General features: G+C 54.7%; 84 protein-coding genes (2 of these 84 running past the window's edge). 45 read left to right on the top strand and 39 right to left on the bottom strand.

Going from position 1 to position 115,343, the window contains the following annotated elements; all coding sequences use genetic code 11:
* From D9N13_RS04220 to D9N13_RS04195, 6 genes are all read left to right on the top strand, one after another.
* A protein-coding gene (locus tag D9N13_RS04220; RefSeq protein ID WP_290586285.1) for an alpha-ketoglutarate-dependent dioxygenase AlkB family protein crosses the window boundary here: on the top strand, window positions 1–127 show its end. 527 nt of this gene lie to the left of the window's left edge; the window shows 127 of its 654 coding nt (coding positions 528–654); its start codon lies off the left edge, out of view; it ends in the stop codon at window positions 125–127.
* A gap of 124 nt (window positions 128–251) precedes the next feature.
* Window positions 252–845 (top strand): ATP-dependent zinc protease, encoded by a 594-nt coding sequence (locus D9N13_RS04215; protein WP_290586281.1) that lies wholly within the window; start codon window positions 252–254, stop codon window positions 843–845.
* Window positions 842–2,380: an inactive transglutaminase family protein gene (locus tag D9N13_RS04210; protein ID WP_290586278.1), complete on the top strand. Its 1,539-nt coding sequence runs from the start codon at window positions 842–844 to the stop codon at window positions 2,378–2,380. The genes D9N13_RS04215 and D9N13_RS04210 overlap by 4 nt, the downstream gene beginning before the upstream one ends.
* Window positions 2,377–3,339 (top strand): alpha-L-glutamate ligase-like protein, encoded by a 963-nt coding sequence (locus D9N13_RS04205; protein ID WP_290586275.1) that lies wholly within the window; start codon window positions 2,377–2,379, stop codon window positions 3,337–3,339. Before D9N13_RS04210 ends, D9N13_RS04205 begins: the two co-directional genes overlap by 4 nt.
* The gene (locus D9N13_RS04200; RefSeq protein WP_290586272.1) at window positions 3,336–3,914 is read left to right on the top strand and encodes a TetR/AcrR family transcriptional regulator; all 579 of its coding nucleotides are present in this window, start codon (window positions 3,336–3,338) and stop codon (window positions 3,912–3,914) included. Before D9N13_RS04205 ends, D9N13_RS04200 begins: the two co-directional genes overlap by 4 nt.
* Before the next feature lie 214 nt (window positions 3,915–4,128).
* Window positions 4,129–4,305, top strand: coding sequence for a hypothetical protein (locus D9N13_RS04195; protein WP_290586269.1), 177 nt, complete (start codon window positions 4,129–4,131; stop codon window positions 4,303–4,305).
* A 42-nt stretch (window positions 4,306–4,347) separates the two neighbouring features.
* Here the strand turns inward: D9N13_RS04195 and D9N13_RS04190 are convergent, their stop codons facing one another.
* Window positions 4,348–6,174 carry a diguanylate cyclase gene (locus D9N13_RS04190; RefSeq protein ID WP_290586266.1) on the bottom strand — a complete coding sequence of 609 codons (1,827 nt, stop codon included), beginning with the start codon at window positions 6,172–6,174 and terminating at the stop codon, window positions 4,348–4,350.
* 224 nt (window positions 6,175–6,398) lie between these two features.
* Here D9N13_RS04190 and D9N13_RS04185 point away from each other — a divergent pair, with 224 nt between their 5' ends.
* Window positions 6,399–6,722 carry a PilZ domain-containing protein gene (locus D9N13_RS04185; protein ID WP_290586264.1) on the top strand — a complete coding sequence of 108 codons (324 nt, stop codon included), beginning with the start codon at window positions 6,399–6,401 and terminating at the stop codon, window positions 6,720–6,722.
* A 404-nt stretch (window positions 6,723–7,126) separates the two neighbouring features.
* On the top strand, window positions 7,127–7,825 hold the full coding sequence (locus D9N13_RS04180) for a hypothetical protein (protein WP_290586261.1): 699 nt from the start codon (window positions 7,127–7,129) through the stop codon (window positions 7,823–7,825).
* Between the two features lie 2 nt (window positions 7,826–7,827).
* Here D9N13_RS04180 and dinG read toward each other — a convergent pair whose 3' ends face one another.
* Entirely contained in the window at window positions 7,828–9,963 is a 2,136-nt protein-coding gene (dinG, locus tag D9N13_RS04175; RefSeq protein WP_290586259.1) for an ATP-dependent DNA helicase DinG, read from the bottom strand.
* Window positions 9,964–10,054: 91 nt separating this feature from the next.
* Between dinG and D9N13_RS04170 the strand changes: the two genes are divergently transcribed.
* From D9N13_RS04170 to D9N13_RS04150, 5 genes are all read left to right on the top strand, one after another.
* Window positions 10,055–10,273 (top strand): hypothetical protein, encoded by a 219-nt coding sequence (locus tag D9N13_RS04170; protein ID WP_290586256.1) that lies wholly within the window; start codon window positions 10,055–10,057, stop codon window positions 10,271–10,273.
* 343 nt (window positions 10,274–10,616) lie between these two features.
* The gene (locus D9N13_RS04165; protein WP_290586254.1) at window positions 10,617–11,552 is read left to right on the top strand and encodes a hypothetical protein; all 936 of its coding nucleotides are present in this window, start codon (window positions 10,617–10,619) and stop codon (window positions 11,550–11,552) included.
* A gap of 81 nt (window positions 11,553–11,633) precedes the next feature.
* Window positions 11,634–12,653, top strand: a complete 1,020-nt coding sequence (locus tag D9N13_RS04160) for a putative solute-binding protein (protein WP_290586251.1) — start codon at window positions 11,634–11,636, stop codon at window positions 12,651–12,653.
* Between the two features lie 335 nt (window positions 12,654–12,988).
* Window positions 12,989–15,082 carry a TRAP transporter large permease subunit gene (locus D9N13_RS04155; protein WP_290586247.1) on the top strand — a complete coding sequence of 698 codons (2,094 nt, stop codon included), beginning with the start codon at window positions 12,989–12,991 and terminating at the stop codon, window positions 15,080–15,082.
* A gap of 114 nt (window positions 15,083–15,196) precedes the next feature.
* A complete protein-coding gene (locus D9N13_RS04150; protein ID WP_290586245.1) occupies window positions 15,197–16,060 on the top strand; it encodes an acyl-CoA thioesterase in 864 nt (287 codons plus the stop codon).
* 23 nt (window positions 16,061–16,083) lie between these two features.
* Here D9N13_RS04150 and D9N13_RS04145 read toward each other — a convergent pair whose 3' ends face one another.
* The 3 genes from D9N13_RS04145 to xthA all read right to left on the bottom strand — a co-directional run bounded on the left by D9N13_RS04145 (window position 16,084) and on the right by xthA (window position 20,019).
* Window positions 16,084–16,569, bottom strand: a complete 486-nt coding sequence (locus D9N13_RS04145) for a chemotaxis protein CheX (RefSeq protein WP_290586242.1) — start codon at window positions 16,567–16,569, stop codon at window positions 16,084–16,086.
* 141 nt (window positions 16,570–16,710) lie between these two features.
* Complete coding sequence (locus D9N13_RS04140; RefSeq protein WP_290586239.1) at window positions 16,711–19,203, bottom strand: DNA polymerase II; 2,493 nt, start codon at window positions 19,201–19,203, stop codon at window positions 16,711–16,713.
* A gap of 6 nt (window positions 19,204–19,209) precedes the next feature.
* Window positions 19,210–20,019, bottom strand: a complete 810-nt coding sequence (gene xthA / locus D9N13_RS04135; protein WP_290586236.1) for an exodeoxyribonuclease III — start codon at window positions 20,017–20,019, stop codon at window positions 19,210–19,212.
* Window positions 20,020–20,212: 193 nt separating this feature from the next.
* On the opposite strand from xthA, the gene D9N13_RS04130 reads away from it, so the two are divergent.
* Window positions 20,213–20,863: a Crp/Fnr family transcriptional regulator gene (locus D9N13_RS04130; RefSeq protein ID WP_290586233.1), complete on the top strand. Its 651-nt coding sequence runs from the start codon at window positions 20,213–20,215 to the stop codon at window positions 20,861–20,863.
* 250 nt (window positions 20,864–21,113) lie between these two features.
* Complete coding sequence (locus D9N13_RS04125; protein ID WP_290586230.1) at window positions 21,114–21,833, top strand: hypothetical protein; 720 nt, start codon at window positions 21,114–21,116, stop codon at window positions 21,831–21,833.
* Here D9N13_RS04125 and D9N13_RS04120 read toward each other — a convergent pair.
* Together D9N13_RS04120 and D9N13_RS04115 are read right to left on the bottom strand one after the other, a co-directional pair.
* On the bottom strand, window positions 21,750–22,400 hold the full coding sequence (locus D9N13_RS04120) for a hypothetical protein (protein ID WP_290586227.1): 651 nt from the start codon (window positions 22,398–22,400) through the stop codon (window positions 21,750–21,752). The two genes, D9N13_RS04125 and D9N13_RS04120, sit on opposite strands and share 84 nt — an antisense overlap.
* Window position 22,401: 1 nt before the next feature.
* The gene (locus D9N13_RS04115; protein ID WP_290586224.1) at window positions 22,402–23,277 is read right to left on the bottom strand and encodes a metallophosphoesterase; all 876 of its coding nucleotides are present in this window, start codon (window positions 23,275–23,277) and stop codon (window positions 22,402–22,404) included.
* A gap of 201 nt (window positions 23,278–23,478) precedes the next feature.
* Here D9N13_RS04115 and D9N13_RS04110 point away from each other — a divergent pair, with 201 nt between their 5' ends.
* Window positions 23,479–26,427, top strand: coding sequence for an insulinase family protein (locus D9N13_RS04110; RefSeq protein ID WP_290586221.1), 2,949 nt, complete (start codon window positions 23,479–23,481; stop codon window positions 26,425–26,427).
* An 83-nt stretch (window positions 26,428–26,510) separates the two neighbouring features.
* Here D9N13_RS04110 and D9N13_RS04105 read toward each other — a convergent pair whose 3' ends face one another.
* From D9N13_RS04105 to D9N13_RS04090, 4 genes are all read right to left on the bottom strand, one after another.
* Window positions 26,511–27,044, bottom strand: coding sequence for a hypothetical protein (locus D9N13_RS04105; protein WP_290586218.1), 534 nt, complete (start codon window positions 27,042–27,044; stop codon window positions 26,511–26,513).
* A gap of 426 nt (window positions 27,045–27,470) precedes the next feature.
* On the bottom strand, window positions 27,471–28,355 hold the full coding sequence (locus tag D9N13_RS04100) for an ATP-binding protein (protein ID WP_411268130.1): 885 nt from the start codon (window positions 28,353–28,355) through the stop codon (window positions 27,471–27,473).
* A 13-nt stretch (window positions 28,356–28,368) separates the two neighbouring features.
* A complete protein-coding gene (locus D9N13_RS04095) occupies window positions 28,369–30,036 on the bottom strand; it encodes a TIGR03545 family protein (protein ID WP_290586214.1) in 1,668 nt (555 codons plus the stop codon).
* Between the two features lie 116 nt (window positions 30,037–30,152).
* Window positions 30,153–30,668, bottom strand: coding sequence for a hypothetical protein (locus tag D9N13_RS04090; RefSeq protein WP_290586211.1), 516 nt, complete (start codon window positions 30,666–30,668; stop codon window positions 30,153–30,155).
* 360 nt (window positions 30,669–31,028) lie between these two features.
* On the opposite strand from D9N13_RS04090, the gene D9N13_RS04085 reads away from it, so the two are divergent.
* A complete protein-coding gene (locus D9N13_RS04085; protein ID WP_290586208.1) occupies window positions 31,029–31,754 on the top strand; it encodes a DUF1461 domain-containing protein in 726 nt (241 codons plus the stop codon).
* 1 nt (window position 31,755) lies between these two features.
* Here the strand turns inward: D9N13_RS04085 and D9N13_RS04080 are convergent, their stop codons facing one another.
* Both D9N13_RS04080 and D9N13_RS04075 read right to left on the bottom strand, forming a co-directional pair.
* Window positions 31,756–32,568, bottom strand: coding sequence for a ParA family protein (locus D9N13_RS04080; RefSeq protein ID WP_290586205.1), 813 nt, complete (start codon window positions 32,566–32,568; stop codon window positions 31,756–31,758).
* Between the two features lie 57 nt (window positions 32,569–32,625).
* Window positions 32,626–33,027, bottom strand: a complete 402-nt coding sequence (locus D9N13_RS04075) for a YkvA family protein (protein ID WP_290586203.1) — start codon at window positions 33,025–33,027, stop codon at window positions 32,626–32,628.
* Between the two features lie 244 nt (window positions 33,028–33,271).
* Between D9N13_RS04075 and D9N13_RS04070 the strand changes: the two genes are divergently transcribed.
* Both D9N13_RS04070 and D9N13_RS04065 read left to right on the top strand, forming a co-directional pair.
* Window positions 33,272–33,640: a phasin family protein gene (locus D9N13_RS04070; RefSeq protein ID WP_290586200.1), complete on the top strand. Its 369-nt coding sequence runs from the start codon at window positions 33,272–33,274 to the stop codon at window positions 33,638–33,640.
* A gap of 4 nt (window positions 33,641–33,644) precedes the next feature.
* On the top strand, window positions 33,645–33,986 hold the full coding sequence (locus D9N13_RS04065) for a hypothetical protein (protein ID WP_290586197.1): 342 nt from the start codon (window positions 33,645–33,647) through the stop codon (window positions 33,984–33,986).
* Here the strand turns inward: D9N13_RS04065 and D9N13_RS04060 are convergent.
* Window positions 33,983–34,756 (bottom strand): DUF1418 family protein, encoded by a 774-nt coding sequence (locus D9N13_RS04060; protein ID WP_290586194.1) that lies wholly within the window; start codon window positions 34,754–34,756, stop codon window positions 33,983–33,985. The genes D9N13_RS04065 and D9N13_RS04060 overlap by 4 nt on opposite strands.
* A 283-nt stretch (window positions 34,757–35,039) precedes the next feature.
* Between D9N13_RS04060 and D9N13_RS04055 the strand changes: the two genes are divergently transcribed.
* From D9N13_RS04055 to D9N13_RS04040, 4 genes are all read left to right on the top strand, one after another.
* A complete protein-coding gene (locus tag D9N13_RS04055; protein WP_290586191.1) occupies window positions 35,040–36,275 on the top strand; it encodes a DUF445 domain-containing protein in 1,236 nt (411 codons plus the stop codon).
* 284 nt (window positions 36,276–36,559) lie between these two features.
* Window positions 36,560–37,780, top strand: a complete 1,221-nt coding sequence (locus D9N13_RS04050) for a hypothetical protein (protein WP_290586189.1) — start codon at window positions 36,560–36,562, stop codon at window positions 37,778–37,780.
* 51 nt (window positions 37,781–37,831) lie between these two features.
* Window positions 37,832–38,398 (top strand): elongation factor P-like protein YeiP, encoded by a 567-nt coding sequence (gene yeiP, locus D9N13_RS04045; protein ID WP_290586185.1) that lies wholly within the window; start codon window positions 37,832–37,834, stop codon window positions 38,396–38,398.
* On the top strand, window positions 38,391–38,657 hold the full coding sequence (locus tag D9N13_RS04040) for a CDGSH iron-sulfur domain-containing protein (protein ID WP_290586182.1): 267 nt from the start codon (window positions 38,391–38,393) through the stop codon (window positions 38,655–38,657). Before yeiP ends, D9N13_RS04040 begins: the two co-directional genes overlap by 8 nt.
* Here the strand turns inward: D9N13_RS04040 and D9N13_RS04035 are convergent.
* Window positions 38,654–39,811 (bottom strand): serine hydrolase domain-containing protein, encoded by a 1,158-nt coding sequence (locus tag D9N13_RS04035; protein ID WP_290586181.1) that lies wholly within the window; start codon window positions 39,809–39,811, stop codon window positions 38,654–38,656. The genes D9N13_RS04040 and D9N13_RS04035 overlap by 4 nt on opposite strands.
* Window positions 39,812–39,884: 73 nt before the next feature.
* Between D9N13_RS04035 and D9N13_RS04030 the strand changes: the two genes are divergently transcribed.
* The 3 genes from D9N13_RS04030 (at window position 39,885) to D9N13_RS04020 (ending at window position 42,082) form a co-directional block, all read left to right on the top strand.
* A complete protein-coding gene (locus D9N13_RS04030) occupies window positions 39,885–40,256 on the top strand; it encodes a DUF4112 domain-containing protein (protein ID WP_290586178.1) in 372 nt (123 codons plus the stop codon).
* Window positions 40,257–40,364: 108 nt separating this feature from the next.
* Complete coding sequence (locus D9N13_RS04025; protein WP_290586175.1) at window positions 40,365–40,871, top strand: hypothetical protein; 507 nt, start codon at window positions 40,365–40,367, stop codon at window positions 40,869–40,871.
* Between the two features lie 194 nt (window positions 40,872–41,065).
* Entirely contained in the window at window positions 41,066–42,082 is a 1,017-nt protein-coding gene (locus D9N13_RS04020; protein WP_290586172.1) for a response regulator, read from the top strand.
* 167 nt (window positions 42,083–42,249) lie between these two features.
* Here the strand turns inward: D9N13_RS04020 and lexA are convergent, their stop codons facing one another.
* Window positions 42,250–42,885, bottom strand: a complete 636-nt coding sequence (gene lexA, locus D9N13_RS24215) for a transcriptional repressor LexA (RefSeq protein ID WP_317622447.1) — start codon at window positions 42,883–42,885, stop codon at window positions 42,250–42,252.
* 124 nt (window positions 42,886–43,009) lie between these two features.
* Here lexA and dinB point away from each other — a divergent pair, with 124 nt between their 5' ends.
* Complete coding sequence (gene dinB / locus D9N13_RS04010; protein WP_290586169.1) at window positions 43,010–44,068, top strand: DNA polymerase IV; 1,059 nt, start codon at window positions 43,010–43,012, stop codon at window positions 44,066–44,068.
* Here the strand turns inward: dinB and D9N13_RS04005 are convergent.
* A complete protein-coding gene (locus D9N13_RS04005) occupies window positions 44,065–45,246 on the bottom strand; it encodes an alpha/beta fold hydrolase (RefSeq protein WP_290586167.1) in 1,182 nt (393 codons plus the stop codon). The genes dinB and D9N13_RS04005 overlap by 4 nt on opposite strands.
* 190 nt (window positions 45,247–45,436) lie before the next feature.
* Window positions 45,437–46,855, bottom strand: a complete 1,419-nt coding sequence (locus D9N13_RS04000; protein WP_290586163.1) for a WS/DGAT/MGAT family O-acyltransferase — start codon at window positions 46,853–46,855, stop codon at window positions 45,437–45,439.
* A 488-nt stretch (window positions 46,856–47,343) separates the two neighbouring features.
* On the opposite strand from D9N13_RS04000, the gene D9N13_RS03995 reads away from it, so the two are divergent.
* Window positions 47,344–48,426, top strand: coding sequence for an AraC family transcriptional regulator (locus D9N13_RS03995; protein ID WP_290586160.1), 1,083 nt, complete (start codon window positions 47,344–47,346; stop codon window positions 48,424–48,426).
* A gap of 27 nt (window positions 48,427–48,453) precedes the next feature.
* Here the strand turns inward: D9N13_RS03995 and D9N13_RS03990 are convergent, their stop codons facing one another.
* From D9N13_RS03990 to D9N13_RS03950, 9 genes are all read right to left on the bottom strand, one after another.
* Window positions 48,454–49,227: an outer membrane lipoprotein-sorting protein gene (locus tag D9N13_RS03990; RefSeq protein ID WP_290586157.1), complete on the bottom strand. Its 774-nt coding sequence runs from the start codon at window positions 49,225–49,227 to the stop codon at window positions 48,454–48,456.
* Window positions 49,228–49,238: 11 nt separating this feature from the next.
* Window positions 49,239–50,699, bottom strand: coding sequence for a hypothetical protein (locus D9N13_RS03985; protein WP_290586154.1), 1,461 nt, complete (start codon window positions 50,697–50,699; stop codon window positions 49,239–49,241).
* On the bottom strand, window positions 50,671–51,123 hold the full coding sequence (locus D9N13_RS03980) for a hypothetical protein (RefSeq protein ID WP_290586152.1): 453 nt from the start codon (window positions 51,121–51,123) through the stop codon (window positions 50,671–50,673). The genes D9N13_RS03985 and D9N13_RS03980 overlap by 29 nt, the downstream gene beginning before the upstream one ends.
* On the bottom strand, window positions 51,120–53,534 hold the full coding sequence (locus D9N13_RS03975; RefSeq protein ID WP_290586149.1) for a hypothetical protein: 2,415 nt from the start codon (window positions 53,532–53,534) through the stop codon (window positions 51,120–51,122). The genes D9N13_RS03980 and D9N13_RS03975 overlap by 4 nt, the downstream gene beginning before the upstream one ends.
* 12 nt (window positions 53,535–53,546) lie before the next feature.
* Window positions 53,547–59,849 (bottom strand): condensation domain-containing protein, encoded by a 6,303-nt coding sequence (locus D9N13_RS03970; RefSeq protein WP_290586146.1) that lies wholly within the window; start codon window positions 59,847–59,849, stop codon window positions 53,547–53,549.
* Window positions 59,846–64,483, bottom strand: a complete 4,638-nt coding sequence (locus tag D9N13_RS03965) for a type I polyketide synthase (RefSeq protein ID WP_290586144.1) — start codon at window positions 64,481–64,483, stop codon at window positions 59,846–59,848. Before D9N13_RS03965 ends, D9N13_RS03970 begins: the two co-directional genes overlap by 4 nt.
* A gap of 196 nt (window positions 64,484–64,679) precedes the next feature.
* Window positions 64,680–75,737: a type I polyketide synthase gene (locus tag D9N13_RS03960; RefSeq protein ID WP_290586141.1), complete on the bottom strand. Its 11,058-nt coding sequence runs from the start codon at window positions 75,735–75,737 to the stop codon at window positions 64,680–64,682.
* Window positions 75,738–75,833: 96 nt separating this feature from the next.
* Entirely contained in the window at window positions 75,834–77,945 is a 2,112-nt protein-coding gene (locus D9N13_RS03955) for an AMP-binding protein (protein WP_290586138.1), read from the bottom strand.
* A 361-nt stretch (window positions 77,946–78,306) separates the two neighbouring features.
* Window positions 78,307–79,119 (bottom strand): thioesterase II family protein, encoded by an 813-nt coding sequence (locus D9N13_RS03950; protein WP_290586135.1) that lies wholly within the window; start codon window positions 79,117–79,119, stop codon window positions 78,307–78,309.
* A 52-nt stretch (window positions 79,120–79,171) separates the two neighbouring features.
* Between D9N13_RS03950 and D9N13_RS03945 the strand changes: the two genes are divergently transcribed.
* Window positions 79,172–81,463: an efflux RND transporter permease subunit gene (locus D9N13_RS03945; protein ID WP_290586132.1), complete on the top strand. Its 2,292-nt coding sequence runs from the start codon at window positions 79,172–79,174 to the stop codon at window positions 81,461–81,463.
* 7 nt (window positions 81,464–81,470) lie between these two features.
* On the opposite strand, the gene D9N13_RS03940 is transcribed toward D9N13_RS03945, so the two are convergent.
* Complete coding sequence (locus tag D9N13_RS03940; protein ID WP_290586128.1) at window positions 81,471–83,249, bottom strand: S8 family serine peptidase; 1,779 nt, start codon at window positions 83,247–83,249, stop codon at window positions 81,471–81,473.
* 324 nt (window positions 83,250–83,573) lie between these two features.
* Between D9N13_RS03940 and D9N13_RS03935 the strand changes: the two genes are divergently transcribed.
* On the top strand, window positions 83,574–84,935 hold the full coding sequence (locus D9N13_RS03935; RefSeq protein ID WP_290586126.1) for a cytochrome P450: 1,362 nt from the start codon (window positions 83,574–83,576) through the stop codon (window positions 84,933–84,935).
* An 18-nt stretch (window positions 84,936–84,953) separates the two neighbouring features.
* Here D9N13_RS03935 and D9N13_RS03930 read toward each other — a convergent pair whose 3' ends face one another.
* Window positions 84,954–86,000 carry an AraC family transcriptional regulator gene (locus D9N13_RS03930; protein WP_290586123.1) on the bottom strand — a complete coding sequence of 349 codons (1,047 nt, stop codon included), beginning with the start codon at window positions 85,998–86,000 and terminating at the stop codon, window positions 84,954–84,956.
* 70 nt (window positions 86,001–86,070) lie between these two features.
* Here D9N13_RS03930 and D9N13_RS03925 point away from each other — a divergent pair, with 70 nt between their 5' ends.
* Complete coding sequence (locus D9N13_RS03925; RefSeq protein WP_290586121.1) at window positions 86,071–86,445, top strand: hypothetical protein; 375 nt, start codon at window positions 86,071–86,073, stop codon at window positions 86,443–86,445.
* A 117-nt stretch (window positions 86,446–86,562) separates the two neighbouring features.
* Here D9N13_RS03925 and D9N13_RS03920 read toward each other — a convergent pair whose 3' ends face one another.
* On the bottom strand, window positions 86,563–87,051 hold the full coding sequence (locus D9N13_RS03920; RefSeq protein WP_290586118.1) for a CYTH domain-containing protein: 489 nt from the start codon (window positions 87,049–87,051) through the stop codon (window positions 86,563–86,565).
* A gap of 34 nt (window positions 87,052–87,085) precedes the next feature.
* Complete coding sequence (locus D9N13_RS03915; RefSeq protein WP_290586115.1) at window positions 87,086–87,745, bottom strand: esterase/lipase family protein; 660 nt, start codon at window positions 87,743–87,745, stop codon at window positions 87,086–87,088.
* A 94-nt stretch (window positions 87,746–87,839) separates the two neighbouring features.
* Here D9N13_RS03915 and D9N13_RS03910 point away from each other — a divergent pair, with 94 nt between their 5' ends.
* From D9N13_RS03910 to pta, 7 genes are all read left to right on the top strand, one after another.
* Window positions 87,840–88,454, top strand: coding sequence for a TetR/AcrR family transcriptional regulator (locus tag D9N13_RS03910; protein WP_290586112.1), 615 nt, complete (start codon window positions 87,840–87,842; stop codon window positions 88,452–88,454).
* On the top strand, window positions 88,451–90,343 hold the full coding sequence (locus tag D9N13_RS03905; RefSeq protein ID WP_290586109.1) for an MFS transporter: 1,893 nt from the start codon (window positions 88,451–88,453) through the stop codon (window positions 90,341–90,343). The genes D9N13_RS03910 and D9N13_RS03905 overlap by 4 nt, the downstream gene beginning before the upstream one ends.
* Before the next feature lie 367 nt (window positions 90,344–90,710).
* Window positions 90,711–91,985 carry a PilT/PilU family type 4a pilus ATPase gene (locus D9N13_RS03900; RefSeq protein ID WP_290586106.1) on the top strand — a complete coding sequence of 425 codons (1,275 nt, stop codon included), beginning with the start codon at window positions 90,711–90,713 and terminating at the stop codon, window positions 91,983–91,985.
* 149 nt (window positions 91,986–92,134) lie between these two features.
* Entirely contained in the window at window positions 92,135–94,291 is a 2,157-nt protein-coding gene (locus D9N13_RS03895; RefSeq protein WP_290586104.1) for a S8 family serine peptidase, read from the top strand.
* 68 nt (window positions 94,292–94,359) lie between these two features.
* Complete coding sequence (ccoM, locus tag D9N13_RS24210; RefSeq protein WP_411268121.1) at window positions 94,360–94,512, top strand: cytochrome c oxidase subunit CcoM; 153 nt, start codon at window positions 94,360–94,362, stop codon at window positions 94,510–94,512.
* A 101-nt stretch (window positions 94,513–94,613) separates the two neighbouring features.
* Window positions 94,614–95,813, top strand: coding sequence for an acetate/propionate family kinase (locus tag D9N13_RS03890; protein ID WP_290586101.1), 1,200 nt, complete (start codon window positions 94,614–94,616; stop codon window positions 95,811–95,813).
* A 19-nt stretch (window positions 95,814–95,832) separates the two neighbouring features.
* Window positions 95,833–97,980, top strand: coding sequence for a phosphate acetyltransferase (gene pta, locus D9N13_RS03885; RefSeq protein ID WP_290586098.1), 2,148 nt, complete (start codon window positions 95,833–95,835; stop codon window positions 97,978–97,980).
* On the opposite strand, the gene D9N13_RS03880 is transcribed toward pta, so the two are convergent.
* Window positions 97,977–98,807 (bottom strand): DUF2797 domain-containing protein, encoded by an 831-nt coding sequence (locus D9N13_RS03880; RefSeq protein WP_290586632.1) that lies wholly within the window; start codon window positions 98,805–98,807, stop codon window positions 97,977–97,979. The genes pta and D9N13_RS03880 overlap by 4 nt on opposite strands.
* Before the next feature lie 166 nt (window positions 98,808–98,973).
* Between D9N13_RS03880 and D9N13_RS03875 the strand changes: the two genes are divergently transcribed.
* The gene (locus D9N13_RS03875; protein ID WP_290586095.1) at window positions 98,974–99,753 is read left to right on the top strand and encodes a YdiY family protein; all 780 of its coding nucleotides are present in this window, start codon (window positions 98,974–98,976) and stop codon (window positions 99,751–99,753) included.
* 48 nt (window positions 99,754–99,801) lie between these two features.
* Here the strand turns inward: D9N13_RS03875 and D9N13_RS03870 are convergent, their stop codons facing one another.
* The gene (locus tag D9N13_RS03870; RefSeq protein WP_290586092.1) at window positions 99,802–101,043 is read right to left on the bottom strand and encodes an NADH:flavin oxidoreductase/NADH oxidase family protein; all 1,242 of its coding nucleotides are present in this window, start codon (window positions 101,041–101,043) and stop codon (window positions 99,802–99,804) included.
* 140 nt (window positions 101,044–101,183) lie between these two features.
* Between D9N13_RS03870 and D9N13_RS03865 the strand changes: the two genes are divergently transcribed.
* From D9N13_RS03865 to D9N13_RS03850, 4 genes are all read left to right on the top strand, one after another.
* Window positions 101,184–101,465 carry a pyrimidine/purine nucleoside phosphorylase gene (locus tag D9N13_RS03865; RefSeq protein ID WP_290586089.1) on the top strand — a complete coding sequence of 94 codons (282 nt, stop codon included), beginning with the start codon at window positions 101,184–101,186 and terminating at the stop codon, window positions 101,463–101,465.
* Between the two features lie 375 nt (window positions 101,466–101,840).
* A complete protein-coding gene (locus tag D9N13_RS03860) occupies window positions 101,841–104,153 on the top strand; it encodes an efflux RND transporter permease subunit (RefSeq protein WP_290586086.1) in 2,313 nt (770 codons plus the stop codon).
* A gap of 91 nt (window positions 104,154–104,244) precedes the next feature.
* The gene (locus D9N13_RS03855; protein WP_290586083.1) at window positions 104,245–104,919 is read left to right on the top strand and encodes a methylamine utilization protein; all 675 of its coding nucleotides are present in this window, start codon (window positions 104,245–104,247) and stop codon (window positions 104,917–104,919) included.
* Window positions 104,909–107,251 (top strand): putative bifunctional diguanylate cyclase/phosphodiesterase, encoded by a 2,343-nt coding sequence (locus tag D9N13_RS03850; RefSeq protein WP_290586080.1) that lies wholly within the window; start codon window positions 104,909–104,911, stop codon window positions 107,249–107,251. The genes D9N13_RS03855 and D9N13_RS03850 overlap by 11 nt, the downstream gene beginning before the upstream one ends.
* Here the strand turns inward: D9N13_RS03850 and D9N13_RS03845 are convergent.
* From D9N13_RS03845 to D9N13_RS03830, 4 genes are read right to left on the bottom strand one after another with little or no spacing between them, the layout of a single operon-like run.
* On the bottom strand, window positions 107,245–107,967 hold the full coding sequence (locus D9N13_RS03845) for a DUF2894 domain-containing protein (protein WP_290586078.1): 723 nt from the start codon (window positions 107,965–107,967) through the stop codon (window positions 107,245–107,247). The genes D9N13_RS03850 and D9N13_RS03845 overlap by 7 nt on opposite strands.
* Window positions 107,960–108,598: an OmpA family protein gene (locus D9N13_RS03840; RefSeq protein ID WP_290586076.1), complete on the bottom strand. Its 639-nt coding sequence runs from the start codon at window positions 108,596–108,598 to the stop codon at window positions 107,960–107,962. Before D9N13_RS03840 ends, D9N13_RS03845 begins: the two co-directional genes overlap by 8 nt.
* A complete protein-coding gene (locus tag D9N13_RS03835) occupies window positions 108,598–110,580 on the bottom strand; it encodes a DUF802 domain-containing protein (RefSeq protein WP_290586073.1) in 1,983 nt (660 codons plus the stop codon). Before D9N13_RS03835 ends, D9N13_RS03840 begins: the two co-directional genes overlap by 1 nt.
* Window positions 110,577–111,275 carry a DUF3348 family protein gene (locus D9N13_RS03830; RefSeq protein ID WP_290586070.1) on the bottom strand — a complete coding sequence of 233 codons (699 nt, stop codon included), beginning with the start codon at window positions 111,273–111,275 and terminating at the stop codon, window positions 110,577–110,579. The genes D9N13_RS03835 and D9N13_RS03830 overlap by 4 nt, the downstream gene beginning before the upstream one ends.
* Window positions 111,276–111,611: 336 nt before the next feature.
* Between D9N13_RS03830 and D9N13_RS03825 the strand changes: the two genes are divergently transcribed.
* Both D9N13_RS03825 and D9N13_RS03820 read left to right on the top strand, forming a co-directional pair.
* Entirely contained in the window at window positions 111,612–112,466 is an 855-nt protein-coding gene (locus tag D9N13_RS03825; protein ID WP_290586067.1) for a DUF3034 family protein, read from the top strand.
* Between the two features lie 5 nt (window positions 112,467–112,471).
* Entirely contained in the window at window positions 112,472–112,903 is a 432-nt protein-coding gene (locus D9N13_RS03820; protein ID WP_290586064.1) for a group I truncated hemoglobin, read from the top strand.
* Between the two features lie 18 nt (window positions 112,904–112,921).
* Here D9N13_RS03820 and D9N13_RS03815 read toward each other — a convergent pair whose 3' ends face one another.
* Entirely contained in the window at window positions 112,922–114,793 is a 1,872-nt protein-coding gene (locus tag D9N13_RS03815; RefSeq protein ID WP_290586061.1) for a PilZ domain-containing protein, read from the bottom strand.
* A 142-nt stretch (window positions 114,794–114,935) separates the two neighbouring features.
* Window positions 114,936–115,343, bottom strand: the 3' portion of a protein-coding gene (gene modA / locus D9N13_RS03810) for a molybdate ABC transporter substrate-binding protein (protein ID WP_290586059.1). Its footprint extends 354 nt past the window's final position; 408 of the gene's 762 nt are visible here — the last part of the coding sequence; its start codon lies beyond the right edge, outside the window; its stop codon occupies window positions 114,936–114,938.

The following is a 115,343-nucleotide window of genomic DNA, read 5'->3' as shown; positions in this document are numbered from 1 at the left end:
CATGAAAGGGGCACTGCAACATCATTGGCAACATCAGATTCCCAAACGCCGGCAACCCTGCAAACCCCGTATCAATCTCACATTCAGGAGAATTATTGAGGCCGGCCAGCCAAATTGTGATGCATAGCGCCAGCGCACCCATTACAATCTGCAACTCTGTTTCCGGGGTACGTGTTCCTAAGGCCGAAAACACCTAAACTATGAAGTATTCAAACCGCGCTCTTTTCCACACAGTAATGAGGTATTTGCTTTTGACTTCCCTGATTGCAGCCAACTCGGCAATCGCCACGGAAAACGGAGGTGATATTTCAGAAAAGATCATTCTGGGCTGGATCGAAAACATCTATTTGCAACCTTACGGCCTCAAGGCCAAAGCCAAGCTGGATACCGGGGCCAAAACCAGTTCTATTCATGCCAAGAACATCGAGTACTTTGATCGCGATGGTGAGCGCTGGGTTCGCTTCCAGTTTTCCAGCAACACCAAACTGAAAGAAAAAAAATACAAGGAGGGCAAAAGTAAGAAAGTCGTCACGATTGAAGCCCCCCTTACCCGCAGCGCCCTGATCAAACGCCACAAGCACACCAGCATGGAACGCCCCGTGGTCACGCTGCCTTTCACGCTGGCAGGGAAAGAATATCAGGCTGAATTCACGCTCACCGACCGCAGCAAATTTTTGTATCCGGTATTAATGGGTCGCCGCTTTCTGAAGCACGTTGCTATTGTGGATCCGGGTAACACGTTCCTGCGCACCCGTACGCTGCGGCCCACAGAAGATCAGCCAGAGCAGGAAGCCCAGGAAAGCACCGAACAAAACAAAAACAACAAGGCCGATGATGCCCAATGAAAAACACTAAAATCAACGTCACTGCGTTGATCTTAATCGCTATAGCTCTTAGCGCTGTCTACTACAAACATGAAAAACTGGGTCTGCCACTGAAGCCGGCTGAACAATCTGAAGTCTGGACGGTGGAAGCCAAGCTCAGGTTCAAAGCCAACGGTGGCCCGGCCAAAGCCAAGTTCTACATCCCCCGGGAGCCGCCAGGCTTTATCAAACTAAACGAAGACTTCATCTCCAGTAACTACGGCCTCGCCACCGAACAGGATGAGTTGAACCGGGAAGCACTGTGGGCGGTACGCCGCGCCAAGGGTAAACAGGTGCTGTATTACCGAATGGAACTGACGCGGGATGACAACGGCAGCAACCGGCGCACCAAACCCCGGCCCCCTTACCCCCCGGTACCCAACTACGAAGAACCCCTGGGCTCTGCCATCATGGCGGTACTCAACGAAGTGCGTTCCCACTCTGCAGACATCACCTCCTTTACCCGGGAACTGCTGCTGCGGCTCAACACCCCCCAACCTGACCAGAACATATCCCTGATCAACAAAGCCGGCCACGGCTCTGTTGAGTGGGTTCGCCAATTGATCCAGATTCTGGCCGGGGCCCGCATACCTGCCCGTATAGTGTACGTGCTGCCACTGCAGGATCTGGTCAAGCACGGCACCCTGGTACCGTGGCTCGAGGTGCACAACGATTTTGAATGGGTCGCCTTTGACCCTGTCAGCGGACGCCAGGGCTTCCGTGATGACACTCTGGTGTGGCGCACAGGTGACGATCCCCTGGCCACCATTGACGGCGGCCAACCGGCGGAAGTGGATTTTTCCATCTCACGCCACGCGCTGTCCCAGGTCTCAATAGCGGAACAGTGGGCCCGCCAGACCGAATCCCGCCTGATGGATTTTTCCCTGTTTGCACTACCGGTACAAACCCAGAACGTGTACCGCATCATCCTGATGGTCCCCCTGGGGGCACTGGTGATCGTGGTCTTACGCAACCTGGTTGGCCTGGCTACCTTTGGCACCTTCATGCCGGTTCTGATCGCTCTGGCATTCCGGGAAACCTCACTGTTGTGGGGCATCATCATGTTCACCATGCTGGTGATCGTAGGCCTGGCCCTGCGACTGTATCTGGAAAAGTTGAAGCTGCTGCTGGTACCCCGCCTCGCCGCCGTGCTGACCATCGTGATCATGATGATTGCCCTGTTCAGCATCATCAGCGTGCAACTGGATCTGGAACGCGGTTTATCCGTCGCCCTGTTCCCGGTGGTCATACTGGCCATGACCATCGAGCGCATGTCCATCGTGATGGAAGAAAACGGTTCCCAGGAAGCCTTCAAGCTGGGCTCCGGCAGCCTGATTGCGGCCGTGGCCGGCTATCTGGTGATGACCCATGAATGGCTCGGCCATATCATTTTTGTGTTTCCGGAAACACTGCTGATCGTGCTGGCGATCACCCTCATTCTGGGGCGCTACACCGGCTATCGCCTGCTGGAGCTATGGCGCTTCAGGGGGCTGATCCGGGAGGCGGACAAACCATGAAACTGCCGTGGACCCGCCTGCGGGAACTGGGCATCGTGGGTATGAACCAGCGTAATGCCGAGTTCATCATGCCCTACAATGAACGCCGCTATTACCCCCTGGTGGACAACAAAATCATCACCAAACAAAGGGCCATTGAAAAACACATTCCGGTCCCCGAACTTTACGGCCACATCGAACTGGAGCATCAGGCAGCGCACCTACCCTCGCTGTTGGCGCCCTATTCAGAGTTTGTTATCAAGCCGGCCAACGGCAGCGGCGGCAACGGCATCATGGTGATCGCCGGTAAAACGGCCAGTGGGCATTTCCGCAGATCCAACGACAACCTTGTTAACCTTGATGAAATCAAACACCACATTTCCAACATCCTGAGCGGCATGTACAGCCTGGGCGGGGAAACCGATAGCGCAATCATTGAATACCGGGTCAAATTCGACCCCTGCTTTGAAAGCGTATCCTTTAAAGGGGTACCGGACGTTCGCCTGATCGTGTTTCGCGGTATTCCCCTGTTCGCCATGATTCGCTTACCCACCCGCCATTCCGATGGCCGTGCCAACCTGCATCAGGGGGCAGTGGGTGTGGGGATTGATATGGGCAGCGGGCGCACCAATTACGGAGTGATGCACTCCCGCCCCATCAAGGAACACCCCGACACCGGGTTCCCCTTGGCGGGCATCCAGATTCCGGAATGGGATCGCATACTGGAGATGGCAGCCACCTGCTACGAACTGGCCCCACTGGGCTATCTGGGCGTTGATCTGGTTCTGGATCGGGATCGGGGGCCAATGATGCTGGAGCTGAACGCACGGCCGGGCCTGGCCATACAAATTGCCAATGGCCAGGGCCTGGAACCCATCCTTAAATACGCGCAAACACTGGGCACCATTCCGGCATCCGCAAAACGTCGCGTGCAGATCGGAAAAGAAATTCGCCATAAGTTTTCACGGGAGCCGGCATGACAGACCAAAAACCCGAACGTCGCAGGCGCATCCTGCTGGCGGCACGGGAAGTGTTTGCCAAGGAGGGATTCCACAGTGCAGAAGTCAAAACCATTGCCACCCGTGCCAGCGTGGGTAAAGCCACCATCTACAAGCATTTCGACAGCAAGGAAGATTTACTGCTCGCGGTGGTACAGGCCGACCTGCAGGCCATCCGGGATATCGCCCTGACGCATTTGGTGGGTGCGGGCCATCCACTGGAACGTTTCGAGAGCACTTGCCTTGCTATCGCCGATTACCTGGACCAAAACCGGAACTTCTCCAAGGTGCTGATCAGCGAGGCCGGGGAGTTCATGCCGGAAATCCAGCGCCTGCATCAGGAAGTGGTCTTCGCCAACCAGGCCTTCGCCGATGCGTTTTTCGATGCCATGAAAAGTGAAGGTGTGCTGCCGGATATTCCCAACCGCATACTGCTGAATTTATTGATGAACCTCACCATTGGCACGGTTTACTCATGGACACTGAACAAAGAGCAGGATCTGCGCTCTGAAGTGGAACAGCTATTTGAGTTGTGGAAAAAAGGCACAAAACGTTAATCTAAACCATACAGACTATAGTGTTTTGTCGCATCTTGTTACGGTTCGCTAATTGCCTATCCCAGGTCTTTGCGCGATATTGAATTGTGCAATACTGGAAAGCCCGCTGCTGATTACAGCGGGCAATCTGTAGAATTAATCTGAATTAATTTGAAACAGGCAACCAATATGACGGGCCGGATAGGTAGGAGCCACCCCCGTTTGGAGACGAGCGATGAGTAACACGAAAACGGAAACCACCAGTACGCCCCCTCAGACAACGACCTCACCTGAGCAAAAGCGTCGCATCTACGGCTATGGTCTTGGCCACTTTTTCAAGTCCAAGCAACGCTACAAACCCACCGTCGCCGAAAAAGACACCAACGCCTCATTCGAGCTGGGCTACAACTAAAACCATTGCAACAACCGGTGGCATCTTAAACAGGGTGGTATCCTAAACCGGTATACGCGTGCAATTACGGCCAGCGGACTTGGCCAGGTACAGGGATTGATCTGCTACCGCGATCAGCTCCTGCTGCCCCTGATCAGGCTGTGGTATCCACGCGGAGGCACCGATGCTGACCGTGACGTGCAAGCATTGACCTTCTACTTCCAGCGCCTCCTGCTCGATGGCGAGGCGGATATTCTCAGCCACATGAACGGCGCCTTCCATATCCGTTTCCGGCAAGATCACAGCAAACTCTTCACCGCCATAGCGGGCAACTGAATCAGAGGGGCGGGTCAACGTTCGTTCGATCAATTGAGCAACCAGCTTTAAACACTCATCCCCCGCCAGATGACCATGCTTATCGTTGAATGCCTTGAAGAAATCGATATCAATCAGCAGCATCGCCAGCGACTCCTGGTTACGCAGCGCACGGTGCCATTCACGCTCCAGCTTCTCGTCAAAGTAACGCCGATTGCGAATACCGGTCAAACCATCCTGCATGCTCAATGCCTGCAGCCGCTGATTGGCATCCTCCAGCTCTTCCATTGCGCCCTGCAGTTCCTGAGTCCGTTCTGCAACGCTGGCCTCCAACCGCTCATTGGCCCGCTTCTGCAGATCCAAGGCTTTGGCCTGTGCCTTAACAAATGCCTTGCGCTGGGTATTCATTCGATCTGCCAGGGCGAAAGCAAACAGCACAGCCTCCGCCACCGCCCCCAACTGCACCGCGTATTCGCTGATGCCGCTGCGGGAAAACAAGCCAAACTTGGACAGGGCGAAAAAAGTAATGGCCAACAGGAACGCCGTCCAGGCTATGACGAAGTAGCGGGCCGGCTTATAGCCTCCCAACCAACGTAACAGCCCCACCACAATACCACCGGCGCAGATCGGTATGACCATGGTTGCATTAAGACGGATCAGTGCCCCGTAACTGGAAAATGGTGCCGCGGCCGCCAACACCAGGCACAACGAGGCCAGCATAATGATCATCTGGTTGAGACGTGGATACGATTGCTCAAGTTGGAGAAAATGGCGTGAAAACATTAACGAAAAAAACAACGTCAAGGGTATTACGATCACCAGTGCGTTTTCCCGCAACCAGGGTGTGTCGGACCATAGATATTGGGTGGTAAACCCATGCATAGTGGCAAGAAAGAACATCAGGCCTATGGAGAAGGCCGCGTAATAAACCATGCTTTCGTCACGAAACAGGGCATATATAAAGAAATTGTATACGCCCATCACCACCAGGATGCCGAACAGAGCACCGAAGAACAGCAACTTCACCTGATCACGCTCCTGAAAATCGCCGGGCGTCCACATTTCCAGTGGAAACTCCAGCGACCCAGCAGTGGTTACCCGGAAGTACAGGTAATGGGTCTCCCCTGCGGGGATCTCAAACGGCAACACCAGATTGTGATGAAAGAAAGGGCGATCAGACGCCGGATTACGGTCGCCGGTTTTGGACACGTTGACAATGTAGCCGTCTGCATCGACCTGGTAGAACAGAACCTCATCCAGAACCGGATTTTTAATTTCAAACAAGCGGTCCAGCGTCTGTTGCGTGCTGTTACTCACCACCAGACGAAACCAGAAAGTATTGGCATCGAAACCAAACCCCGGAGAATCCATGCGATTACTTATCCACGGGATATCCCCCACCGCTTGATCGGCGAGTATGTCCTCAATGGTATAGACGCGGTGGCTCTGTTCCACGTAATCCAGAGAAGCGGATACGCTAATGGGACCGCTCTGTTCGGCAACGCTCACGACACGGGCGCTGTGCTGAGCCCCCTGTGCCAACACCGGTAAAAGCAACCCTATCCATGCGAGCAAACCGATTTGGCTCACATATCTAATCAATGTTGGTGTAACCCCCGTGACCAAATTTATATAACGGTGCACTATACGTAAGGCATGCAATGTATATACTCACACCCCTACTGACAAGCCATGACTGCAAACCCTTCCATATTGACCCGGATTGAACATCAGGCTATTTTTAAACCAACCCCCACTTAGCCGTGATGATGAGCATCAGTCAGTCAGGAGAGCGCACCATGGACGACCAACGCAGCGAACAACGTACACACTTGATCTATTACCTGCGTGTTTTTGAGCCGGGAACCAACGCATTGTTCGGCCATGTGGTTGATATCTCTCCCAGCGGACTGCTGATCACCAGCGATAAACCCATGCACAAGGATAGCCAGTACGTACTGGAAATCGAAGATGCATCCAGCCTGGATGACACGTCTACAGTGGATGTCCAGGTGGAATGTCGCTGGTGCCAGGGCGACCAGGACAACGAACTTTATGATGCCGGATTTCGCCTGGTTAACCCCTCCTCACGCATGCATGATATCGTGGAATCCTACCAATAACTGGCTGTTATTTGCACAATTATTTCTGTTACAGCATTAAATCAGGGCCCTTGAGAGAGGGCTCTGGCTGCGTTTATTAACAACAGCCCTTTTATACAGAATCCCCTGTCGAATCCCGCGCCAAAATCCCGGCAAAATTAATTTCCATTCATTTAAAAAAATATAAGTAATTGATTTTAATATAAATACCTATATTTAGATCAATTATTACACAAAATGTAGACAGCCACGACATCATGCCACCTCAGTCTACTTTTAAAGAGTTTATGCACAAAGTTATCCACAGCAATTGTGGAAAACTTAAAAACTTGCATCTGCAAAATATTGTGCTACTGGAAAATCCCAGGTAACCTCCTCGCAAATTGTCAGACAGCCCACTGCACAAACTATAAAAAGGATCACCCATGACCTGCGGCGCACCCCATGTGGGCTTCCCACTCAGCCCCACATTAGAATCCCTGTCCAACCGATTTCTGGAAGCGGCCTCAGCCGGGCACCCGAAAGCCGGCGACTATTTCTATGCCGTCATTCTTCAGCTTACCGATGAAGTCATCGACTACTTGCTGATCCAGACCGTTTCCATTGCCCAGGTCAACTCCGTAGGCCAGAAAGTTATCAACCTTTGCGCCAGCACCAGTAACAAGGCTTCGGCCATGCTGTCAGCCAAAATTTACAAGAAAGCCAGCCCGGAAGAAATGAAGAACGTCGCTGATCTGTGGCAAAGCATGATTAAGAATACTGCACCCGATCAAAGCGGAGAGTGGTATCTCGTACAGGAAATTGATGCATCACTGGCACAGGGTCTGGACGATATCCTAAATGAAAAAGGGGACCAGGATTACTTTGAGCCTTCGGATCTGGAAGCGGTCATGGCCCGCTATGAACGGCTGGTTGAAGTGATTATCGATGGTTTCTTCCTGCGCCCCACGGAATCGGTAAAAATCGGTGCCATTACCCGCAAACTGTTGAGCGTGGGAATTGAAGGGGTTAAGCAAGCCTCCAATGCGGTCATTCACAAAGTGGTCAAAAACCTGGAGCCCAAACATTTGGGTAACTATGTGGATTTCACCACTCAGTTCTACATTCGGTCCACGCTCAGCTGATGTTACTGGCGCACTAATGGAAACGGCGGCAGGCTCTGCAACAGGAGCTTGCCGTAACGTTTATCAACGATTCGACGATCGAAAATAACGATGGAACCCTGATCAGATTCCGTGCGCAGCAACCGTCCCACTGCCTGCTTGAGGCGGATCGCCGCATCCGGCACTGCGATTTGCATAAAGGGGTTTCCACCCCGCTTCTGTATCCACTCCGCCAAGGTGGCATCCACCGGGTCTTCCGGCACGGAAAACGGTAACCGGGCGATGACCACACAACTGCAATAGGCTCCCGGTAAATCCACACCTTCAGCGAAACTGGCCAATCCGAACAGCACACTGTGACTGCCCGCATCCACCCTTTGCTTATGCTGTCTCACCATTTCGGCCTTGCCCAGGCGCCCCTGTGTTAACACCGCATCCTGCACCTCGGTGCCCAATAGCTCAAACACCTCATCCATCTGACGGCGGGAACTGAACAGGACCAAAGTGCCCAGCTGCTGTTGCCAGATACGCTCGATATATGACACCAGCTGATCGGTATGGCGTGTACCATTGGTGGGATCACAGGCCAGATCGGGCACAACAATGCGGCCACACTCCTGGTAATTGAACGGACTGGGTACCGCCTTGAAATGACTGGTGGGGGGCACCCCGGAGCGAAACTGGAATCGCTCAAACTTGCCCAGCGCCGTCAAGGTCGCACTGGTCACCACGGCGGCAAAGGCTCGGGACCACAGGTAGCGCGACAACACATCGCTGGCCAACACCGGGCAGGCCGACAATTCAACATCCAAGCCCTGGGGGCTCTGGGTAAAGTTGAGCCAACGTGCCACCGGCGCCCGCAATTCATCGTCGGCTGCCTCGTAGCGCATCCATACTGTCATCAGCGCTTCCGCGCGCGCCAATTGAGTGGACATCAGGGGCATCCAGGCTTCCGCATCCGGCCGCGTAATATCTGAACGCTTGCCCTCCATGCCCTCCTGCAACCAATCCACCACCAGCTGCAATTGCTTAACCAACTCACGGGAAGGCGCCAGCAATTGCGCAGACTGGTCACGGAGTGCTTCAGGGACCACACCGTGTTCAAAACGATACACCAGTTTACCCTGTTCCGACTCAACCTGATCCGTTGCGTCAGCCAGCGGCGTAAGCGTTGACAGCAGCAGGGTGAGGCCCTCCGCCATGGCTGCATTGATGTCCCGCACACTGGCAACCACACCGGCAGCCATGCCCTGCGCATCCGAACTGTCCACCAGCGAATCCAGCATTTTGATCAGATCCTGCAGCCAACTCAGCGTACTGCGTACCTGAGACGAACAGGAGAAATGATTGAGCGCCTTATCAGGCAGGTGATGCCCCTCATCAAAGACATACACCGTGTCTTCGGGGGCAGGCAGCACCACGCCGCCCCCCATGGCCAGATCCGCCAACACCAGATCGTGGTTGGCAACAATCAGGTCCGCACGATAGATATCATTGCGGGCCAGATAAAAAGGGCAGTCTTCATAGAATCCACAACTGCGCCCGGTACAGCCCCGATGATCATTGGTCACCCGCCGCCAGGTGAGGTCGTCTACCGAATCACTCCAACTATCGCGGTCACCATCCCAGGCCCGGGATTCCACTGCCTGATCCATCGCCCGGTAAAGTTCGGCTTCGTGCTTGTCCACGGCATATTGCTGAAAATCTTCCCACAGCGCCAGGTTAGTGCCCGCTTCCTGGCCCGGGGTCATCAGTCGATCCAGTTTGCTGAGGCACAGATAACGCCCCCGCCCTTTCGCCAATGCATAACTGAAACTGAATCCACTGTTACGCAGCACTTCCGGAATGTCCTTATTCACTACTTGGTCCTGCAGTGCGACGGTCGCCGTGGCCAGTACCACCTTCTTGCCCATCGCCTTGGCCACCGGCATCACCCCCAGCAAGTAAGCCAGGGTTTTACCGGTACCGGTACCGGCTTCAATGACCACCACGTGCTGATCACCGGTACGTTTACCGTCATTATCCTGAACCACACCGGCGATGCCCCGGGCAATTTCGGCGATCATTAACCGCTGCCCATAGCGGGGTGTGAGCCCCTTCTTGTCCAGAAAGGTTCGGTAGGCCAGCTGGATCTGCTGTTTGAGTTCGTCTGATAGCATATTTGCGGTCACGCCGATGGAATGAAAACGCCGGCTATTCTACACTACGTGGCTTTGATTACCGATCACTAAACCAAAAGGCATCCTTTATATGAAAGCCATTAAATATCTGATTCTAGGTATGTTCGCCGGTGGCGTTCTGGGGTTGGCGGCGGGCGTCAACATTGGTCGCGACAAGCCCATTCTGAGCAATCCCTTTGAGGACAAACGGGTCAGCAGCAAAATGAAAGATACCGGCAGTGAACTGATCAGGCAGAGCGGGGAAGCCATCGAAGACGCCGGCAAGGCGATCAAAGATCAGTTCAATTGACCACCATCCAGCCTGAGACAATATAGAAAAATTGTCTAATTCTTTATCGAAAAAGACGCAAGATTTTAATTGTTTTTTTCTGTTAATTTAAAAGTTTATTTATTGATATGAACTTGCCTATACGGTAACAGCGATGTACCGTATGGGCGTTTCAGTCTCTTATTAAAGATCGAAAAAACCAACAAAAACGTAATAACCACAATAATAAAATGTAGGGAGCCACCACATGCATTTTAGTTTTAACGGCCGCCTGGCAAAAAAGATTGCTTTTGCGGTAGCTACATTTGGGATAGTTCTGTTAAGCGGCTGTTCATCTGTCGTGTATAAAGTAACTGGGGATACCATGACCAACATCGGAGAAGATGTAATGGTGCCCTATTTGTTGACTACCGATGACGCTAAGATTGCCTGTGCTTCCGGGGAAGCCCTGACTCCCCTGCTGATGTCTTTTTCTACGGTGACCACACCGCCGGACCAACTGGAAGTCCTGCTGGGACTGGTGGGCGGGACCTGCGCGTCACAACGTGCGATTCAGCTGGAACTGGAATACTCACGCTACTCCGGCGAAAAACGTATCACTCAGGCACAGGATGCCCGCATCCAAGCCAAACGCTGGCACGCTATTGCCGCGGCCCGTTACTACGCCAGTTACAAGGCCTTGGTTCGGGCTCTGGGCGAACCGGGTGATGACTGCCCCCTGTTTGACAACGATTTCGAACAACTTATATGGATGATTGGATCCGTGGCCGGCCTGCAGGCAGCCCTTGCCGATGTGCAAGCCAACATGGCGGTCGGCGTACCCTTCAACGTCGCCCCCAAAGCGGAACGTGGAATGGCTTGCCTGGACGACCAAAAACACAACCGGAAATGGTGGGGCCTGCCCAAAGCAATCCGGTCCTCATTGTGGACCATTGTTCCCGGCGTGACGCCGGAAGGTGTCGACCCCTGGGCTGAGCTGGACAAAGCGCGTCAACTGGGTATGGACGAAGGTGTACGACTGCCTTCTGCTCTGGACGCATTGGTATCCTATAACGACAGCAATATGCAGCGCGTAAGGAATATCATTCGCGAACATGCGAACTCTGTCCAGTCAACGGCGTCTAATCGTGAGTATCGTATGCTGGACGTCATGGCCAGTGATCTGTTGTTGGAATTATCAGATCGACTGTGGACTGAAAATACCGGCCATCGCACCCCGATCGGGGAGTATGGCTCCTTCTGGGATGACAAAAAGGAAGAAGTCAAACTGGACCAGAACCTGCTGGACGAACTGCTTTAATCCAGCGTATTACGACTGCCTGAAGCCGTTAACGGCTTCAGGATTACACAACTATTACAACCATAACTTCCGGATGAGGCTATGAACACATTGCTAAAATCTATTTTAACCCCAATCGCTGCCGGCGCTGTAGCGCTGAGCACTTCTGCGTTCGCCGCTGACCTTCCCAAACGCACATTGTGTGTGTGGGATATTGTTGGTAAGTCCGGCCCCGTTGCCAGCCAGATGGAAGATTACCGTCTGAATGCCCTTAAGTGGGGTGTGGATCTGGATCTGAAAGTTTATACCGATGAAAAAATTGCGGCCGAAGATTTGAAATCCGGTGCCTGTGACGCCGCAGGTATTACCGGCTTACGCGCCCGTGAATTCAATAGCTTCACCGGCACCCTGGATTCCATCGGTGCCATACCCGATGAATCCCATATGCGCGTGGTACTGCAGTATCTGGCAGATCCCAAATTAGCCAAGCTGATGGTGTCCGGTGATTATGAAATCGCAGGCATTTTGCCCGGCGGTGCGGCTTACCTGTTCACCAACGACCGCAGCATCGACACCGTGGGCGAGTTGGCCGGCAAAAAATTTGCCGCCATGGATTTCGACAAGGCCCAGGCCATTATGATTGAGTCTGTCGGCGCGTCTCCCGTATCCGTCTCCCTGACCAACTTCGGCTCCATGTTCAACAACGGCAGCGTCGACATCATTGGTGCTCCTGCGGTTGCCTATGATGCACTGGAACTCTACAAAGGCCTCGGTGACGACGGCGCTATCGTCAATTTCTCCATCATCCAGCTTACGGCTCAAATAGTCGCACGGCATGACCGCTTCCCCGAAGGCTTCGGTCAGAGCTCGCGAAACTATGCCTGGAGCCAGTATGGCAAAGCCATGGAAGTGGTGAATGCGGCGGAAAAGAGCATTAAGCCCAGTTACTGGCTGGACCTGCCGGAAAAAGACAAGGAAGGCTACATGGAAATGTTCCGTCAATCCCGCCTGAAGTTAAGAGATCAGGGTCTATATGATGGAAAAATGCTCTCTTTCCTGAGCAAAGTGCGCTGCCAGAAAGATCCCGCCCTGGCTGAATGCACCGCCAAAGACCGCGAGTAAGCACAGCGGTAAACAAAAAAAGCAGGCTTGGCTATACAGTCAGCCTGCTTTTTTTACGCCCATAGACTCATCCACTTACAATACAAAACGATTTAGTGTAAAAGTTTCGAAAAACATTCTGTGATGTATGGCACACAGTGGCTGACACTCTTATAATTTGGTGCTTTATTTTTTGGACGTCCTTACGTAGTGCTTGTGGTGTTGCCTTTTTTACTTGAGGGATATGACTGACTTACTTTGTGCCCTGAAACATTTGCCGGGGCCAACAGTCTAGTAGGCAGCACGAACAAAAATTACAACTAGTGATTAATCACAAAAATTAGATGTGGTGGGAAATGAACATAAACTTTCTGGGACGCTCTCTGCGCGAGTGGCTGTCCTCATTACCGGTTATCATTATTCTTCTGGGGGTACTGTTTCTCAGTATCGGGGAGAATCTAAATGCTCAGCTCAATAAGCTGGGCAACCATATCTGGCCCGACTATCATATCCTTCGGCTCGATGTCCCTGTTCCCACCTGTGATCCCAATGTCGATATCGAGTCTGAAGTCCAGAAGGTTGTCAGGCAGAAGCAGAAAGAAGCCGAAAGTGACCCCTTCGGTGGTATGTTCGGTGCTGAAGATATCAACCGGGATGCTATTCGTGAATCCCTGGGCAAGCGGGTCGAGCTGTGCCGAATGAAGCACGAAGCTGCGCAAAAAACCCTGGCCCAGAAAACAGACAACCTGGACCGCTTTGTTGCCGTTGACATGACGCTGTCCGCCCTTTCCCAGTTCCGTCGTGACAACACTCAGGTATTTCTGGCCATCGTGTTCTTTGTCTGTGCTATTACCGCCGCACTGACCCATCACCATATCGGCCTGCGCCCAATGCAGACGGTTCTGGAATACCGTTTTGGTATTACCGCGCAATTATTCGCAAACCTGTCACTGACCTATTCCGCCTACAGTTACCTGACCAATGGTTGGGCATCCGGTACCCTGATTCAGAACGAGCATATCCGCTGGTTCTACCTGTTTGGTTTTGGTGCACTGTCGCTGGTGGCGCTGGTGCAATTGTTCAATATCCCCAAAACCGCCAAACCCGGCGGCAGTATCGGCAAAGCCCTGTTAGCCGTGCCTCTTTATGCCTATATGGCCATCAGCTCGGCCCGCTTCTTTATCCTGGAAACTGAAAACCCCCAAGGCATGGTTCTGTTCGTTGACAAAATCATGGATCAGTCATCCCTGTTCCTGAATATAGGCCTGTATATCTGGGTGGGTATGCTGCTGAAGCAAACCTATCTGGGTGAATATGTCTTCCGCGTGTTCAAGCCCTGGAAACTGCCGCCGGAGCTGCTGGCGTTTGTTGCCGTGGTGATTATGGCTGTCCCCACCGCCTACACCGGCGCTTCCGGGATCATCATTATTGCCATGGGGGCCGTGGTTTACGCTGAACTGCGCCGGGTGGGTGCCCGCCGCAACCTGGCACTGGCGGCCACAGCCATGAGTGGCAGCCTGGGTGTGGTATTGCGCCCCTGCCTGTTGGTACTGCTGATCGCCATGCTGAACAAGGAAGTCACCACCGACATGATGTATGGCTGGGGTGTGAAAGTGTTCCTGCTCACCTCGTTCCTGTTCTTCGCGGTATCACTGATCGCCAAACAGGGCCCCATGAAAATTGCACCGGTTTCCGAAGCACTGGCGCCCAGCTTACAAGCCTTCCGCCCCCTCATTCCTTACGTGCTGATTTTTGTGGTCACGGCTGCGGCTTACGCTTTCCTGTTGGATGCCCACCTGGATGAACACACCGCGCCGGTGGTGTTGCCCATGATCATTCTGCTGCTGTTGGTCTACGAATACACCATCAAGCACGCAGAGCGAGAACAGCATGAAACCTATGAGGGCGAAGTGCGTGCCAGCAGCCTGGAAGGCTCCATTCGCCGCGCCACCACCGACACCACGGTGCACATCGGCGCCCTGCTCTCCATTATGGCCTTGAGCCTGACCGTGGGCGGCGTGATCGAGGATTCCGGCATCTTTGAGGAAGTGGCGGCACAGAGTGATTTCTTCGGCAGCACCTGGACGGCCATGCTGGCGCTGGTGGTGGTATTGGTGATCATCGGCATGATCATGGATCCATTCGGCGCCATTGTGCTGGTATCGGGTACCGTTGCTCAGGCCGCGTACAGTCAGGGTATCGATCCGCTGCATTTCTGGATGATCACCCTGGTGGCGTTTGAACTGGGTTACCTAAGCCCGCCGGTGGCGGTTAACCACCTGCTGACCCGGCAGGTGGTCGGCGAGGAAGAAATCGCAAAAGCCAAAGAGGAAACCAAAGGCAAAAGCTTCTGGATACGCCATGAACGCTACGTCCTCCCCATTACGGTCATGGCCATCGCACTGGTGCTGGTGGCATTCGGCCCTCTGGTCTATCAGCAGTATTTCTGATATTCACACTGGGCTCAACGTGCTGTCTGCACTGCCCTATACTAAGAAGGCGACCCAAAGTCGCCTTCTTTTGTTTCACCAGCCCACTTTAGCCCACTATCCGGAGTGAAGTAGATGACAAACCTGGTAGATGAACTGGTCAACCTGTTGGACCTGGAAACCATTGAGCTGAACCTGTTCCGCGGGGAAAGCTGTGATGTGGGCGGACGCAGTGTGTTTGGCGGCCAGGTCATCAGTCAGTCGCTGGTTGCCGCGTACCGGACCCTGGAGGAACAGCGCCAATGTCATTCCCTGCATGCCTATTTCTTACGCCCAGGGGACATCAACACCCCCATTATCTATGAGGTGGACCGCATCCGGGATGGTGGCAGCTTTACCACCCGCCGTGTGGTCGCCATTCAACATGGTGAAGCGATTTTCCATATGTCTGCTTCGTTTCACATTGTAGAGCGGGGGTTCGAGCATCAGGAAGTCTCCATCCCCGATGTTCCCCCCCCTGATGACCTGGAAACCGACCATTCATTGCGCCTGAAAACCGCGGCCCGCGTTAGCGAGCGGGTGCGCCCCGTGCTGCTGCAGGAACGTCCCATCGAGATTCGCCCGGTGGATCCGGTGGACTTTCTGACGCCGGAGTCAAAGGCACCACGCAAGCAGGCCTGGTTTCGCGCATCCAGCCCATTGAATGACGATCAGAACCTGCATCAGGCGCTGTTGGCCTACGCTTCCGACTTTGGCCTATTGGGGACCGGCATGAGGCCCCATGGCCTGTCCTTTCTGGACCCGAATCTGCTGGCCGCCAGCCTGGATCACACTCTGTGGTTTCACCATCCGCTGCGCATGGATGAATGGATGCTCTATGACATGGAAAGCCCCTGCGCCATGAATGCCCGCAGCTTCAATCGCGGCCAGATTTATCAAAACGGAAAACTGGTGGCCTCAGTGTGCCAGGAAGGGCTCATGCGTCAGTTGAAACCTTGATGCATACACTGTAGTGGCGAGCACTACTGGTGCAGACTGGCCTCGAAGCAAACCTCAACGAAAAACGCTCCACACTCCAGCGAAAAGGGCACCACGATTCGCGGGCCGTTGGCCTTGTGCGTGATCTTGTGGTCAACCCCGGTCACCACCATGGGCGTCGACATACCGATTGAATACCCCTTCTGACTCAGAAGATTTTTAGCGCCGCCGGTTACCATATTGGTAAGTTCCCCAACCATATCGATGACCGTATCATCGATTTCTGTGACCGGCTCACCCAGCATACGTGCCGTGATTTCAAGAATCACTGCGCGCTCAAACGTGACCGCCAGAGAGGCTTTGTAGTTATCCCCAATCAAACCAATAATCCCGGTGATTTCTCCACAGGCAATATCTTTCTCTTTCAACATCACCTTACCGGGGCTCGGTTCCAGCATCGCCATGGTAGTCAGTACATTGGCCATGGATTCCAGAAAGGGGTTTACAATTTCGACATTGATTATCTTCATTGGGCACTCCTGTGAAGTTACAGTATAGGCAGCCCCTCCCTGATTACCTAAAGTGCATCCGCCCCCCTGCTATCAGGCGCACAAAAACAACGGTTTAAAGCAGCAAAACCGCAACAATAATAAGGTCATTGAACGTGTAAATTAGAACAGGGTCAATTGTGAGCGCAGGATGGATTCCAGTGAGCGACCTGCGCACTGCAGAATGCCATCCACCGCCGGCGCCAATTGCCGGCTGAGATAGTGTTCATAATCCAGCGCCGACGGTTGCTGCTCTATGGGTTCCGGCCCCTGTAGCGTAATCACGTAGCTCACCCACCCACCTCGAGCATACCGCGGGGACTTGCCCTGTCGGGTCAACCAGGCATCGGCCTTCTTTGCCGCCTGCACGTGCGGGGGAATATTTTTTTGATAGTCGGCAAGGCGCCGCCGAATACGTTTGCGGTACACCAGCGCGTCGTCCAGTTTGCCATCGTACATCTCCGCCACCACCTGCTGCAGATACAAATCAGGAGATTCATCGTGGAACATCATCCAGAACACATCATGCTGCACCCGTCTGGCCAATGGCGTCCAGTCCGTACGCACGTTTTCCAGCCCCTTGAACACCAGTTTTTCATGCCGCTCGCCTGATGGCGCGGCAATCGTGGCGACCATGCCACAGTAGCGCTTCTTGCTGCCGGTCTCCGAGCCGCGCATCGTGGGCATAAAAAAACGCTGATAGTGGGTTTCAAACTCCAGTTCCAGATTGGACTCGATGCCAAACACCGCTTTTAGATAATGCTCCCACCATTGGTTCAGAAACCGGGCCAGTTCACCGCCGATGCGCTCGGCTTCGGCATCCTCGCCGGCACTTTCCAACCATACGAATACGGAATCCGTATCCCCATAGATAACCTTGTGACCCTGGCCCTCAATCAGCAATCGGGTCTGGCGCATGATGTCGTGACCACGCAGGGTAATGGAGCTGGATAACCGGGCATCGAAAAAACGGCACAGCGGGGTTCCCAGTACCCCATAGAACGAGTTCATAATTATTTTGATCGCCTGGGATAAGGGGGCATTTTCAACCCGTTTTGCCTGATCGCGGGCATCCCACAATGTTTTGATGATCTCCGGCAACAGGTGGTGCTGTTTACTGAACACGGCACCATTAAAGCCGGGGATCCAGGCACTGTCCGGGGTATCCCGTGCATGGGCGGGGCGCTGGAATACTTCCGGAATCACTTCCTCCAGATCCGATTCATAACGCCCTTTCAACAGAGACAACGGATCAATACAGAAGGTGCGGATGATACTGGGATACAGGCTTTTGAAATCCAGTACCAGAACATGGCGATATAAACCCGGTACCGACTCCATCACATAACCGCCCGGCGCAGCAAACTCGTTCTCCATATCACCGATATTGGGCGCCACAAACCCAGCACGATGCAGCCGGGGCAGATACAGATTTTCAAAGGCCGCCACGGAACCGCCCACTTTATCCATGGGTAAGCCGGTGAGGCGGGACCGTTCCACAGCAAAGCTCAACAAATCTGCTTTGGCAAAAATATCCGATACCAGGCAACAGTCCTCCAGATTGTACCGTGCCAGCGCCACTTTATCGTTCAGGAACAGTTCGGTGATTTCCTTGCCCCGGTTCTCCACATCATGAATCAACTTGCCTCGCTCCAGTAATTGGCGCGATACAAATTCCAGAGAAAAAGATTCAAAATTCCAGGTGGCGGCCTTCAGCGTATCAATGCCATCCAGAACCACTCGCCCCGGAACCAGCACGAAATAATGTTGGGTCTCATCCCGGGCCTGACGCCATTCCACCCGCTCGAGCCCGCGCCCCAGACTGAACGCGATTCGCAGCTCATCACAACGCTTCTGTAAAAAGCGCAGATCAAAGTTCACCACATTCCAACCCAGAATCACATCCGCATCATCCTCCTGCATCCACTGGAGAAATGCGTCTATTAATTCCCGTTCATCTGCAAACCAGCGGATATCCAGCTCGCCGGCAGGTTGTGGTTGACCCAGCATAAAAATACGCTTGACCTGTGGTTTGTGACCGCCAACACAATGCACCGCAATGGAGTACAACTGGGTTCCGTCCAGCGCCGTTTCAATATCCAGCGACGCACAGCGCAACTGCAACGCGTTGCGCTCGCCTTTGCGGATCGCAGGATTGATCAAACACCCGGATGGATTTGACTGGCTCAATTGCACTTCGACATCGCCCGTGATAAAGCGCTCACTGAGGTAACGATCCACGGTACGCACATCCGCTTCCCACAAGGGAATACCCTTCTGTTGCAGCAGGTCACGGCACTGCGACAGTAACCGCTGACTCTTGCAATAAAGGCCAAGCACCGGCTCGTTAAAAAAAGATTTTAATGTCAGCGGCCGCAAACGCCAACCGCTGCTGGCTGACAATAGTGTTTCCACTGCAACCCGGTCGTCTGTGCGCACAAAACTTACGGTTTCCTGATCCGTTATTTCAATCCGCACGGGGCCCTGGGCAGAGTGCACCCAGTAAATCAAGCGTAACCCTGATCTGTGCTCACGCCACTGTCGTGTCAGCAGAAATCCGGATAATCTGTCTGCGGAAAGCGGCTGCGATCCTTGTTCTGCCGGCGGCAGTGTCACAGCGGGTTAGCCGAACTCGGCCCATACCGGACAATGGTCGCTGGGCTTTTCCAGGCTACGGATTTCGTAATCAATTCCGGTGGCCTGTAACTGGTTTAGCAGCGGTTTGGTGGCAAGAATCAAATCGATACGCAGGCCGCGCTTGGGCTCACGCTCAAAACCTTTGCTGCGATAGTCAAACCACGAAAACAGATCATCCACCTCCGGCTTCTGCGCGCGGAACGTATCGCCAAGCCCCCAATCCATAATCCGCTGCAACCATTCCCGTTCTTCCGGCAAAAAACAACATTTGCCGGTGCGCAGCCAGCGTTTGGCATTATCCGGGCCGATACCGATGTCCTGGTCCACCGGCGCGACGTTCATGTCGCCCATCACTACCAGCTTCTGGTCCGGCGTGAATTCGGTTTGCAACCGCTCCAGCAGGCGGGCATAAAAACGCTGTTTGTTGGGAAACTTTTCCGGGTGATCACGGCTTTCCCCCTGGGGAAAATAACCGTTGATGACGGTGATTTCCTCACCATCAATGCGGTACTGGGCCAGTATCAGTCGCTTTTGCTCACTGTGATCATCACCGATAAATCCCTTTTTCACCCAAACGGGTTTCTCCCGGGACAGCAAGGCCACGCCATAGTGACCTTTTTGGCCGAACCATTCCGCATGCAACCCCAGCGCCGCCATGTCCGCTTGGGGAAACAGCCCGTCTTCCACTTTGGTTTCCTGGATACCGATCACGTCAGGATTATGTTTTGTCACCAGCGCTTCGATTTGGTGCAGTCGGGCACGGATGCCATTGGTGTTGAACGAAACAAACTTCATTTTTTCCTCACAGGGGATTTTCAATAAGGGCAATAGTTTACCAGCAACCTGAAGCGCTTTCTTTATCCCCCCCATAACCTTTCTTTAACCAATGGAAGGCACTACAATGTCCAACGTCACATGAGCGGCAACATGCTCAACCAGTCACTGACCAAGAAAAATTGATTAAAAAATCACCGACAGGGTGCTCTGAATGACTGACCTTAGCCACATCTCGATTTTTGAAGGCCTTCCTGAAGCGGAATTGTCCGCGCTGCAAGAACTCTGCATCACTCGCACATACCCCAAGAACACTGTGATCATTAACGAAGGTGATCAAGCCAATGCCATGTTCATCTGTACCAGTGGCAAAGTAAAAGTGTACGTTAGCGACGAAAACGGCAAGGAATTTGTGCTGAACTCAATGGGGCCTGGAGAATACTTCGGTGAACTCTCCTTGCTGGACGACGAAACCCGTTCCGCCTCGGTGATCACCACGGATAAATCCACTTTCTCCATTCTCTACAAAGACGACTTCAGTAAGGTCGTGCTGAATCACCCCGATATTGCCCTGGTGTTACTGCGCAACCTGGCCTCCCGTATTCGAAAATTGACCGAGAACGTGAAAACCCTGGCATTGCAGGATGTGTATGGCCGCATTCGCAAAACTCTGCTGGATCTGTCCACTGAAAAAGATGGCGATACGGTTATTGAAGAGAAACTCACCCAGCAGGATATCGCCAACCGCATCGGCTCATCCCGCGAGATGGTGGCACGAATTCTGAAAGACCTGGCCACCGGTGGTTACATTGAGATTGAACGCAAGCAGTTCCGTATCCTGAAAAAACTACCTGAAAGCTATTAAGCCGGCTGCTTTTACCCCGCTCCTTCCGCCTCCCTTCCATTCAGGCTGCCTAAAAAAAGCCTGAATGGGACTTAAAACACCCCTGATCGGTTTTCCTGCTTAGGACAGATTGTAAATTTATGTTATTGTATCGGGGTTGTTTTGGGGAACAACAATACCTTAGGCGTTCACACCTGTGTACCGACCCTGTTGCAGGTGTTCTGAAATAACAATGAGTTGAAATGTACAGGGAAGACCGGGGATTTTGACAATGTATTTGGCGACCAACGGATTTCGCTTAACTGGTGCGACGGGGTTAGCTGTCATTCTGCTGGGTATCGTGATCAGCTTTTTCTATCCATCCCTTCCGGGCCAACTGCCCGAGGGCTTTTCGTTGTCCATCATCGCACTGGAATTCTCCTCGACCTTAGCCAACGCCAGCTCGTTGTTTGAGGGTAACCTGGCGCTGGTGCACCGCTACCAGACCGGCCACAGCATCGACATGCTCTACCTGATCACCTACGGCGCCTTTCTGGGGTGCGCCAACCTCAGCGGATGGTACACGCAACGACGGGCACTGAGCCTGATCGGCATCATCAGTGCCGGCATCGCGGCCAGCGCTGATTTTGCTGAAAACCTGCAATTGATGCAATTGACCCAGGCATTGTTAGGCAACGGCAGCGCCCCGGATTTCTGGTTGCTGCGGTTGTTCGTCAGCACCAAATTCCTGATGATCTCCGTCTCCTTATTGTGCCTGGTCCCCCTGTTGTGGAACCGCGGCTGGCTGGGAAGGATTTTCTGCACCAGCACTCTGCTGCTGGCGCCGTGTACCCTGCTCACACTGTTGGGCAACTTTGAATTCAGCAGCCCCATGACCGGCCTCATCATGCTGGCCTGGATCTGCCTGCTACTGTGGGCGCTCAAGGTACGCAACGGGCTCCCGAACACCTCTGATGGTGAGCCTGAAGCTTTGGGTACCCAAACTTCTTAAGTACGGTTGCCCGGACCCCGTTTCAACCCAGATGCCACCCCCAAACGGTATGCCCAACGCCGGAAAGCCGGTCAGTGAAGGCCAGTGCTGTTGCTCCTCGTGTACCGCAATATCATAAGGCAACCAATTCAGAAACGTCTGCCGGCCACGGTCAGGCTGCTCCGGATCCAGCCCGTTCGCCAAATGAATGGCACCGGCAGAAACCCCAATTATCAGGCTGCCCGTCAGGCGATGACAGCAGTGCAACCAATGGCGCACCCGTGGTTCACTGAGAAACGCCCAGCCCCGCGCCACACTGCCCCCCGCCAGCATTACCAGTGGGCTTGGCGATGGTGGCAGGTCCGATACCTCGGCCACAAGCCGGGTGTTGTTGTGGTGCCCGGTCAGGGCATCCAAACCGGCACAGGCCAACTGGTAGAACGCCCTATCGTTGCCGTTGGCGGCACCAATGTAAGCCGCATCGACCCCGGTAGTAAACCGCTGCCGAACCGTCTGCAGAAGCTCAGGAGCACTGCCGGTCCGAAACAGCAGCTGGCTGTCCGCCAACAACAACATGGCACTGGACATGTCAAATCGTGAACCCGGTGTCATCCCGCCACACACACAGGGGCTCAATAGCATCGGCGGGAACGTGCCCCCGCTGGCGCTCTTTGGGATACCCCATGCAATGGGACAGATAGGTAACCCCTTCGATGTGGCGCTGACGGTTACGATGCTGGTGCCCGTATACATGCAGGCGACTGCCCAGACGGCGCAACTGTTCTTCAATTCGGTAGGAACCCGCCACCCGGCTGAAATTAAACTCCGGCAAGGGATCAAACTTTCGGGCCAGGGCCATGGCATCGGCCAGCGGCTTGTGAAAAATCAGGTCCTGACGCGGCAGAAAATGACTGAAGCTGATCACCGGGTGCTGAAATTCCCGCTGCAGAAAGCCCTCGTTCTGGTCGGCAAACAGCCGCGCCAGTGGTTGCGCCAGATCCGCCGGCCAGCGGGCATGTATGAAATCACCCCACATTTCATCGGTTCGGTCCTCGGCATAATCCTTCTCCACATAAAGCGAGTGCTCCGGCTGATCCTTATCGTCGTACCAGGACAACAGCGGTACCAGCCACACTTTCTGATATTGCCCCATCAGCAGCGGTTCCATTTTGACCCCGGTTTCCCTGCACAACGCCTTGATCGCATGGAATTTCTTCAGGGAATCGTCGTGGCCCGAGCGCCGCACCCACAGCTCATGGTTGCCCGGCACAAACAATACGTGAAGAAACTGTTCGGTTAGCTCACGGAACAGCGCTTCCAGCCGATCCAGCCGGTCGGTGGCATCGCCCGCCACGATCAGGGCATCGGAATGGTGCCTTCTGGCGGCAAACTCCAGCAAACGGTCGAAGTTTTCCTGATAATCTATGTGGATATCGGAAATAACCCATACACGGGAAGGAATCATGGTACAGCAAGCCTGGTTGTGGTTTAGGAATAGGCCCTGGGTAAACTGCATGCACGTTTGCAAATAGGGCCCAGGGTGAAATACTATCATTTCTAATGAGGAATACCGAGATGGCGTGCGCCCCGCTCCGCGCCCGACACCCACTCGAGCCAACCGGCCGTCGCGAGTCATACCTTCGCGAGACACCCCATCGAGAGACACATGAGCAGTTATCAAGATATTTCACGACAGCAGCAATGCCACAGCAGTTTCCAATGGCTGCGCAGCGAAACCATCGAATCCCTGAACGTAGTGGTATCCGAATACCGCCACAAAGCCACCGGCGCAATGCACTACCATATCGCTGCGGATAACGATGAGAACGTCTTTATGGTGGCCTTGCGCACCGTACCCACGGATTCCACCGGAGTCGCCCACATTCTGGAGCACACCGCACTCTGTGGCAGCGAAAAATACCCGGTGCGTGATCCGTTTTTCATGATGATCCGTCGCTCCCTCAATACTTTTATGAACGCCTTCACCGCCAGTGACTGGACCGCCTACCCCTTCGCCAGCAAAAACCGCAAGGATTTCGACAACCTGCTGTCGGTGTATCTGGATGCCGTATTCTTCTCCAAACTGGATCCGCTGGACTTCGCCCAGGAGGGTCATCGCCTGGACTTTACTGAGAGCGGCAATCCGGAGTCCCAGCTGATGTACAAAGGGGTGGTGTACAACGAAATGAAAGGCGCCATGAGTTCCCCCACCAGCGAACTCTATGACCAGCTGGGGCGGTACCTGTTTCCCACCAGCACATACCACTACAACAGTGGTGGCGACCCCGAGTCGATTCCGGATTTAACCTATGAGCAACTGAAAGCCTTCTACCAGACCCACTACCACCCCAGTAATGCGGTGTTCATGACCTTCGGGGATATTCCTGCCCATGAACAGCAGCAGGCATTTGAAGAACGGGCGCTGCAACGGTTCGAGGCACTGGATCGCACCATCTCTGTGGCGGATGAAAAACGCTATGGTGCACCATTGAACGTTGAAACCGCCTACCCGGCGGATCTGGAGCCAGGTGAATCCGAAGACAACAAGACCCACATTGTGCTGGCCTGGCTGCTGGGCCACAGTACCGACCTTGAAAATCAACTCAAGGCGGACCTGATGACCGATGTACTGCTGGATAACAGCGCAGCCCCCCTGCGTAAATTACTGGAAACCTGCGGCCTCGGATCATCCCCCTCCCCGCTGTGCGGACTGGAGGATTCCAATAAGGAAATGGCCTTTATGTGCGGGCTGGAAGGCAGTTCACCACGGCACGCCGCTGAACTGGAACAGAGGATTCTGGAAGTGCTGCAGGAAGTGGCCGAAAACGGCGTCAGCCAGGCCAGGCTGGAGGCGGCTTTGCATCAGTTGGAGCTGAGTCAGCGTGAAATCGGTGGCGACCACTACCCCTATGGTCTGCAGCTGATGATGGGAGCCATCTCCACCGCCATGCATCGGGGTGACCCCATTGCTCTGCTGAACCTGGACCCGGTGCTTGATAAAATGCGCAAGGAAATCAAGCAACCCCGCTTTATCCAAAACCTGGTGCAGGAATGGTTGCTGGACAACCCGCACCGGGTGCGTCTGGTGATGAAGCCGAACGCCGGCCTGGAACAGGTGCGCGAAGCGTACACTCAGGCAAAACTGGCCCAGCTCAAACAAACCATGAGCGAGGCGGAGAAACGGCAGATTATTGAGCAGGCCCAAGCGCTGGACGCCCGCCAGCAACAGGAGGAAGACGAAGCCCTGTTGCCCAAGGTGGGCCTGGAAGACGTGCCGGCTGCCATTCCCATGCCCACCGGTGAAGCACTCGATCTGCCCAGCGGTAAACACACCCGGTACGCTCAGGGCACCAATGGTCTGGTCTACCAGCAGGTCATCTACGATCTGCCGCAACTGAGCCCAGAGCAGTTACAACTATTGCCACTGTACACTCGCTTCGTGGGTGAACTGGGTGCCGGGGATCAGGATTATCTGCAGATTCAGGAGCGCTTGACTGAAGTCACCGGCGGTATTTACGGGTACTCAGTGCTGCGCGGAGCCATCGATAATGAACAAAGTGTAAAAGGCATTCTTGCCTTCGCCGGCAAAGCCCTCAAACGCAACAGCGATGCACTGGCAGAATTGATGTACCGGATTATCGAGCAACCCCGTTACGATGAGCTGGACCACCTGCGGGAACTGGTGGCACAGCAGCGGGCTCAGCTGGATCAAAGTATCACTGGACAGGGCCACGCCTTGGCCATGATGGCGGCCAGCAGCGGCATGAATCCCGCCGCCCGCCTGTCCCATCAGGTAAGTGGTCTGGCGGGCATCCGAGCCATCAAGGATCTGGATCACCACCTGAACGATCACCGCAACCTGTGTAAGCTCGGCGACGATCTGACAGCGCTCTCCGCCTGCATGCGCAGCGGTAACCGCCAGTTCCTGGTGGTGGCGGAACAGGATATCACCGCGGCCGCCAGCACCCACCTGGATAGCTGCTGGGGTAAGTTGCCGGCGAATCACAACGGAAACATTAACCTCGACGCCATACGCCAACCGGTGCGCCAGGCCTGGCTCACCAGCACGCAGGTGAACTTTTGCGCCAAAGCCTACCCGACGGTGCCCTCAGACCATCCGGACTCACCTGTCCTGTCTGTTTTGGGTGGTTTCCTGCGTAACGGCTATCTGCATCGGGCCATTCGCGAACAGGGAGGCGCCTATGGCGGCGGTGCGTCACAGGAATCCAATATCGCCGCGTTCCGCTTTTACTCCTATCGCGATCCCCGCCTGGCAGAAACCCTTGCGGATTTCGATCGGTCCGTAGAGTGGTTGCTGGGTAAAGACCATGGCTACCAGGTTTTGGAAGAGGCCATCCTGGGGGTAATCGGCGCACTGGACAAACCCAGCTCCCCGGCGGGGGAAGCCAAGCAGGCATTCCAGAACCGTTTGTTCGGCCGTGACGATGCCTTTCAGGCCCGCTTCCGCGAACGGGTGCTGGCCACAACCACAGACGATCTGAAGCGGGTTGCCCAAACCTATCTTATCCCGGAGCAGGCCAGTATGGCCGTCATCACCCACAAGCCGGCATGGGAAACGGCATCCCTGGGGGAGTTTGAATTGTTTCATGTGTAAGTAAGCAGAATGAAAAAAGGGCTCATATTTGAGCCCTTTTTGGTCTTGGCAAGTGCATCCACCCGACAAGCGAAGCGACCCTGTCAGCGCGCCCGGTGAGTAATTACCTGATCATCGTCCGGCAGCTGGGCGGCAGGTTCCTTCACGTGAATAAATGTCTTCTGGATCACAAGGGCATCGGTCCCGGCCCGGTGCGGGACCATCCCGGTCAGCCGCAGCACTTCATCCCGTTGCTCACTCCAGTGCTCCCACTCTGATTCACTCAACAAACCGTAAATGGAATCCAGCTTAAACCCTTGCAATACATGGGCTTCATGAAACAACAATGCCAGCCAGGTTCGATCCACACCCCAGCCATCACTGTAGACAGTTTTACCCGCCAACAGCTCGTTCAGTTCGTCCGCCACCTGGCGCGGCGTAATCCCCTCCCGCAACAACTCCTCACGGGGAATTCCGTGCACCTGCTCGGCGCTTGGCTGCCAGTGAACCCAATCATCCAGCGGCTTTACCAACCATACGTGCAGAGCACCATCCGGCATGGCCACCCCCACTTCGATGGGGTAACTGCCCGAACCAAAGCCGGATGCCTCTATGTCTAATATTATCGGTGTATCCACAGTATCTTTGCCTTCAATCCGCTGCCCGCTCCGGGGGCAGCATCAGCACGCTGCCCATTCTCGCCTGGGCAGGTTACATCAATGAGATCAGTAAAAACCCCCGGAACCGGGACGACATAACCAATCAGATAGCGGTCAAGTGCTCATTAAATAAGCGTACGAGTATATCGTTTTTTTGCCAAAGTGTTTGTCGCCTTTTCCACAAAATCTGTGGATAACTTTGGGGATTGATTTGGGTTAAATCGCTGTAAGGCCCGCGCCCGCTCAGACATTAGCATTTTGTCTGTTTTTTGACCAACTTGTAAGTGGTTAAATTTCAGCTAGTTAGACAGACCACCACTTTCATCCACAGAATATGTCAATTTTACGACAGAGGCGCAGACTATTTATAAATTCTGTTGATGACTTTGCGCGGGGTTTACGGTTTTACAGCGTAAGTAACTGCTGACCCACCCACTGTCGGGCGAATTGATAGGCAGTTCGACCACTGCGTGTACCCCGGTTATCCGCCCAACGTACGCACAACACCTGTAACTCATCGGTCCAGGGAATATCAATGCCGTGGGGCTCTGCCAGGCGCTGCAGCCAATGGCGGGCGATATCCAGATACATGGGCTGATTAATTGGGTAAAACGACACCCACAAGCCAAAACGATCGGAAAGGGACACCTTTTCCTCCACCACCTCGTTATGATGAATTTCAGTCTCATGATTGCGTGCTGTGCTGTTGTCGGACATGTACTCCGGAATCAAATGACGGCGGTTGGAAGTGGCATAAATCAGCACATTGTTCGGCGAACGGTACATCCCGCCATCCAACGCACTCTTCAACGCTTTATAACCTTCATCCTGGGCTTCAAAAGAAAGATCATCGCAGAACAGCAGAAACCGGTAAGGCTCGCCCTCAATGGCGGAGACGATGCTCATCAGATCCGCCAGGTCAGACTTATCCACCTGAATCACCCGCAGGCCATCTGCACTGTATTCATTCAACAAAGCCTGCACCAGGGAGGATTTGCCGGTGCCACGGGAGCCGGTCAACAACACATTATTGGCCGGCAATGAACGCACGAACTGCTCAGTGTTTTTCACCACCAGCGCTTTCTGACGATCCACCCCCAACACATCATCCAGGGTGATTCCACCGCCGGTGATCACCACTTTCTGCAGGTGTCCACCGTAGCTTTGCCTTACCCAGAGGGCGGCTTGGGTGGTGGACCAATCCACCGGTTTGCTGCGTTTGGGCAGCAGCGGCTCCACACGGTCCAGAATCTCATCCAGTTTTCCCACCAATTTGGGGAGCAGCAGCAACGGTTTCACGGTATCACCTGATGTCTTTGAGCATGGATTCAAATTCTTTCACCCGGGAACCGGCCTGTCCGGGCACACTACCCAGCCCCGCCACCTTGCTTTGCAGTGGCTGCAACTGCGACTCCAGCGTTTGCCCCAATTGGGTTTGCAACTTTTGCCGCAACGCTTGAGAGCGCTGCCTGATCTCTGCCGACAGTGCCTGTTTCATAATGCCGTTCAAGTTGGTGGACAGCGACAGCGATGGATCGTGCAATGGGCCCTGCGCCGCGCCCTTCAATGTCAGCTTGTTCAGTGACGATACACTCTTGGCAAGGGTTTGCTGCCAATCCGCATTGTTGTCCCCGGCCAGCATCAGGTCCAGGTTGGAGAACACCCCTTGCAGGTCCAGATCCAGGGTGCTTAAGGCTTCAATACTGGCGGCGACATTCAAATTGAGAAGCGCTTTATTGACCAGCAATCCCAGGTTTTCACTCTGGGAGAGCGCCAGGTTCTGCAGTTGACTGTCCGCTACCGACAACGTCAGTGTGTCCTGCTCGGCACCCGCCCTTTGATGGGCCAGCAGGCCGTCGATGTTGATCTTGCCCAGTGTGTCGCCCAGTGCCTGGATCTTGATGGTCACGGGTTCCGGCCACAAGCCGGGGGCATCGGACAGGTTACGGATTTCACCGTCGATGGTGCCCTCACGGCCCCCCTGTACAAACGGCCCGGATAGGCGCATCAGCTTCACCAAAAAGTCCGGTGCGGTTTTTATTGCGTCGGACTCAGCGCCGGCAGCCTCATCATCGGCCGCCCCCTCCCCGGTATCGCCACCGGTCAGCAGCTGATAATAGCCTTCTCCCATGCGCAGCCACTGCTGCACCTTACCGCTGATGATTTTGTCTCCCAGATTGGCGATCATGGAGTCTGAAAGCCCCAGTTCGCGGATGATCTGGTCCACCGATTTATCCGACAGGGACGCCAGTTGCCGGTAATCCTCCTGCAGTTGCCGGTATTCATCCTGCATCTGCTGCTCGCCCGACTTCAGCTCTTTGATATCCTGCTTCAGATCCTTGCTGATGCTTTTGGCTGCGGACAGTTTATCCAACACACTGCCTGCTTGCGCCTTATCCCAACGTGCCTTGTAGGCCTTGAGCGCCTCGTCATCGGGCAAGTCATTCAAACTCTGCTGCCAACGTTGCTCGCGCTGTTTCAATTCCTCGTTAAAGGCATCAATGCGCTGCTGATAAATTGCTTTCTCCTTCTCCACCAGCGCCGAGGTATCCGGCAACCCAATATCAGGCAATGCAAATTGTGCTTCGTCATCGGGGGCTGCCGGCCGGCCGGGCAGCGCCCCGGATACGGCACGGGGCTGGTCCAGGGCAATGCCCTCCACCAGCACCTGCTCCAGATAAACCTTTCCTTCAAGCAGTTCCATCGCGTCCACTTCCGTGGACAAGTGGATGATCTCAACCGCGTTGGTCATGGGCTGCCGGGGGTTGGTAACGGCAAGATCCGTTATTGTGATTGCGGTGGGAAACCAGGAAAAATCCACCCCCCCTACATCGATCTGCGCCCCGGCCGCCTGTGAACCCGGGTTTTCGATTGCCCATTTTATGAGGGGTGCCGGTAACCACCACAGGGCCACCACCGTTACCAACAACAGGATGAATATAAAAGTGAGAAAACGTTTCATGAATTTCATGGAATCCCTGCCTTACCATTTAGCGTTGCGCTATGGTAACAGGCAGGGGTTTGGTTGACGATGGTGTTGTCGCCGGAGTGGGCGATGAAAGTTGATAATGGGCCGGTAAAAACCGCCTAGAATAACAGCGCCAGCTGCTCTGCCTTGAGTCCGCAAAGCGGCACAATCACGTTCATCACCGATTCCATTCCCCGCACATAATCAATGCGGGCGATGGTGCCTTTTTCAACATGGATAACCGACACATAATCCTCCTGCACGGGCAGTGCTGCGGTAGCCTCACCCTCATAATCCAGCCAGACGGGGAAGCCATAACCACGCATCTTCGGCAGTGCAATCAAGCGTGTGATCAAACGGGGCATACCGCTGACATTGGCCACAAACACCAACCGGCCCTGCTCATAGCAATCCGGCGCGACACGCCCCATGGCATCCCGCACATCACGGCTGGCCTGCATGTCGTCAGTAAACAGCAGAACCTGCATGTTGTCCTCGTGGGGAAACGGATTGGAATACTGGTCCTGAAGCATTTCAAACGCCACCTCGTTGCCGATCCGCATCGGTGCCGGGCCCGGCTGGCTGGCACAGGCACCAAGAATCAGGAAGACAAACAACACTATGGATAATCGCATGGAATTTTCTCTGTAGCAGTGGGTTGGTTATGGGTTGGTTATAGGGGGATAGTAAGGAGTTAGCGGACAACAGCGCAACCTGATCTGCCACAAACCTTGATCTGGCTCAGCGGGTTGTTCAGCCCCGTGTGCCGTGCACCATTGTGGGGGCGCTTGCAACACCCGGTTATTGACCGCCCGGGAACCGGACAAACATCATCCAAAGCAGGCAAAGCCTATGGATTCCATGGATCTATTACTGCCCGCCCCTTGTTTAACTCATTGATCTCATGCAGTATCTTCAGCCCCACAATAATAAATCACGCTCCGTTTCCTATGCCCATAAACAGACATATTTTCACAGCTAAACTAGAGGGCACTGTGGCTGGCCTGTTGCTGACCATCACCAGCCTGATCATCGCTTTCTGGATGAGCTGGCATGCATTGGCGCAAATCAACTTCGGCTATTCCCTGGGGTATCAAGTACTGGATATCGGAGCACACATCCAGCGCTATGGCCCGGATAATCGCTACCGCAACGGATTCGAATACACCACCCGTGATCAACATGAGGCTCTGTTTACCCAGATCGTAAACGGCATCCAACAGGGCGGCGAGGGGCTCCCTGAGATTCGCTACCAGTATCAGCGCAACCAATTTCAACCGGCAAGAAGCGACACTTTGCTCAGGCCTCCGGAAGTGGTGCACCTACAGGACGTGGCCAATCTGATTACGTTGTTCAACCAGGCAGCGGTGGTCTGCCTGTTACTGCTGCTGTGCTCGATCGCGTACTACCGCTGGAAGAATCTGAGCCCACCCACAGCCAGGCAGCTTGGCCTGGGCACTGTCATGATCATCGTACTGCTGGGTGTGATTCTTCTGATTGCAGGGCCGACACAGGTTTTCTACTGGCTGCATACCCAGGTATTTCCAGATGATCATCAATGGTTTTTTTACTATCAGGAATCATTGATGACCACGCTGATGAAAGCGCCGGATCTGTTTGGATTTATCGCCGCCTTGTGGGGGCTGTTGGCATTGGGCCTGTTCGCCCTAACCCAATGGCTGCTGCAGATTGCATTGACCAAACAGCAACGCCTGGATTAGCTCAAGCTGTTTCTTTGTCAGATTTGTCATTCACTGCCACCGCAAAGCCGGGGTGCAGCAATTCGAACAAAGCCACAAACTCATCGGTCAGCTTGTGCTTGGGTGCCATATGAATCAGTGGCAATCCACTGTCATGGGACTCCCGCATTTTTACGGACGATGAAATATAGGTGTCCAGAATGGGCAGGCCCTCTTCTTTCAACTCATCCACGATACGGGTCGGCAGGCTGGCACGAGGCTGGAACTGATTTACAACAATGCCTTCCACTTCCAGATCATCATTGTGATCCAGACGGGTTTCCTCAACATTCTCAATCAGGTTATACAAAGCCTGGCGGGAGAACTCATCACAATCAAACGGAATCAGGCAGCTATCGGCGGCAATCAGCGCAGACAGGGTATAGAAATTAAACGCCGGTGGGGTATCAATATATATGGCGTCGTAGCCATGCAACTTGGCCAAGGCATCCCGCAGCTTGAAAATTTTGTGTTTGGATTCCAGCTGCGACATGATTTCACCCAGCTCCGGATTGGCGGCAATCACATGTAAATTTTCGAACTGGGATGGGGTGACGAAGTCTTCAAGATTCTTTTTATGCCGATGACGGAAGGACAGCGCCTGAGCGAAGAAAACACCAATGTCCGTTTCCCCGGTTTGAAAATCCCGACCCAATAAATATTGGGTTGAGTTACATTGCGGATCCAGGTCGATCAGCAGGGTTTTCAACCCCCGGTGGGCACTGATTGCAGCCAGATTGGACGCAATACTGGATTTTCCCACACCACCTTTCTGATTAAACACAACTCGGCGCATCTTCCCTTCCCCGTCGTTTTGAAATGAAGCTGCGCCCATTTTATAGAACGCTAGGCGTTATGTCTTGCGTTGAGTCTGACTCTGGGGAAAATTTTCCGGTGCTGGCTTCGCCTCTTCGCCAAACCAGGCCTGCAGTTTCACCAGCACCTTCGCGCGAATTTCCGGACTGACATAGCCGCTGAGCCCGGCCAAAGCAGAGGTCAACACTGCCAGGTCATCCACGAAACCCAGCACCGGAGTAATGTCCGGTATTGCATCCGGAGTCACCACCAGATAACCCAATGCAGCAAAAATACTCGCCTTGGCCCAGGCCGGGATATCAGGGTCGCGCGCCAGATAATACAACTGTAACGCGCGGGACACCAAATCCAGTCCGGCTTTTGAACACACCCGCTGCAACATGGGCAACACCAAGGCGGCCTTGTAGGCTTTGCTGTACTTATCCGTCTCCAGAGCCATAGCTGATTGTTCCTGCACCATTTACCCTTACCTCACAAAATCATATCGGTTGACCTAAACCGGTTTTGCAAATAGTTTATTAACCGAATAAAAGCCTTCGCACAGGGCTACTATAACAACAATAATGCCTAATCACCTTAATGGTTAATTTCGCGCCATTATGATTCCGGTGTTACCATTATCAATGCCCTGATGAAAGCATATACGCCTGAACACACTGTGCAGCCGGAGCAAAGGATTTTCCATGAGCAAAGCCGACGACATCAAACGTAACTCCAATAAAATCTGGCTGGCCGGTCTGGGCGCCTACTCCATGATGGAAGAACAGGGCAGTGATGGGTTTGAAGAGCTGGTGAGCAAAGGGCAAACCTTTGAACGCCTCAATCATACCAAGGAAATCGAAGTGGCCACGGATTCACGCCTGGATGAACTGAAGGTCCGTGCCAACCAGACCATGGACCGCATTGAACGTGCCTTTGATATGCGGGTTTCCTCCACCCTGGGCAGGCTGGGCATCAGCCGGCGATCCGACCTGGACTTACTGAACGACAAAATCGATCGATTGAGCGCCGCGCTGGATAAAATTGCCCAAGAGCTGAAAGACAACGACTGAACCTATGGCCCATACACTCCTCACCATCATTGCCACCGCCCTGTTAAGCAGCCTGCTGACCCTGGGCATTGCCCATTATATTTTTCAAAAGCGCGTTAAGAGTCGCTACGAACAGGGCGTTCAGGATGCCATCGACAAGTTTAAAGAGGAAGTGGGGCCGGAAATCGAAGCCCGTGTCAAACGCGGTGTAATGGAGGGCTTCAAATCCCTGCCCTCGCGGGAAATTCTGCGGGATACCACCCGAACCATCGCCAAAACCGGGCTCGACATCATGGGTGACAGCTTCAAAATGGCCAAACGCCCACCCCGCAGCCGCCGCCCGGGCACCCCATTGGATGACGATTAACGGCCGCTGATCATACGCGGAATCAATATCACCATGGATAGAATCACCAGCACCAGCGTATCCATGGAAATGGACTCCAACTGGGGCACCTGCAGATAACCGTTATGGGCCAGAAAGGCCACCACCAGCAGGCAAAAGCCGATCACCGTACTGATGCGATTGGCCCGTCGGTCAGCGGCCAATTGCCGTTTGATGGACTCGATCTCCCGAATCTGCTGCTGCTGCAGCTCCCCCTGGGCCCTTACCGCCATCAGGGTTTCATTGGCCAGCTGGGGCAAATGCTCCAATCTGACGATCCAGGCCGGATCGTTGTTTTTCAGGGCCTCGATTAACCCTGCCAGGCCTTCAAACTCCGGCAACCAGCCCTGCAGCACTTTCTTTGACAGGCTCCAGATACTGAATTCCAGCGCCACCTGCATCATATCGCTGAGAAACTCCAGATCACCGCTGACTCTCACCCCATCGGCCTGCAACAGGTCTTCCGCGGAACTGCCCAATACATATTGGCTCAGCAATGCCGTAGGCAGTGTGATGCGCGCATCCACCACTTCATCGTATTCCAGAAACAACTGTACGCCGTCTTCGCAGACGGCCACAAACACCATCCAGTCCGGAGCGGTGGTTTTGATACGCAGAATACTTCCCACATGATCCTTGAGCCGCTCCTGGGCCTCCGGCTCATAGGACAGCGCCAGATTAACGGCGGACTCCAATACCTCCATAACGAGGTAACGGACCATGGATTCTTCTTTTTCTGACGCTATAGCCAAGGCTTTTCCCAATCTTAAGTCTTATTATTTGCACAAGCTCCACCGACTGTACCACCATCCTCAAGCTGTGTGAATTAATCGTAAAAATCTCAAGATTTCTTCATTCAGCGCGGTATAATGAGCCGGTTTTTTTGGCCATTATGCCACTTATTTGACTGTTTTATGTGGGCCATTTGTTGCCAGATTGTTGTCGGTTTAACAAAAAATACAGTATGGGAATTCAGGCAGTTGCAGGGCCACTTCACCCCCTGCCTGTCAACATTCATTTAGGGAACATCACTCGATGCTTGAGTTTTTCAGCGAGTTTGTAAATCACCCCGAATTCTGGAAATACATCAGCATACCGTTTGTTGCTGCTGTCGTGGGATGGTCTACCAACTGGCTCGCTATTCAGCTGACTTTCTATCCGGTCAATTTTTTCGGTATTCCGCCCTGGCTGGGCTGGCAGGGTATTATCCCCAAACGCGGCAAGAAAATGGCCGGCATTGTGGTGGAAAACACGCTCGACAAAATCAGCACCATGCAAGAGATTTTTGACGAGTTTGAACCGGATAAAATCGCCCACCACGTCATCAAGGTTGCCGACTCCCGCATTGAAGAGCTGACCGATGACATCATGACCGAACGCAATGCGGTGCTCTGGGAAAACCTGCCCAATGTATTGAAAAATCGCGCCTATGCCCGGGCCCGCCGCCAGCTGCCGGAAATGATGGACAACCTGATGGAGGACATGCACGCCAACATCGAGGATCTGATCGACCCGAAAGAGCTGATTATCAAGAAGCTTTCGGAAGACAAGAACATGCTCAACCGGGTGTTCTGGGAATGCGGCGAGACCGAATTCAAGTTTGTCATCAACTCCGGGGCCGTGTTCGGCTTCCTGTTCGGGGTGGCACAAATGTTCGTCTGGTGGTTCAGCAAAGAGTGGTGGATTCTCCCTGCCTTTGGCCTGCTGGTGGGCCTGGCCACCAACTGGCTGGCACTGAACCTGATCTTCCGCCCCCTCAATCCCACCAAAATCACACCATTGGGACCCACAGTACAGGGCCTGTTCCTGAGCCGCCAGAATGCGGTTTCGGAAGTGTTCTGCCGCATCGTCACCGCAGAAATCCTCACCATCGGCCACATCATGAATGAGATTTTCCGCGGCCCCAAGGCGGATCGGGCCAAGGCCATGCTGAAAAAGCACATGCGGCCGGTGATTGACGGCGGCATGGTCAAAACCGTCGCGCAACTTACCGTGGGGCCGGAAGGATTCGTGGACCTGAAACGAACAATCGAAGAAAAAACCATCGAAATGTCCCTGGCTTCCTTTGATGACCCCATGTTCACCAAGGAGCGGGGTAAAGTAGTGGAACAAATGTTCCGCACCCGTATGCAGGCCATGTCCTCGGAAGAATTCCAGGATCTGCTGCGCCCCGCCTTTCAGGAAGATGAGTGGATTCTGATCACCATGGGGGGTGTACTGGGTCTGATGGCCGGGTTTGCCCAACTGTTCTTTATGTTCTCCGCCACGTGAAGCCATTGTTCTTTTTGACACAAAAAAACTACAATGCTGCCAACGCATGGATAGAGAAATTTGTCCTACAATGCGTTGGCATTTTAAGTATTATAAGAACCCGGTTTGACCGGGCTATCAGTGCCTGCTGAGCCAAATACAACGATAACGACAGGCATCCGATGCGCCACGCCAGTTTAAGCTAAGGGTACCCCCTCAGGTTCCTACGCAGTTGGCTCTCCCAATAGATAAAGAGCGCACACATTAGGAGAAGAGTCCATGACGCCTGGAGGTTTCGCGCAAGCATGAGTGCGCTATCCCCGGAAAATTTGATCGGCTACGTCCCCGTTATTCTGCCACTCGTACTGGCTGTGGCGGGCTGGTGCGTACCCAATCTGGCACGCTTCCTGGCGCTTTGGCCCCGCTTTTTTGTGGGTGTGCGCCCCATGTTCGGCTGGCAAGGTTACTTCCATGCCAACAGTCCCCTGTACGTCGACCACTGGTCAAAAGAGCTGCTGGAGAAGGTGTCCGGGCTACCCCAGATCTTTGAATACCTGGGGCCAGAGAAGATCATTACCCACCAACTGGCGAACCTGCGCCCCCAGATTGACGGCATTATTGACGATGTCATGAACGAAGATAACGCGGTGATGTGGGAGAACCTGCCGGTTCTGGTGAAGAACCGTTTTTACCTGCGCGCCCATCGTCTGCTCCCCCGAATTATTGACGACATTATCGAAGAGCTGGGTGATGGCCTGAGCCGCATGCTGTCGTACCAGCGCCTGCTGGAATACGCGGAAAAGCAGAACCCGGGCACCCTGCGCCGCATCTACGATTTACTCAGTGCGCACACTTTTAACAGCATGGCGAGATTCTGCGCCATTATGGGCTTCGTCGCCGGCTGTATTCAGTTACTGATTGCCATACTCCTGCAGTCAAGCAGTATTGAGTACTGGGTGATCAGCAGCGCCTTTGTTGTCTTTTACTTCTTCTGGATTTGCCAACACTGGATTCAGTACCCGTACAAACCCATCAAACTGGGCCGCTGGCAAGTTCGCAGCCCCTATACCCGGTTCCGCACAGAGCAGGACCAGGCATTGGCGGAACTGTTGGCCCAGTCCGTACTGTCCATCCAGAATATCTTCAACACACTGCTCAACGGCAGTGGTTCCCGGCGCACCCACACCATCATTCGCAAGCGGGTGGCCGTTTTGGTGGAAGACATAAACGTCAGAACGTTCGTGCAGCTGACCATGGGGCCCATCGGTTATCTCGAGCTGAAGAACACCCTGACCGACAAGCTGACCGAGTCCATCATTGAGCCCCTGGAAGAAGAGCATTTCAATCGCGAACGCAGCACCCTGGTGCAGCACCACCTTAAACAGCGGTTGGCAGCGCTGCCGGACGCCGTGTTTTTCGCGCAACTGAAACGTATTCTGGAACCACTCTCCATCATCGGTGGGGTTGGCGGCTTCCTGTTAGGCGCCAGTGCCGGAGTACTGCAATGGCTGCTACTCTATTTCTAATGCCCGGGTACCCGGCCGCGGCTCTCATCAACAGACATAGGTAAAGCCACCATGCCAAAGGCGTGTGACATAAAAAAAGGAGCGGTTGTCTCCATCAATGATCAACCTTACATTGTTAAACAGATCGAAGTGCGCAACCCGTCAGCCCGGGGCGCCGCCACCCTCTACAAGATGCGCTTCGCCCATGCCCAAACCCACCAAAAGCACGAAGCCACCTTTACTGGTGACGATCTGCTAAAGCCGGTGGACTTCAGCCGCCGGGAGGTGCAATTTCTGTATCAGGAAGGCGACAGCTACATTTTCATGGACAAGGAAAATTACAGCCAGCATCCTCTGGACCGTGACACACTGGAAGATCAGATTCCCTACCTCAGCGATAACCTGGATGGCATTTACGGGCTCATCGTGGAAGAACACTGTGTGGGGATCGAGCTGCCGCAAACGGTGATCCTGGAAATAGTGGAAACCGCCCCCAATATGAAGAACGCATCCGCCACCAATCGCACCAAACCAGCAACCCTGAATACCGGGCTGGAGGTTCAGGTGCCGGAGTACATTGAGAGCGGCGAGCATATCAAGGTCAACACGGTCACCGGTAAATTCATGTCCCGTGCCTGACCAGCACCCCAAGTTACCGCGGGTGGCCTGCGCGCTGCCCCTGCCCACCAGAATCAGGCGGGGGCAACACTATTGGTGGTGCAGTTGCGGCCTGAGTCAACAACAGCCGTTCTGTGATGGCAGCCACCAGGGCACCGGTTTCCAACCGGTTAAAATCACAGCAGAAAAAAACGAAATCTACTTTTTCTGTGGTTGCAAACGCAGCACCCAGGGTCCGCTCTGCGATGGCAGAAGCCACCAATCCGCCACCGAAGACTAATCTGCCAGACACTGATAAAGCGCATCCACCAGAGCCCGTGGCCTTGGGTCAATCAGCACATAGGGGCCCATTTGGTTCATCGCATACCCGAAGCCCAGTTCACGGTCCGGATCGGCAAATGCCAACGCGCCCCCTGCGCCGGGATGGCCAAATGCGTTGGGCCCGGGGCCAAACTCTGCTTCGATGCTGCCAGGCTGCTGCAGCATAAAACCCGGTCCAAAACGAGTGGTGGTCAGCAGCACGGGATCCTCGCCTTTACTTTCTTCACGATAGCAATGGGCAATCGATGCATCCGTAAGCACACCTTCCCTGCCGGCCACCTTGCCAAACAGCGTCGCTAACGCAGCGGCGGTGGCGTGCAAATTGGCTGAAGGAATTTCCGCTCTGCGCCAGGCTTCCGTATTGGCACCATTCATGATGGTCAGGGGATTGGTCAATGCCGCCGCCGTCAGGCTGCCGGGGTGGGTCATCACATGGTTAAACAAACTCACACGCCCGGGTGCCGGCAACTGGCTGGCCGCCTGCAACTCTGCAATGCGGGAGAAGTCCTGCTCAGCCACACCAAAACACATATCCAAACCCAATGGCCCGGCAAGCTCTTCACGCAGGAACTCGCCCACCGATATGCCCACTGCGCGACGGAACACCTCCCCCACCAGCCAGCCATAACTGATCATGTGATACCCGTGCTGGGTGCCGGGTTCCCACCAGGGTTCCTCGCTGGCCAGGGTACTGGTCATGCGTTCCCAGTCATAAAGTGCCTCCCCCGGCAACGGGGTTTTCATGGCGGGCTGCCCGGCCTTATGGTTAAGCAGCCATTTTACCAGGGTCCGCTGCTTGCCCTGACAACCATACTCCGGCCAATAATCGGCAACCGGCCGCTCCAGATCCAGCCCCCCCAGTTCCACGGCTTTGTGTACACACAAGGCCGTAACCGCCTTACTCACTGAAAATACATTCACTAGCGTATCCTGCTGCCAGGCATTCCCTTCCTGATTCGCCCTGCCCGCCCACAGGTTGACAGTCAGCTCCCCTTTCACATAAACCGCACAGGATGAGCCGGCCTCGCCGGATGACTCGAACAATTCTGCAAACGCCTCTTTGACGGGTTCAAAACCCGCTGCGCACTGGCCGTGTATTTCAATAGTTGGCATAGTGTTTCCGATACTGATGAAAAAAGTGAATGTGTTAGGATTGATCGTCCATTAAAAACCAAGGTGTTATTACATGCAAAACCCACCGGGCGGCCTGTATTCCATCTCATCCCTGCAACGCATAGCGTATTTGCTGGATGACCAGTTTAAAGTGCCCTTTACCCAATATCGACTGGGCTGGGACTTCATATTGGGCCTGATACCGGTGGCCGGTGATCTGTTAACGGCCATGGTGTCCCTTTTCATACTCTTTGCGGCCCGAAAACATGGCATTCGCGGTAGCGTGATGTGGAAAATGCTGGGTAACATAGTGCTGGACTTTCTCATTGGCCTGATACCCATCATTGGTGATTTTCTGGATGCCGGCTTCAAGGCCAACGCCAAAAACATTAAATTGCTACTGGCAGCCATTGAAAACAAACAGGACCAGGACTTGCAGAACTAAGGTCTTTACCCATACTCAAATTACGGTAGTATCAAGAAGCACCTGTCTCACCAGACCAGCAGTAACCGGGCGGCTTGCCTCAATAACAAAAACAACGGCACTCAGGTTATGAAATCACCCAAATCCACACCCTGCCTAACCCCGCAGGATGATATAGACCCGGCCCTCAGCCGGAAACTGTCTTCCCTGAAAGACCGACTTGCATTCGATATCGAACGTCAATTTGAGTCTCTGCATGACGAACTGCTCCATGAACTGGAGGATTTCGTAAAGAAAAATGACAGAATACAGAATGCATCCCCAACAGGCGCCCTGAGCAGCCTTGTGCATACGGTCACCGACAGCAAAATTCATCAGATGAACCTGGAGCTGAGGCAATACATGACCGCAAAGATGGATGCCCTGTTGCAGGATATAAACGATGAACAACAGGCTTTTCAGCAGCGTATCCAGCTGGAGCTCGACCAGCGGCTGGCCACTTCTACTGTGTACAAACACCCTACGGGCAGGTGGTGGTACCGTGTGGCCGGCCGCCCCCGTGCGGAAGCCTGGATCAGCCTTCCGGCGTTGATTGCCGGTACGGCGCTCCTGATAGTGCTGATTTCCTGGCCATAGTGACGCAAAACGCTGTAAATCGGGTCTTTCCCAACCCCGGGAACGGCAAAAAATCACAAAAGCGCACATCGCTATGGCAAGCTTTGTCATAGTTTACAATAATTTATATCCAAGCTGTGTCGGGCAGAAACTATATTTCCGTATATACTGGATGGTATGCCCTTTTCGTCAATGCGTCTTAAGAAGAAGTGCCCATGTCAATCAAACATGCATTGGTGGTAGATGATTCAAAATCTGCCCGTTTTTCGTTGAAGAAACTACTGCAACAGCAGGATATCAAAACGGATTTTGCGGAATCTGCCGGTGATGCACTCAATTACCTGTCCAGCAACTCCCCCGACATTATCTTTATGGATCACCTGATGCCGGGCATGGATGGGTTTGAGGCGACCAAAGCCATCAAATCCAACCCGGATACCAAAGACATTCCGGTCATCATGTGTACATCCAAAGAAGGCAATGACTACGCACAGCAGGCCATCGCCATTGGTGCTTACGCCATTCTGCCGAAGCCCGCGCCAGCGGCCACCTTGGCGGCCATTTTGAACCGGCTGGACCCCAACACCGCGGCCAAAGAAGAGGCCAAATCCGCCGAAGCCAAACCCACACAATCACAAAGTGTGGGCGTTAGTGCCCGGGTGGTTGAGAATATGGTACGCAAGGTGCTGGATGACAAATTCGAATCATTCCAGAAAAGCCTCTCCGACAGCATTCGCTCCACCATTCTGGACGAAATGAAGCTGGAGCTGGAGCGGGCCAAATCGGACCTGAAAGCGGAATTCAACAACCGCATGGACAACCAGATTCGCGAACAGGGCACCAGCATCAGTCAACGCGTGGCCGCAGAACTGATTGATGGTCGGTTGGAAGAGGTGAATAAAAAGGTCAGCGCCCTGGTGGACTCCAGTAGGGGTACCATCGAACAGGCACTGGAAGCCACCCGCCGCCCTGCCCCGGAATTAATTGAGGAAGTAAAAAAGGTCGCACAGTTCACCTCTGCGGCGACCGCCGGTGAAGCTGCCAAAGAAGCCGCTGAAGACATTAGCCGTTCCGTCGCTCAGGATGTGGCGCAACAGGAACTGGGGGATCTCAAAATCAGCATTCAGGAGCAGATGACCGAAGCGCTGAGCAGCAAAATCAACACCGGAAAAATGTTGGGCCTGGCCGGACTGCTGTGTGGCATTACCGCCATTGTATTGAGCCTGATTTAAATCTCAAACAGGCGCTTTAAAGACAAAAAAAAAGGCTGCAGTGGGCTGCAGCCTAACGAGGCAGTAAAAATTGATGGGTGTCGATTTTACTGCGCGAGAAACCTTTCCATATTGTTAAAAAATCATTTAAACAAAGTCATCAGACAGAGCAATCCAATACCAAGCCATCAATGCAACCGGTTGCGCTCACGAATAACACCGACGAACAAACCTTCCACCACCAACGCTTCAGGCGCCACCATAATCGGTTCATAACAGGAGTTTTCCGGCATTAGCGCCACCTGACTGCCTGCCAGCTTCAGGCGCTTCACTGTCACTTCATTATCCACCCGGGCCACGATGATCTTGCCCTCTCCCACATTGTCGGTTTTGCGGACTGCGATCAGATCACCATCCAGAATTCCGGCATCTTTCATACTGTCGCCTCGAACCCGCAATAAGTAAGTGGGACGTTCACGGAACATATTGAGCGGCAGTGACAGCTGACCTTGATGATTCTCAATGGCTTCGATAGGCACACCGGCGGCAACCGACCCAACCACCGGCAAAGTGACCCATTGCTCCACCGCCACCAGACACTCATCCGCATCCCAGGCCACCAGGCTCCAGCGTTGCAGGTCTGCCAACAAATCAGCCTCAAACAACGGGGCGCCCTGTACCTGATCCCGATCCGGCCAGCGCCCCCGTTCAGCGTGAAACTCTGCAACCCAATGCATCAACTGGGCATGGGACAGGGATACATCTGACAATTGAGCAACGTAGGGGGAGCTGTTGTGGACACTGGACGAAGCGGTGGATTTCATGATGTTTTCTCCTCAACCCTGGGGATCAGAACGGGGGTTTCCCCAAATCATTTTTACTGTATACTTTTACAGTATATTAACCCAGTGGGTTTGGCAAAGATTTTTTTGAAAAAATAACCGTGCCATGAATCGAAAAATCATACACATCGACTGCGATTGCTTTTACGCGGCAGTGGAAATGCGGGATGACCCCAGCTTACGGCATCGCCCCATCGCGGTGGGCGGCGATCCGGGGCGACGCGGCGTAATTTCCACCTGCAATTATGAAGCGCGGGAATACGGCGTGCGCTCGGCAATGGCGTCGGCTCACGCGCGCCGGCTGTGCCCGGAGCTCATCATCCTGCCCCCGCGCATCGGTTATTACAAAGAGGTTTCCCAGCAGATCCACCGCATATTTCGCATGTTCACCGACACCATTGAGCCATTGTCGCTGGACGAAGCCTATCTGGACGTCACTGAGCAACCCCACTACCGGGGCAGTGCCACCCGCATGGGAGAGGCCATCCGTAAACAGGTTCGCTCGCAGGTGGGCATAACCGTGTCAGCCGGCGTCGCACCCAATAAGTTTCTGGCAAAAATAGCCAGTGACTGGAACAAGCCAGATGGGCTCTGCGTCATTCCTCCCCATAAAACCGACACCTTCATTCAGCAACTTCCGGTGGAAAAGCTGCATGGTGTAGGCAGGGTCACTGCGCAAAAATTGCATAACCTTGGCATTCGCACCTGCGCGGATATTCGCCGTTATGAACGGTTTGAGTTTATTGATAGAGTCGGCGGTTTTGGCGAGCACCTATACCGGCTGGCCCATGGCATTGACGAACGGCCGGTACAGCCACGCTCCAGCCGCAAATCGGTCAGTGTGGAACACACTTACCCCAATGATTTGCCGGATATCGCTTCCTGCCAGGAAAAACTACCGGAGCTGAAGCAGAAGCTGGAAGAACGCTTGCAGCGCTCCGGGGGCTTGCACCCTATCAAGAAAGCCTTCGTGAAGCTGAAGTTTTCAGACTTTACCAGCACCACAATGGAATGTTGTGAGGGCAATCCGTCACTGGATACCTACCGGAGCCTGTTTGATCAGGCCTTTAAGCGCAAAGCCATGGCGGTGCGCTTGCTGGGTGTGGGTGTCCGCTTCCAGGAGCACGAACCGGCACCTCACAACCAGATCGCCTTTGAATTCTAGCGCAGCCAGTCCGTAAGCATTGCGTACAAACGGGCATCCTGTAACAGAGTGATGTGCCCCACATCATCCAGCATGGAGCGCTTGATTCTGGGATGCTGCTGCGGAAAATGGGGGCCGCCCATCGCACTTTCTTCCGGTACCAGCCCATCCCCCAACCATCTCTGTCCGGGCTCATAAAACTTGCGGGCGCCCAGCAGTAAATGCTCGCACCCCTCATGGAATGGCAACACATGCTGCTCATGAGGCTGGTCAAGAGGCTCACTGATATTAGCGTGACGCAAACTGCGAATACCCTGACTTCGAATATTCCCCAGCGCCATTAAGGGTCTGGCATAGGGTGTCACACCCAGAATGGAATTTGCCATATTGCCTATTTTTTCCATCGGGGCGCCATCATGGGGCGATGCAAGATAGGCTGCGTGACTTAAGGCCTGCAACCAGGGCTGATCTTCGCTCTGGGCCACATGGCAAGCGCTGCGAATCAACAGGCCACCCATACTGTGCCCGATCATACGTAACTGCTTCCCGTTATCGGTGCGCCAGTGGGCAGCCAGCAATTGCGCCAGTGCCGAACCGTTTTCCCAGATGGGTAAGCCGGAGTTATAGCGCAACCAGGCCACACCGAAGCCCTGCTGCCGCAGCGCGGCCACAAAGCTCCGATTATCCGGGCCCTGCCAATCACTTTCACTCAAACATAAGCCATGAATGAACAGAACCACTCCTTGATCACTCTCTGTCTGTAATGCTGCTAACGACACATCACTGCCGTGCTCATCGACACACTCCATGGTCAGTGCCAAAGGATGATCCCATTCCTCCAGTTTGTCCCCAAACACCCCATTCATGGCACTGCGCACCCGGTGCAAGGGTTGCGAAACCCGCTCTGTGGGTACCTGCTCCAGCGCCTTATGCAATTGATTGGAAGCGTGCTCCAAGACCAGCTTTACCAGCAGGTACGCTTTTGGCGCCTTGTCCAGGTCCGCCTGGTGCTGCTTATCCCAGGGTAGGGGGGTATCCCGCCAGGTATGATGCATTTCGCCCACCACCCGGGTCAGCTCGCCACCAGAGCGCAGGAACAAAGAAAACAACCCAAGTAACCAGTGGGCCGGAGAAAGGTGTGACTTATCCTTTTTTGTGCGCGGCGCTGAAGGCGTCGCAGACAGGCTTGAATCGCTCATATTGAGGTCTCATTTGCTGTGTACATATGTGCACTGTAAATGAGAGACTCGATATTGGCAAGAAATGAATTTAGTTAACAATTCGCGGTTACAGCCCGGTATAGCGGCGCAAATCCGGCGGTTGCAGTAAAAACTGAACTATATTTTGTGAGTACAACCAATCACTTAATACGAAGTGCTCCCGATCAGGCTACTCCGAGAGGGCTTGCTTGGCCCGCTTGCTCTGGCGCTTGGGTGGTGGGCTCATTCCCAAATCGGTTTCCAGCTCCAATAGTGCATCATCCAGATACTGTAGCAGGCGCTGCATACTGGGTAGCGTGCGCCGGCAACCCACAATGCCGAATTCCAGCCGGTCCTCGTAACTGATAATGGTAATGTTCAGCGCCATATGATTCACAATGGCAGACACCGGGTAGAACCGCTCCAGCCGGGCGCCATTCCAATACTGGGTCTTTTCCGGCCCCGGCACATTGGAAATAACAACATTGAACGCCAACCATTGTGGTATCAGACCGGTCAATAGCGTTAAACCGCTGGGTGCCAGGGTCACCGCTGTGTAATTAATGGCCTCTTCCTTGGACATGCGGTGGAATTTTTCCTTGGCTTCATCCACCGATTGCTTGATCACTTCGAGCCGGTTGAGACTGCCTTTCCGATGCGTGGCCAGATTGGCGAGAATCACCCCCACCTGATTGCCACCAATACTGTCATCCCGGCGCAGCGACACCGGCACCATAGCCACCAGAGGTTGCTTGGGCAGGCAATCATAGGATTGCAGGTAATGCCGTAAAGCGGAGCCACACATGGCGAGGATAATGTCATTGGTGGTAGACCCGGTTTGCCGTGCAATGGCCTTCAAACGAGCCCGCTCAAACGACTGTGCAGCAAATCGTCGTGAGCCGGTAATGGGCTGATTCAGGCGGCATTGGGGCGCCTTGAATACGTTGGCGTACTCCGGATTGGCCCGCGCCGCCTTGATGGTGTTGTACAATGCACTGGCCACTGGCCGTACGGTGGCAATCTGACCACCAACCAACGACCCCGCCACTTTCAGGGCAGACAGAATACCTTCAGCCGGTTTTCCTTCCTGCGCTCGGGGGGAGAGGGGCATTTGCCACACCGGGGGCATATTCATTTGAGCCGGATCATCACCCAGCATTTTCATGGTGGTGCGCATGGCGGATACGCCATCCAGCAAAGAATGGTGCACCTTGGTATACAGAGCGAAATGGCGGCCATTCATCGCCTCGATCAGATAACTCTCCCACAATGGACGGCTGCGATCCAGCAGGTTGCCATGTTCTATGGAGATGAACGAAAACAACTCTTTAATACCTCCGGGACGAGGCAGCGCCACATGACGAAAATGATGATTGATATCAAACGCGGAATCATGATCCCAACAATTGCCCCGCCAACGTTCCACTAAACGCTGATCGAACGGATAAGTGGGCGCGGTGCAGTCGCGCATTTGCTGGGCCAGATCACTGACAAAATGACTCGGTGCCCCTTTGGGGTATTCAAATATCAACAACCCTGCCACATGCATAGGTTGATGGCGTCGTTCCAACCAGAGAAACAAGTCGTCCAGTAAGGAAAGATTCTTCATGTTGACTACCTCGTATAGGCTGCCAGGTGGTGGCCAGCTGATAGACATTCCCATTGTCACAGGCCGCTGCAACGGCTTCTTATGCGTTATTCGTTGGGAACATTAGCGCTATGGGGGTTAACCTGTATAGTCTCAGATCAATAAGTGACGGACTTTTCACTCACAACACAACCACACATTGTAATTTTCGGTCAAAAAAAACCATTACCTAACCGCATTCAACACAAGCTTCTTTATCAATGTATAAAAGTTAATATCTAATCAAATCAGAACGTTAAAAAGTGATCCAGATCCAATATAATCCCTCTTAGCACGAGATGCCGAATTGTCCTGTTCAACAGTGTTGTTGGTCCACTTCACGCCTAGGCCAGCTTGTTTGTAACTAAATAGAGACACAGAATGACCAAGAACATACACATAACCTGTAATATGTAACCCCCCGTTCCTCATATACTTAACGTTGAAATCCAAAAAACAAGAACAAGATTATGGATAGAGACACACCCATAGTACTGCCTGAATATATATCAGCCTATCTGGAGTTTCCTGAGCAGCTGGGGTTAAAACGCGCCGAGTTGTCCAAGAAATCTGGAGTAGATCTGGAGAGTCTTGCGCAAACGCCAAGACCGTTTACCCTCAATGAAATCTTGAGTTTGATCGAGGTAGGCATAACCGAGCTGAAAATGCCCTATGGTGGCCTGGCCATTGGCCATCAGATGAGGCTGACCTGTCATGGTATGGCCGGCGTTTCCGCTATGGCGCAACAAACGTATGCGGAATGCCTGCAAGCTGCCTGCCGCCTATGTGAAAAAGCGTTTCCTCCGTTTACCATGGAATACTACGAAGCTGAAAACACGGTTGGTATTCGCATCATTGAGTGCATCTCCCTGGCGCCCTTCTCACACTTCTTTTTTGAATCGATCACCGTAAACTTCAAAAACATTCTGAAGTTTTTGCTGGGCAAAGAATACGAACCGGATCATATATCTTTCCCCTATCCCGCGCCGGAATATGAAAAAATCTATCGGCGTTATTTCAACTGCAAAATTCGTTTCAACGCCGAACATTGCGAATTCGCTGTTCCCAAAGCCTTGGCCCGCCGGGAACTTCTACTGGCCAATCAAGGTATTGCACGCATGGCTGAGCAGGATTTTCTGAAAACGGTGCCGCCCATCAATCTGAACTATCTGCCCAAGAAGCTACGCCTGGTGTTAATTCAAAGTGCGGGGGCCTTTCCATTATTGGAAACGGCCGCACGCAAACTGGGCATGAGTGGAAGAACTCTACGCCGTCAATTGAACAGCCTGGGAACCAATTTCCAGAATGAGCTGGACTTACTGCGTCGTGAATTTGCCATCAACTATCTGACCAAGAGCGATAAGTGCATTACCGAAATCGCCCTGATGCTGGGTTTCTGTGATTCATCGGCCTTCAGCAAAGCATTCAAGAAATGGACAGGGGAATCACCTCGGGAATTCAAGAAGAACTATGGTCAACAGGGACAAACAAACCGCCACGATTTTGAGGCAGAATGGGAAAACCTGTACCGGGAACTGGAGACGTCTGAATAAGCTGCCCAGCCTATTCAGACGCCGATATCAACGCCAGTTGCGCATGGCGAGTTCGGTAAACTCGGAATTGCGCAGGCCAGTATTCATTTTTAACGAAACCGACAGCATCTTGGTGCTGTTACCCGTCTGATGGTTGATCATGACTACTTCTTTGGGATTCCAGTACTGCCCTTCAAACAGTTCATAACCGCGGGTTTCCATGGTTTTCAATCGTTGCTTGTCACGATCGTAAAACTCCGCCTTAATCGGGCGGAAATACTCACCATCAATCCAAAGCTGGGTTTTGCTGTAGCTGGAATCATCGGATTTGGGGAAACGATCCACAACATAGCAGGTTTGCTCACCGCAGGGTTCCTGCCGCACTAATTCAAAACGATAATCTTCCGTCTTTTGATCCGACAGATCTTCATAGGTAAATTCACTGCCACGGAATGATGAACCTTTATTGGAACTGGTAATGCGCTTAACCCTGCGGGTGGATGGCAGGTACAGGTACTGTTTGTCACTGGCATTTTTTTCCGAGACGGTTAACAACGATATGCCTTTTTCCCGCTGTGGCGCCGTGAAAATCAACATGCTGTAGCTGTCACCGTTGCTATCGGTTTTCGCTTTCATAAGCATTTCCCGTTCTGTCACATCACCACTGTCATCCACCAACAGCATTTTGACTTCATGCAACAGATCCTGAAAGCCCTTGCCATTCTGTTTGGCTTTCTCCACTACCTGCAACCCGGTCAGGGGCTCAGCATAAAGCGACGATCCAACGCTGAGGGTCAGCAACAACATAATAATACGGTTCATAATTACACTCCCTAGAAATGATAAAAGAGGTCAATCTGAATGTAGCCATCCCGCTCTATCAGATTCATTTTTTGGGAATTGTCTGAAGTCCTTAACAGATCAAAAATGGTTTGCGCTACGTTATCGTAGTTGTCTACATCATTGAAATAATCACCCTGCCCCAGCCTTATCTCCTCCAGCCTTTCCAGCATGATCTCATACTGTTTTTCACTGATGGTGGTATCGGCAAAGGCGGCCAGTACGGCATCGATTATTTCCTGAGGCACCGGGGTCACCCCGGCTTCTACGTTGTCCGCCAACGCCTGAAACTGAAGATAATCTTCCGGATTCAGCCTGGGCTCGTTGGCCATAAAATACTGGCCGGTAACATTCAGAGTCCAGCTGCGGCCAAAATTATTGGTCCAGAACACATAGCCAAAAGCCTCACTATACTCGTAATCCGCCACCACACCCACAATCAGATTGCTGTCGCGGGCATCGTTCAGCGCCAGGCGGGCCGCCACCCCCACATCGTGGTCAAACAGCGTGGCATAAATCTGGTCACGGCTGTCCCAGATGGCTTCCACATACCAGCTCAGGTCAAGATCAGAGTCAAACACCCCGCCAAAGGTGTATTCAAATCCCGCCGCCACCGATTCAAACTGCTCCAGTGAACCGGTCTGGTAAGTGGCCTCCAGCTTCAACAGCACATCCTGCCAGGGATACACCAGATCCAGCGATGTCTGATTGACTTTCTCGTAAACCGGAATCAGATAAGGATCGGAGAAGTCGTAATTGAAGATGAAATAAGGATCCCGGGTTACGCCATAGAAATGAGATAAGCCAATGTCCATATCACCCAGGCGGGTTTTCCAGCGTACAGCAAAATCCCAGCGGCCGGTTTCACCACGATCGTATTCCTCCGTCTGCGAATCCACCAGAATGGGATATCGCATACGACCATCCTCTCCTGGAAACCAGGCTGGTCTCACATCGTATAAGGTGTACAGCTCAATCAGATCATCCCCCCAATAGAATGACAGCGAGGCCATGGGTTGGCCCAGCTTACGCTGCTGAGGCAGTTCCGCCCGGTCTTTCTGATTGATCAAATCGGTGATCTTAAACAGCTCGTTGACACCCCAACTGACTTGTCCTACACCGGCACGAAACTGGTAGCCTTCACCGTAATGCAGCCAGAGAAATTCCCGGGCATCAAGATAATTGCGCTCATCATCCACGCTGTCACCACGCCCAAACAGCCCCACAATCAACTGATCGTTATCAGACAGATCCTGACTGTAATTAAGTTGGAACGCCGCAGAGGGATAAGTCTGCTCATCAACGTGTTCACCGGTTTCAGGATAGTAACGGACCTGACCGTTAAGCCAACCGGAGAATTCGCCCATTTCTGCCTGAAGATCAAATGAAAGAAAAAGAAGACCCAAGCCAACACAGGTAAGGGTTTTACTGCACTGCCACTTCGATTGATTCATATTTCGTTTTTATTTTTTGCAAGCCAGCGATGTAGGAACTGCAGTAAAGGACTACTACAGCATAGACAGGTAATACGGTTAATAAAACATTGGGGGTGGACGCAAGCCAATGGGCGGCCAGCATCATGCAAAGAGAGCCGGTACTGACAATGGCCACTGCGCAGACACGCCCACCCAAGCTGCAACCCAAGCGAAGAAACAGGGATTCAAGCAATGCACTGCCAAAAGCGGTGGTGAGTAGATTTACTCCACCCTGGAACAAACCGGACATTAATGCCTGCTCGGGGACCTCACGATTGGCCCAATAGGCCCAGCAAAACCAGGTCAAAGCCGACGCGATGGCAGCGGCGGCAACCCGGAACTTGGGGGAATGAAGTAACTTTCCATAGCGAGAGCGAATCCAGCTGTCTGTTGCTTCAGTCACGGACACTTCCCGGCGCGCTTGCGAGAGATCCACACCGGTCTGAAACTCAATTGATGACGGCTCAACAGTTGGCGGTAGCATAACGCTGACACCAACAGCACCAGCAGCAGCCACTCCATTGCGCCTGCGCTGCCCTCAGTAACCTCAATGTTATCCAGACCTTCGTCGATAATATCGTTGATCTGATCCGTCGGATCGTTATCTGTACCACCGGGAATCAAATCGTCCAAAACACTGCCGTTCTCAGCGTCTTCTACCGCTTTCTCCTTGGCAAACGAGCACCGGTCAGGATCAAGGTTCAATAATTCACAGCGCCACTCGATGGAGCGTTGTACCGCTTCCGCACTGCCACGGTTAAAATGTGTCAGGAAGTCTTCAGCTTCACCTTCGTAGATCTTATCCACGATGGTATCGATCTCAACGGCATCGTTATCCCCCACATAATTACGGATGTAGTCCGCAAAGGGTACGCCATCGGGGATATTCCCTGTGATACCGAGTAACCCCGCCAACGGACCGGCATCATCCAAACCCAGGGTACCTCCGATATCAAATTCCTTGAAGCTGTTTAAGGTCTCGTCCGCCAGTTCCAGGCCAAAACCACTCTGCACCAGGCCAAAGCCGTTTTCAAAACGGTCAAGGCCTTCTTCGCCGTAACGCAGACTGGGTTCGGGTTCGATAACCTCTTTCAACAAAGGCAGGTCGGCAATCTCCGCGGACGCCCGGGTGGCGTCATTGGTCAAACTGCCATCGCCCAGTGAGTAATGCATTCCCATGGGCCGTGGAGCACGTCCGGAAGGCGGATTGCGATACAGGTGGGCGAAATTATTGCCATCGGCAATGTCCACATAGTGCTGCATCATCGCCAGCACAAAGGTCAGTTCTGCGCCGCTCATGTTCTGCGGGATCACGTTACTGGTGAAGTCGTCCCAGAAGGTGGATTCCGAAAAAATCTGCATCAGGCTACCGGCCCCGTTTACCAAATAGGCACCATCCAGTTCCGGCGCGGTAGCACCGATGGCCACCCCCAGCATGCCCCCCAGCGACATGCCGTCGAACATGATGCGGGAGCCGTCCAGGGCCGGTATGTTGGGGTAATCGCTGTTTTCCCAGTTGGCCAACAGTTGCGGCAATGTATTGCTGGCGCTGCTGATGACCACATTGTGATCCACCGTTGCCTGCACAAACATACCCAACAACTGCATGATGGTAAGCGGCGAGGTCACTGCCATGGATATATGGGGTTCTTTCAGTGAGTCAAAATCGGTCACTCGGGTTCCGTGATTGGGGTGATCAATGGCGATGGTAGCCATCCCAAGACGATCCCCCATAATGTATCCGGTACGGGTCAGTTCCTTGAAATTCGCCAGGCCGTGGCCCCACACTGAAATGGGAATGGGTTCTGCCTTGTCCCACTTGGGCAGGGTCATAACAAAATCGGTAACGCGGCGGGAAGGGTCGGGAATATAATTATAGGGCGGGAATACACCACCGTCCGGTGACCTGAAGTTAACCAGAGAGATATCGCCTTTCAGTGTCACCAGGCCAAAATCCGGATCACCCAGGGATTGCGCCACCTGCAGATTGCGCATGTAGTTGGGATACGCCAGTGCGGTGGCTATCATCTGCTGCATGGGTTCCAGCACTTCACGCTCCTGGCGCACGGTAAACCAGGTAAACGACAACACGTCCGACTTGTCGATACCGATGTCGTCCATGGCATTGAGCGGCGTACCATACACATAATTGAGCAACCAGCCGGCATTGCGATCCAGCGCTTTTTGTACCCCTTCTGAGGGTGTGAACAGCTCCACATCCGATGAACTGTAATAGCCGGAATTCAGGGTGGACTTGAACAACACCGCAATGTACTTCTCGCCAAATTCAAACCGGCTGCGGGGCCAGCCGATGATCACCGGCCTGGACTCGCGAAAATCCCGCTCCGGCTGGGCCGCATCACTCAAGGACACCACCATGGGCACCCGCTCGCCGGTGCGCAGGTTGTAAACATGCAGATACCCTTCGCCATCCTTGGGAATATCCGTTAGGGGCCAATCATTTAATTCAAACAACACCGGGCCCAGTGCAGAAAATCCGGTGCTGTCATTGAAAATATTAGCGGGCTGGAATGAAGCAGGAAACTGAATCTGGGCCGGAAGCAGGGTTCTCACCAGGCCACTGGTGCGTCGATCCAGAATGGAGTTGGAAAAGTTATAACGACCAACCGTATTACGGAACACATCGCTGGGAAAGGGCAAACCACAGGTTTCCACCGCCAACGGGTTGCAGGTACTGGCAGGAGACAGTCCGGCTGACAGCCCCGTCGAGGAAGCCAGCGCCAACCCGGTGAGGGTGCATAATTGCGTAACACGACGAACCAGCTGACTGAATCGAAATGAGATCTTGCCCATTGGTCTTCTCTCTTATGCCAAAAGTTCCCGAATCCTCTGGAACGTTTCAGGCTGTTTCACGATGCCCTGGTGATCTGCCTGAATCAACGTCCATTTGATCCGGTTATTATTATCGTTCCAACCCAAATCATCGCGCCCGTGGCTGTGCAATGCCGCTTTGAACAAATGTATGTCCGCATTTACCAACTCTGCCGATTGTTGATAAGTGAGTAAGCTTTTCAGGCGTTTATAATAGGCTTGCCACCACTCTACCAACATTTCTTCGGATACTTCAATGCCAATTGTTTCGAGATATTGTTTCAGCCATTGTAACTTTGTGTTGTCATCCTGCAGCTGATTGAAGTCAGCGTAACGGTCGATGGTCAACCCTACCTCCACGGCAAACATCAAACGCTGAAAAGATTCGTCAAAGGTAATCTCGTGTAAACCGTCGGCAAAGCCACTGTCCAGCATGACCAGCCTGGGCAAAGGCTTATCAGCGGCGGCCAACTGCGCCAGCACTTCGTAGCCCAACACACCGGCCATGGACCAGCCAATCAGGACGGTGTGCTGACCGATCAGCGACTCACGCTCTAATAGATTAATCAGCCGACTCGCCATGACGTCCAGGTCGGTACAGCTCACATCGGTGGCCGGCACGGTGACCGCCAGCATCTGATAGGATGATAAGGAAGCCGCCATCTGACCGTACGCACTGGGCAACCCCAGGGCGGTGGGCAGGAACACCAGTTTGGTGGCGCTCTCCGTTGCCGGGTTGATGGCATCCAGTGAATAGTCATCCCCCCGTGCAATACAATCTTTCAAAGTCAGGGACAGGGTGGCTTCCGAGTTCCCGGCAACCGCCACCTGGGCCAGTTCGCGGATGGTGGGATACTGGAACAGATTGGCCACGGTGATGGGCAAGCCCAGCTTGTTATTGATTGCAGACACCACCTGGGTGGCATTGATGGAGTGGCCACCATACTCAAAGAAGGATCTGGACACGTCGGCCACCGGGCGGCCCAGGACGTCGCTCCAGATGGCAGCCAGATCCTGCTCGATCTTGTTGGCGGGCGCTTCCCCCTGCTCTTCAGACTGGGCCAGCTGTTGCTGCAGCAGATCCAGGCGTACCCGGCCCTGGCTGTCATATTCAAAGCCGTCCGCCAACATCTGCACCTGGAATTGCGGCGTATGGGCATGGGCCATCAGGGCAGACTGCACGGATTGCACAACCGTACGCAACTGCTCCGGCCGGCTGGCGGTGGAGGCGTTAACAAAAAACTGAATGATCTCTTTGCTGCGGGGCCATGGGTTGCATTGCTTCTGGATTTCAGCGTTGCCGGGATCCAGCCCAATAAAGTAGTTCGCCGGGGCCAGCTGCAACAGCCGGGGGATCAGTACTGAATCCTGCTCAATGCTCAAGGGCAGGAAACCTTTGTTGCGAGCCATCTGTAACTCTGCCGAACTGAATGCCCTGGCCATTCCTGCACCCTGCCACACGCTCCAGTTCAAACACCAGCTGCGCACCGAGGAGCGGGCATTGACTGCATCGGTAATGGCCGACTGCAACGCCGCGGCGGCGCTGTACGCGGCCGCCGCCTGACCGCCAAAATATCCATTGACTGAACCGTACTGCACCAGAATACTGCGCGGCCAATGCTCACCCAGGTAATCCGCTAACGCCTGACCACCTTGCACTTTGGCATCCAGCACGCTGTCCCAATGGGCCGGAGACACCTCCGTCAGGGGTGCCATCGCCATGGTTCCCGCCAGATGGAACACGCCATCCAACGGTTTATCCCCCAACCCATTCAACACCGGCTCCAGCGCCGATTGTATGGCGGCACTGCTCCATTCGCTTAAACACAGATAATGGACACCGCTGCCATAACGCGCTGTTAACTGATTGAAACGGGACTGACGACGGGGATCCTGGCTTAAGGGTGTGCGCCCCGACAACAATACGGTGGCTTTGCGCGCCTCCACCAGATACGCACACAGCGGTTCCGCCAATCCTCCCAAGCCACCGGTGATCAGATACACACCCCGGCGGGAAATGACTTCATTGGGAATCGGGCTCTGTGGCACATTCAACAAGCGCAACTGTTCCTGATGATCGGATTCCTGCCACACTATACTGCCGGGAGCGGGTTGTACCGGCAGCAGATCGCCGGGTGTCAGCACACAGGCCAGTTGCTGCAAGCCCGTTTCCTGGCGCAGGGTTTCCGCCAGTGGCTGCACCAGTGACAGGGCTGCCTTGTCATCGGACTGCAACCACAGCGCAATGCCCAACCCGACAGCGGTATCCGAACCGGCTGTAGAAAGAGGCCGCAGCGATGCGGTCAATTCCGCCAACACCTGTGTCAATCGATACAGAGTCGCCGCCCCATCCTGCTGGAAGGAGTATTGCCCCAGTTCAATCAGGGCGTGGCCGTGATCGAGGGCTTGTTGCAGTGTTTGGGGGTTGTTGCGGAGCTGCTCCAACGTTAACCGGTTTGCCTCCGGCACCTTGTCACCGGCGAGCGGAGCCCGTTGGTGCTGCAACGCGAACACCGTATCAATGCCCTGCTGGGTATGCCCATGGCGCTCATCAAAATCCGCCACCTGTTCCGCGTAAAAGCCTGATTCAAAGAGTTTCTTGAACTGGCCACGTTGAATCTTACCACTGGTGGTTTTGTAGAAAGCCTCTTTATCCACTGCAATAACATAGCGTGCCACCACGCTGAAACTTTCCGTCACGCGGGCAATGATCCGGCGTTCCAGAGCGGTACTGTCTGCGGCATCCTGTTCTGCCACATAAAACAACACCAGTGCGTCGCTGTTGGTGCCCTGATCAAGGCTGACACCGGTGGCGGCAACAAAAGTAGGCACTACGCCATCAACGCCGGCGGCCACCTGTTCCAGTTCAAAACAGTAATAGTTGGCGCCGTTCACAACGATCATTTCTTTTTCGCGTCCGGTCAGAATCAGGCGCTGATTCCAGATAAAGCCCAGATCGCCGGAATTGAACCAGCCGTCACCCACAAACGCCTCGGCATTGGCTTCGGGGTTGTTCAGATACCCCGGGGTAATCACCGGGCCGCGTATCTGCATACGACCGATCACCCCTTCTTTCACCAATTGATTCTGTTGGTCCGTGATACGGACTTCCACACCGGGAATAACGGGGCCCAAGTCGATGAAGCCATGGGTGGCCTGCTCACGCTCCACCACATCCACCACCGCCAGATCATGGGTAGCACGGAAGTAGACCGACAACTGGCGGGAAGACTGGTTGTTATACGTCATGCAGGTACAGGCTTCCGCCATTCCGAACGCCGGTTGCACCGCGTCCGGGTGCAGGCCGAAGGAGCTTAATGCGGCGCTGAAATCACGCACCACCGGCTCCAATACCTGTTCGCCGGCATTCATCAGAATCTTCACGCAACGCAAGTCCAATTCACCCAGACTGTCATCGTCCTGCCCGCTGTTGCGCAAGGCCTCCACGACCCGCTGAAAGGCAAAATTGGGTGCCCAACTGAAGTTAACGCGATAACGGGACATGGCCCGCAACCAGAGCAGGGGGTCGGCCAGAACAGCCGCCGTGGGCAACTGCACCTGTTGGATTCCCAGAATAATATCTTTCAGATGCGTGGTGAGAATGGGCACCACATGATCGAAGGGCAACCAGTTCAGGCTAACGTCATCAGCGCTATAGTCATTGAAGTGTGCGGAGGCGGCCACATGATGCAGGATACCCCGATGGGTGATTTGGATGGCCTTGGGGGTGCCGGTACTGCCGGAGGTCAGCTGCAGAAAAGCCACCGGATCATCACTCAGTGCGTCAGGCCGGTAGTGCTGATCGTGTTGCAGCAGCCCATCGGCGTCAACAACCTGTTTGCCATCACCCAGCCAGGTGCGGGTGCTGTCCACACGCTCCCGGTCTGCGGCGATCACCAGTGCTTCAAAATTATGCGCCACGTTATAGAGTTTTTGCGCGACACCGTTACGCTCGTGGTAATGCTCAGGGGTGGCCACCACCAGAGGTCGGATACCACACAACACGGCCCCCCACCAAACGGCAAAAAAACGGGCATCAAAGCGCATTTGCAGCAGCAGGATATCCCCTGGTTTCAGCTCACTCTGACGCAGCCCCGCCGCAGCCCTGTAGGCATCCTGCTCCAGTTGGGCGTAGGTATAAAGTAATTCATCGCCGTTTTCACTGACAAACAAAAAGCCTTTTTCCGGCGCCCTGTGGGCGGTCTGCTGCAAGGCGGTAAACAGGTGCTCAGCCTGCCCGGTGGCGGCTGGCAAATCACTGCCCACCATCCAGGCATCCGGACGCGTGTCGATATCCACCGCCCGGGGCGGTGCTGCGCCCACACTCCCTTGCGACTTGGTTGACAGTTCTTCACGGGAATAAGTGGGCAGTAATTGCCGTTGCCGTAGAATCACCAGATCCTGTTGGTGGGCACCATCCGGCTGTTGGGGTTCCTGCTGCGGGTAACAATCTTGAATTGCGTGACGAAGTGTTTGCTGATCCAACGCCGTCAGTTGACGCAAAGCCCAGCGGTCGACCTCTCCGGTGGCGGTTCTGGGCAGTTCCGTCAAACTCACCACATCCTGGAACAGGGCCAGCAATGGCGCCTGTAAACTCTGCCCCTGCTCCGGGCTGCAGGCAATGAACAGGCGCTGGAACGTGGCATGGGCAGAGGTCTGGTCCGCCACCTGGTCTACCAATACCGTGAAATCGTGTTGCTGCAACCGCGGCTCCAGTGCCAGGGCCCGGGCACGCAGCTCAATCTCTTGTTCGGAAGGGGACGTGGCTGCCAACCCCGGTGCCAGCTGGGCAACGGAGTCATCAACACTGGCCTGCAACAGGGATTGCATCCAGTGCAGTGTGTCACGGGCGAAGCCATCAACGGTTTCCGGCCGGTATAAACTGGTCTGGTAAGTCCAGTTCAATTCAAAATGATCCCCCAGATCACTGACGGCCAACATCACATCGTAGGGTGCTCCGCGAGGGCCGGACATGGGCAGGACCTCTTGGATAAAACCATCCTTCGGCATCATCTCGGCGTTGCCCTGGTGCCAGACAAACATCAGCTGGAACAGCGGCGTGCGACTGCTGTCGCGGGGTGGGTTACAGTCCTGCACCACAATCGGAAACGGGCATTCCTGATGCTCCATCGCCGCCAGCAGGGTTCGCTTTACACCATTGAACAGGCTACGCAGGGTCAGCTGCGGTTGTACGGTGGCGCGCAACACCACCGGGTTGGCGAAATCACCCACCACCTCATCCATACCTTTGCGGGCGCGCCCCATGGTGGGGGTGCCGATGAGAAAATCCTGGGCCCCGGTGTGATGGTGCACCATCAACTGGAATGCCGTCTGCACGAACACAAAGGGGGTTATGCCCTGTTGTTTGCAGAACTGTTTAATGGCCTGGTAGTGCTGCTGCGACACACTGTGTTTGCGGGTTTTGGCTTCCAGCTTTAACAGTGGCGGACGGGGCAGGTCTTCGGGCAACGATATGGCCAGGGGCGCCCCGTTCAATTGTTGCTGCCAGTAAAAGCGCTCGTGTTTCCCCCGCGCGCTATCCATAAAGGCCTGTTGCCACTCCACATGCTGGCGATAGGTTGCCGCCACGGGTTGCACGGACAAGGCCTCACCCTGTGCCGCCTGCTGGTAAAACTGCTTAATATCCTGCGCCACCACCAACAGGGCCCACAGATCCGCCCCCACATGCTGAATGGTGGCGATCAGGATGTCACCCTGCACGGTGTTACGGAAAATCTTAACCCGCAAACAGGATTCGTTCTGCAGATCAAAGGGCGCATCGGCCTCCTGATCCAGCTGTTCCTGAAGCTGCGCTTCATTCCACGGGCTGCCATCAATAATCTGCAGGGGCATCGGCAGATGGCTCCACACCCGTTGTCTGGGCCCCTGCTCGGTATCGGTGAACGTGCTGCGCAACACCGGGTGACGCACCATCAGGGCATGGAACGCCTGCCGCACGGCCGCCTCCTCAATGCCCTCTGCCAGTGTACAGGCGAAGGTGGTGTTGTAAGCCGGGCTGTTGGGGGCAAACTTGTACAACATCCAGATGGCGCCCTGAGTAAACGCCAGAGGGTATTCATCCACCAGCTCCGCCTGGCGCGGGGATTGCTCTGCGGCAGCTTCGGCTTTTAACCACGCCAGAATGCCCGGTTTGTTGGCCTTGAGCACCGCCACCAGTTCCTGGGTCATCAGCTCCTTGGGTGCCTTGAAGCGCAAGGCTTCCCCTTCCAGCCATAATTCCAGCCCCTGATCCAGATGCGGCTGGAGAATCTGTTTCACCGCATGTTCTGCACTCATAACACACCTTCAACCAGAGCATCATCATCCTGCTCCGGCGCTGCATCACCACTTATCTGTGTGTTATAGGCTTCCGCCATCCATTGGGACACATCCCGTAAGTTGGCACCGCCCAGCATACGTACCACCGGCAGTTCCACTTCGGTCACCTTGGTAACCCGGTTTTTGAATTCCACTGCCAATAATGAATCTATGCCCATATCGATCAATGGTTGGGTGTCGTCCAGTTCTTCGGGCATCATTTGCAAGGCATTGGCCAGCTGCTGTTTGAGATAAGCGAGCAAGCGTTCCGCCCGCTCTTCTTCGGGACACTCCGCCAACTCCTCTTTAAAGGCGATGTCTTCCGGATTGAGTTCAACCTCTGTGTTCAGGAGGTCTGCTGGATTCTCTGGATCGGAGACGGATTTCAACAGGCTGCCCACCGCAGTGATTTCCATCAGCGGCTTAAAGCGCGACCAGTTGATGTCCGCGACAATCATCTGCGCCTGATCGCAATTCAACAGACGGCCAAATGCCTGGGTACCAACGGATTGATCCATCTGCAACAGGCCGCGTTTTTCGGCTTGGTCACCGGATTCATCGGTCACCATACCGGACTCCGCCCACGGCCCCCAGTTGAGACTGATACCGGGCTTGCCCTGCTGGCGTCGACGCTGGATGATGGCGTCCACCACCTGATTGGCAGCGGAATAATGGAAATTACCAGCCGATCCCCACACGGAAGCAATGGATGAGTAACCGGCAAAGAAGTCCAGTGCATCCTGCTCGGTGAGTTCATCGAGCCATTGCATGCCCAATACCTTGTTGGCCATCAGGGACTGACACCGGTCCACCGTCAAATCCTGTACCGGGCACAACTCAAACAATCCTGCGGCGTGCACTGCGCCGAGCAACGGGCGATCCTTGCGCAGGGAATCCAATACCGAAGCCAATGCAGCGCGATCGGTCAGGTCCACTTTGGGCACCACCACCTGGGCACCCAGTTTGCGCATGGCTTCCACCCGTTCCACCGCGGCATCTTTCACCCCGGAGCGGCTTAACAGCGCAATGTGCTTGGCTCCCATGCGCACCATCCATTCAGCAATGGATAAACCCAGAGACCCGGTACCGCCGGCAATGACATAAAAGCCGTCTTCTTTTAACTTACGGTTTTTATTGGCCAGGCTGTCGGCTGTAACACGCACCACCGAAGGCGCCAGCAGTTTCTGTTGCCGCAATAACACCCAGGGCTGGGCCAGGCCGTTGCTGATCACTCTGGTGCACTGTTTGGCCGCTTGCGCAGACCAGGATTCAACATCCACCACAGAGCGCATTTTATCCGCCAGCTCCAGGGTCAGGTTTTTGGCAAAGCCCAGCACCATGGCCTGCTCCGGACGCACCTCCGCCACCTGATTGGGGGTAGCGGTGGCGCATTCCGTTATCAGCCACAATTCAACATGGGGCGATTGCTGCACGGTCTTGGCAATGGACAACATCAATCCAGTGAGGGCCTGATACCCGGCAGGGGAGCCAAGCTGACCCAGCCCCGCCGTGGACACCACTAGCTTCAGCGGCTGTTGTTGCGTCGCTGATGACAACGTCTGCAGCAACAATGGGCTGGCGTCGCCCTCACCGGAGAGGGTCTCCTCCTGCTGCGCGATTTCAATTACCGCACCCTGTTCGGTTACCTGATAGCAACCGGTAGTCAGTGAATGAGGGTTGTCTCCCAGCGGTGAGGCAAACTCATCGGCAATTGAATACGTTGGGAACAACAGCACCCAGTTACCCTGTCCGACGGGCAGTTCGTGCAGAGGCTCGGTGGGTTCCCAACGTAACTGGTACAGCCAATTTCTGGCTTTCTCCGGAAGTTCCTGACGCTGCATGTAAGCGCGCAGGGTTTCATTCCAGAAACTTTTCTTCTGGTAACAATAGGTGGGCAGCACCACCGGCTCGACCTGTTTGACCGGCATGATCTGCGCCCAGTTTAGATCCAACCCGGCCACATACAGTTGCGCCATGGCGCGGGTAATGGTGTCCAGGCTGCTGTGCTTATTCTGCAGGCAGGCTACCGTTTCCAGTTTGATATCACTGTGTTGTTCAGTGTGATGCTGTGCCAGGGCATCCTGCAGCATCGACACCAGGGCGGCGCCGGGGCCGACCTCCAGCGCCACATCAATCTGCGCCTCCAGCATACCCTGGGCACAGGCCAGGAAATTAACCGGGTTACGGATCTGTTGCACCCAATACTCAGCATCCGCCATCTGTTTGCCCACGTGCTGGCCATTGAGATTGGACAGGATACGCATACGGGGGGTAACAAACTTGATGTCTTTAATGGCTGCCTGGAACTGTGCCAGAACCGGTTCCATCGCCTGAGTGTGGAAGGCATGCTGTACCGGCAATAACCGACATTGAATCGACGCCGACTGCAGCGCACCCTGCAGATTCTTGATGTGATCCGGATGGCCGCCCACCACGGTATTCTGCGGGCCATTCACCGCACAGATTTCCAGTTCAGGGTGGTCTGCCAGCAGTTCCTGCGTTTGTTTCTGATCGGCGAACACCACCAGCATACTGCCGGCGTCAGTCTCGCCCATCAGGCGGGCGCGGGCAGCCACCAGTTTACAAGCGTCCGCCAGGCTGAATACGCCGGCGATGGCGGCGGCGGTGATCTCGCCCACGCTGTGGCCGGCAACACAATCCGCTTTGATGCCCCACTGCATCCAGGTTTTGGCGAGCGCGTATTCCAGGGCAAACAGGGCCGGTTGTGTGTAACGGGTCTGATTCAGCAGCTCACTCTGTCCGCCCCACATGACCTCAGCCAGAGGTTGTTCCAGCAGAGGGTCCAGTTGCTCCAGCACCTGATCCAGTTGCTGTCGGAACAACGGCACCTGCTGGTACAGCTCTTTGCCCATACCCTCAAACTGGGCGCCCTGCCCTGAAAACAGCAACGCCACTTTGTAGGTGGGTTTCTCTTTTACGCCACGCAGGATTCCCTCCTGCTGACCGCGTTTTTCCTTCAGCAGGGTTTGTAGGTGTTGCGTATCATTGGGCAAAAACACGCTGCGGTATTTGTAATGGTCGCGCCCGGCGGTGGTGGTACGCGCTATGTGATCCAGGCCCAGCCCGGGGTTTGCTTCCAGGTGCTGACTCATGGCGTCCTGCCATTGGGAAACAGACACGGGCTGTTTGGCAGAGGCAGTAACCAAGGGTGGCACCCAGGGCCTGCCCGCTGCCGGGGATTCATCCTTGGTTGGCGCCGGACTGTATTCTTCCAGAATCACATGCACATTGGTGCCGGTGAAGGCGAAGGCACTGAGACCACCGCGTAATTTGCCGTCCTCCGCCGCATAGGTATCCCACTGTGTGAGCTTATCCGTCACCTGGATCGCCATCTTGCTCCAGGGAATATAGGGGTTGGGCGTTTTGTAATTGATGTGCGGAGGAATGGTGCGGTGCTGCAATGACTGAATCAACTTGATCAGGCCGGCAGCACCCGCCGCCGCTTCACTGTGACCGATATTGGTTTTGGCGGAGCCCACCAACAACGGATGGCGGCGGTTTTGACCATCACAATAAACCGAATTCAACGCCCCCAGTTCGATAGGGTCACCCAAGGGTGTACCGGTACCATGGGCCTCGATGTAACTGACATCCTTCGGTTGCAGTTGCGCCTGCTGTAATGCACAGCGGATAACGTCTTCCTGGGCGGATTCGTTGGGCGCGGTAAAGCCCTGGGATTTACCGTCCTGATTGAGGGCAGTGCCTTTGACCAGGGCCAGGATATTGTCGCCATCGGCCACCGCGTCGGACAGGCGCTTCAACATCACCACACCGCACCCTTCCGAGCGCACGTAACCGTCGGCGGCGGCATCAAACGTTTTACAGTGGCCGTCTTCCGACAACATGCGTGCCTTGGCGAAGACAATGGAAATGGCCGGGTTCAGCACCAGATGCACACCACCGGTCAGGGCGGCGTCGCACTCACCCTGGCGTAATGACTGGCAGGCATAATGCAGCGCCGTCAAGGCAGACGAGCACGCCGTATCCAGCGCCAGTGCGGGGCCCTTGAAATTATACAGATAGGAAATCCGGCAAGGCGCGGCGCTCATGGCATTGCCAATGCCCTGCCAGGGGGTAAGATCCTCGGCCCGCCCCAGAATACTGCCCAGATGCGCGTAGTCCGCGCTGGCAATTCCCATGAACACGCCGGTGCGACTGCCGTTCAAACGGCCCGGTGCATAGCCTGCCGATTCCATGGTTTCATGACACACCTCCAGCATCAGTCGATGTTGGGGATCAATGTCTTCTGCCTCACGGGGTGAAATGCCAAAGAATTCGGCGTCGAACAGGTCCGGGTCATCGATGATGCCCAGGCCCTTGGTGTAGATCTTGCCCGGTGCATCGGGATTGGGATCGTACAGGTCATCCATATTCCAGCGTTCATTGTTGTCTTGCTGGGTAATACAGTCGACACCATTGTACAAACGATCCCAGAAAGCATCTGGGCCGGTGGAACCGCCGGGATAGCGGCAGCCCATACCGATGATGGCGATGGGTTCGTGGGCGGCCTTTTGATATCCGGCCAGTTGGCGCTTCAGCGTTTTGATTTCTTTCAACGCGTTCAGCATCAATTCTTGTGTTGATTTGCTCATGTCTGCCCCCGGAGCGTTTTCTACATCCGCGCCGGTGTTGATCGGCACGAACTTGCTGTTAGCACGATTTAAGAAGAGCAGGAATCAGGGATTTAACACTCGCAGCGGCTGGGATGCCGCTGTGATGCCCTGCTTCCTGCTCTCCGGCTCGATGCTAACCGAGGCGAGGACTTGCGCCCCCGCCCCTACCTCTGAATCAGTCTTCGTCGTCTTCACCCAATTCCGCCGCCAGCATCGCTGCCAGCTCGTCATCGGACAGGTCATCCAACTGATCATCTTCTTCCTGTTGTTCTTGTTGCGCAGAGGCCTCCGTACTCTCTGTTTCTGCATTGTCATTCTCGGCATCCGCCATTTCATCCGGGAACATATCCTGAATCAGGAACGTACTCAGACTGGCTACCGTCGGATACTTGAACATCAGGGTTGCCGGTAACTGTTTGCCGATCAGGGCGCAAAGTATATTACGCAGCTCCACGGCCATCAGAGAATCCAGCCCCAGTTCCTGCAGCGGCTGATTGGGGTTAATGGTGTCCGATTCATCCAGACCCATTACCCGCTTGATCTGTTCACAGATCTTTTCTATCAGCATGGGTGTACGTTCATCAATGGGCGCATCGGCCAGGCCGGCGCGGAACTCATCGGCCATTTTCTGCAGATCGGCGTCCACACCCACACTGGCTTTCACATCCAGTTCCGACAGGAATGCCGGGATTGAGCCTGACATATTGGCCAGTGCCGCCCAATCGATTTCCATCAGGCCACGCTGTACCGGATTGCCTTCCAGCACCTGTTCGAACCAGCCCAGACCAACCTGTGGATCAATCAGGTGTACACCGGAGGCTTTGGCATTGGCTTCCACCTGACTGTTGGCAGCCATACCCACTTCGCCCCAGGGGCCCCAGTTGATGGCGGTGGCCGGCATGCCCAAACCGCGACGGTACGCTGCCAGGCCATCAAGGAAGGCATTGGCTGCCGCGTAGTTGGCTTGCCCCGGCGCACCCAGGAGCGATGACAGAGAAGAAAACAGCACGAACATATCCAGCGGCAGGTCTTTGGTTTCCTGATGCAGGTACCAGGCTCCCGCCAGTTTCGGCGCCATGACCTTTTCAAAACTGGCCATGTCCTGGTTCACCACAAACGCATCCGCCAGAACACCGGCCGCGTGGATAATACCAGCCAACGGCAGGCTGCTGTCTTTTACCGTGGCCATCATGCTGACCACCTGATCCCGGTCACCGGAATCCGCCTTCACAGTGGTAACGCGCGTTCCCTTGGCCTCGATCGCTTTGACGCCGTCAGGATCCACATCGCGTACATCGCGCCGGGCTGCCAAAATGACCTCACCGGCGCCGTGATCAGCAAACCAGTTGGCAAACAGCATCCCCAGGCCACCGGTGGCCCCGGTGATCAGATAGGAGCGATCCGCTTTCACTTCAATGGCAGGGTCATCCCGGTTAATCAGGATTTTACCAATGTGCTTACCTTGCGCCATGTAGCGGAAGGCATCCATTGCCTCCTTGTGCTTGAACACGGTGTAAGGCAATGGCTGGTAGTGACCGGCCTCCACGTTTTCCACAATCTCTTCCATCAACTCCCGCAAGGCATTGGGGTTTTGCAGGGTGACGATGACCAGGTCAAAAGCTTCATAGTATATGTCTTCACGGAAGGCTTTTACGCGATCCTGAGTCCAGATGTCCGCTTTACCAATTTCAATAAAGCGTCCGCCCTCGTTCAGTAACTGCATGCTGGTGGTGATGAATTCTCCCGCCAGGGAGTTCAGCACCACATCCACACCGTCACCACCGGTGACATTGCGAATCTGTTGGGCAAAATCCAGAGAGCGGGAATCGAACACGTGCTCCACTCCAATCTTGCGCAGGAAATCACGCTTCTTCTCACTGGCGGTCGCAAACACTTCTGCGCCGATATGCTTGGCTATATAAATCGCCGCCAGACCCACACCACCGGCACCGGCGTGAATCAGGATACGTTCACCCTTCTTCAGCTTGGCCAGATTCTTCAGGCCATGCAGTGCGGTGGAGTACACCACCGGAATGGTGGATGCCTGATTGATGGACAGGTTTTTCGGCACCCGGCAGGTGAGCAGTTCTTCGGAAATGGTTTGGGTACTCATGCAGGACTCGGTGAGCGGTACCATGACCACATCACCCACTTTAAAGTCCTTCACCGCCGAGCCCAGCTCGGTTACTTCACCAATACACTCGCCACCCAAAGGACCCGCTTCACCAGGGTACACATCCAACACACCCATTACATCGCGGAAGTTCAAGCCGGCGCTCAGCACTTTCACAGCCACTTGGGTGGAACCCAGCGTACGTGGCTCGAACGGTACAAACTTGAGATCTTCGAAGGTGCCTTTCTTCTCGATAATCAGGCGGTAAGGCGCTTCGGGAATCGGCATGCCCGCTGCTTCTACAGTGGTACGTGCCAGACGCGCCACCAAACGGCTGCCGCGGCGATAAGCCACCAGTTTTTCACCACCGGCCTGCAGCATCTCCTGGGCCAGCGAGCGGGCCGCGCGGGCATCGCTCTCGGCATCCACATCCACCAATACAGAGTTGTATTCGGAATGCTCCATATCCAGTACTTTACCGAAGCCGATCAACGCGGTATGCGCCGGATTCACCTGGGTATCACTGCGCTGTGCCGACACCCCGTTTTCGGTTACACACCACAGGCGTGGTGCGCCGGCAGCAGACATGAGCTGCAATGCTTTCAGCATGTTCAGAATGGGCGAGAAGATACGCTTCTGCAGCCCCATGACGTCACCATCCGGTGCCGCCTCCGGTGCCACATACACCAAGCCTGCAACCTTATCCAAACCACCCACTGCGCCGATGGTTTGCATCCATTGACCACCATCTTCGGGGTTGAGTGTAATGTTGTTGCCATCCTGGGTGTAGGATGCAGCCGCGTCACAACGGATCTGCCAGGCATTGACACCCTCCTGACCATTCAACTCCGCGGCAATGGCGGTCGCCAGATTGCCACCTTCCCCAATCACCAGGAAGGTTCCGGCCAGGGGTTTGACTTCCTGATCCGCAGGTATGGCCTGGGTTTTCCAGTGCACATCGTAATGACCGGCAAACGGGTCTTTACTGATGGCCCGCAACAGCGCTTCTTTGGGTGCCCGTTTACTGTGCAGCGTGTCCACATCAATCAGGATGTTACCCTGATCATCGTACACCTGGATGGTGTGCGAGTAGCTCTCCAGAACTTCGTTGGGATCTTCCGGCGGATTCTTGATCTTGACGTGACACCACAGCTCGGTCGTGGGCTTGCGGAAGAAACGCAGATTCTCCAGTGCGAACGGAATGTAGATCGCATCCACTTTGGAAGCATCGAAGTCTTCATGCATGGCCGCCAGGGCAGAACTCTGGAAACAGGAATCCATCAAACCGGGATGGATCATATATTTGCCCTGTTCAATGGCGGATTCCGGCAAACGCAAACGCGTCAGGGTTTCGCCGGGGCGGCGCCAGAAGCCGGCAATCCACTGGAACTGTGACCCCAGCTGATAGCCCACCTTCCACATTTCACCGTAGAACATGGAGCCTTCATAGCTGTGGGTTGCACGGGACTTGATCTGCTCAATGTCTTCCGGGGTCAGCACCTGGGTTGAATCCGGGTCAGCACAGGCGGCCACGTTCATGCTGGCGTGCATGGTCCACTCGGTCTCGCCGGCTTTCTCATCACGGCTGAAACCTTTCACTTCATAATCGTCCTGGGCAGTGTCCGGTAATTTCTTGAAGCCGTAATGCAGGCGACGTTTCTGTCCTTCTTCCAGAATGAACGGTTCGGGGAATACCACGTCATCGAGTTTCACCGGTTTTTCACCGTAGACATCCCGCGCGCACAGTATGGTATTGGCCACGTGGAAGGCGCCCGGCGCCACCACCACTTCGTAGAGACGGTGGTCATCCAGGTTAAACGGATGGCTGACACCGAAATTATTCTCAAAGAAGTAATCTTCACTCATCGGTGAGTGCAACATGGTCAGCAGATTCTCAGTGACTTCGCCCATGGCAGCACCACCGGTGCCAATACCATTGTCGTTGTCGCCCAACCAATAGCGCTTGCGATCGAAGGCATAACTGGGTGCCGCCACCCGCTGGCGACCAAAGGGCTCATCAAAGGCAGCCCACTTGATATCCACACCCAGGGAGTACAGCTGCGCTGCCGCCATGTTGAACTGGCGCTCGGCGTTTTGCTTGGCCCGCAGCGTATGCACAAAGCGACACTTTTCCGTACCCAGGATCTGGGTAGCCAGGCCGGTCAAGGTGGATCCGGGGCCGATTTCCAGGCACAGATTGGTTTTCTGCTCCGTCAGCTTGCCAATGGCATCCACAAACAGCACCGGGCGTTTCACATGATCCACCCAATATGCCGCGGTGGACATTTCACCCTGGTTGAGCTGGCCACTGACCGTGGAGATGATATCCAGCTTGGCCGCCTGATAGTCGATGCTCTCCGCCACCGCTTTGAACTCATCCAGCATGGCTTCCATCATATTGGAATGGAAGGCATGGGATACGGTCAGCAAGCGGGCGTCGATATCCTGGGCCTTGGCTTTCTCGATGATGGCGGCAATACCAGACTCAGTACCGGATACCACGGTATTACCCGGCGCATTGCACGCCGCCACCTGCACGTCAGTGACTCCTTCCAGCAAAGCATCAACCTTGTCCCGAGTGGTTAACAGCGCGGCCATGTCACCGGTTTCACATTTTTCCACCATCAGCCGGCCACGGGCCACAATCAGCTTCATGGCCTCTTCCTGGGTCATGATGCCCGCCAATACTGCAGCGGCGTATTCACCCACACTGTGGCCCACCATCACGGCAGGCTTCACACCCAGACTTTGCCAATGGCGCGCCAGTGCGTACTCCAGCGCAAATATGGCAGGCTGCGTGTATTGTGTGTCATCAATCTCAGCAGACCGATCACCCCACAGCAGTTCCAGCAGGGACGCACCGGTTTCCTGTTCAAACAACTTGTCACAACTGTCCAGGTGCCCTTTGAAGGCCGGATTGGTGTCATACAGCTCTTTTGCCATACCGGCATACTGTGAACCCTGTCCGGTGAAGAGCCAGGCCAAACCGGTGACCGGCTCGCTACCATCGCCTTTGAAGCTGGCGGCCACGGACACGCCTTCGGCTACCTGCTTCAATTTATCCACGGCTCCGGCTTTATCCGGCGCCACAACGGCAACCCGATGTTCAAAGTGCTGGCGGGCGGTGTTGGCGGTGAAGGCAATATCCGCGAAGGCGGCTTCCTGGGCATTCAGATTGTCGTTCTGCAGGAATTCGGCATAACGCTTGGCCAGCCCCAGTACCGCGCCTTCGGTTTTACCCGAGAGGGTCAACACATGGCTGTTGCGCTCGACGGCGTTGATCAGCTCTTTACGTTGCGGGGCTTCTTCCAGAATCATGTGCACATTGGTGCCGCTGAATCCGAATGAGCTGATACCCACCCGGCGCTTGCGTTCACCGGCTTTCCACTCACGGCTTTCGGTGGGAATGGTGAACTTACTGGCATCCACTGCAATGTGCGGATTGAATTTCTTGAAATGCAGATGCGGAGGAATTTCTCCGTGCTGCAGTGACAGCGCGGCTTTCATCACGCTGGACACACCGGCGGCGGACTCCAGGTGACCGATGTTGGTTTTTACCGAACTGATGATCAATGGATTATCACTGCTGCGATTGGCGCAATATACCGATTCCAATGACTGAACTTCGATTGGATCACCCAAAGGCGTTGCGGTGCCATGGGTTTCCACCCAATCCACATCGTCCACGGTGAGGCCGGCATTGGCCAGCGCAGCACGAATGACGGTTTCCTGGGACGGCCCGTTGGGAGCCGTCAAACTGCTGGAGCGGCCATCCTGATTGACGGCAGAACCCTTGATCACCGCTACAATATTATCACCATCGCGCTGCGCATCGGACAGACGCTTGAGTGCCAATACGCCTACACCCTCACCCCGAACATAACCATCCGCGCTTTCATCAAAGGTCTTACAACGGCCTTCTTTGGACAGCATATGAGCCTTGGACAGGGCAACAAAGGTTTCCGGCATGACCATGGCATTCACACCACCGGCCAGCGCCATATCGCATTCGCCGTTACGCAGGCTTTGCGATGCCAGGTGAATGGCCACCGCCGAGGAAGAACAGGCGGTGTCGATGGTCATGGTGGGGCCCTGCAGGCCCAGGTTAAAGGCCACACGACCGGCAATCACGTTCAAGGCATTACCCGTGGGAATGAACATGATGTCTTCTTCCCGCGCACCGGTTGCACAGGCGCGGATGTATTCGTTGGCACCGACACCGACGAACACGCCGGTACGGGTTCCGTTCATGGAATTGGGCGCGTAACCGGCATTTTCCAAAGAACCCCAGGCAGCTTCCAGAACCAGACGCTGCTGCGGTTCCATGCTTTCGATTTCCCGCGGCGCAATGCCAAACAACTTGCCGTCGAAGGATTCAATATCGTCGATCAAACCCGCCGACAACGTGTAGGTTTTGCCGGGCGCATCTTCGTTCTTATCCAGGTACTGTTTGAGATCCCAACGCTCGCTGGGTTCGTCGTTAATACCACATTCACCGTTCTTCAGCAGATTCCAGAAATCGCCGGGGCCATTGGGTGCCATGGGCATCTTGCTGCCAATACCGATGATGGCAATGGCTTCGCCATGGAATGCACCGGCTGCCACCGAGGCCGCTTCACTTTCCTCACCGTACAGGTTAACGGCAAAGTATTCGGCGATCTTGTTGATGGTCGGGTAGTCGAAGATCAAAGTGGCCTTCATGGCCTGCCCGGTATCCCCTTCCACCTGCTTCTTGATTTCAAGGGCCATGATGGAATCGATTCCCAGATCCATCAGCGGCATTTCAGGGTCCACCACCTCTGTATCGGATTTGCCCGTTACCCGGCCAAACAGGCCTTGCAGATAACCGACAATGTGCTCCTGTCGCTCTTCCACTTCCATGGGAATGAGGGATTTGAAGAACGCCGACTTTTCGCCGGTCACGCCGGACGTGGCCGCCAGGTTGCGGCCCAGGGTGCCGAACAGGGGATGTGCGCGACGCATTTCAAGAATTTCGCGGAAACGGCTCCAGTCAATGTCCACCACCGTCTGGTGAGCATTGCCACCGGTCCAGGCTTTGGTCATTAACTCAATGGCGGATTCCGGATCAAAGGGTTTCAAACCACGACGCTCGGCTTCTTCGGCGGCGTCCCCGGTGGCCATACCTGCACCACCCCAAGGGCCCCAGTTAAAGCCGGTAGCCGGCAAGCCCTGAGCCCGACGGTAGTCCACCAGGCCATCGAGGAAGTGATTGGCTGCCGCATAGTGGGCCATGCCTCCAGAACCCCATACCGAGGCGATGGAAGAGAACACCACAAACACATCCAGCTCAAGATCAGCGGTTGCGTTATGCAAATTGAGAGCGCCTTCCAGTTTGGAGCGGGTCACGCTTTGCCACTGTTCAAAGGTCATTTCATGGGCCAGGGCTATATCACTGATGCCGGCCGCATGGATAACCCCTTTCAGTGGGTTGGCGGACTGGGCCAGTTCGCCCACCAGATCCGCAACCGCCGCTGCGTCGGACACGTCCACATTGGCAACGGTAATGGTGACGCCCTGCTGCTGTAACTGAGCAATCTGTTCAGCCCGTTCGCCTGCCAATGATTCCAGGTGGCCGCGCCGGCTCATAAGCACCAGATGCCTGGCACCGCTGCGGGCCAGCGCATCGGCCACATACAGGCCCAAACCGCCCAAACCGCCGGTAACCAGATAGGTGGCTTCTGCATCCAGTTTCACAACGCTGGAAGAAGGCAGGCGATCCTGCCCCAGGCGCAATACACTGCGCTCAGAGCCGCTCACGCGCACCACGTCTTCCACAGTGTTGGCCGCTAATTCAGCGTAGAGCCCATCGCCCTGCTCCTGCGCACTGCCACTGAGGTCCACAATACCACCCCACAGTTCACCGGCTTCCAGGGCAAAACCTTTGGCGAAGCCCAACATGGGATAGGCCGCCAGGTTGATATTATCAGCACCGTACGCGTTCTCACTGACACACCAGATTCGCGCTGGGTTGCTGGCATCGCTACCGGCAATAATGCCTTTGGCAGCGGCCATGGCGGCGTGGATCTGACTGTGTACCACACCGGCCACATCATTCAATTCCGCAGGCATGGCAGGTGCTACCAGAATCACCGGCAGAACCTTACCGGCCTCCTGGGCTTTGGTCTGCAACGGTGCCACTGCGGCCTTGATCGCGTCCGCGCCGGTGTCTGTCGCCAGGCTGACAACATTGGTTTTGGCTTGCAGTACTTCAAGCCAAGCCGGGGCATCACCAATCACCACCACATCATCAAAGTTGGCCGCTTCTGCTTCCGGCAATTCGTTGGCAAACCAATCGGTGTTATACAGCAGACGGGCGAAAGACATACCGGCTGCCTTGCTGTAATTACCAATGCGAATTTTATCCACCCAGAAACTCTGTTTCTGATAAGGATAAGTCGGTAAATCCACCCGGGTGCGGTCACCACCGATGAACAGGTTTTTCCACTTGATCGTGGCTCCGCTGCAATGCAGACCGGCAACCACTTCAGTCAGGTGAGCACTTTCCGCTGCATCGCGATCAACGCTGTGCAGATAGGTGATGGGCGCCGTGGATTCCACGCACTGGGGCGCCAGCTTCACCAGGTTGGCACCCGGACCGATCTCCACGCAGGCCTGCAGTTTCTGCTGACCCAGCTCTCGCGCCGCATCCAGGAACAGAACCGCATCGCGCACATGCTCAACCCAGTACTGTGCATTCTTTACATCCTGGGTTGCAGTTTTACCGGTTTTGCTGGAAATAAAGCGAATTCGGGGGGCTTTCAGTTTGACCTGCTCGACCACCTTGCTGAATTTATCCAGCATGGGTTGCATCATGGGCGAGTGGAACGCATGCGAAACGGTGAGCAGCTTGGCCTTGATGTTTTCGTCGCTCAGTAACGCCACAGCCTGCTCTACCGCGGGCTTTTCACCCGAAATAACGCAATTGCGCGGGCCATTCACTGCCGCAATATCGATCACGCTGTCCAACGTTTCAATCACGTTGCGGGTTTCCTCGGCACTGGCAAACACCGCAGCCATGGCGCCACGCTCACACTCACTGGCCATAAGCCGGCCACGGGCACAAATCATTTTGACGGCGTCTTCCACCGACATCACACCGGAATACACCGCCGCGGCATATTCACCGATACTGTGGCCGGTGACACAGGCCGCCTGCACACCCAGAGAGGTCCACAACTGGGTCAACGCATATTGCAAAGCGAAAATGGCGGGTTGTGTGTATTGAGTTTCATCCAGCAGCGCGGTGTTATCACCCCACATGATGGAGAGCAACGGCTGATCCAATTCATCGCTCATCAGCTCCGCGACTTTATCCAGCGCGTTTTTGAACACCGGGAAGCGCGCATACAGATCCTGCCCCATACCGGCGAACTGAGCACCTTGTCCGGTGAACATAAAGGCGATTTTGGCGGTGTTGGTACCCACATCATTGATCTGGATACCGGTGGCATCACCGTTTTTCAACAAGCCATTAAGTTTGTCAGCAGCATCCTGGGCCGAGCCGGCCAGGATAGTGGCGCGATGGCGGAAATGATTACGCCCGGTGGCCGCAGTAAAACACACATCGTTCCAATCCTGGCCCTGCAGGGAAGGCATGGCCAGTGCATCAGCGTAATTCTGCAGGTAGGCCTGCAACGCATCTTTGGTTTTGGCGGAAATGGTCAGCAGCTCAGGTGCAAACTGGGTGGCGGGTTTTTCGTCATTAATGTCTGATGGAATCGGTGCCTGCTCCACCAGAATGTGGCAGTTGGTACCACTGAAACCAAATGAACTCAAACCGCCAATGCGGACCGGGGCCTGCCACTGACGCTGTTCAGTGGGTACTTCAATGGCAATGTTGGACCAATCAATATAGGGGTTAGGTGTAGAGTAATGCAGATGCTTGGGAATGGTCTGGTTGTGAATGGACAACACCAGTTTGATGAAGCCGGCCACCCCGGCCGCCGCTTCCAGGTGCCCCATGTTGGTTTTGATGGAACCCACCACCAGTTTATCGCTGCGCTCTTTACCATAAACGGTGTTCAGCGCGGCCAGCTCGATGGGATCACCCAATGGGGTACCGGTACCGTGAGCCTCAATATAGGAAACCTCTTCGGGTTTCAAGCGCGCATCTTCCAACGCCGCACGCAATACCTTTTCCTGCGCCAGCTCGTTGGGAGCGGTAATACCCTGACTTTTACCATCCTGATTAACGGCCGATCCACGCACCACAGCCAATACATTATCGCCATCGCGTAACGCATCCGACAGCCGCTTCAATACTACGGTGCCGCAACCTTCACCACGGACGTAACCATTGGCATCGCCATCGAAGGTTTTACAACGGCCATCCGGTGACAACATGCCGGCACGGGCAAAAATCATGGAGGTGGTAGGCTCCAGAATCAGGTTGACCCCGGCCGCCAGCGCCAGATCCGACTCGCCTTTGCGCAGGCTCTGCACCGCCAGATGAATGGCTACCAGTGAGGAGGAACAGGCCGTATCCACCGACATGCTGGGGCCTTGCAGGCCCAGCAGATAACTCAAGCGTCCGGATGCCACCGAATGAGAATTACCAGTGCCGTTATAAGGCGAGATGTCTTCCAGGCTGCCGTATTGAGCCTGCATATGGGAATAACCCATATGGCAAATACCGACGTAGACACCGGTCTTGGTACCCATCAATGAATCCGGAGCAATACCGGCGTGCTCCAGCGAATCCCAGGTGGTTTCCAGCAACAGTCGCTGCTGCGGCTCCATCAGGGTCGCTTCTACCGGTGCAATACCGAAAAACTCGGCATCAAACTGATCTACATCATCCACCAGGCCATTGGCTTTGGTGTACAGTTTGCCAATCGCCTCCGGATCGGGATCATAAAAATCGTCTCCCACCCAACGTTGATCCACCATATCCACAATGGCGTCCTCGCCATTTTCCAACAACTCCCAGAGTCGCTCCGGGCTGTTGGCACCGCCGGGCAGGCGACAGCCCAGGCCGATAACGGCAATGGGTTCGTGTTTTTCTTTTTCCAGCCGTTGAACCGAATCCTTCGATTTTTTCAGTTCTTTAAGAGCCTGTTTTAATAACTTGGCGGTATCGGTGTTGTTATTGTTGGACATAGTAACCCCGTGAAGTGTTTATTCTTCTTCTCTTATTGGTCAAATCGTTGTTATTGGAAAAGTATCGGGAAAGGCACCGCGCAGGTGCAATTGAGCCTACGCGGTGTTCTTCGTCAGATTCTCTTTTTCTTCTTTTTGCTCGTGCTTGAGATCTTTATCATTTAATTCGGAAGCAAAGTGATCGATGAGTGCTTTCACCGTGGGATAGCGCATCAACTCCGTTGCCGGAATGGTCCTTTCAATACGATCCTGCAGGCGGTCTACCAAGTCGATGGCTTCAATGGAATCCACGCCCAACTCAGAAAAGGTGACATCCAGATCGATATGATGCGGCTCCACATTGAGCTTGTCGCTTACCCAGGTCTGCATCTCCAGGTAAAGCTCAGACTGCCAGTCCATGAACGGACGCTCTTCGACTTTGCGCTTGGTCTTGGCCACCACCTGTGAGGCATTGGTTTCAAATGTATGCAGGGGTGCAAAGTTCCCCAGCTCATAGATCTTCTTGGCCTCAGTACGCTGGATCTTGCCACTGGAGGTTTTAGGCAGGGTACCCGGAGTGATCAGCACAATGGCTTTCGGGGTTACCCCATGACGGGTGGCCACAGCCCGCGACGCCGCAATGGCCAGCTGCTGGAAATCGGTCTGATCCCCACCGGCATTGGACACCTCCTGCATAATGACCAGATGTTCCTTGCCTTTATCCGTCACCGCAAACGCTGCCCCGCAACCCTTACGGAAAGTGGGATTGGAGGATTGCAGAGAGAATTCAATATCCTGCGGATAGTGATTTCGGCCGGCCACGATGATCAGCTCTTTGATCCGCCCGGTAACATACAGCTCATCCTCATGCATGAGGCCGAGATCGCCGGTGCGCATGTAAGGGGTCGCAGTGGCATCCCCTTTAATGTTGGCGCGGAACACACTGTCCGAGAAGCTGGGTTTGTTCCAATAGCCCTGGGCCACGGAGGGGCTGTTCACCCAGATCTCACCCACTTCGCCCGGGGCACATTCCTGCTGTGTTTTCGGGTCAACGATGCGCACATCGGTTTCGATGGCCAATACACCGGAGCTCACCAGCGGAGCGGTATCGGCCTGCCCCTTGTCGGCAGCCTTCAACTTACCCTTGCCCAAATAATCCAGATCCGCATCCACCACTTTGGCTCCGCGGGTGGCAGGAGAGCCGGCAACAAACAGGGTTGCCTCCGCCAAGCCGTAACAGGGTAGGAATGCACTGGCATCAAAGCCGCAGGCACTGAATTTATCGGCAAAGGTATTCAGGCTGTCTACCTGGATAGGTTCGGCGCCATTGAACGCCACCTGCCAGGTGGACAGATCCAGTTGCTCCATCTGCTCTTCGCTGACCTTGCGGGCACAATACTGATAGGAAAAATTGGGTCCACCGCTGACTTTGGCGCCCATGTCCGAGATGGTTTTCAACCAAATGAACGGGTTCTTGAGAAACGTCAGTGGCGACATGAGGGTCACATTTGCACCGGCATAGACCGGGGTCAACACCCCGCCAATCAAGCCCATGTCATGAAACGGCGGCAACCAGATGACGGTTTTATAGCGGGGTGCTACGTAATCCAGATCGTTGGAATGGGCAAATGTCCAGACTATTTGCTGGAAATTTGCGATCAAATTCTCGTGACTCACCATCACCCCTTTAGGGTGTCCGGTGGAACCAGAAGTGTATTGCAGGAAGGCCACATCAGAGGGGTTCGCATCCGCCGGCTCAAAGCCGGAAGCGTCCTGCTCTGCCACCAGAGAATCGGTGGGAATACAAGGTAAATTGATGCCGTTAGTGGGATTTGCCACCCAGGCTTCGATCATTGGCATCAGCATGCTGGAAGAGAGTATGGCGCCTGCCTCACAATCCTGTACCACGCGCTTGAGGCGGTCGATATCCCGCGCGCCCATGGGTGGATAGGCCGGAACCGGCACACAACCCGCATACATACACCCAAAAAAGGCACGAATGTAGTCCAGGCCGGGGGCATACAGCAACATCAGGTTGCGCCCGGATAAGCCTTTCGCCACGAGGCCCGCAGCGATCTTGCGTGCTGATTCGTCCAGCCCGGAAAAGGAAATGTTGCCTTCCGGTGCGCCGCTTTCGGACAAAAAGGTCATAACCGGGGCATCACCCCGCTCTGCGGCTCGCTCTGAGCTCATTTGAACCAGGTTCTTGAAATCTTGGAACCCTTTCATGTCTACCTCCACCTACTGTCTTTACCCTGTGTTTCAAGACGAAGGTGTGCTCATAGGGATAAAATGGCGTGATCAATACCGGCGATTCAGTGGCTGCCAGGCCACTTCTTTGAATCCAGTCGGTTACGTCGTGTATTGCCCTTAACTGCCTTTTATTATTTTTATCAGCACAACCCATTGGCAGAGCCAGTTTAAGTTCGCGCTCCTCGCTAAAACTTGTAAGATGCGGCCAAAAGAGTGACAGTCTGTAATCAGAATGTGTATCTATAAACACAACCACTACAAGTTTGCTCAAAGGCTACGCGAATCAGTCCCTAACCCTGACAAATCTCCAATTTCATCTCACCGCTTACAGCTCTATTCAGAAAGCGATCAAGTCTTCACCATCTTCCTGAGTTAATGTGGCCAAAACCGTTCTCATTGAGGCCAAAAACTCAGGGGCCCTATCTTGAATAAAGAAATGCCCACCTTCAAAAGCTTTGTGTTCAAAGCGTGATGTGGTTGAGCTTTTCCACGCGGCTAACTCACTGACGCTGGCCACTTTATCCTCAGTTCCTGAATACAAGTAGACAGGTATGTTCAGTATCTGATCAGAAGTCGATTTTCCTTCATCATTGAGTTTTAAATCTGCCTTAATCACCGGAAGATAGAACGCCATCATTTCCTCACTGGCCCGAATGGCCTCCGGCAAGCCTCCCAAGCGTTCCAATTCGGCCATAAAGCGATCTTCTGACAACTCTGTAATCTTGAGCTCCGGATCAAGATGGGGTGCTCTGCGGGCACTGGCGATCACCCCCAACACTCCAACTCCCTGCTGTTGCAATGTGTGGGCAGTTAAAAAGGCCACCAGCGCACCAAAACTGTGTCCATAGAGCACAACATTCTTCTCGCGAAAAAAATCCGACTGCTGGGAAAACTGCTCCACAATAGCGTGCACCGATTCTGCAAACGGCTCACTGTGCAGGCTTTCCCGCCCCGGATAATTTGCCGCCCAGACCTCAGCGTCGGGCAAATGCTCACTCCAGCTGCGATACATGGAAGCCCCTCCTCCGGCACAGGGAAAACACACCACGCGATACTCAGCGGAGGGCTTGGCATTGAAACACGCCAGTGACTTATTTTTACCAAAAATCATTGCAGACCTCATAGCAAGATGATTATATGCCTTGAACAAAAGCGCCCATACTACCGCGGCGATTGGCGGAATCAAACGAAGAATAACAATAATGAAACCATTGAGTTTTATTCAGTTAAAACTGATTGCCCTATTGATTCTGGGATTGGCATTTGCGCTGTCGATGTTTATACCGGATATAAACTACCGCAGTGAAATCACTGACTACTTCCGCAAAGACAACCCTGAAGTCGAAAATTTTCATCAATTGGAAGCACGCTTTGGCCTGCAACAAACTTTATTAGTATTGTTGACCAGTGAACAGGGCTCATTTCTGAATCCCCACAGCATAAATACCCTGTTTGGTCTGGTTCAGAATATTGAAGCGTTGGATGGAGTGGCGCGCACCCAGTCCCTGCTTTCCACCGCCATCAGTAACCAGCGGCAAGACACCCGTTCCCTTTACCGGCACCTGGACAGCGGTGCTCCATTGACGGATTCAGTATTAGGCCAATTGGCTGACAACGTCAGCCAAAGCACGCTCCTCGCACAAGACGGTACGGTGGCCAGCATTCAGATCGCGTTCACCGAGCAGGACAAAATCAGTGCACTCTATCCACAGTTAAACAACATTCTTCAACAACAGTTTGCCCAGGCAGGTCACGGTACTGTAAGCATGTTGGGCCCGGTGGAAATCAAACACGCCTTACACCAGGCATTGTTGCACGACGGTTTCTATCTGATGCCGCTGGTATTGATCATTGGCCTTGGGGTGCTGTGGTACTTCCTGCGCTCCTGGTGGCTGGTGGCATCCGGCGCCACTTCCATTATCATCGCCCTTTGGCTTACCGCAGGGATGGTGGGCTGGCTTAAACTCACCATTAACCAGACGTCGGCACTGGCCTTCTGTATCGCCTTTATCATTGCCCTGGCCGACATCATTCATTTGTTGATGAGTTTTACCCACCAGGATCCTGCGCTGTCACGGCACGACGCCATGCTGAATGCGTTGCGCAGTAATTTTGTTTCTCTGTTTCTCACCAGCCTGACCACCGGTATTGGGTTTCTCAGCCTCAATGGCAGTAGCTCCCCGGTGTTTGCCACCTTTGGAAATATCGCGGCTATCGGCGTCGCCTGCGCATTCGCTGCAGCCGTTTCCATCACCCCCATCATGGCGGTGCTGATCAATACCCGGGCACGCAACCTGGAGCCGGATGTATTCCAGCGCTGGAGTAGAAGCCTGAACCGGTTTCGCGGTGGGCTCAATGGGTGGCACTACGGTGTTTTTTACGGCGCCAGCCTGGCCCTGTGCGCGTGCCTGTTTCTGAACGAATACCATAATGATCCATTGGACTATTTTGCTGATGATTCCCCCATCATCCAGGCGACCGACCTGTCGGAAGCGGCGTTCGGCGTGCATCACCCGATCAGCGTGCAACTGGATTCCAAAACCCGGGATGGAATCTACGCCGAAGGTTTTATTCGCAGCGTTAAAGCGTTTGAAAACTGGCTGGAAGCGCACCCGCAGGTTGCTCACCACAACAGTTATCTGACGGTGCTGACCCAGCTTAAACGCCACGTACATCAAGGCAGCCTTAAGTGGAATGCAACCCCTACCAGCGCATCCGAAGTGGCGGACCTGTGGAATCTGTACGAGATGTCCTCACCTGATAATTCACCACAAAGTCTGGGGCTGGATAAGCATTTTCAGTCCGCCGTGATTTCACTGGGCATACCCCGTATGAGCAGTTCAGAATTGATCGCGCTGGAGCAGAACATCAACACCTGGTTTCAACAAAACGCGCCACACATCAATGCATCCGTCACCGGCCATGCCGTTTTATTTGCCAGTATCGGCAAACAGCTCACCAGCAATATGTTCATCGGCGGCCTGCTGTCGGCCATGGTCATTTCCATTCTGATCGGATTATTCCTGCGCAACATGCGTGTCGGCATACTGTGCTTGATTCCCAATCTGTTTCCCGCGGGTATTGTTTATGGCATCTGGGGCAGCACCGTCGGCATTATCGACATCGCCGCCGCAGGCACTCTAAGTATTAGCCTGGGCATTGTAGTGGATGACACCATCCACATTCTGAAGCGTTATCTGGGTTACCGGGAATCCGGATTACCGCCACAAATCAGCATTGAGAAAACCTTCGAAGAAGTCGGCTCTGCATTAATGCTGACAACCTTGATACTGAGCCTGGGTATGCTGGTGTTGACGCTGTCGATCTTTGGGCCCAATCAAACCACCGCGCTGTTAATGGCCAGCATTATCCTGGTGGCACTCCTGTACGATTTGATCATGCTGCCACATCTGCTGGAGCGCTTTGATGGTTGGTTGTTTTCAGGATACAAGGCAAAAACCGCTGCAACTGCCGCCACACCGCAGTTGCAGTAATCTGCACTCAGCCGCGGCGGCGTAATAGCGCAAAAGCAAACAACAGACCCAATACACCAATCCCACCACCAAACTTCTTGGTGACGTAATTGTTACTGTTGTCGGGATCCGTATCCGCGCTGTCTACACCGGCAGAAAAATCCATCTTGTTTTCATTTGCCGTTCGCACCCTGATGGTGAACGTTAATGACTCCCCGGCCAGTTGTTCCGACCAGCGGCAGGTGTAGTCGGTAACGTTACAGATCACCCCAGGGGGCGGTGCCAGGCTTTCCAGCGTCACCTGCGCGGGAAAAACATGACTGGCCACCAGATCTTCAGCCTGGTCAGGCCCGTCATTGGTAATCACCACCTTGTATTGAATGGTGCCGGTGCCGTCGCCGTCTTCAATGTACTTGCCATTGTCACCCTGTAACGTCACCCGCAAATCGCTTACCGCACTGGGTACCGTCAGGCCCATAATCCGTTTCACCGCCTCCTCTGAATCCAGCAATCCGCTGCCGCACCCTGCGCAGTTGCCGATGAAATTCTGGGTCGTATCCACCAGTGCTGCCGCCAGTTCCGCCGGGGTGGCGTCGGGCACCGCGCTGCGCATCAAGGCGATGGTTGCGGCTACCTGGGGTGCCGCCATACTGGTGCCTTGATAGGGCTGATAGTTGTTGACTGCCGGCTCAAACTGCCCCGAATTCAGCGTGGACCAAATGCCACTCAGGTCATCACCAGCCACCAGGCGTCCGCCGGGAGCCGCCAGATCCACCACCGAGCCGGTATTGGAATACGGTGCCTTATCTCCGTAACGATCAGTGGCCGCCACATTGATCACACCATCGCAGTTACCGGGCGCATAATCATTCGCATTGGCATTGCTGTTTCCCGCCGAAGTCACCACCATCACACCGGCGCCGACGGCAGCATTGATGGCTTCGGAATAGGAAGGCCCACAGGCGCCGGTAACGGTGCTGCTGAGGCTCAGGTTAACCACGTCCGCCGGCGTTGGATTGGGTGGCACGTCCGCTACGTTGTAGCCGGAGGCCCAGTAAATGGCATCCACAATATCAGAGGTATAGCCACCACAACGGCCCATCACCCGTAACGGCAGAATACCGGCATCATAGGCCACACCGGTCACACCAATGCCGTTCACCGGCGCCGCCGCAATGCCGGCCACATGACTGCCATGCCAGGAGCTGTAGCGATCCTGCTGTGGTTGCCCCCCACCACAGGCGCCCGCCGTGACCCCGTCCCCCGGATCCAGTGGGTTGTTATCCCGACCATTGCCATCGTTGGCCATAAACAGGTCGGAAACAAAATCATAGCCAGCCAACGTATTGGCAATCAAATCCGGGTGGGCAAGTATTCCGGTATCCAATACCGCAATCACCGCTCCACTGCCGGTACTGAAGTTCCAGGCGTTGTCTGCGTTAATGCCAAACAAAGGAGACTGCAAATACCACTGGAAATCGTAGTAAGGGTCTGCGGTGGGCACCATTAACAGATCAGGCTCAACATAGGCCACATCCGGGTCAAAACTGAGTTGATTCATCACATCCAGCCATGCCTGCCGTTGCCGTGACTCGGACATGGTCACCACATATGCACCATTGGCCATCGGCCGCCCCACGATACCGGACACACCCAAAGTCTGCAGGCGCTGCAAGGCCCTGGGGCTGGCGCGCTCAGCCTGGGATAAGGGTGTCTTGAATTTTACAATCAGGCGATCGGTGGCCGATTGCAGATCACCGGCTGCCACACTGACACCGGCCCCCATAACACTCACTCCGAATAACACAGCTCGACAAAATCCCCGTGACCACCCCGTTGGCCGCCCCTTCATATTGCTACTCCATTTTTATTGTTCTGTTTTAGCCTCATACTAATTGAGGGCATCGCTTATCACAATTACAACTTACACCCGCCGCAAGCTGCTGCCACCAACCTAAACCATTTCATGCTCTATTGACAGCAACCGCCACCCTCATCCCTGCGATGTCAAAACAGCCCACTGTGGGCTGTGGTTAAATCGAGGCAATGACTGGGGCGTCACCTTGTCTGTCAGCCCCCTCAACTATTCTTACAAGAAATGGCCGACTCCCGGCACCACAAAGGAATCCAAATGGGCACTATTGCAGAAACCGCATCCAGACTACCCCGTAAACCCAGCACCAGGGTAACCCATATCCCGGGCGAAAACGGCCTGCCGGTGGTGGGGTTCACCTTTGAGTTTCTGCGGGACTTTCCCGGCCTGGTGGAGCGCATGGCGCAAAAGCACGGCCCGGTGTTTCGTTATCGCGCGGTCATGCAGGACGTCATCACTCTCACCGGCCCGGATGCCAATGAATTCATTCTGAAAGACGCTGATCACAACTTTTCCAGCAAGAAAGCCTGGGACATCATTCTGGAAGAACTATTCCCCAACGGATTAATGCTGCGGGATTTCGAAAACCACAAGGTACATCGAAAAATATTGCAGGGCGCTTTCAAAAAGCCCGCCATGCAAGCCTATGTCGAGAAAATGAATCCACGCTTTGCCGACGGTATCGCCCATTGGCCCCAGGGCAGCAACATGTTGTTCTTTGATCATATCAAGGACCTGTTGCTGAACGCCGGTGCTGAACTGTTTCTGGGCATTCAAATGGGCAAGGAAGCCAACAGGGTGAACCAATCCTTTATCGCCGCGGTGGATGCCTCCCTGGCGGTAGTGCGCCTTCCCATCCCCGGTACCACCTGGTGGCGCGGCATCAAGGGGCGACGTTTTCTGGAACAGTTCATCGGCTCTCTGGTGGCCGCAAAGCGCCGCAGCCAGGACAACGATTTCTTTACCCAGATCTGTCACTCGCGGGGCGAAAACAACGAGGAACTGACCGACCAGGAAGTGATTGATCACATGATCTTTCTGTTGTTTGCCGCCCATGACACCACCACCAGCACTCTGTGTTCTCTGGTGTATCGACTGGCCAAGCACCCGGAATGGCAGGAAACATTACGGCAAGAGATTCTGGCCCTGGGAGTGGACAACCTGACCTACGATGATCTGGAAAATATGGAGAAAGCCAGTTTGGTGTTCAGGGAAACCCTGCGCATGCATCCACCTCTGCCCACCATACCCAGGCGGGCCATCAACGACTGCGAATTCCAGGGCTACAGGATTCCCAAAAATGCAGCAGTGGGTGTCGTGCCGATACACACCCACTACATGGAAGAATACTGGTCGTCCCCCTACAAGTTCGACCCCGAACGTTTTAGCCCGGAGCGGGCCGAGCACAAACAACATTTCTACCAGTGGGTGCCTTTTGGTGGTGGTCACCACAAATGTCTGGGGCTGAATTTTGCCGAAATCCAGTCCAAGGTGTTCTTATTCCAGTTTCTGAAAAAATACCGCGTGACGGTGGCTGAAGGCTACGAAATGCCAACTCAGATTGTGCCGCTGGCGGTTCCTAAAGATGGATTTCCCTGCACATTGACCCCGATAGACTGATTCCGACTTTGCATAACCCTACTGCTGGCCGGGCGCCTCGCCCGGCATTTTTTCGCCACCGTCCTGGTTGAGGCTACGTCGGTATTTTGAAGGTGGCATGCCGGTCCAGCGCTTGAATGCGCGATGAAAAGCGCTCTGCTCTGAGTACCCCAACATCATGGCAATATCCAAAAAATTGTAGTCATTGCGGATGTATTCCAGGGCCATGCGCCGACGCAGATCATCCACCATTTCCTGAAAGTTAATGCCCTGTTTGGCCAGCGCCCGCTGCAGGCTGCGCTCATTCTGCTGCAGAAATTCACAGGTCTGCTTCAGGGTAGGCGCCCCATGGGGCAGATTTTCCACAATGTAACGCTGAACTGTTTCCACCAACTCGTCGGTGGCCGCCAACGATTGCAGTACCTGGCTGGCATGCTCCTCCAGAATGATCTTCAGCCGCGGATCACGATAGGCCGACACTTGCTGCAGCCCGGCCAGATCCACTGTAATCTGGTTGCAGGGTTGATTGAAGTAACAGCGCGATTGCAGGAACTGGTCATAAAAATGCGGCCTTGGGCCACCATCGTGCTGAAAGCGAACACTCAGGTAATGGGTCTCATCGCTGGTGGTGGCACGGGATAACGACAAACTGCTGGAAACGAAATAGTCCACCACATGTCGGCTGCAGGTGCCGCCCTGCAGACTGAACTCACAGCTCAAAGTCTCACTGTCTGACGTCCATTTCATATTGAGGGCATTGGTCACGATGGTGGCAAACTGCTGGATATACTGGATGCCTTCGATACCGTTCTCGCCGGCCATGATCAGATACCCCAGGCGCCCCCAGTGACGGGCAAGAAAGTTTTCCCCCACTTTCAAACCAATATACGCTTCACCTGAAAACTTCGCTGCGGCCTCAAACAGGGTGGAAAACAGCGCAAAATCCACATAGCCATTGGCAGCTTCATCATCGGGATTAAAACCCTGCTGCTGATAAAAATCAGCCGCAGACAAGCCGATACTATCCAGGTATTCACCGATGGCTTCAATCAGTTCAATCGCAACATGTAAGCGTGGTGTCGTCATTTCTTATTTGGCTTGATCTTGATTCTGTTATGATGAGACTTGTCATCGTTACCTGGTGTTGAATAGTAATATGTCCAACAGCGTTGTTGCCGAAATCCTTATTGAAACACTCAATGATGAGCCTTGCGAACTGGTAAAGCTGCACAATGGCCTGATCATTGCCTTAACCCCCACTGCACTGGGCTGTTACCGTGATCAGCTATCCCTGCGTGACCCGTTAGGCAACGGCTTGCTGTCTTTTTGTGCTCTCGCGCCACAGCAGCAGATTCGATTCGAGAATCAACGCTGCATCAGTACCTACAGCGGCGGCTATGTGGGCTTGCTCGATGGCAAAGCCTTGTTAATCGCACCGTACAAGGTTCGGCTGTATCCGAACAATCAGGATGGGTTACGCGGACTGAATTGCCTGGCCGAACTGGAATTACCTGAAATCGACGTGCTCTAGGCCTGCGAACCCCGGCCTGCACTGATCCTGTTTTACTCTGTCCTCGATGTCTATGTTCCCGGATGTCTATGGCTCCAGATGTCTATGGCTCCAGATGTCTATGGCCCCGGGTGTAACTCAGTCATCGCGCCATCGGCTATAGGGGTTCGCCACCAGGTTAACATTATAGTAGCGCGGATCACCGGAAACCTCCTGCCCGATCCAGTCCGGCAAAGACACCACCTGATCTTCGGATTCCAATTCCACTTCCGCCACCACCAGGCCGCTGTTTTCACCCTCAAACACATCGATTTCCCACATCACACCCGCTGCGGGGCGGCAGTATCGGGTTTTCTCGATCAGTGGACGCCGGCACAGGCTATCCAGCATCTGCCGGGCATCCTCCAGTGGAATCGGATATTCGAATTCCATCCGTGCCAAGCCCTGGTTTTCTCCTTTGATGGTTAATCTGGCCTCTTCACCCTCAAGCCGCACCCGCACCGTGGCCAGCCCCTGGCTGGGAATATAGCCCTGGCGGAAAGGGGTACCCTGGATAGCCGTGCCATCCTCGTTGAACCGCCAACGGTCACTGCTTACCAAAAACTTACGCTCGATCTCAACTGCCATAAGCACTCGTTCAATCCATTTACACGGGTTAATACTACAGGAATCGGCCCAACCGCAAAAAATGCACGATATGCTGCCGTACCCGTTTGTCATTCATGATGAAGGTGTGGCCCACAGCCAGTGCCCTGAAGTCTTTCATGCCTGGATGCCGGCTGCGGCTCACGGATACTTTGCCATCGTTGTCCTCGCCGAACAGAGGTGTAAACCAGGGTTCATAGGAGGTACGCCCGGCGATCACCCCCACGTCCAGCGGTAACTGATTCTGCTCCCGGGACAGCAGCTGCAGCGGCACACTGGATTCATCGGTTCCCAACTGCAGAAACGCCGGCCCCATGATGCGCGGCAGCAGGGGAATGCGGCGCAGCACATCCACCACCTCACTGCCCTGTGAAGGGGGCGCCAACATCACCGCACGGCCCAAACGCCCGGGATGGATATTCCAATGCTGTAACCCGTAACGTAACAGAATCCCACCCAGTGAATGGGTCACGAAATGAATCTGTCCGGTAGCGGGTAGGGACGGCAGCAGATCGTGCATCAGGTTGCGACACAACTCCGCAACCGTACCGCTTCTGGAGGCGTACCCCTGGTTGATGACGTGAAAGCCCTGCCGCTTCAAAAAACGCGCCAGCCCCATCATCGCCAGCGGGCTGCGACCCAGGCCATGCAACAGTACCACCGTGTCTGCCGACATAGTCCAGTTCCTTGAATGGTAAACGTTGTTCAATTATGCTTTTGAAACAATAACAGAAAGCATATCCCGCCTCTACCATAAAACAGGACTCGACATGGCTCGTCGCAATGATCATACACGGGAAGAAATTCAGGGGATGGCCATCGATGCTACCCGCACCCTCATCGCCAAAGAAGGCCTGGAGGGGGTCAGCGCCCGCAAAGTGGCACAGAAAATCGGTTACACCGTCGGCACACTGTACCAGAACTTCGAAAACATCCATGAACTGATTCTGCATGCCAATGCCTTCAGCCTTACCCAGTTACTGGTCGAGCTGGAAAAAGTCTATCAGGCCGAACCCCGGGCGTTACCCCGGATTATCCGGATCGCCAACACCTATCTTGATTTTGGCCAGCGCCATGAAAAGCAATGGACCGCCATCTTTCGGCACACTTTGCCACGGGATTTCATCATGCCCGACTGGTACCAGGCTCGTATTGATGCCCTGTTTTCGCTGATTGAACGGGCCGTCAGAGAGCTGGCCCCCGGCCGTGACAAAAAGCAGATTCAGCTGGCATCACGCACGCTGTGGAGCAGCGTACACGGCATTTGCATTCTGAACATCGGCAATAAACTCTACTCCGACAACATCGCCACACCACAAACGCTGATGCAGTCTCTGGTCACCCATTATTTAAGCGCCTGGATACAGGAAGGAAGCAAGGCATGAACCAGAACAGCGAATCCCGATCCCAATTCAGCTTGCTGAAAACGGTGCGCTTTGCCCCCTTTTTCTGGACTCAGTTTTTCGGGGCGTTCAATGATAACCTGTTTAAAAATTCCCTGTTGGCGCTACTGACCTTCGGCGTGCTGCAATCCGGTATGGAGCTGTCCAAGATGAACAATCTGGGGGCCTTACTGTTTATATTGCCGTTCTTTCTGTTCTCCGCCCTGGCCGGGCAGCTGGCAGACAAATATGAAAAATCCCTGCTGATTCGATACATCAAGGGCCTCGAAATCATCATCATGCTGCTGGGAGCGGTGTGTTTTCTCTATCTGCAAACCTGGGGCTTGATGCTGTTATTATTCCTGATGGGCACTCAATCCACCTTCTTTGGCCCCATCAAGTACAGCATCATCCCCCAGCACCTGCGCGCCGAAGAGCTGGTGGGGGGCAACGCCCTGGTGGAAACCGGCACCTTCATCGCCATCCTGATCGGCACCATTGCGGCCAATGCCCTCAGCGACTGGCCGTCCGGGCCGCAGATTGTGGCCTGCGTCGTGGTGGTGGTTGCCCTGCTGGGGTTTGCTACCAGCCTGAAAATACCGCCGGGAAACGCCCCCAGCCCTGATCTGAAAATTCGATTTAATCCGGTGACCGAAACCTGGCATACGATTCAATTCAGCCGTGAAAACAAGGCAGTGTTTCTTGCCATTATGGGCATATCCTGGTTCTGGTTTCTGGGTGCTGCGTACCTCACCCAGATATATGAATACACCAAAGTGGACCTGGGTGGCGCATCCAGCGTGGTGATGACCCTGTTGTCGGCATTTTCCATCGGCATCGCTGCCGGTTCGCTGTTATGCGAGCGTCTGTCGGGTCATAAAATCGAACTGGGACTGGTGCCCTTGGGTTCCATCGGGTTGACGGTATTTGGACTGGATCTGTTCTTTCATACCACCCCGGCCCACGGTGATGAACTGATCGAAGTGGGCCAGTTTCTCTCGAATCCCATGAATTACCGGGTGATTTTTGACTTCGTTATGGTTGGGCTTTCCGGCGGACTGTATATCGTACCCCTGTATGCCATGGTGCAGTCGCGTTCCGCAGAGGAACACCGCTCCCGAATCATTGCCGCCATCAACATCATGAACGCGCTCTTTATGGTGGTATCCGCCGCAACCGGTGTCCTGTTGCTGGGGGTTTTGGATCTGAATATTCCGGAATTCTTCCTGGTGCTGGCCATTATGAATGCGGTGGTCGCCTGGTTCATCTATACCATCATTCCGGAATTCGCCATGCGGTTCCTGATCTGGATTATTACGCACACCATGTATCGGGTAACCCACACCAACCTGCACAAAATACCGGATGAGGGCCCCTGTGTGCTGGTGTGCAATCATGTGTCCTACATGGACGCACTGATTATTGCCGGCGCCTGCCGACGTCCGGTGCGCTTTGTCATGTTCAAACCCATCTACGATCTACCGGTGCTGAATTTTATTTTTCGCACCGGCAAGACCATTCCCATCCACGCCAAATCAGTGGATCCGCAAACCTATGAAAACGCGTTCAGGCGCATTTCGCAAGAACTGCGGGAGGAGGAAGTGGTGTGTATATTCCCGGAAGGCAAGTTGACTCAGGATGGGGCAATTGACGAGTTCAAAACCGGCATCGAAAAGATCATCGGCAAAGATCCGGTGCCCGTTGTACCCATGGCGCTGAAAGGCTTGTGGGGCAGCTTCTTTAGTCACAAAGACAGCAAAGCGCTGAGCGGGATGCCCAGACGGTTCTGGTCCAAAGTCGAATTGGTGGCCGGTGATGCGATTGCCCCCGATCAGGTGACAGCAGCCCTGTTGCAGGAGAAAGTGTCGGCCTTACGGGGCAACCATCCATAGCCTATGGTTTGCCAGTTTATTACGCCACCTGCTGCGTTGGCGGTTTACCTTCATATTAAGTTGCATATGCGGCTGTAATGTCCGGCTATGATGTCCGGCTGTGTAGGCAGCGGGCATCTCCAATTGCGGGGTTCCGGTGCAGGAATCCATACCCGCTGTCACCCGGGTCAACCGCGTAAAACAACCAACAGTTATATTCAGGCCCTGCGCTATAACACATCGAACCACTTGCCTACCCTCTTCACCGCGCTCTCTACCGCCCCCTTCAACACCTTCCGCAGCACCAGGGGCAGCAGACTCCTGCACCTTGTCTATACTGTTGAAACAGTTTTCAGAATGCTCCACATTTCAAACACATAGGTTGACGATGGAATTCTTAGATTATCTCAAATACTTCTCTGAGCGGGATGGCTCCGATCTCTATCTGACCACGGGTGCGCCCCCCAGTGCCAAGTTCTACGGCAAACTGACCCCCATCGCCAAAGAGTCCCTGCCACCGGGTCGGGTGAAGGAGATCGCTGACTCCATCATGACCGCGGAGCAACGTGCCGAATTCGAACACAAACCGGAGATGAACCTGGCCATTTCTGAAACCGGTGTGGGACGCTTTCGGGTCAACATCTTCAAGCAGCGTAATCAATATTCGATGGTTATCCGCGCCATAAAAACCGACATTCCCAACTATAAGGATTTAGGTTTGCCGGAAATCCTGCCCAAACTGATCATGCAGAAGCGCGGCCTGGTCCTGTTCGTGGGTGGCACCGGGTCGGGCAAGTCCACATCGCTGGCGGCGCTGATTGACTACCGCAACAGCAATAGTGCCGGGCACATCATTACCATCGAAGATCCGGTGGAATTTGTGCACCAGCATAAAATGTCCATCGTCAACCAGCGTGAGGTGGGCATGGACACCAACTGCTATGATGACGCCCTTGAAAACACCCTGCGCCAGGCACCGGACGTTATTCTGATCGGCGAGATCCGTACCCAAGAGCAAATGGAGCAAGCCATCGCCTTTGCTGAAACCGGGCATCTGTGTATTTCCACCCTGCACGCCAACAATGCCAACCAGGCACTGGACCGGATCATCAACTTCTTTCCCGAAGAGCGTCACAAGCAACTCTTTCTGGATCTTTCCCTGAACATTCAGGGTTTTGTCTCGCAGCGGCTGATCCCTACCCTGGATGGAAAGCGGGCGGCCGCCATCGAAATTTTGTTGGGTACACCGCGTGTTTGCGATCTGATAAAACAGGGTAAAGTGGATGAGATAAAAGAAGTCATGCTGAAGTCGGAAGCCTCCGGCATGCAGACGTTCGACACTGCTCTCTACAAACTGTATAAGCAGAAAAAAATCTCCATGGAAGAAGCACTGCGTAACGCAGACTCCAAAAACAACCTGCGCCTGCGCATTACCCTGGAAGAAAAACCCAACAATCAGGGTGACACTGCGGAGAAAAAACCCACTGCACCGGCGGCGGCATCTGCCGACAAACCGCAACCCGGCACACCTTCAGCAAACACCAAAGAAGAGGCCAAACCCAGCCCAAGCCTGTCTGAATTATCACTGCAACCCATCGATGAGCAGGAAGAGGAACAACCGGCCAACAACGGACGCGCTTCCTTCAATGTGCCAAAAAAATAGTGATCACTTTTTTAACCTGTGACAATCGGGAGAAATTCACTGAAGTTTCCTGTCATGGGTAATTTTTAGTCTACTCTGAATACTATAGCGGTACCGTTTGCTGTACCGCTCCCGAGATATTAGTGTTGTTATCATTACGGGGTTCACCGATGAGTAGTATTACGTTCAAAGTCATGGCAACGACCTGTGCCATTTCTGCAATTACCTTTAGCCATTCCTCCATTGCCGTTCAACAAACCAACGATTTGCTGTCCCACGAATTATGGGGTTTGGAGAACATCATCCGAACCGCTGAGACGGTTCCCGCCAACGTGAGTTCAGAACAGGCCGCAGCAACCGGTACCTGCGCTGAACGTCCGGACATCAGTGGTGGCAACTACGTCTGCAACAGTTACACTGCACCGGGTATACAGGATATGGATATTAACGCCGCAGAAGGCTGGAACGCGTTCGTTCCTGCCAGCGGGCTCAGCCAAAACAAAGTGGTGATCGCGCTCATTGATACCGGCATCGACTACAATCACCCGGATCTGGCCAACAAAGTCTGGATGAATCCCGGTGAAGCCACCGGCACGGACAACAACCTGAATGGCATCGATGATGGTTGTGAAGATAACATCGACGGCGACGGAAACGGGTATCTGAATGACTGTCACGGTATCAGTGTTCTGGTGCCGCGGCTGAATGCGGATGGTTCGTTGAACGCAGCTGCGGGCGATCCCATCGACAATGAAGCAGGCCACGGTACCAACATGGCCGGCGTCATGGCGGCAGAGGGCAACAATGCCAGCGCAGACTATCATGGGGGCATCGTGGGTGTGGCGGGATTGGAAGACAACATACAGGTTGCCACCTGTCAATCCGCAAAAATTGAAGACGATGTGCTGCCATTGGTGCCTGGGGTTTCAGTGCCGGCAGCAAAGGAAACCGCCATTCGTGAATGCCTCTGGTACTTTTACAATCTGAAGCAGGCGGGGGTAAACATTGCAGTGATTAACGCCTCCGGCGGCATGTCGAAATTCATCAACCTGTATGGCCTGCTGTTTCCCACCGTGGGTGAGGATTACCTGCTGGATACGCCGGAAATGTATTTACTGGCGGACCTGTTGGAAGCCGCCGACATTCCGGTGGTGGCGGCAGCGGGCAACAACAGCTGGAGCATTGATCAGGCCACCCACCAGCGGGCCTACTATCCTGCCTCATTTGAAAACAGCAACATCATTTCAGTGGCCGCCTCCAACAATCAGGGTGAACTTTGGAGCGGCAGCAGCTATGGCCGCTGGTCGGTTGACCTGCTGGCCCCCGGTGAAGATATATTGAGTACCGCACCGACCTACCCCATCTTTCCCTTGGAGGCCGCCGACTTTGTTGTCACCCACGGTTCCTCCCAGGCCACCGCTTATGTTTCAGGCATCATCGCCATGCTCAAAGCCAATGCCAGTACCCAGCACCTGGACGCGTTTTCCATTAAACGCCTGTTGATGAGCAGTGGTAAAAAATTGTCTGCCGGTAGCACAAAAACCGTATCCGGCGCCCTGGTTCGACTGGCGGACAGCAACGGTGTTGGCGCACTCACCTGCACCAACCAGCAATTCACGCGCCGGCAATCCCCTCAAGCCGACAAGATGATTGCCCTGCCAACGGAAACCCTGCAAATTCAGGTGCAAAGTTTTAACTGTGCAGCCCCATCCGGTGCCGATCACATTACGGTGAGCGTATCACCCACCGGCGAAACCTTTAATATCTATGACGATGGCCTGGGTGACGACGAAGTGGCAGGCGATGGCATCTACAGTGGCTCCTGGATCGTGCCTTACGGCGCCTTCGAGTACACCCTGTCCACCGGCTACGATTCTGTTAAAGAGGCAGCGGATGAATTGATCGTCACTGCCGCCATCATCGTGGACAACACGGACGAAACCGACTGGACTGGTAAATGGTGGCCCTCTACCTACCGTGCGGGCTACTACGGTACGAACTATCGCTACGCCACGGAAAACGACCCGGAAAAAGTGTTTGTGTGGTCACCCACTACCAATGAAGCAGGCTTCTATCGGGTTTACGCCCGCTGGCCGGATGGCCCGAACTTCGCCACTAATGCCCTGTTCCGGATTCACCATCAGAATCCGCTTGACGGCAGCGTGCTGATCACGGAACAAACCGCTGATCAAACGCAGAACGAAGGCCAGTGGATGGACATGGGCAGGTATTGGTTTGAAAGCGGAACTCACACCATTGAATTATCCAACCTCAATGCCAACGGCACCGTGGTGGCGGACGCCGTACTGATGGTGCCGGAGCCTTGATCACAGAAGAGGCATTCACCTTGATGTGAGTCAATACCCCTCCTTTTCCTGCTGTTATAGTAGTAACTATGGAAGAGGAGGCATGTCCCATGTTCTTAGATGACGTTGTTATATCCGGTCTTATTGTAGTGGGTGGAACCTTGGCGTTTTTACTGGGAATAGGGATATTCATCTATCAGGATTCGCACAAGAAAAAAGACGAAAGCAGTCACGTCAAATAATCACCCATTGCGTAATCAGCGGAACATATCGGTTCTGCTGATTCAACTTGCCGTGGCATAGCTGTTACCATACTGACAACAGTGGATTCAGGGTAATAGCTATGTCAGGTAATGCGGTGCTCGTCATCAATGGTGGCAGTTCTTCTGTCAAATTTGCGGTGTTTCGTGAAAACGCCGCACAGCCAGATTGCTATGGACAAGCCTCCGGGCTCGGTACGGCGCAGGCCAGCCTGACTTACACTCTCAACGATAACGAACACAGCGACACTCTGCCATCGGCGAATCACCATTGCGCGCTCGAAAAAATTCTGGCCGGTCTGGATCAGGCCGGCGTATTGCAATCGATTCAGGCCGTTGGCCACCGCGTGGTGCATGGCGGACACCAGGCAACCCAGGCCGTGGTCCTGTCACCCGATACCCGGCAACGGATTGAAGACAACATAGAATTTGCACCACTGCATAATCCCGCCAATCTTGCCGGCATAGAGGCCTGCGAGAAACAGTCTCCCGCACTACCTCAGGTGGCCGTGTTCGACACCGCATTCCACAGCACACTGCCTGCCATCGCCCACACCTATGCGGTGCCTGTTTCCTGGCGTCAGCAACTGGGCGTGCGGCGCTTCGGGTTTCATGGTATCAATCATCACTATATTGCCGAAACAGCAGGCCGGATTTTACGCGCGGGGAATTTACCCTCGCGCATTGTTTCTGCCCATCTGGGCAATGGTTGCAGTGTCTGTGCCATCAAAGACGGTAAAAGTGTGGATACGAGCATGGGATTCACCCCACTGGAAGGATTGGTCATGGGCAGTCGCTGTGGCGACCTGGATCCGGGACTGGCGGAATATTTGTGCGCAAAGCTGGACGTGAACATCGAAACACTGACCCGGCAACTTAACCGCGATAGTGGCCTGCTTGGTGTTTCCGGCAGCAGCAGCGACATGCGCAAAGTGCTGCAGGCAAGTGCCGAGGGCCAGACAGATGCGACGCTGGCGGTCGAGTTATTCTGCTATCGGCTGGCAAAGTACATCGCCTCGTATCTGGTGCCCCTGGGCAGCATCGAGATGATTGTGTTCAGTGCCGGAATCGGTGAGCATTCAGCGCACATCCGCCAGCGTACGGTGCAATGGCTATCGGCCCTGGGATTTGCCCTGGATGATACCGCCAATCACGCCAGCCCGGCCAAACAACAATCCATTCGCAATATTGCCGCGGCGCACTCCAGGCCGGTTTACGTGATACCCGCCAATGAAGAGTGGATGATTGCCCAACTAACGTTCCAACAACTGCTTAGCCTGTAAAACAGAACGAGGTGCCATCTTGAAAACGCTGTTACTGACACCCACCGATTCCGGTGTGGGATTAACCTCAATCTGCCTCGGCATGATCCATGCGCTGGATCAAATGGGGTTGCGGGTGGCCTATTTCAAACCCATTTCGTTCTCCAGTACCGGCCAGGATCGCTCTGCCGCCCTGGTGGAGCAGTACAGCTCCTGCACGCCTCCCCTGCCCATTGGTTTCCAGCAGGCCAAGGATCGTATTGCCGACGGTCATATTGAACGACTGATGGAAGACATCCTATCCCTGCATCAGGAAGTTCTGGATCAATATGAGGGCGAAGAACCGGAAGTAATGCTTATTGAGGGGGTCAACGAAAGCATCCACGAGGCGTTGTTCGACCAATTTAATATCCAGTTGGCCCGCGCACTGGATGCGCAGGTAATTCTGATCACCACCCCCCAGGCCAACAGCGTGCAAGAGCTGAACAGCCGCCTGTCAAGTACGGCTAAACAGTTCGGCGGCATCAACGATTCGCGGGTGTTGGGTACGATCATCAACATGCTCAACGCCCCCCTGGACCGGCACGGCAACATTCGCCCGGACATTACCAGCCCCACCTACAACGCCGCATTCGGGCACGACACCCTTGCCAACCAACTGCCGGTTCTGCAACGGGATGATTTTCATCTGATCGGGGCCATCCCCTGGAACCGCGATTTGACCGCACCCCGAACCGCTGATGTCATGGCCTACCTGAAGTGCAGCAGCATTGCCCAGGGTGAAGCGCAACAGCGGCGAGTACACCACGTGGTAATTGCCAGCCAGCATGTGGAATCGGTTGTGCCTCAACTGCAACCCGGCACACTGGTCATCACCTCCCACGACCGCTCAGACATACTGATTGCAGTGGCGATGGCGCAGCACAATGGCGTGGCACTGGCCGGAATCCTGTTTACCGGCACAGAATCAGACAACAGCGATACACTGGCCTTTTGTCAGTCGGCCATTGAAATGGGGTTGCCTCTCTACCAGGTGGAGCAGGACACCTATCAGGTGGTGAACCTGCTGCCGGGTTTCGACAACCGCTTACCCGTGGACGATACCCAGCGCATTCATGTTCTGATGGACACCATTGCCCAGAACCTGGACAAGCCCTGGCTCAAATCCTTTGTCGGCAGCGACAGCCACCCACGCCTGTCACCGGCGGCGTTTCGTTACCGCCTGGTGCAAAAAGCCCGCACCAGCAGCCAGCGCATCATACTGCCGGAAGGCGATGAGCCACGCACGATTCAGGCCGCCATCACCTGTCATCACCGGCGCATTGCAGACTGTATCCTGTTGGGGGAGCCGGCCACCATCAGGCAGGTGGCACAGTCCAACGGATTGGACTTACCCGACGGTTTGACCCTTCTGGATCCGGAATCCATCCGTAACGACTATCTTGAATTGCTGATGGAGCTACGTCGGCACAAAGGGATTACAGAACAGAGAGCCAAGCAGGAACTGGAGGATAACGTGGTGCTGGGCACCCTCATGTTATACCAGGATGACGTGGATGGATTGGTTTCCGGTGCCGTCCACACCACCGCCAACACCATTCGCCCCGCCCTGCAGTTGATCCGCACCAAACCCGGAGTGAATATTGTGTCCTCCATTTTCTTCATGTGCCTGCCGGATCAGGTGTTGATTTTCGGTGATTGCGCCATTAACCCTGACCCCAATGCTGAACAACTGGCGGACATTGCCATTGAAAGTGCGGACTCGGCCCACGCCTTTGGCATCACCCCCAAAGTGGCCATGATCAGCTACAGCACGATGGAATCGGGTGCGGGTGTTGACGTGGATAAAGTGCGCGCCGCCACGCAACAGGTGAAGAAGAAGCGCCCCGACATCACCATTGACGGGCCATTGCAATACGACGCTGCCATTATTCCCAAGGTGGCCAGCAAAAAAGCCCCCAGCAGCGAGGTGGCGGGGAGTGCCACGGTATTGATTTTTCCGGATCTGAACACGGGCAACACCACCTACAAAGCGGTGCAGCGCAGTGCCAATGTGGTGAGTATCGGCCCCATGTTGCAGGGGCTGAAAAAACCGGTCAACGATTTATCACGGGGTGCCAATGTGGACGACATCATCTACACCATCGCCCTCACCGCAATTCAGGCCCAGGAAACAACGCCGGACTAAACGGCGACTTCCACCTGGTAACCGGTGAACTTGCGGATATTGATGACACCGCTGTCCAGCAGCAGGTACTGGCCTTTGATCCCCAACAAGGTACCTGCGACTTCCGGTGTCTTGTCGAAGTTCAGGCTCACCACTTTACTTGGGTATTCAAGCACGGGATAGGTTATGTTCACCGGCTGGGCATCGGTCATGGCAACCACGGCGTGCTCCCCCAGTTGATCCTGCAGCGCATCCAGTTCCAATTGGCATTGCTGCAGCAGCTTGTCCCGCTCTGCAATCATGTCCAGCTCAGTAACCTGGTTTTTCAACATGGCCTGCCAGCGGGTTTTGTCGGCTACGTATTTTCCCAACGTGATTTCCACCAGCCCGGAGTGAAATCGGTTTTGTACCTGAAACACCGGCAGCGCCTGAATCGCCCCCTGATCTATCCAGCGGGTGGGCACCTGATCGTTGCGGGTAATACCCACCTTGATACCGGAGGAATTAGCGAGGTAAACCGTGTGCCCCTGAAAGCAAAAATTCCGCGCCCAGTCCGGTTCGCGGCAGGTGCCCTCCTCAAAATGACACTGCTCAGGCTTGATGATACAGGTGTCACACTGCGCCAAAGAGCGAAAACACGGGTAGCAATAACCCTGATCAAAACTCTTTTTGGTTTTACGACCGCAATGGGTACAGAAAATCTGCTCAGTGAAGGTCAGTTTGATGGGCTTGCCCAAAAACGGATTCAGATCCAGCCTCTCATCCCCCACCGGTAACCGGTACTCAACCTGATCACCCAATGCGGTTTTCATCTTTGCCAACGTGCCTACCAGTTGCGTACTGTGCATCACAGATCATTCACCCCGTTTGACTACCCTGCTCTCATAGGCTGGCTAAGCTACCAATCATCCTTGACCGGGTCAAACACCAGTGAAGTGTCCACTCACTTGTAATTCAAGCCGGCAAATCCGTATACTCCCTCGCTTGAAGCAGTCAACCCGGGGGGGGGAAACCATGCGCACGTTAATGCTATTTGCCGCTGTCCTGCTGGCATCATCACATGCACTGGCCATATCCAATATAGAAAGTGAAAGACCCGGCCTGCCGGAAGCAGGCTGGGGTGGACACATCGAGTTGAGCCTGGATGGCGAAACCGGAAACAGCCGGGAAGAAACCTACACCGGCGCCGCCAAGATCACCTTCCGCCGCAATAACGATATCTATCTGGGAATCGTGGAACGGGAATACGGCACCACCCGTGATATCAAAGACACCGATGAAAGTTTTGTACATGCACGCTGGATTCATGTGCTGGATGAACGCTGGGCTACGGAAGGCTTCATTCAGTGGGAGGAAGATGAGTTTGACAATCTGGTTTCCCGTTCCCTGGCCGGCGGTGGCGGCCGCTATGTGGTGGCCCAGGATGCAAAGGTGTTTTCCCTGTCAATCGGTTTGGGCGGCTTTCGCGAGCGGGAAGTATTGGATCTTGGCTCCTACGAAGAAAAAACCTGGACCTGGCGGATCAACTCCTACACCGCCTACCAACACCGCCTCAATGATCAGATTGTCATTTCGGCAACCGCCTACTACCAGCCCAGTACCGACGATTTCAGCGATTTCCGAACCCTGCTGGACGCGGCGCTGTCGGTCAAGCTTACCGATCAACTGGACCTGAAAGTCCATTATAAAGTCACCCATGACAGTGAGCCGGCGAAAAACCTGGACGCCGACCCACCCATCGACAACAAAAAGACCAACACCGAATACACCACCTCACTGGTGTACAACTTTTAAAGGCATCCGCAGCTTTAGGCATCCGCAGCGGGCACCCGTGCCCGCTGGCTAATTTGCCCGTAAGCGCTGGGTCTTGAACCCTTTCAGGCCCGACAGCATCATTTGCCGCAGCAACACCAGTACCGGACTTTCGTTGATGCGCGCTGGTTTGCCTTTGGCAATCCGTTCCAACTGCCGCGCATACCAGACCGTTTCCATCATCGCCATATCATCGATCGCCTTGATACCGGTAATACGGGGTTTGACAGGGCTGGAGGAAACCTGGCCGTTGAGCAGCCGCCTGCTGAAATCCGGCTCCACTGCCAGCGGACGGGCCAGCCCCACCATATCCGTGGCGCCACTTTCGATGGCCCTGACCATGCCTTCGGCAGAACGGAAACCACCGGTCACCATCAATGCGGTCTGAACCCGGGTGCGGATCTGCTCGGCATACTCCATAAAATACGCCTCCCGCGCCGCAGTGCTGGCTTTGACATTTTTGCCGGTCATGTTGGGTGATTCGTAATTACCACCCGAGATTTCGATCAGGTCCATACCGGCCTGATCCAGCATCTCCACCACCGCCATGGATTCCTCTTCGGTAAATCCACCACGCTGAAAATCCGCTGAGTTCAGTTTGATGGACACCGGGAACTCAGCCCCCACCTGCTCCCGGATCGCCCGGTAGATCTCCATCACAAAACGCGCCCGGTTCTGCAAGCTGCCTCCCCACTGATCCGTTCTCTGATTGTGATGGGGCGATAAAAACTGGCTCACCAGGTAACCATGGGCACCGTGAATCTGCACCCCGCCAAACCCGGCCTGCTTCACCACGGCGGCCGCGCGGGCGAAACGCTGGATAATGTCATGGATATCCGCCTCATTCAGCTCACGGGGCGGGTTGAAATAACGGGAGAAACGCGCTTCCAGCGGGATCGCAGACGGGGCCACCGGTTGCTTTGTCACCATATTGGGCGACTGTTTTCCAGGATGATTGAGCTGCACCCAAAGCTGCGTGTCCTGCCGGGAACCAACCTCCGCCCACTGTTTCAGGCGCGCCAGATCACGTTCATCTTCGATGGCCACGTTACCGGGTTCACCCAGCGCCAATCGATCCACCATGATATTGCCGGTGATCACCAGGCCGGTACCGCCCTGGGCCCAGGCATCGTAAAGATTCACCAGTAAGTCGGTGGGCCGGTTGTCGGCGGTTGCCAACGCCTCACTCATGGCAGATTTACCGATTCTGTTCTTGATGACCGCGCCGCAACGCAACGTCAGTGGTTGGGCTAATGCCTCCAGTGATGACACAGGAACCTCCGATAGTGACCTTAGAACATTTCGATAGTTGTGAAACTATCGCATAAAATCCCCCTCGTCAATCCCGCTGTGGCCGCTGGTTCCCAGCCCCCGGCGTGCTACAATCCCGCCACCTTTTCTGGAGCATTAGCATGTTTAAAAGTAACGAGTATTTTGATGGCAAAGTGGTATCCATTGCTTTTCAGGGTGAAGCGCTGCCCGCCACCGTCGGCGTTATGGCAGCCGGCGAATATGAATTTTCCACCGCACAGAAGGAAACCATGACCGTGATCAGCGGCGCGATGACGGTACAACTGCCAGGCAGAGACGATTGGATCACCTACCGCCGCAACGACAGCTTTGTCGTTGCCGCCAACACCCGCTTCAAGCTCAAAATAGAGCAGGACAGCGCTTACCTTTGCACCTACGAGTAAGCGCTTTTAGCGTGCCGTTCGGCCTGTGGGTTGGCTCGCCCAGCCCGTCAGCTCACCTTACGTTTGTGATAGCTGTTACGCATTTTAGCCGTTACATACACAACAAAAACGAAATTCCAATCATTCTTGGGATGCGCGCTCATCAATATCCCTGATAGTATTAACCAAGTTCAACTAGTTTGGTGATCCAGATTGGGGGGTGCCTGTACTGTCCGCTTGGTTTGAGCAGACGTAGCAGGTGTTGCGTTGTATTTGGTTTTCGTCACTGCTTGCAGCAGCGTTAAAGGGATTTAGACAGCTTCGCACGGACAGCGGAACTGATCCGGGGATCAGTTTTATCTGACGCAGACGAATAGTGTTCTAGGAGTTATCACTTTGACACAGACAAGGACGTCGGGCTTAAACGTTGCCCGCTCACCGTGGCTGTTCCTGTTGCTTCCTCTGCTACTGGTGTTACTGCTCGCCGGCGGCCTGGGGCAGCTCAGGTTTAATGTGGATTACCGGGTCTTCTTCAGTCCGGACAATCCCCAACTGGTGGCCTTCAACCACCTGCAGGACAACTTCAGCGCATCGGAAAAGTTGCTGCTGGTTTACACCCCTTCTTCCGGTAGCGTATTTACCAAAAACAGTCTGCGGACCATACAGGCCGCCACCGACGAACTGTGGAAAACCCCCTACTCCACCCGGGTGGACACCCTCACCAACTTTCAACGTACCGAGGCCCGGGGCGACGAACTGCTGGTGGACAATCTGGTGCCGGACACCCTCACCTTATCCGCCAGCAACATTCACACCATCGAACAGTTTGCCCGGCAGGAACCCATGCTGGTTAACCGCCTGCTTTCCCCCGAGGCGGATGTCACCGGCCTGCTGGTGACCATCAACAAACCCGGCCATTCACCGCAAGAAGCCGCGGCCATTGTGGCCCACGGCCATCAGGTTGAAGCCCTGATCCAATCCATGGATCCCGGCGCCAGGGTGGATTTAACCGGCATGATCATGATGTCCAACACCTTTTCCGAAAGCGCCCGGACCGACATGGCCACATTACTGCCCATCATGCTGCTGATCGTTATTCTGGGTTTGGGTTACCTGCTGCAAAGCTGGAAAGCCACCGCCGGCATCGTGCTGGTGATTCTGTTTTCCGCCCTTGGCGGCATGGGCGCCGGCGGCTGGATGGGCATCCAACTGTCTTCACCATCGGCCATCGCGCCCATGGTCATACTGACCATCGCTGTTGCTCATTCCGTGCACATCGCCAATACCTTTCTACGCCTGCAGTGGTCTGCGCCATGCAGGGGCAATGTGGATCGTGCCATCGCTGACAACCTGAGGCCCATGCTGATTGCTGGGGTCACCACACTGGTCGGCTTTGTCACCATGAATTTCAGCGATGTGCCCCCCTATCACGATCTGGGCAATATCGTTGCCGTTGGCGTTACCCTGGCAACGCTGCTGTCACTGACCTTCCTCCCCGCGTTCCTGCATCTCAGTGGCGCCGTACCCAGGCAGGAATTGCTGGTCAACCGCACCCTGGTGCCGCTGCTGGTGAAGCTGGTTACCCGACACAGCGCCCTGACCCTGCTTTTTGTAGGCGGCAGTGCAGTGGGTCTGAGCCTGTTCATCGGTAATAACACACTGAATGATGAGTTCGTTGAATACTTTGATGACAGCACCCACTTTCGTGTCTCCACCGATTATACGGATGAGCATCTGACCGGTATCTATACCGTGGAATACGCCATCAGCCGCGCCGGCTCCAGCAGCGCAGTGGACCCCGCTCTGTTGCAGGAACTGGATGCTTTCCAACAGTGGCTGTTGCAACAACCTGAAGTCCGTCATGTCACCAGCATCAGCGACACCCTCAAACAGATCAACCAGAACATGAACGGTGGCCGCCCGCAGGAATACCGCCTGCCGCACAGCCCGGACCTGGCAGCCCAGTATCTGTTGATGTACGAAATGTCGCTGCCGTTCGGTCTGGACCTGTCAGACCGCATCAGTATGGACCGGCGGGCCACCCGGGTGGTTGTGACCCTGCACAATATTTCCTCTCAGGATATGCTGGGGCTGGAATCCCGCATCAATCAGCACATCAAAACGGTGTTTCCGCAATGGCACACCACCAGCTCCAGCCCCATGTTGATGTTTGCCCACATCGGCCAAAAGAATATCAAGAGCATGATAATCGGTGTGTTGACCGCTCTGCTGCTGATTTCCCTGGCTCTGGGCATGGTGCTGGGCTCGGTCCGCCTGGGCTTGTTGAGTTTATTACCCAACCTGGTGCCCATCTTGGCGGTGTTTGGCCTGTGGGGGCTGATGGTCGGCGAGCTGGGTTTGTCCATGGCGCTGGTGGGCGGAATGTGCCTGGGTGTGGTGGTGGATGACACCGTTCATTTTCTGAGTCGCTACAAGAAAGAACGCAGCCGCGGCCAGGAAGGCACCCAGGCGCTGGAACAGGTGCTTGCCCACGCCGGTGCGCCCATCATTATCACCAGCGTACTCCTGGCGGCCGGGTTCCTCCTGCTGGGCAGTTCAAGCTTCAAACTCAACAGTGACATGGGCAACGCCACCGGGCTCATTATCCTGCTGGCCTTGCTGTTCGATTTGCTGGCCCTGCCGGCATGGCTGGCCTGGAGTACCCGGGCCCGCACTACGCCTTCAATAGAAACTGCTGCAGATCAGTAGGTTACAAACAACGCTGCCAAGTTTCAGCCCTTTGCTATACTGAAAAAAACCGTGTTTTTAAACACCTATGTTTCACAAAGGGCTGGTTTCCTTGCAACTATCCTTCACGTTCGCCATCGTGTTCGCTGTCGTGGCATTGGGATGCGTTTCCGCCCGTGCTGAGGCCCCCCCTGTGTCTCTGCAACTCATTGACATGCAAGGGAAACCCATTCCCAATGCCGTCATTCTGGCGGGCGGGCAACCGCCGGCCGTTGCCGTGGATCGGAATCGGGATATGCCACCGGCCATCATGGATCAGATCGACAAGGCCTTTGCCCCCAAGGTGCTGGTGATTGAACAGGGTCGCCGGGTCAACTTTCCCAACAGCGACAATATCCGCCACCATGTGTATTCCTTCTCCCAGCCCAAAACCTTTGAACTCAAACTGTATGCGAAACAACCTGAACACCCCATAGAGTTCGAACAAGCGGGTATTGTGGTGCTGGGCTGCAACATCCATGACCAAATGCTGGGCTTTATTGTGGTGAGCGACACCTCACTCTGGGCCCAAACCGATGACAACGGCCAGGCAACACTTGCCACCCAGGATGGGGTAAGAATCTGGCACCCGGAGCTGGCAAGTGGTTTCAGTCAGATGGAACACCACTCCCTCCCGCCGCATCCGGCGGGACAGCCCATCACACTGCAGTTGCGCCTGAAACCACCGCTGGCAACCCCGGAAAAGCGCGGCTTCGGCTCTGACCGGTTCAGAAACCATGGCCGTTAGTTCCCTGCAGGTCCGCATACTTCGTTTTGTGATCGGCATATTGGTGGCGATGGCCATTACGGTTGCATTGGCGGTGTGGTTTTCCACCAGCAACCACAGCAATGAACAGATCGACTCCAATCTGTCCACCGCGGAAAGCACACTGCAACAGCTGTTGCGCAACCGGGAGGATCAGTTACTCAGTTCCGCCGAGGTACTGACCTCGGATTTCGGCTTCAAGCAGGCCGCGGCCACCCGGGATCAGGAGACCATAAAAAGTGTGCTTCACAACCACGGTGAACGCATCGGCGCTGACCTGATGGCGCTGCTGTCACTGCAGGGCGAACTGCTGGCATCCGATACCGAACAGATTAACACCCAGTTCAATCAGGACTACTTCATTCGCGCCAGCCTCAGCAACGGAGGAGCCAACGATTACCTGGTCATGAACGGCCGCCTCTACCAGGTCATACTCCTTCCGGTGAAAGCGCCACTGCCCATCGCCATTGCCATGGTGGGATTCGAACTCAACCAGAATCTGGCCAATCAGTGGCAAGAGCTGACCGGGCTGGATATTACCTTCTATGCCAACGATCAGTTGAACCGCACTGTCATTGCCTCCACCCTGCCCGCCACAGACTGGGCTCTGGCGGTGGACGAAGCCTACGTGCCTTATTCCACCAAGCGGCTACCATTGTTCGGCCGGCCGCAATTCGCCACCCTGCAGTTGGAGCTGAATCAGGCCAATCAGAATGAAGCCGGTATTTTCCTCTCCTACCCGGTGGAGAAAGCCTTTCGTGAATTTGATCTCCTGCAATGGCGTATCATTGTCATCACCTTGATCGGTGCTTTACTGGCGGTGGCCGGTGGCCTCATCATCACCCGCAACCTGGCCACCCCGATACGCGTACTGGCGCACACCGCCAGCCGTATTGCCAACGGTGAATTCGGTCTTCAGGTGAATGCCAATCGCAACACCCAGGAAATTAACGAACTGGCCAACGCCTTTGAAACCATGCAGGAAGGATTGGCCGAGCGTGAGGCCCGTATCATGTACCAGGCCCACCACGATCCACTCACCAAACTGATCAACCGCCAACATGTTATTACCCGGTTGAGCCAGCATCTGGACCGGGCGCAGTTCAAACCCATTGCGGTCATCTGTATCAACATTCTGGATTTCCGAATCGTCAACGACACCTTTGGTCATGTGGTGGGGGATCAGTGCCTGAAACAGATCGGAGAACGCCTGAGTCAGCTGCCGGAAGAGGATTGCTTTGCCGCCCGTCTGGGTGGCGATGAATTTCTGGTGGTGATCCCCCTGGAGTGCAGCCTGGAAGGCACTGCGGAAAACGTACTGGCAATGCTGTCCGGCGCCTACCGTATCCAGCAATTGGAAATTACCCTGAAATTCTCCATGGGAGTATCCACAGCGCCGAAGGACAGCACCCAGGCGGATCAGCTGGTACAGCAGGCCAGTATCGCGCTGGATATGGCCCGTCGCGAGCAACTGGGGCTGGCGTTTTACGACCGCCAGATGGAAGAAACACACCTCAAACGCCTGCAATTACTGGCAGACCTGAAGGCTACCCTGGCACAGGATAACGGGCAATTGCAGATGTACTTCCAACCCAAAGTACTGGCCCGGGACAGCACCATTTTTCGCTTTGAGGCCTTGATCCGCTGGATACACCCGGAGCAGGGTTTCATACCACCGGACCTGTTCATCCCCTTGGCAGAACAGGCCGGACTGATCGGCAATGTGACCGATTGGGTGCTGGCCGCCGTCATCAGGCAGATTGCCCAGTGGAAGGAACAGCAATTCGATGCCCAGGTGGCCATTAACCTGTCGGCCAAGGATCTGTCCCGCAAAAACCTGCTGGACAGCATTCACCAGCAACTGGAACGCTACCAACTGACCGCCGGCAGTCTGGCTTTTGAAATTACGGAAAGTGAAATCATGCGCGATTCCAAACAGGCCATTGATCTGTTGCAACGCTTTCGCCAAGCCGGTTTTGATCTGGCCATTGATGACTTCGGTACCGGCTACTCCTCCCTGTCACAACTGAAACACATGCCGGTGACGGAATTGAAAATTGACAAGAGCTTCGTTCTGCAACTGGATCAACTGGCCGATGATCAAATCATTGTGAAGTCCACCATTGAACTGGCCCACAGTTTCAATCTGAAGGTGGTGGCAGAAGGCGTCGAAAACCAGCAATCCATGGACCTGTTAAGGGAGTGGGGCTGCGATTGGTTACAGGGTTTCTATCTAAGCCGGCCGTTACCGGCCAAGGACGTACTCAATTGGGTGGAAGAGTTCAGCAGTCGGCAACGGGCCGCCAATCAATGACGTCGCCTGCCCTTTCCGGCTTGGGGTTCTTTCGCCAGTAAACGATTGCCGGCCTGCTCCAGCCAGAGCAGAGTTTCAATCTGATTCACAAACCGCCCCAGATAATCCGGCGCCACATCCTGCATTGTCATCAGTGAGCGCACCACCAGGCGGTGGGCGTTGAGCGGGCCGGCATCTTCCGGCGCGTCATCCAACGCCTTGGCCACGGCTTTTTCCGTGCTGCGCCTGGCCCATTCTTCGCGAAACGCCTGCAGTGCTTTCAATTCGGTAACCGGCGCCAGGGCATCCAGATCCGCCACCGCTGCTTCGTCGTCCACCTGGCGCAGGGCATCCACTTCCTGGCGTCGCAACACGGCTTCAAAGGTGGCCGGCTCCGCTGCCGCGCCCCGGGCCCGCCGCTGATTCAGCAACGCTACCAGCTGCGCCAGGGTGGCAGTATCGCTGCTACGGGCCGACTCAATTTCCGCACTGTTTGCCTCGGCAGCAGCTCGCCCCCGGGCCCGGCCTTGTACGCTGTGCAAGACCTGCTCGGCCTGGTGCAGCAAGCGCCGGCTCAGGGAAGGTCGACAGTTTGACGCATGGCGCAGCAACGCATCGGCCCGGTGCAGGGCTACCAGATCCGCCGCCGGAACTGATTGGCGCAGCGTTGCCAAGATCCGTTGCAGCTTGGCCAGCTGTTCAGCTTCGGCGGGGCTGCGGTCTGCCACCTCATTCATCGGCCAGCTCCTGTTGTCGACCCCGGGGTACCGGTGCCATTTCCACCCGCCGATTGCGGGCGCGGCCGGCACTGTCCCCATTGGAGGCCACCGGTTGCTGTGCGCCAAAGGCGGCGGCGAACACCCGAGCCCTGGGCATGCCTTCTTCGATCAGGGCACGGGTCACCGTCAACGCCCGTTGTGCGGACAGTTCCCAGTTATCCTGATAGCGATTGTTGTTCTTCTGGATAGGCAGATCATCGGTAAAGCCACTCACCATCAACAGTTCATCATGTTGCCCCAGATAAATCTGCAATGGCGCCACCAGGGATTGCAGAAGCTGTCGGCCCTGGGGCTGCAGCTCGTCAGAATTCAATGCGAACAGGACACTGCCACTGATACCGATGCGCCCGTTATCCAGGGTGATTCGACCCTTGGCCAGGGGCTCCGCCAACGCGGCTTCCAGGGCCATTCTGCGCTGTTCTTCCTGCTGGCGTTTCTGCACCTCCTGTTCCAGGTTTTGGGTGAGTTCCAGCTGAATCCCCATGACCCACACCAGTACCAGCACAAAAACGCCCACCAGTCCGGACATCAGATCTCCGAAGATGGCCCAAATGGGTGTGGAGGCTACCTGATCATCCAGTGATTCCATCAGCTGACCTCTTCTGCGCCCGTCGGTGCGGCTTCAGACTTGTGCCGCAGTTCTTCGATGATCTCCTTCTGCGACATCATACTGAGATCAATGATCTCCCGAGCCTGGGCCACGTAGTACGCCAGCTGCTCATCGCTGCGGCTGCTGGACTTATCCAACGCCGCCTCCACCCGGCTCAGGTTCTCAATCAATTTGCTGTTGGATTCACTGAACAATTCAACCGCGTAACCGAACGCTTCACTGAGACTGGACACGTCCACGGCACTGGCTTCCAGATGATCGGCCATCTCCGCCAGCTTACCGGTTTCCGTTGCCACCTGTTGTTCAAACTGCGCGCTGATCTGGGCCAGTTGACGGGTCGAGGCTCCGGCCAGCGACTCGATGGCAGCCCGTTGCTCGGAGGATGTCAGCTCCAGCGAGCTCAACACCCGATTGAGTTCCGCCATGAGGTTCTGGCGTTCCTGCAACAATTCGTTATCCCGCTCTATATTGTTGGAGATTTCACGGCGCAACTGCTCCAGCACTTCGGCGGCGGCTTTGGGTGCCTGGGACGCGGTTTCGATTAACTGCAACATAGGCGATTCCAGAGCGCTGCCCAGTTGTGTCAGGTGTCCGGCCACCGTGCTCTCCAGGTCCGCCAGGCGTTCAACCGCCGCTGCGGCACGATGACTCTCCTCTGCACGCAGCGCCGACAGCTCCTGCCGAACCGTTTCCACCAGTTGTTCCATGCGGCCGTTCTGTTGCTCCAGCCACTGGGTTTCCGTCTGCAGGCGCGCATCCACCAGGTCACTGGTGCGATCCAGTACCTGCGTCCACTCCTGCAACAAGCGGGTGCTGCTGTGTTCGGCCGCGTGCGTAACCCGGTCAGCCCGCGCATTCAAATCCTCCAGTGCCTGCCGTTGCAGCGCCTGCAGCTGCTTGCTGTTCTCCTGCCAATGGGCCACCAAACTATCGCTGGCGGCCTGCAATCCACTTTGCCAGGCCTGGCCCACCGTAACCGCGGTATCGGCAAAGCGGTCCGTGGCCGTCTGCAAACACGCCTGGGTCTGGTCCTGCAAATTCTGTTGGGCCTGCTGGGACTGCTGGGCCACCGTGGCCACCGTGGCCTCCACCAGGGGCTGAATACTATCCCCCACCAGTCGGGCGCTTTCTGCCAGGCTCGTTTTCAATGACGTTTCCACTGCAGCGGCCAGTTCGCTGAAGCGCTGGGTTGCGGTATCCTGAAACTGCACCTGTCCCTGCTGCACGGCATCGGTCATGGCACGGGTCATGGACTCAATCTGCTGCGCCATGTACTGCAGACGCTCTGCCACCTGTGGCAATGCCTGCGCCTGATACTGCATGGCTTTGTAGGTTTCCTGCCGATTATGCTGCAGTGAAAAACCACGGAATTCCGCGGCGATGGATTGATCCAGTGATGCGCTGGCCTGCATCCGCTCGCGACGGCTGATGGTGGAAATGAGACCCAGCATGGCAGATGCAGCCACCCCGGCAACGGAGGTTCCAAAGGCCAGGCCGAGCCCTTTAATGGGGGTGGCCAATCCCGCCCGCATGGCCTGCAATTCAGTGGTTCCCTCCAATGCCAGTACCGCACCGTTCAGAGTGACCACCATGCCAATAAAGGTTCCCAGCAAACCCAGCATCACCAGCAACCCCACCAGGTAAGGCGTGAACACCGGTCCGGGCAGGGCGACGCGTTCACCCTCAATGCGCAAACGGACGGCGTTTTGCAATGCCGGATGCAATTTCAGTAGCCAGGGATCCAGACGCGGCAGATCGCCGGGCACATGGCGCAATGCATTCACCAGGGTGCCTGTTGCCCGCCGGTACTGCAGCATTTCCAAACAACCAATGGCGTACACCAATCCGATCAACAGGGTAACCGTCAAGGCCAACAGATCATTGCCGATAAAACCGGCGCCGATCCAGATCACGGCCGCAGCACCCAACAAAAAGGCCGCAGCAAACAGAATTCGAGTCATGATTTTCGGGATACCTCTCTTTCCAGGGCCTCAACCAGTCCCAACACCGGTTGCAGGCGCAGATCAAGCTCTGCCAGTAACAGCGCCTGAACATCTTTGCGAAATTGCTGCAGCCAACCCGGCTGCGCCTGTTGCTGCAGCAGGTTAAAGCGACGCTGCAGCAGACGGGGAATCAGTGCCAGCATGCGGTAGGTCTGATCCCACAATGTGTCTTCAAGAGCTCGATCCAATACCGCCAGTTTTTTCAATGCCGGTGTACAGCCGGTCAATGCCTCCCGCGCACTGGAGCGCACCACCCGCAACGCCAGATCCTGATCCCGCTGATGGGATAAATAGAAACGGTGATAACGCTCGAAAGGAATCTCACTGGCGGTTTCCTCAAGATCGGGCCAGCGGATCTTGGGGCGGTCCGCTGCCCCTGCACAGCTTTGAATGACCCCGTTCACCAGTTTGATTTTGGTGTGCAGCACCGCCTGTTTCAGATCCTCACAGGAATCCGTTACCACCACAAAGCCGCGCTCCGGCTTCACCTTGTGGGCATCCGCCAACACAATGGAGTCAGCGAAGCTCAGCATCTGCCCCAGGCGATCGGCAAAGTCTTTATGGGGCCAATCCTCCTCAATCATGGCCAGCTCGGTAAGCAGCCTGACAAGACGGGCATTGCGATGGGGAGCAGAAGCAACAGCTTGATTCATGAAAGACTTGGAACTCCAGGCTTGTAGAACAGCAAGCCAGTGGAAAAAACAGCTAGAATTTCAGGCATATGGCGCAAAAAACCACGTGAAAAAAGTGAGCATCCGGGTAACGGTTTGGTATTTTTATAAAGGCGCATTATGGCCAATCCGGAGGAAACTTCAAGGCCGCCATGACCGGCTTGCGATCGGCCTGGCCAGCTCAACCGGTTGCCGAACAAAGCTCACGTCAGCCGGAGAAAATGCCCCTAACCGCCTGTCTCGGGAGCACAATACCCCACCGGCATGATCGGATATATCCTCTATACTGGATTAAAGTTCATCCATTGGAAAAGCGGCATGACAACACTTCGTTATCTACTGGCCGGTGGCGTACTGGCCTTCGCCGGCTGGGCCCAGGCCGGGGCCGGCAAGCTTCAGGAAACCGCCGGGGTCACCCAGGTGGAGGGCAGTGGTGGGGGCGGTCTGGTGCCCTGGGCCACCCTTAGCGGTTACGACACCCGTGACGAATGGTCCAGCAGCGTGTTCATGACCCGCGTCAGCCTGCCCGATTATCGGTTGCAGGTATTTGGTGCCAGCGCCAGCATCTACGACCGCCTTGAACTCAGCCTGGCCCGACAGACCTTTGAACTGAAAAACGTGCCGTTTGGCGAGCGGGAAATCAATCAGCGTATTCTGGGCCTGAAAGCACGGGTGATGGGTGACATTGTGTACGGCAACTGGCCGCAAATGGCCGTGGGTGTGCAGTACAAGGAACTGGAGAATGATGCTATCGCGTCCGCCATCGGGGCGCAGGATACGGATCACGGCACGGATCTTTACCTTGCCGTCAGCAAGGCCCATCTGGGTGTACTGTGGGGCTATAACCTGGTATGGGATCTGACCCTGCGGGCCACCAAAGCCAATCAGTTCGGACTCCTGGGTTACGGCGGTGACAACAACGACAGCCATGAAGTCATGGCCGAGGCTGCCGTTGCCGCACTGCTCAGCCGGCAGTTGGCCATCGGGTTCGAATACCGTCAGAAGCCCGACAACCTGAGTGCACTGGAAGAGGAAGATGCCCATGATGTATTTGTGGCGTACCTACCCAACAAACAGTTCAACATCACCTTCGCCTGGGCTGATCTGGGCATCATTGCCGGCGAGGATAATCAGTCCGGTGCCTATGTTTCGCTAACCGGATATCTATGGTGATCCCCATGTTGCGATTTCTGAAACTGTGTTCACTGCTGGTATTGCTGGCCTGCCTGCCGGCCTGTCAAACCCAGCCCACTGATGACGCGCTCTATCATGAATTGGGGGGCATGGAAGGCATCACCCGTATCACCGACAACTTTATTTATGAAATCGGTTTTGATAAAAACATCGTGCGTCATTTTGAAGAAACGGACCTGGACCGCTTCAGGGAGAAGTTCATCGAACAGGTCTGCGAACTCAGTGGCGGCCCCTGCCGCTACAGCGGAGACAGTATGGTGGATGTACACACCAATATGAACATTACTGAAGCGGAGTTCAATCAGACAGTGGATCTGTTGATTGCCGCCATGAATCGCAGCGGCATCGCCCACCCCACACAAAACAAATTGCTGGCGCTACTGGCTCCAACCCGCCCCGATATCATTTACCAATAATCATCCCCAGGCTGGCAGTTACACCGCCAGCCCCATTTCTTCATCGATATAATGCTGAATGCCTTCTGCCGCTGAACGTTTACTATCAAAACAAACTCGAGCCTGGTGCGATTTCACTGTCATGATCTGACCTTCCATACGGCCGAAGCTGAACAGCAGCGACACCTTGTCACCGGCCTGCACACCTGTTTCAGCATTCAATTGTGTATTCAGCCGCAACATGGCGCCCTTTTCGGACAAATCCAGCACCACCACGTCCGCCGGTTGACCGGCAATCTCACAATGCACCGCATTACCGACGCGAATGCGTGGATACTTGCGGCGGGCAGTCTGCAAATACACCCGCTCACAATCCATAAACACATAGGCCACAAGAAACGCAATCGCCCCGCCCCGAACGAACCCGAACAGAAAAAACAGCGGCAGGCTCAATTCATCCAGCAAGCCAATAAGCGTCCAGTTTTCACGATTAAAGACGTAGAACGTGATGCGAATCATGACCTGCAGCACAGCGGAAATCAGCGCATACTGCAGTGCAATCTGGGTGGCCTTTTTCTTCACCGCCCGCTGGCTCATGAGGCCCCTGCCCCGGCTGCGGATGACCACAATGGCCAGCAGCCCAAAGTTGATGGCCAGCAACACAAAGGGCGGCTTGAACTGCTCTCTGGATAGGGCAAAAAACACCATGGATGCCATGGCCGCCACCAGGAACGCAAAAATATAAGTCGCCAGATTACGATCACCAAATTGGTTACGCAGAGTTTCATTCACGTAAAATCCACTGGCCACCGCCAACACATAGGACAATCCACCACCGATGGTCCACCCCACCAGCCTGGCCTCGGTAAACCAATCTCCCCGGCGATTGAAAACCCCCGCAAAGTCGAACAGGGCAAGGAAAAACATGACACACAATGCGGTGACGACGAACGTGCCCAGAAACACCATGGCGACGGGCAAACGCAGGTCCAACTCCTTATTATCCATATATTTGAGTATGAAGCCGTAACGTTTCAGCAATGCATTTCGATCCCCGGCCTCGGGATAGGATTTAACGCAATTCTTGGCCAGCATCTCGCAAAGCGTGCGTTGCAGCGTTTCCAATTCGTTCAAATATTCCTGTACCGCCAGGGTGTTTTCACTGTCCTGCACGGCCGGCAACACGCCGGCAATCTCAAGCAGGCGGCTTTCCATGCGCTGCAGATCGTTCACGCCGGGATAATGGTTTTCAAACTCATGATTGAGGCGAACCAGATACAGGTTCCTGGCCAGCAGACGCCCGGCCACCAAAGGTGAATCCAAGGGCCCGCTGTGGCGGGCAACCCGATCCCAGAAATCGGGAAAGCCGCGTTTTTCCAGGCTGACAAACACCGCATCCAAACCGCTGTGCGTGAGGGGCAGTTCCCCCAAAGCGTCCAGAATCTGTTGCTTCAGATTCATGGCATCCCGGGGCACCCGCGCCGAAGACAGCAAGAAACTGCGCCAGCGCTCATCCGCCTTGGCAATGGGCGCCACCAGCTTCAGCAGCAAAATAAAAATCACCAGATAGGGGGATAAAATGGCCTGCCCCAGATCCTCGCCCAACAGCAACAGTTGCTGAGCCAGCGGGTTATCGGCCAACAGCGCCGACACAGCACCGTGAAACACGCCTTTCAGACCCGGCACCTGACTGATTACAAACGCAATGGCGACGAAGGTCAGAAAATAAAGCCCGGCGTATTCCCTGAATACACGATCGTGTATGTAATCTTTCGGTGCACCCTCAAACTGCCCCTGCTCGGCACCGGACCAACGGTTGAATCGAGGCAATACCACCAATATGAAAAGTAAAAAACATACTGCAATGTCTGCAAACGAGACGAGAAAAAGTGTGGAGAATTCGCTATCCATTGCACTGTTCCAAAATAGTGACCCAGTTCTCAAAATAGGCCAGCGGACAAGAACATCAAGCAATTTGACGGCGTTTGGTATTAATAAACAGTTTGAACCGGATTGAATACACTATTGCGATGAAAGACGATCAATTTATAATCTACTGCACTTCCACCTGATAGCCAAACTGCGCAATCACCTTACGGGCAACACCGCCTGTGACGAACGCCAGCAACGCCCGCGCTGCGGGGCTGTTTTCACCCCTTTTAAGCAGCACCGCATCCTGCCGGATGGGTGCGTAAAACTCATCAGGAACAATCCAGTGGGAACCGCGCTCGATGCGGCCGTTTTTCATGACCTGTGACTTGGCCACAAAGCCTAAATCGGCATTCCCCGTGGCGACGAACTGGTAGGTTTGACCGATATTTTCTCCCTGCACCCATTGCCCGCGCGTGGATTGCAGCAATCCCATCCGCTGCAGCGTTTCAACCGCAGCGGCACCATAGGGCGCTAACCTGGGATTGGCCAGCGCCAGCTTGTTAAAGCGACCCTGCTGCAATACCTGCAG

Origin of the sequence: Ketobacter sp. GenoA1 (assembly GCF_003671475.1) — a bacterium.
Classification (GTDB): domain Bacteria; phylum Pseudomonadota; class Gammaproteobacteria; order Pseudomonadales; family Ketobacteraceae; genus Ketobacter.
This window is presented reverse-complemented; position numbering and strand designations above follow the sequence as displayed.

Bases quoted from the DNA above. Each gene is read 5' to 3' on its own strand.
- D9N13_RS04210 (WP_290586278.1), top strand. From the start codon at position 842: ATGAAAAACACTAAAATCAACGTCACTGCGTTGATCTTAATCGCTATA.
- D9N13_RS04205 (WP_290586275.1), top strand. From the start codon at position 2,377: ATGAAACTGCCGTGGACCCGCCTGCGGGAACTGGGCATCGTGGGTATG.
- D9N13_RS04200 (WP_290586272.1), top strand. From the start codon at position 3,336: ATGACAGACCAAAAACCCGAACGTCGCAGGCGCATCCTGCTGGCGGCA.
- D9N13_RS04195 (WP_290586269.1), top strand. From the start codon at position 4,129: ATGAGTAACACGAAAACGGAAACCACCAGTACGCCCCCTCAGACAACG.
- D9N13_RS04185 (WP_290586264.1), top strand. From the start codon at position 6,399: ATGGACGACCAACGCAGCGAACAACGTACACACTTGATCTATTACCTG.
- D9N13_RS04180 (WP_290586261.1), top strand. From the start codon at position 7,127: ATGACCTGCGGCGCACCCCATGTGGGCTTCCCACTCAGCCCCACATTA.
- dinG (WP_290586259.1), bottom strand. From the start codon at position 9,963: ATGCTATCAGACGAACTCAAACAGCAGATCCAGCTGGCCTACCGAACC.
- D9N13_RS04170 (WP_290586256.1), top strand. From the start codon at position 10,055: ATGAAAGCCATTAAATATCTGATTCTAGGTATGTTCGCCGGTGGCGTT.
- D9N13_RS04165 (WP_290586254.1), top strand. From the start codon at position 10,617: ATGACCAACATCGGAGAAGATGTAATGGTGCCCTATTTGTTGACTACC.
- D9N13_RS04160 (WP_290586251.1), top strand. From the start codon at position 11,634: ATGAACACATTGCTAAAATCTATTTTAACCCCAATCGCTGCCGGCGCT.
- D9N13_RS04155 (WP_290586247.1), top strand. From the start codon at position 12,989: ATGAACATAAACTTTCTGGGACGCTCTCTGCGCGAGTGGCTGTCCTCA.
- D9N13_RS04150 (WP_290586245.1), top strand. From the start codon at position 15,197: ATGACAAACCTGGTAGATGAACTGGTCAACCTGTTGGACCTGGAAACC.
- D9N13_RS04145 (WP_290586242.1), bottom strand. From the start codon at position 16,569: ATGAAGATAATCAATGTCGAAATTGTAAACCCCTTTCTGGAATCCATG.
- xthA (WP_290586236.1), bottom strand. From the start codon at position 20,019: ATGAAGTTTGTTTCGTTCAACACCAATGGCATCCGTGCCCGACTGCAC.
- D9N13_RS04130 (WP_290586233.1), top strand. From the start codon at position 20,213: ATGACTGACCTTAGCCACATCTCGATTTTTGAAGGCCTTCCTGAAGCG.
- D9N13_RS04125 (WP_290586230.1), top strand. From the start codon at position 21,114: ATGTATTTGGCGACCAACGGATTTCGCTTAACTGGTGCGACGGGGTTA.
- D9N13_RS04120 (WP_290586227.1), bottom strand. From the start codon at position 22,400: ATGTCCAGTGCCATGTTGTTGTTGGCGGACAGCCAGCTGCTGTTTCGG.
- D9N13_RS04115 (WP_290586224.1), bottom strand. From the start codon at position 23,277: ATGATTCCTTCCCGTGTATGGGTTATTTCCGATATCCACATAGATTAT.
- D9N13_RS04110 (WP_290586221.1), top strand. From the start codon at position 23,479: ATGAGCAGTTATCAAGATATTTCACGACAGCAGCAATGCCACAGCAGT.
- D9N13_RS04095 (WP_290586214.1), bottom strand. From the start codon at position 30,036: ATGAAATTCATGAAACGTTTTCTCACTTTTATATTCATCCTGTTGTTG.
- D9N13_RS04090 (WP_290586211.1), bottom strand. From the start codon at position 30,668: ATGCGATTATCCATAGTGTTGTTTGTCTTCCTGATTCTTGGTGCCTGT.
- D9N13_RS04080 (WP_290586205.1), bottom strand. From the start codon at position 32,568: ATGCGCCGAGTTGTGTTTAATCAGAAAGGTGGTGTGGGAAAATCCAGT.
- D9N13_RS04075 (WP_290586203.1), bottom strand. From the start codon at position 33,027: ATGGCTCTGGAGACGGATAAGTACAGCAAAGCCTACAAGGCCGCCTTG.
- D9N13_RS04070 (WP_290586200.1), top strand. From the start codon at position 33,272: ATGAGCAAAGCCGACGACATCAAACGTAACTCCAATAAAATCTGGCTG.
- D9N13_RS04065 (WP_290586197.1), top strand. From the start codon at position 33,645: ATGGCCCATACACTCCTCACCATCATTGCCACCGCCCTGTTAAGCAGC.
- D9N13_RS04055 (WP_290586191.1), top strand. From the start codon at position 35,040: ATGCTTGAGTTTTTCAGCGAGTTTGTAAATCACCCCGAATTCTGGAAA.
- D9N13_RS04050 (WP_290586189.1), top strand. From the start codon at position 36,560: ATGAGTGCGCTATCCCCGGAAAATTTGATCGGCTACGTCCCCGTTATT.
- yeiP (WP_290586185.1), top strand. From the start codon at position 37,832: ATGCCAAAGGCGTGTGACATAAAAAAAGGAGCGGTTGTCTCCATCAAT.
- D9N13_RS04035 (WP_290586181.1), bottom strand. From the start codon at position 39,811: ATGCCAACTATTGAAATACACGGCCAGTGCGCAGCGGGTTTTGAACCC.
- D9N13_RS04030 (WP_290586178.1), top strand. From the start codon at position 39,885: ATGCAAAACCCACCGGGCGGCCTGTATTCCATCTCATCCCTGCAACGC.
- D9N13_RS04025 (WP_290586175.1), top strand. From the start codon at position 40,365: ATGAAATCACCCAAATCCACACCCTGCCTAACCCCGCAGGATGATATA.
- D9N13_RS04020 (WP_290586172.1), top strand. From the start codon at position 41,066: ATGTCAATCAAACATGCATTGGTGGTAGATGATTCAAAATCTGCCCGT.
- lexA (WP_317622447.1), bottom strand. From the start codon at position 42,885: ATGAAATCCACCGCTTCGTCCAGTGTCCACAACAGCTCCCCCTACGTT.
- dinB (WP_290586169.1), top strand. From the start codon at position 43,010: ATGAATCGAAAAATCATACACATCGACTGCGATTGCTTTTACGCGGCA.
- D9N13_RS04005 (WP_290586167.1), bottom strand. From the start codon at position 45,246: ATGAGCGATTCAAGCCTGTCTGCGACGCCTTCAGCGCCGCGCACAAAA.
- D9N13_RS04000 (WP_290586163.1), bottom strand. From the start codon at position 46,855: ATGAAGAATCTTTCCTTACTGGACGACTTGTTTCTCTGGTTGGAACGA.
- D9N13_RS03995 (WP_290586160.1), top strand. From the start codon at position 47,344: ATGGATAGAGACACACCCATAGTACTGCCTGAATATATATCAGCCTAT.
- D9N13_RS03990 (WP_290586157.1), bottom strand. From the start codon at position 49,227: ATGAACCGTATTATTATGTTGTTGCTGACCCTCAGCGTTGGATCGTCG.
- D9N13_RS03985 (WP_290586154.1), bottom strand. From the start codon at position 50,699: ATGAATCAATCGAAGTGGCAGTGCAGTAAAACCCTTACCTGTGTTGGC.
- D9N13_RS03975 (WP_290586149.1), bottom strand. From the start codon at position 53,534: ATGGGCAAGATCTCATTTCGATTCAGTCAGCTGGTTCGTCGTGTTACG.
- D9N13_RS03970 (WP_290586146.1), bottom strand. From the start codon at position 59,849: ATGAGTGCAGAACATGCGGTGAAACAGATTCTCCAGCCGCATCTGGAT.
- D9N13_RS03965 (WP_290586144.1), bottom strand. From the start codon at position 64,483: ATGAGCAAATCAACACAAGAATTGATGCTGAACGCGTTGAAAGAAATC.
- D9N13_RS03960 (WP_290586141.1), bottom strand. From the start codon at position 75,737: ATGTCCAACAATAACAACACCGATACCGCCAAGTTATTAAAACAGGCT.
- D9N13_RS03955 (WP_290586138.1), bottom strand. From the start codon at position 77,945: ATGAAAGGGTTCCAAGATTTCAAGAACCTGGTTCAAATGAGCTCAGAG.
- D9N13_RS03945 (WP_290586132.1), top strand. From the start codon at position 79,172: ATGAAACCATTGAGTTTTATTCAGTTAAAACTGATTGCCCTATTGATT.
- D9N13_RS03935 (WP_290586126.1), top strand. From the start codon at position 83,574: ATGGGCACTATTGCAGAAACCGCATCCAGACTACCCCGTAAACCCAGC.
- D9N13_RS03930 (WP_290586123.1), bottom strand. From the start codon at position 86,000: ATGACGACACCACGCTTACATGTTGCGATTGAACTGATTGAAGCCATC.
- D9N13_RS03925 (WP_290586121.1), top strand. From the start codon at position 86,071: ATGTCCAACAGCGTTGTTGCCGAAATCCTTATTGAAACACTCAATGAT.
- D9N13_RS03920 (WP_290586118.1), bottom strand. From the start codon at position 87,051: ATGGCAGTTGAGATCGAGCGTAAGTTTTTGGTAAGCAGTGACCGTTGG.
- D9N13_RS03915 (WP_290586115.1), bottom strand. From the start codon at position 87,745: ATGTCGGCAGACACGGTGGTACTGTTGCATGGCCTGGGTCGCAGCCCG.
- D9N13_RS03910 (WP_290586112.1), top strand. From the start codon at position 87,840: ATGGCTCGTCGCAATGATCATACACGGGAAGAAATTCAGGGGATGGCC.
- D9N13_RS03905 (WP_290586109.1), top strand. From the start codon at position 88,451: ATGAACCAGAACAGCGAATCCCGATCCCAATTCAGCTTGCTGAAAACG.
- D9N13_RS03900 (WP_290586106.1), top strand. From the start codon at position 90,711: ATGGAATTCTTAGATTATCTCAAATACTTCTCTGAGCGGGATGGCTCC.
- D9N13_RS03895 (WP_290586104.1), top strand. From the start codon at position 92,135: ATGAGTAGTATTACGTTCAAAGTCATGGCAACGACCTGTGCCATTTCT.
- ccoM (WP_411268121.1), top strand. From the start codon at position 94,360: ATGGAAGAGGAGGCATGTCCCATGTTCTTAGATGACGTTGTTATATCC.
- D9N13_RS03890 (WP_290586101.1), top strand. From the start codon at position 94,614: ATGTCAGGTAATGCGGTGCTCGTCATCAATGGTGGCAGTTCTTCTGTC.
- D9N13_RS03880 (WP_290586632.1), bottom strand. From the start codon at position 98,807: ATGCACAGTACGCAACTGGTAGGCACGTTGGCAAAGATGAAAACCGCA.
- D9N13_RS03875 (WP_290586095.1), top strand. From the start codon at position 98,974: ATGCGCACGTTAATGCTATTTGCCGCTGTCCTGCTGGCATCATCACAT.
- D9N13_RS03865 (WP_290586089.1), top strand. From the start codon at position 101,184: ATGTTTAAAAGTAACGAGTATTTTGATGGCAAAGTGGTATCCATTGCT.
- D9N13_RS03850 (WP_290586080.1), top strand. From the start codon at position 104,909: ATGGCCGTTAGTTCCCTGCAGGTCCGCATACTTCGTTTTGTGATCGGC.
- D9N13_RS03845 (WP_290586078.1), bottom strand. From the start codon at position 107,967: ATGAATGAGGTGGCAGACCGCAGCCCCGCCGAAGCTGAACAGCTGGCC.
- D9N13_RS03840 (WP_290586076.1), bottom strand. From the start codon at position 108,598: ATGGAATCACTGGATGATCAGGTAGCCTCCACACCCATTTGGGCCATC.
- D9N13_RS03835 (WP_290586073.1), bottom strand. From the start codon at position 110,580: ATGACTCGAATTCTGTTTGCTGCGGCCTTTTTGTTGGGTGCTGCGGCC.
- D9N13_RS03830 (WP_290586070.1), bottom strand. From the start codon at position 111,275: ATGAATCAAGCTGTTGCTTCTGCTCCCCATCGCAATGCCCGTCTTGTC.
- D9N13_RS03825 (WP_290586067.1), top strand. From the start codon at position 111,612: ATGACAACACTTCGTTATCTACTGGCCGGTGGCGTACTGGCCTTCGCC.
- D9N13_RS03820 (WP_290586064.1), top strand. From the start codon at position 112,472: ATGTTGCGATTTCTGAAACTGTGTTCACTGCTGGTATTGCTGGCCTGC.
- D9N13_RS03815 (WP_290586061.1), bottom strand. From the start codon at position 114,793: ATGGATAGCGAATTCTCCACACTTTTTCTCGTCTCGTTTGCAGACATT.